Source organism: Streptomyces sp. NPDC043878 (assembly GCF_056435735.1).
On record NZ_JBWKDW010000009.1, the window covers coordinates 172,277 to 276,530 of the forward strand.

Here is a 104,254-nt window from a genome sequence, read left to right on the forward strand (position 1 = left end):
CTACTGTTGTTGATAGCCCCACCCACGCGTCTGGCAATCGCTTCTGCACTTGCACCGAAAAAAAAAAAAACAACACAAGCACAACCCACCCCCCCCCCCCCCCCCCCCCCCCCCCCCCCCCCCCCCGCTCCACGAGTGACCGCTAAGCCGGAGACGACCCGGACGCGCCCGACTCCCCCGACGCATCCGACATGCCCGACGCCTTGGCCTTCGCCGTGCCCGAGGCCGGCGCCACCGCCGTCAGCGGCTTGGCGATGTCCTCCAGCGAGCGGCGCTCGGCGTTGACCGCGAGGAACGCGGCGACGATGCCCGCCGCGCACATCAGGCCGGCGCCGATCTGGAAGGCGAGGACCGTGTCCCCGACCACGCCGGACTGGGTGAGGTCGGCGAAGACCAGCGGGCCGGTGATGCCACCGGCGGCGGTGCCGATGGCGTAGAAGAAGGCGATGGACATCGCCCGCGTCTCCATCGGGAAGATCTCGGAGACGGTCAGGTAGGCGCTGGAGGCGCCCGCCGAGGCGAAGAACAGCACCACGCACCAGCAGGCCGTGAGTGTGGTCGCGGTCAGCGAACCCCGGTCGAACAGCCAGGCCGTGCCGAAGAGCAGCACGCCCGACAGCAGGTACGTCGAGGAGATCATGACCCGGCGGCCGACCGTGTCGAACAGCTTGCCGAGCAGCAGCGGGCCGAAGAAGTTGCCGACCGCGATGACGGCGAAGTAGTAGCCGGTGTTGCCGGTCGGCACGTCGAAGAACGTGGTCAGGATCGCGCCGAAGCCGAAGGTGATCGCGTTGTAGAGGAACGCCTGCCCGATGAAGAGGGAGAAGCCGAGGACGCTGCGCTTGCGGTAGGTCGCGAAGACCGTGCGGGCGATCTCGCCGAAGCCGACGCTCTCGCGCTGCTGGATGCTGATCTCGCCCTCGGGCTCCGGCAGCGGCTCGCCCTTCTCGGCCTCGACCTTGCGCTCGATCGAGGCGACGATGTCCTCCGCCTCGCGTTCCCTGCCGTGGATCAGCAGCCAGCGTGGACTCTCCGGGACGTGCCGTCGTACGACGAGAATGACCGCGCCGAGCACCACGCCCAGCGCGAACGTCAGCCGCCAGCCGACGTTCTTCGCGAAGATGTCGGTGTTCAGCGCGACGATCGACAGCAGCGAGCCGCCGACGGCGCCGATCCAGAAGCTGCCGTTGATGATGAGGTCGACGCGGCCGCGGTAGAACGCGGGGATGAGCTCGTCGATCGCGGAGTTGATCGCCGCGTACTCACCGCCGATGCCGAAGCCGGTGAAGAAGCGGAACAGGAAGAACCACCAGGGCGAGAACGACACGGCGGTCAGGGCGGTGGCCGCCAGATACACCGCCAGGGTGATCATGAACAGCTTCTTGCGGCCGAAGCGGTCGGTCATGCGGCCCCAGAAGAGCGCGCCTACGCAGGCACCGGCCACGTACAGGGCGGCCGCGATACCGGTGATCTGCGCGGACGTGATCGACAGACCGCTGCCCGGCTCCGAGAGCCGGGAGGAGATGTTGCCGACGACCGTGACTTCCAGGCCGTCGAGAATCCACACGGTGCCCAGACCGATGACGATCGTCCAGTGCCAGCGCGACCACGGGAGGCGGTCGAGGCGGGCAGGTATGGCGGTGGTGATGGTGCGGCCTGGTCCGGCCGTGGCAGTGGCGCTGGACATGGGCTCCCTCCTCGTCGAGCGAACCACCTCCGCATGCCCGTCTCCTGCCGCTTTACGCCCGGGCCGGTGTAAGCCCCCGACCACGGGCCACGGACCACGGGCCACCGGCCACCCCACCTCACGCCACGGCCACCGCACCCCCCGGCCCGGGCCCCCGCCCCCGCGACCGCGCCTCACGCCCCCAGCGCCCGCGACAGCGCGTAGATCGCCAGGCCCGCGAGGGAACCCACCACCGTGCCGTTGATCCGGATGAACTGCAGGTCGCGGCCGATGTTCGCCTCGATCTTCTTCGTGGTGTGCTCGGCGTCCCAGCCGGCCACCGTGTCCGTGATCAGGGAGGTGATCTCCTTGCGGTAGGTGGTGACCACGTACACCGCGGCGCCCTCCACCCACCGGTCGACCTTGCCCTGCACCTTCGGGTCGGCAGCCATCCGGGCACCCAGCGACAGCAGCGAGGCCCGCACGCGCAGCCTGAGCTCGCTGCGCTCGTCCTCGGCCGCCGAGACGATCATGGATCGTACGGCCGTCCAGGCGGACGCGATGAGGTCCTGGACCTCGCCGCGCCCCAGCACCTCGCCCTTGAGCCGCTCGACGCGCGCGCGGGTGTCGGTGTCGGACTGGAGGTCGGAGGCGAAGTCGCCGAGGAAGCGGTCCAGGGCGCCGCGCGCCGGATGGGAGGGCATGTCGCGCATCTCGGTGACAAAGCGCAGCAGCTCCTTGTAGACCCGCTCGCCGACCCGCTTGTCGACGAACTTCGGGGTCCAGCCGGGCGCCCCGCCCTGCACGGCGTCCATCACGGAGTCGCTGTGCAGTACCAGCCAGTCGTGCGCGCGGGTGACGACCAGGTCGACGAACCGGTTGTGGCCGCCGTCGGCGACGATCTTCTCCAGCATCTTGCCCATGCCGGGCGCGATCTCCTGGGCGTCGGCGCGCCGGGTGATGGCCTCGCCGACCACCGCCTGCACGTCCGCGTCGCGGAGCACGGTCAGGGCGCCCCGCAGCGCCGCGGACAGCTCCGCCGTCACCCGGTCGGCGTGCTCCGGGTCGGCGAGCCAGGCGCCGAGCCGGCTGCCTATGCCGACGGCGCGCAGCCGCTGCCGTACGACGTCCTCGGAGAGGAAGTTCTCGCCGACGAACTCACCGAGCGAGACGCCCAGCTGGTCCTTCTTGGTGGGGATGATCGCGGTGTGCGGAATGGGCAGGCCGAGGGGGTGACGGAAGAGGGCGGTGACCGCGAACCAGTCGGCCAGCGCGCCGACCATGCCGGCCTCGGCGGCCGCGGCGACGTAGTCCGCCCAGGCGCCGGCGCCCGAGTCCGACGCCCACTTGGCGAGGACGTACACGACCGCCACGAACAGCAGCAGGCCGGTCGCGGTGAGTTTCATGCGGCGCACCCCGCGCTGCTTCTCCCGGTCGGCCGCGCTGAACGTCGTCATCGTGCGGGCGGCGGGCGCGGGGACGGCCGGTCCTTGCGGGGCGCCCGTCGGTTCAGATGTCGTACGGTCCATTCGCTCCACCCGTTCGTGATCTCCTGCACACATTGTCCCTTCCTGACCGACTGTCGGAACGGGTCGGGAGTTCCCGGCGTCTCTCCGGGCGGGGAGCTGCCTCGTTCACCTCCCGCCCGCCCCATGACGCATCATGGGGTGATCACATCGGAGCCCGCGGCTCCCCTTCGCCCGAGGAGACACGCACCCGCATGACCCGGCGTCACGGTTATGCCCTGCTTTCCGCGATCGTCGCCGCGATCGTGGCCCTGTCCGCCGCGATATACGTCTCGGTCGCCGCCGACGACGGCACCGGCGCCGGCACGCACACCCTCGCCGGGGTCAGGGCCCCGCACAACCCGGCCGCCCCCGCCTCCGCCGGGGCCTGGGTCGGCGCCTGGTCCGCCTCCCCGGCGGGCGGCGAACCCGGCACCGACACCGACGGGATGGCCGGCCGCTCGGTGCGCAACGTCGTGCACGCGGCCGTCGGTGGTACGAGTGCCCGCGTCACACTGTCCAATCTCTACGGCCGCTCACCGCTCACGATCAGCCACGCCTCGATCGCCGTGGCCGCCGGCACCGGCACCGCGGCCGCGACGACGGACAGCATGCGGCGCCTGACCTTCGGCGGCAGCCCCGCCGTCGTCGTCCCGGCGGGCCGGCAGGTCCTGAGCGACGCCGTCGCCCTGAGCGTCCCGGGCGGCGCCGACGTCCTGGTCACCACGTACTCGCCGGTCCCCTCCGGCCCGGTCACCTACCACCCGCACGCCCGCCAGATCTCCTACGTGGCCACCGGCGACCGCACCGAGGACCTCACCGCGACCGCGTACACCGGGCGGAGCGAGTACTGGCGCTACCTGACCGCGCTGGACGTGCTCAGCGACGCGTCGGACGGCACGGTCGTGGTCCTCGGCGACTCGCTCACCGACGGCATCACCTCCACCGAGAACGCCAACAGCCGCTGGACCGACGTCCTTTCGCAGCGGCTGCGCACAGCCGTGGCGGGCGGCGGGGACGTGCCGCGCTACAGCGTCGTCAACCAGGGCATCAGCGGCAACCAGGTCCTCGCGGACGGCACCGGCCTGGCCTACGCGGGGACTCGCGCGGGCGCCCCCGTCCCCGGCAACGAGAGCGGCCTCGGCCGTTTCTCCCGGGACGTGCTCGGCCGGACCAACGTCCGGGCCGTCGTCATCGACCTCGGCGTCAACGACATCCTGCGCAACCCGCGGCTCGCCGACCCCGACCGGGTCCTCACCGGCCTGCGCACCCTCGTCGGCCAGGCCCACGCCCGCGGGCTGCGGGTGGTCGGCGCCACCCTGATGCCGTTCTACGGCCACCACGGCTACACCCCGGCCCGCGACGCCGTACGGCAGCGGATCAACGCCGAGATCCGCGCGGGCCGGGTCTACGACGCCGTCGTCGACTTCGACCGGGCCCTGCGCGACCCCTACGACCCGCGCCGGCTCCGCTCCGACTACGACTCGGGCGACCACCTCCACCCCAGCGACGAGGGCTACCGGCGGATGGCCGAGGAGTTCGACCTCGCCGCCCTCAAGGGGACGGTCCCGGCGAAGCTGTAGAGGCGGGGCGGCGGTCTTCCGATCGGCCGGCCGGCCGACCGAAGGCGGCCCCGCGCAGGCAGGCCGGACGCACGGAGGCGGCCCCGCGCCAGGCAGGCAGGCAGACCGGCCGGCCGTGAGGTCAGTGCGGTTCGCCGCGGGAGTTCCGGTTCTCCAGGCGTTCGCGCCGCCGCTCCTCCTTGAGCCGCTGCCGCTCGGACCGCGGGACCTTGCGTTCGATCCCGACCCCGCCCCAGAAGGCGAACCCGGTCACGACCACCCGGGGCGCCCCCGGATCACCCGCCGTGCCCGCCTCGCGCTGGTCGAAGCCGCCCATGACGCCGACGCCGTGGACGACGACCTCGACGCCGGGCGGCACGGTGATCTGGACGCCGCCCATGATCGCGATGCAGTTGATCACGACCTCCCGGTCGGCGAAGTTCGCCTCCCGCAGGTCGATCTCACCGCCGCCCCAGAACGCGAACGACGTGAACCGCCTCGGCACGGTCCAGCGCCCCCGCCGCTGGAACCCCGACATCACCGCCACGGCCCAGGTCGAGGACCCCTCGCCGCCGACGATCCGCCGCGCCCAACTCCCCTGCCCCGCGACCTCCTTGGTCATCGACACCGGAGAGGCGTGGGCGGTCGGCAGGTCCCGGGTGATCGGCGTCAGCTCCCCGTAGGTGCGCGCCCGGTACGTCGCGTCGAGCCGTTCCTCGAACTCCGCCATGTCGAGCCGCCCCTCCGCGAGGGCGTCCCGCAGGACCTCGGTGACTCGTTCACGATCGGCGTCGGACGCGCGGAGCTCCGGAAGGTCGTCGGTCATGCACAGCAGCCTACGAGTTCACCCGGCCCGCGGCTACGACACGGATTCCTCCGAAGACGCCGGGGACGCCGAAGACGCCGAAGACGCCGGGGACGCAGGGGACGCCGACGGTTCGGGCGGCTCCGGCTTCGACTCCGCGTACATCCTGGCGATCACCGCCTCGATGTCCGGCTCCCGCACCGAGAGGTCCAGCAGCGGATACCCGGCGGCGACCCTCGCCACCAGCGCCGCCGCCGACTCCGCCGCCGGGAACGCCAGCCACTGCCGGGGCCCCTCCACCCGTACGACCCGCGCCGGCGGCACCTCGATCGGTGGCAACTCCCGCTCCAGGTCCACCACCAGGGTCCGCTCGCTCTCCCCCACCTCGTGCAGGCCGGTGAGCGGACCGTCGTACATGAGCCGCCCGTGGTCGATGACCATCACCCGCGAGCACAACTGCTCGATGTCCTGGAGGTCGTGCGTGGTCAGCAGCACCGTCGTGCCGCGCTCGGCGTTCAGCTCCCGCAGGAAGTCGCGCACCGCGGCCTTGGAGATCACGTCGAGCCCGATCGTCGGCTCGTCGAGGTACAGCACCTCCGGGTCGTGCAGCAGGGCCGCCGCGATGTCGCCGCGCATCCGCTGCCCCAGTGACAGCTGCCGCACCGGCACCTCCAACAGGTCCCCCAACTCCAGGAGTTCGACGCACCGGTCGAGGTTCTCCCGGTAACGGCCCTCGGGAATGCGGTACATGCGGTGCATCAGCCGGTACGAGTCGATCAGCGGCAGGTCCCACCACAGCGTCGTGCGCTGCCCGAACACCACCCCGATCCGGTGCGCGAGACGCAGGCGCTCCCGGGACGGGTCGATGCCCGCCACCCGCATGCGGCCGCCGCTCGGCGTCAGGATCCCGGTGAGCATCTTGATGGTGGTGGACTTGCCCGCGCCGTTCGGCCCGATGTAGCCGACCATCTCACCGCGCGCCACCGTGAAGGAGATCGAGTCGACCGCCCGCACCCGCCGCCGCTCGCTCCGCAGGAAGCCCGTCTTCCGGCGGACGTCGAAAACCTTCTCGACACCGTCCACTTCGATGAACGCACCGTCCACGACCTCGTCCACGAGTCCCCGTCCCCTCAGCTTCCCGTACTCCGGTAGGACCGCAGGCCGGCCCGCCAGGCCGCCCCGGCCAGCACACAGCACCCCACCGCCACCAGCGGCGGCGCGAACGCGACCCAGTCCGGCAGCCGGAGCGGATACGGCCGCCCCAACAGGTAGGACACCGGAAGCCATTTGACGAACGCCAGCGGCAGCACGAAGGTCACCGCCCGCACCAGGTCCTTCCCGAACACCGTCGGCGGGTACTGCAACAGCGTCGTACCGCCGTAGGTGAACGCCGCCTGCACCTCGGCGGCGTCCTGCGCCACGAACTGGAAGGCCGCGCCCACCACGAACAGCGCGGAGAAGATCGCCGCGCCGCTGACCAGCGTCACCGGCAGCAGCAGCGCCTTCGGCACGCTCCAGTGGACGTCGGCGGCGGCCAGCGCCCAGCCCAGGACCAGCGCCCCCTGCACCATGCGGGCGGCCCGGCGCAGCGCGAAACGGTCCGCCGCGACCTGCGCGAGCACCGGCGCGGGCCGCACCAGCAGCGTGTCGAGCGAGCCGTCCCGCACCCGCGTACCCAGCCGTCCCGCCGAGCCGACCACCAGGTCGGCGAACCCGAAGGACGTCACGGACAGGCCGTACAGCAGGGCCACCTCGGGCAGCGAGTAGCCGCCCAGCGAGCCGACCCGGGAGAACATCAGCAGGATCGCCACGAAGTCGAGCCCGGTCACCAGCAGGTTGCCGAGCACGGTCATCGCGAAGGAGGCACGGTAGGTCATCGTGGAGCGGATCCACATCCCCGCGATCAGCCGGTAGGCGCGTATCCCCTCGGCCACCGCGCCGGCCCGGGACACCCGTTCATCCCCGGCCCGCACCGGACCGTCCGCCCCGGCCACCGCCCCGGCCCGCACCACCTCGTCCGCCCCGGCCTCACCCACCCTGGACCACCACCCGCCGGGTCGCCGCCGCCTGCACCAGCCGCCCGGCCCCGAGCAGCGCCACCGCCCACCCCGCCTGGAAGGCGAAGGTCCGCAGCGGATCGGCCTCACCCATCAGGACGTCCGCGGGCAGCTGCAGCAGCGCCGACCACGGCAGCGCCCGCACGACCTCGCCGAGCCCCCCGGGAAACACGTTCAGCGGCAGCGTCATCCCCGAGCAGAACAGCCCCGTGACCATGAGCAGTTGCAGCATGCCCGTGCCGTCCAGCAGCCAGAACCCGCTCAGCGCCACCAGGTAGCGGATCGCGAAACTGACGACCGCCCCCAGAAGCACCGCGACCAGGAACGCCAGCCACACCAGCGGATCGCGCGGCAGCGCCACCGGGAAGAAGAACGCCCCGAAGACGAAGGGGATCACCCCCCGGCCCAGCAACTGGAACACCGAACGGCCCAGGTCGGCGGCGAGGAACCACAGCTGGAGATCGGCCGGCCGGTACAGGTCGATCGCGATCTCACCGGTGCGGACGCGTTCCATCAGCTCGTTCTCGATGCCGCCGCCCTGGATGGCCAGCGCCGCGAACAGCGCCTGCCCCAGCCACACGTAGGTGACCGCCTGCGCCTGGTCGTAGCCGCCCAGATGCGGCCGCTCGTCCCACAGCGCCAGATACGTGTACACCAGGATCAGACCGAAGACGGTGTTGGTGAACACCCCGGCCGCGGTGGCCACCCGATACGTCGCGTACCGTCGGAAACCCCCCGCCGCGACGGCCGCGTACAACCGGACCGAGCCCACACCCACAGCCCCCCTCACCCACGCACAGCCGTTCCGGCACCGAAGCGCAGGAGCCTAGCCCCCAGGTGGCGAGGCGTGCCACGGGTTTTCCGCCCGGATGCGTGCCGGAATCCGGGAACGGAACGCGTGGTGCGAGAGTCTTCAACAGAGGGCGCAGAACGCGAACGAGGTCGTACGGGAACGTACGACGCGAAACAGGAGTCCGTGCACGACATGAGTGACGAGCCGCAGCCGCAGCAGCCGAACCAGGGCTGGGCACCGAGAGAGCCGCAAGCGGCCGCAGAGCCCGCGGGCACACCGCCCGCCAAGCCGAAGCGGCCCAGGCGCACCGGCTGGCGCCGGCTCGTCCCGACCTGGCGCATGGTGCTCGGCACATTCGTCCTCGGCATCGCGGTGCTCGCCGGACTGTTCTTCCTCGGCTACTCCATGGTGCAGATCCCGTCCGCCAACGCCTTCGCCACCAAGCAGAGCAACGTCTACCTCTACGCGGACGGCAGCCAGCTCGCCCGCGACGGCGAGGTCAACCGGGAGAACGTCTCCCTCCCCCAGATCTCCAAGGACGCCCAGCACGCCGTACTGGCCGCCGAGGACCGCGACTTCTACACCGAGTCCGCGATCGACCCCAAGGCGATGCTGCGGGCCGGCTGGAACACCGCCACCGGCAAGGGCAGACAGTCCGGCTCCACGATCACCCAGCAGTACGTGAAGAACTACTACCTCGCGCAGGAACAGACCGTCACCCGCAAGGTGAAGGAGTTCTTCATCTCCATCAAGCTCGACCGCACCGAGAGCAAGGACCGCATCCTCGAGGGCTACCTCAACACCAGCTACTTCGGCCGCAGCGCCTACGGCATCCAGGCCGCCGCCCAGGCCTACTACGGCGTCGACGCCTCCGCGCTCGACCCGGCCCGCGCCGCCTACCTCGCCGCGCTGGTCAACGCGCCCAGCGAGTACGACGTCGTCGCCCACCCGGAGAACAAGCCGGCGGCCCTCGCCCGCTGGAACTACGTCCTGGACGGCATGGTCAAGAAGGGCTGGCTCAGCGCGTCGGCGCGCACCGGCCTGAAGTTCCCGATGCCGAGGGAACAGACCCTCTCCACCGGCAAGTCCGGGCAGCGCGGCTACGCCGTCGAGGCGGTCAACGAGTACCTCGTCAAGAACAAGATCGTCACCACGGACGAGCTGGAGGCGGGCGGCTACCGCATCACCACCACCCTGCAGAAGAGCAAGCAGAACGCCTTCGTCAAGGCCGTCGACGACCAGGTGATCTCCAAGCTCGACAAGAAGAACCGCAAGGTCGACACCTACGTCCGGGCCGGCGGCGCCTCCGTCGACCCCAGGACCGGCAAGGTCGTCGCCATGTACGGCGGCATCGACTTCGTCAAGCAGTTCACCAACGGCGCCACCCGCGGCGACTTCCAGGTCGGCTCCACCTTCAAGCCGTTCGTGTTCACCTCGGCCGTCGCGAACGACTCCGAGACGCAGGACGGCCGCCCCATCACACCCAACACGGTCTACGACGGCACCAACAAGCGCCCCGTCGAGGGCTGGGCCGGCGGCACCTACGCCCCCGAGAACGAGGACCAGGTCTCCTACGGCGACCTCACCGTGCGCGAGGCCACCGACAAGTCCGTCAACTCGGTGTACGCGCAGATGGCCGTCGACGTCGGCTCCGACAAGGTCAAGCAGACCGCCATCGACCTCGGCATCCCGGGCGACACCCCCGACCTGACCGCGTCCCCGTCCATCGCGCTCGGCCCCTCCACCGCCAGCGCCCTGGAGATGGCGGAGGCGTACGCGACCCTCGCCAACCACGGCCGGCGCGGCATGTACCGCATGGTCGACAAGATCACCAAGGAGGGCCGCAGCGCCGCCGTGCTGCCCGCCTACAAGACCGACCAGGCCGTCAGCCGCGAGGCCGCCGACACCACCACCTCGGTCCTGCAGAGCGTCGTCGAGAACGGCACCGCCACCGCCGCCCAGGCCGCGGGCCGTCCCGCCGCCGGCAAGACCGGCACCGCCGAGAAGGACACGGCCGCCTGGTTCGCCGGCTACACCCCCGAACTCGCCACCGTCGTCTCCGTCATGGGCCAGGACCCCGTCACCGCCGCCCACAAACCGCTGTACGGCGCGATGGGCCTGCAACGCGTCAACGGCGGCGGGGCGCCCGCCCAGATCTGGGCGCAGTTCACCAAGGACGCCCTGAAGGGCAAGCCCGTCGGCGAGTTCGACCTCCGGCTCCAGCCCGGCGCCGACGAGGTCCAGGAGGCCCCCAGCGACGAGGCGACCGCCCCCGGCACCGGCGACCAGGACGAGAACGGCACGACCGGCGCCACCACCGGCGGCCAGAACACCCGGGGCCAGACGCAGGGACAGACCGGCGGCACCACCACCGGCGGCACCACCGGCGCCACGCCCACCACGGGCGGCACGACCGGCACCCCCACCACCGGCGGGACGACGACCGGCGGCACCACGGGCGGCACCACGACCGACGGCGGCACCACCACCGGCACCACCGGCGGGACGACGACCGACGGCGGCACCACGAACGGCGGCACCACGAACGGCACCGGCGGCGGCGACACGGGCGGGACCACCGGCACCACGGCCGGCACCGTGGCGGGTCCGCTGAGCAGCGCGACGAGACGACGCTGACCGGCCCCGGCCGGGGCGTTCGCCGCCCCGGCCGGCCGGGTCAGTGACCCGAGGCCGCCCTCAGCCCCACCACGGCGACCAGCGGCAGCGACACGAAGAAGATCCGGGCGGCGGTCACCGGCTCACCCGGCACCACCATGCAAAACAACAGCGTGAGGGGCCGGTGACCATGGTCACCCGCCCCTCACGCCATCGATCCACAGGCACAGCCCGTGGCTACAGATACAGCCCCGTCGAGTCCTCGGACCCCTCGAACCGGTCCGCGGCCACGGCGTGCAGATCACGCTCACGCATGAGCACGTACGCGATGCCCCGCACCTCTACCTCGGCCCGGTCCTCCGGGTCGTACAGCACCCGGTCTCCCGGCTCCACGGTCCGCACGTTCTGACCCACGGCGACGACCACGGCCCAGGCCAGCCGGCGGCCGACCGCCGCCGTGGCCGGGATCAGGATGCCACCGCCCGAACGCCGCTCGCCCTCACCGGTCTCCTGCCGCACGAGCACACGGTCGTGCAACATCCGGATGGGCAGCTTGTCGTGCTGGGGGCTGGAATCGTTCCTGTTGACGCTCACGCGTCGAACTTACCCGCCCCGGCCCGACAAGGGCGCCGCCGGGTCATCGCCGACGGCGGCGGGTTCCCAGGGCAAGCAGGCCCACCACCCCGATCACCGCGAGCGCGGCGACCGGCACCACCCGCTCCAGCCGCGGCGCGCCCTGCTCGTCCACGAACTGGCCCTTGACGTCGCTCACGACGCGGTTCACGCCGACGTAGGCCCGCCCCAGCGTGTGGTCGATGTTGGCGACGACCCGGGCTCGGGCGTCCCCGACGATCGTCTTCGGGTGCACCCGCACCCCGATCTCGTCGAGCGTCTCAGCCAGCAGCTCGCGGCGGCGCCTGATGTCCGCCTCGATCTGCGCCGGGGTTCTCGTGTCCGACGTGTCCGCCACCGTACGGCCTCCGAAGTCTGCTGATGCTTGGTGCGGACAGTCTGTCAGCTCGCGGCCCGAGCGCACTGTCAGGACCCCCGGTTAGGCTCGGGGCGGCACCCGTTCTTTTGCCTTTGCACGCACAAGGAGACCAGGACCGATGACGGAGCGACTCCAGCCCGGGGACACGGCCCCCGCCTTCACCCTCCCCGACGCCGACGGCAACGAGGTCTCGCTGGCCGACCACAAGGGCCGCAAGGTCATCGTCTACTTCTACCCGGCGGCCCTGACCCCCGGCTGCACGAAGCAGGCGTGCGACTTCACGGACAACCTGGAACTGCTGGCCGGCGCGGGCTACGACGTCATCGGCATCTCCCCCGACAAGCCGGAGAAGCTCGCGAGGTTCCGCGACAAGGAGTCGCTGCGGATCACCCTCCTCGCGGACCCCGACAAGACGGCCACCGAGGCGTACGGCGCGTACGGCGAGAAGAAGAACTACGGCAAGACCTACATGGGCGTCATCCGCTCCACGGTCATCGTCGACGAGGACGGCAAGGTCGACCGGGCCCTGTACAACGTCCGCGCGACAGGCCACGTGGCGAAGATCATCAAGGACCTGGGCATCTGAGCCCGACCTCCACCAGACCGAGCGGCCCACGCCTGAACGACCTGGCGCGGGCCGCTTCCCGTTCCGGCCGTGACGGCCCGACGCCCCGTTCGTTACTCCGTACGAGCTGCGAACATGCGGCCGGAACGGAGAGGGTCCATGGGGGTCAGACTGAGCCGCGAGCTGCTGGAGGAAGCGGCACGCTCGACGGCGAACTGGGACGATGCCGTGCGGTGGTGCGGAGGCACGCCGACGGCGGGCAGCAGACAGTATCTGCGCCGGAGGATGTCCGAGGAAGGCGTGGACGTCGCTCACTTCCCCGCCCGCTGGGCACGACACAGCGAAGCGAAGCTGCGTGAGATCGTGGCGGTGTCGACCAGTGTCACGGACGTGGTCCGCGGCCTCGGTATCAACCCGGTGGGTGGCAACCAGGCGCACATCAGCCGCCGTATCACGGCGTTGGGTATCGACACGTCCCACTTCACGGTGCCACGAGGCGGGCCGAAGGGCTCGCGGGGCAATCCCCTGACTCTCGGATCGCCCGAGGACGGAAGAATCCCCGGGAGACGGCTCCTGCGACGCCTGCTCGACGGCGGAGTCCAGCAGGTCTGCGCGATGTGCGGCACGGGGCCCGAATGGAACAGCAGGCCCCTGCGGCTGGAGGTCGACCACGTCAACGGTGACTGGTGGGACAACCGTCCGGAGAACCTGCGGCTGCTCTGCCCCAACTGTCACGCGGTGACGGACACCTACCGGGGCCGCAGGAGGAGGAAGACCCCATGAGCGAACCGAAGTTCACGCGGGAGCTGCTGACACGGGCCGCCGCCGACGCCTCGAGCATGGTCGATCTCATGCGGGCCCTGGGTGTGTCGATGGGCACCGGCCCACGCGGGTACCTCGGCCGTCGACTTCGGCACTACGGCATCGACATCTCCCACTTCCGGGAGGAGCCGCTGCCGGAACGCGAGCGGCGCAGCTATCCGGAGGAACTCCTCAGGGAGGCCGCGGCCCGTTCCCACAGCGTCAGGGAAATGCTGGAGTACATGGGATTCCCCCCGCGCGACAGCCCGTACGGCTATATCAGAATGAAGTTGGACAGGTACGGGATCGACACTTCGCACTTCACCGCCGGACGACGATACGGCGCGGGCATTCTGCCCCGTGACGTGCTGGCGCCCGCCGTGGAGGCCGCAGAGAGCATGGCAGGAGCCCTCGCCGCCCTGGGCCGGCGGTGCAACGGCGCGGACCGGGCGCTCCTCAGACGCAGCATCGAGTACCACGGCCTGTCGACCGCCCACTTCACAGGACAGGGGCACGCTCGCGGCATCCCGTCCCCGAACCGCAGGCCGGCGGCCGAGATCCTGCAGAGGCGCGCTCCGGGACAGAACCGCACCCCGACACACCTTCTGAGGCGCGCCCTTGACGATGTCGGCGTGCCGCGCGTCTGCGACGAGTGCGGTATCCGCGACACCTGGCAGGGCAGACGGCTCGTTCTGGAGATCGATCACATCAACGGTGACCGCTTGGACAACCGCCGGTGCAATCTGAGGTATCTGTGCCCCTCCTGCCACAGCCAGACGGGCACCTTCGCCAACGCCCGTCCGGGAGGACGCCTCCGTACGGCTGCCGAGCCAGGCACAGTACAGTAAGCGCCCTGGGCCCGTACCCCAGCTGGCCAGAGGGCGCCGGTTTAGGTCCGGTGTGTCGTGGGTTCGAGTCCCACCGGGCCCACAGGGATATTAGACCCCGCACCTTGGATTCAAAGGTGCGGGGCCTTTCCGTTGTGTCAGCCCAACAGCTCCCGCACCACCGGTACCAGCCCCCGGAACGCCTTCGCCCGGTGGCTGATCGCGTTCTTCTCCGCTGCCGTCAGTTCGGCGCAGGTGCGGGACTCGCCGTCCGGCTGGAGGATCGGGTCGTAGCCGAAGCCGTTCGTGCCTGTCGGGGTGTGGCGCAGGACGCCGGGCAGGCGGCCCTCGACGACTCGTTCCGTGCCGTCCGGCAGGGCGAGGGCCGCCGCGCAGGCGAAGTGGGCCGCGCGGTGCTCGTCGGCGATGTCGGAGAGCTGGGCGAGGAGCAGGTCGAGGTTGGCCTTGTCGTCGCCGTGGCGGCCGGCCCAGCGGGCGGAGAAGATGCCGGGGGCGCCGTTGAGGACGTCGACGCAGAGGCCGGAGTCGTCGGCGACGGCGGGCAGGCCGGTCGCCTGCGCCAGGGCGTGGGCTTTGAGCAGGGCGTTCTCGGCGAAGGTGACGCCTGTTTCCCGGACGTCGGGGATCTCGGGGTAGGCGTCCGCGCCGACGAGGTCGTGGGGCAGTCCTGCGTCGGCGAGGATCGACCTGAGTTCGGTGATCTTTCCGGCGTTGCGGGTGGCGAGGATCAGGCGGGTCATGGGGTCCAGTATCGCCAGTCGCCGAGGCGGTGGGTTACGGGGTGCAGACCTTCGTCAGTTCGCCGGCCGCGTCGGTGACGGGGCTGAGGTCGGGGGTCTCGTCGCCGTTCCTGACGGCCGTACGGACGTTGTCGACCGCCTGGCCGAGGCCGTCGACGGCCTTGTTGACGTCGGCGTTGTCCGTCCTGTCGCCTATCTTGTCGAGGTTCTGCTCGATGGAGTTGAGGGACTGGTCGAGCTGGGTGGGGTCGTTGGAGGCGTTCTCCACGGCCTGCTGGAGGTCGGTGACGCTGTCGGCGATGACGTCGGCGGTCTGGACGCAGTCGAGGGCCTTGTTGACGGCGTCGCAGCCGGTGGTGAGACCGGTGGTGAGTGCGACGGCCGCGACGGCGGCGGCGATGGCGGTGCGGCGGCCTCGGCGGCGACTCGCGGACATGGCTCTGTTCCTCCTCTGGGCAGGCCCGAGGGCCCCCGTTTGCCGGCCGGGCGCACGGTGGTGGACCGTGCGCCCGTATGCGTAGGGACGCGGGGGCGGGCGGCCGGGTTGCCCGTACGGCGGCCCTGGTTGATGTGCCCTTTACTTCGAGGGGCGTATCGCGGGGGTGTGTCCCGGACCGCTACTGCTCGGTGACCGTGTCGAGGGCTGCGCGCTGGAGGGTGGCCAGGTCGGTGCAGCCGGCGACGGCCAGGTCGAGCAGGGCGTCGAGTTCCGCGCGGGCGAAGGGTTCGGCTTCGGCGGTGCCCTGGACCTCGACGAAGCGGCCGTCGCCGGTGCAGACGACGTTCATGTCGGTGTCGGCGCGTACGTCTTCCTCGTAGCAGAGGTCGAGGAGCGGGATGCCGCCGACGATGCCGACCGAGACGGCGCTGACGGTGCCGGTGAGGGGCTGGCGACCGGCCTTGATCAGCTTCTTGCCCTGGGCCCAGGCGACGGCGTCGGCGAGGGCGACGTAGGCGCCGGTGATGGCGGCGGTACGGGTGCCGCCGTCGGCCTGGAGGACGTCGCAGTCGAGGACGATGGTGTTCTCGCCGAGTGCCTTGTAGTCGATGACGGCGCGCAGCGAGCGGCCGATGAGGCGGCTGATCTCGTGGGTGCGGCCGCCGATCCTGCCGCGGACGGATTCGCGGTCGCCGCGGGTGTTGGTGGCGCGCGGGAGCATGGAGTACTCGGCGGTGACCCAGCCTTCGCCGCTGCCCTTGCGCCAGCGCGGGACGCCTTCGGTGACGGAGGCGGTGCAGAAGACCCTGGTGTCGCCGAAGGAGACGAGGACGGAGCCTTCGGCGTGCTTGCTCCAGCCGCGTTCGATGGTGATCGGGCGGAGTTGTTCGGGGGTGCGGCCGTCGATTCGAGACATGGCGACGAGCCTAGTGGTAGATGCGGAAGGGCCTCCTCCCGCGGTGGGAGGAGGCCCTGTCCGGTGAGCGGGCGGCCCCGGGGGGCGCGTGGCTCACATCATGTCTTCGATCTCCGCGGCGATCGGGTCGGCGTCGGTGCCGATGACGACCTGGATGGCGGTGCCCATCTTGACGACGCCGTGTGCGCCGGCGACCTTCAGGGCGGCGTCGTCGACCTTGCTCGCGTCCACGACCTCGGTCCGGAGGCGGGTGATGCAGCCCTCGACCTCTTCGATGTTGTCGATGCCGCCGAGCCCGGCAACGATCTTCTCAGCCTTGGTGGCCATGCTCTGTCTCCCTGATCCGAACCGCTTTTTCGCAGTAACCCACAGTTGGCCCATCTTCGCGAGCGGTCCTGCCGAGGGTGCCGAAGGATGGCGTGCACGACAGCGAGAACCGTCCGCCGACTGGTCTACACCACCGGGTGGACCGTCGCCAAACGCGGGTCAGGCCGGGAGGAGTTCCGATGAGTGCCGCCAGCGCCGCCACCGCCGACGGCGGCGTGAACCCCGCGCGGGTGCGGTGGAACAGGCTGTTCCAGGGACTGCAGAAGATGGGGCGCAGTCTCCAGCTGCCCATCGCCGTGCTGCCGGCCGCGGGCATCCTGACCCGCCTCGGTCAGCCGGACGTGTTCGGGGACGACGGGCTGGGGTGGACGGACGTCTCGAAGGTGATGGCGGGGGCGGGTGGCGCGCTGCTCGACGGCAGTCTCGGTCTGCCGCTGCTGTTCTGCGTCGGTGTCGCCATCGGCATGGCGAGGAAGTCCGACGGTTCGACGGCTCTCGCGGCGGTGGCCGGCTTCCTCGTCTACTTCAACGTGCTGCGCCAGTTCCCCGAGGACTGCGCGGAGGGGTCGAAGCCGGTGGCGACGGGTTGCCAGTTGACCGACGGGACGGTGACCGTCTTCAGCTACCAGAACCCGGGCGTCTTCGGCGGCATCGTCATGGGTCTGCTCGCCGCGTTCTTCTGGGCCCGTTTCCACCGTACGAAGCTGGTCGACTGGCTCGGGTTCTTCAACGGCCGCCGGCTGGTGCCGATCATCATGGCGTTCGTGGCGATCGCGTTCGCGACCGTGTGTCTGTGGATCTGGCCGCCGATCGGCGACGGGCTGGAGAGCTTCAGTAACTGGCTGAGCGACGCGGGCGCGTGGGGCGCCGGGGTGTTCGGTCTCGCGAACCGCGCGTTGCTGGTGATCGGGTTGCACCAGTTCCTCAACGTGCCCATCTGGTTCCAGTTCGGCTCGTACACGAAGCCGGACGGCACGGTGGTGCACGGTGACATCAACATGTTCCTGGCGGGTGATCCGAACGCGGGGCAGTTCACGTCGGGTTTCTTCCCGATCATGATGTTCGCGTTGCCGGCCGCGGCGCTGGCGATCACGCACTGTGCGAAGCCGCAGCGCCGCAAGGAGGTGGGCGGCCTGATGCTGTCGGTGGCGCTGACCTCGTTCGTCACGGGGATCACCGAGCCGATCGAGTACTCGTTCCTGTTCGTCGCGCCGCTGTTGTACGTGGTGCACGCGGTGTTGACGGGTGTGTCGATGGCGGTGACGTGGGGCTTGGGTGTGCATGACGGTTTCAGCTTCTCGGCGGGTCTGATCGACTACGTCATCAACTGGAACCTGGCGACGAAACCGTGGGCGATGATTCCGATCGGCCTGTGTTTCGCCGCCGTCTACTACGTGGTCTTCCGTTTCGCGATCACGAGGTTCGACCTGAAGACTCCGGGGCGGGAGCCGGAGGACGAGGTCGAGGACGTCACAAAGGTCTGACACCGCAGTCGAGTTGGGCCCCCGGACCGTCGGTCCGGGGGTCTTTCGTCGTGCTCGTGGCGTTCTGGCGGCCGCTTCCGCGGGGCGGAAGGGGGCACGGAGCGTAGCGCTCCGGTTGCAGAACTCGCGGGTTCCTTATACGGCCTTCACCGTGCTAAAACATGGTCTACACCACTGAGTGGTGTAGACCACCATCCGATGGAGGAAGTATGAGCTCCGCCACCGCGACACCGGCGGCCCCCGCGAAGAAGCGGGGATCCGGCCTGCTCCAGGGCCTGCAGAAGGTCGGCCGCAGCTTGCAGCTCCCGATCGCCGTGCTGCCGGCGGCGGGCCTTCTGCTTCGCTTCGGCCAGCAGGACATCCACGACAAGCTGAACCTGCCGGACAAGGTCACGGCCGTCTTCGCCACCGCCGGCGGCGCGATCTTCGACAACCTGCCGATGCTGTTCTGTATCGGTGTCGCGATCGGTTTCGCCAAGAAGTCCGACGGCTCGACCGCGCTGGCAGCCCTGGTCGGCTTCCTGGTGTACAGCAACGTCCTCAAGGCGTTCCCGGTCACCGAGGCCAAGGTCCAGTCGGGCGCGGACATAGCCGCGACCTACAACAACCCCGGTGTCCTCGGCGGCATCGTGATGGGTCTGCTGAGTGCCGTCATCTGGCAGCGCTTCCACAGGACGAAGCTGGTGGACTGGCTCGGCTTCTTCAACGGCCGCCGCCTGGTGCCGATCATCATGGCCTTCGTCGGCACCCTGACAGGTGTCTTCTTCGGCCTGGTGTGGGAGCCGATCGGTGAGGTCATCTCGAACTTCGGCGAGTGGATGACCGGCCTCGGCGCCTTCGGCGCGGCCCTGTTCGGCCTGATCAACCGTGCGCTGATCCCGGTCGGCATGCACCAGTTCGTGAACTCCGTCGCCTGGTTCCAGATCGGCGACTTCAAGGACTCCGCCGGTGCCGTCGTGCACGGCGACCTCACCCGCTTCTTCGCCGGTGACCCGACCGCCGGTCAGTTCATGTCGGGCTTCTTCCCGATCATGATGTTCGGCCTCCCGGCCGCCGCGATCGCCATCGCGCACAGCGCCCGCCCCGAGCGCCGCAAGGCCGTGATGGGCATGATGATCTCGCTCGCGCTGACCTCGTTCGTGACGGGTGTGACCGAGCCCATCGAGTTCTCGTTCATGTTCATCGCCCCGCTGCTGTACGTCATCCACGCGGCGCTGACCGCCCTGTCGATGGCGGTCACCTGGGCGCTCGGTGTGCACGCGGGCTTCACCTTCTCCGCCGGCTTCATCGACTACGCCCTCAACTGGAACCTGGCCACCAAGCCGTGGCTGATCATCCCGATCGGCCTGGTCTTCGGGGCGGTCTACTACGTCGTCTTCCGCTTCGCGATCGTCAGGTTCGACCTCCCCACCCCGGGCCGCGAGCCCGAGGAGGAGCTGGAGGACCTCACCAAGGCGTGAGCCCCGGCCGCAGGTATGACGAAGGCCCCGGAACCGACCAGGTTCCGGGGCCTTCGCGCGGGGTGCGTCAGATCTCGTACGACACCCTCGGCTTCGCCAGTTCCACCGGGCCGTCGAAGGCCGCGCGCGCGTCGGTGAGGTTGACCCGCGGGTCGGTCCACGGGGGGATGTGGGTGAGCACCAGGCGGCGGGCGCCCGCCCGTCTCGCCGTCTCGCCCGCCTCGCGGCCGTTGAGGTGCAGGTCGGGGATGTTCTCCTTGCCGTGCGTGAACGCCGCCTCGCACAGGAACAGGTCGCTGTCGCGGGCGAGGTCGTCCAGCGCGGGGCTCACGCCGGTGTCGCCGGAGTACGTCAGGGTCTTCCCGCCGTGCTCGACGCGGATGCCGTACGCCTCCACGGGGTGGGCCACCCGCTCGGTGTGCACCGTGAACGGGCCGATCTCGAAGGTGGACGGCTTGACCGTGTGGAAGTCGAAGACCTCGCTCATGGAGGAGGCGGTGGGGGTGTCCGCGTAGGCGGTGGTCAGCCGGTGTTCCGTGCCCTCGGGGCCGTAGACGGGGAGCGGTTCGCAGCGGCCGCCGTCGTGGCGGTAGTAGCGGGCGACGAAGTACGCGCACATGTCGATGCAGTGGTCGGCGTGCAGGTGGCTGAGGAAGATCGCGTCGAGGTCGTAGAGACCGCAGTGGCGCTGCAGCTCGCCCAGGGCGCCGTTGCCCATGTCGAGAAGCAGCCGGAAGCCGTCGGCCTCTAGGAGGTAGCTCGAGCAGGCCGATTCCACGGACGGGAACGACCCCGAGCAGCCGACGACGGTGAGCTTCATGAAGCAGAAACCTCCGCTGGCGGGGAACTTTTCTGGAAAGGAGACGGGGGTCGTGCGGTGCGTCGAGCGTAAGGCGCAAAACGTCGGGTCGCTCCTCCGCCAAGGGCCGTTGTGGGCGAACTCACCTGAGGTGTCACCGGTTCGGCTGGAAGAGGGGTGCATGAGGTGCGAGAGAGGGCGCGCGACGGGGATCGCGCGCCGGTAACGTCATCCGCATGGACACGTCCCTGTGGCTCGCGCTGGTGGCGGTGATGCTGCTCGCCCTGGTGGCCACGCTCGTCGACGGCTGGGGCCGCGGGCACCGGCCGGGCGGCCGCAGAAGCAGGCCCCCGGGGCACCCGTCGGGGCCGCGCGGGCGGGCGGCGGCGCCGCGGGCGGCGGAGATCTGGTGGGCGAACGTGCCCTTCGAGGACGGCCGGACGGGCGGGCCCCCGCGCGGGGCGGGTGGCGGGCGGACGAAGGACCGGCCGTGTCTGGTGCTCGCGGTGCGCGGGCGGCGGGCCACCGTCGTGAAGATCACCAGTAAGTACCACGGTGAGCGGCCCGGGGTGATCCCGCTGCCGCCGGGCGCCGTCGGGGACGCGCGGGGCCGCGCCAGTTTCCTGGAGACGGACGAGCTGCGGGAGGTGCCGGTGGGCGACTTCCGGCGCCGGGTGGGGGTGGTGGACCCGGTCCTGTGGGACCAGGTCCGTCACCTCGCGGGCTGAGCCGGCCGGCGGCTCACGCCCAGAGCTGGCCGTGCAGGGTCTCGATGGCCTCTTCCGTGGTGGCCGCCGTGTAGACGCCCGTGGAGAGGTACTTCCAGCCGCCGTCGGCGACGAGGAACACGATGTCCGCGCTCTCGCCCGCCTTCACGGCCTTGTTGCCGACGCCGATCGCCGCGTGCAGGGCGGCGCCGGTGGAGACACCGGCGAAGATGCCCTCCTGCTGGAGCAGTTCACGGGTGCGGGTGACGGCGTCCGCGGAGCCGACGGAGAAGCGGGTGGTCAGGACGGAGGCGTCGTAGAGCTCCGGTACGAAGCCCTCGTCGAGGTTGCGCAGGCCGTAGACCAGGTCGTCGTAGCGCGGCTCGGCGGCGACGATCTTGACGTCCGGCTTGTTCTCGCGCAGGAAGCGGCCGACGCCCATGAGGGTGCCGGTGGTGCCGAGGCCCGCGACGAAGTGGGTGATCGAGGGCAGGTCGGCGAGGATCTCCGGGCCGGTGCCGGTGTAGTGGGCGCCGGCGTTGTCGGGGTTGCCGTACTGGTAGAGCATCACCCAGTCGGGGTGCTCGGCGGACAGCTCCTTGGCGACGCGTACGGCGGTGTTGGAGCCGCCCGCGGCGGGGGACGGGATGATCTCAGCGCCCCACATGCCGAGCAGGTCACGGCGTTCCCGCGAGGTGTTCTCGGGCATCACGCAGACCATGCGGTAGCCCTTGAGCCTGGCCGCCATGGCCAGGGAGATGCCGGTGTTGCCCGAGGTCGGTTCCAGGATGGTGCAGCCGGGGGTGAGGCGGCCGTCCTTCTCCGCCTGTTCGATCATGTGCAGGGCCGGGCGGTCCTTGACCGAGCCGGTCGGGTTGCGGTCCTCCAGCTTGGCCCAGATGCGGACGTCGGCGGACGGCGAGAGCCGCGGCAGGCGCACCAGAGGGGTGTTGCCCACCGCGGCCAGCGGGGAGTCGTAACGCATGGGTGCGCTACGGCCGCTCAGGCCATGCCGCCGGCCACGGCCGGCAGGATCGTCACGTTGTCGCCGTCGGCGAGCTTGGTGCTGATGCCGTCGAGGAAGCGGACGTCCTCGTCGTTGAGGTAGACGTTGACGAAGCGGCGCAGTTCACCGCCGTCCACGATGCGGGCCTGGATGCCCGTGTGCCGGGTCTCGAGGTCGGCGAAGAGGTCGGCGAGGGTCTCTCCGCTGGCCTCCACCGCCTTCTGGCCGTCGGTGTACTGGCGGAGGATGGTCGGGATGCGGACCTCGATGGCCATGGCTCAGGGCTCCTGTCGGATGGTGTCTGGTCGGTGGGCGCGCGGCGGCGGCACGGGCGCGTGGTCGTGCGCGGAGTGGGGCGGTCGCCGCGGCTCACGGGCCGTACGGCGGCGGGGCCGGCGTCAACAGATGGCGCTGGCGAGCCTGCACAGGTCGACGTGCAGCCGCGCCACGAGCAGCGTGCCCGGCGTCTTCTCGCTCACGTCGTGGGAAACCATGGGCTCATCGTATCGATTCCCCATCCGGCCCCTGGAATGTGATCTCACGCTTCGGACACATTTCATCCGAGGTACGAGATCAGTACGTCTCCACCACCCTGACCTCCTCCTCCGTGACCTCTCCCTCCACGATCCGGAACGAGCGGAACTGGAACGGGCCGGCGTCGTCGGTGTCCGCGGTGGAGACGAGGACGTAGTGGGCGCCGGGTTCGTTGGCGTAGGAGATGTCGGTGCGGGAGGGGTGGGCCTCGGTGGCCGTGTGGGAGTGGTAGACGATCACCGGTTCCTCGTCGCGGTCGTCCATCTCGCGGTAGAGCCTGAGGAGGTCCTGCGAGTCGAACTCGTAGAACGTGGGTGAACGGGCGGCGTTGAGCATCGGGATGAAGCGCTCGGGGCGGTCGGTGCCCGCCGGGCCCGCGACGACCCCGCACGCCTCGTCGGGGTGGTCCGCGCGGGCGTGGGCGACGATCTGGTCGAACAGGGCCTGGGTCAGGGTCAGCATGCTGGTCAGGATAAACAGGGGTGCCGCCGGTGCCGGGGGGTGGTACGCGACCGCCCCGTACCGATGGGCGGTACGGGGCGGCTCGGATGCCGGACGGGTGGTCCGGCGGGTGTCAGCGGACGCTCTCCGGTTCCGGTTCGCGGCGCTCGGCGATCCGCGGGTCGCGGCTCTTGAGGACCGCCCAGCCGATGCCGAGGGCGACGGCCCAGCCGGCCATCACGTAGAGGCAGACGCGGGAGTCGGCGTCGTAGGCGATGAGGCCGGTGACGAAGAGGAGGAACGCGATCGCCACGTAGGAGCACACCGCGCCGCCCGGGGCGGGGAACGACGAGGCGGGCAGCCGGCCGGCCTCGACCGCGCGGCGGTAGAGGACGTGGCTGATCAGGATCATCAGCCAGGTCCAGATGCCCGCCGCGGTGGCCACCGAGGTGACGTAGCCGAACGCCTTCTCCGGGACGACGTAGTTGAGGAGCACGCCGATGCCCATGAAGGCGACGGAGACCGTGATGGCGAGTGCCGGGGTCTTGCTGGCCGACAGCCTGGTGAAGGCGCCCGGGGCCTCGCCGTTGTCCGCGAGGTTGCGCAGCATGCGGCCGGTTGAGTACATGCCCGAGTTGCAGGAGGACAGGGCGGCGGTGAGGACCACGAAGTTGACGATGCCGGCGCCGGCCGGGATGCCGATCCTCGCGAACGCCTCGACGAAGGGGCTGACGCCCGGGGCGAACTCCGTCCACTTCACGACGCACAGGATGACCGTGAGCGCGCCGACGTAGAACAGGGCGATGCGCCAGGGCAGGGTGTTGATCGCCTTCGGCAGCGTCTTCTCGGGGTTCTCGGACTCGCCGGCCGTGACGCCGACCAGTTCGACGGCGAGGTAGGCGAACATGACGCCCTGGAGGGTCATCAGGGACGAGCCGACGCCCTTGGGGAAGAAGCCGTCGAACTGCCAGAGGTTGGCGACGGCGGCCGTGTCACCGGCGGAGCTGAAGCCGAAGGTGAGGACGCCCAGGCCGATCACGATCATGCCGATGAGGGCGGTGACCTTGATCATCGAGGCCCAGAACTCGATCTCGCCGAACACCTTCACGGAGATCAGGTTGGCGACGAACAGGACGACCAGGAAGACCAGGGCCGACACCCACTGCGGGATCGACGGGAACCAGTAGTTGATGTAGATGGCGGCGGCGGTCAGTTCCGCCATGCCGGTGACCACCCACATCAGCCAGTACGTCCAGGCGGTGAAGTAGCCGAAGAACGGGCCGAGGAACTCGCGGGAGTACTCCGCGAAGGAGCCCGACACCGGGCGGTAGAGCAGCAGTTCGCCGAGCGCCCGCATGATGAAGAAGATGATGACGCCGGCGAGGGCGTACATCAGGATGAGGCTGGGGCCCGCCTTGGCGATGTTGGCCCCGGCGTTGAGGAACAGGCCGACGCCGATGGCGCCGCCGATCGCGATCATCTGGACCTGGCGGCTGCCGAGCCCGCGCTCGTACCCCTCTCCGGGGGCGTCGCCGTGCACGGCCTCACTGCCGTCGTGTGCCGTACCGACCTGCGACGAGGTCATGTGTGGTGCGCCTTTCTCCATGCCGGTCCGCGCCAGTCCCGTGGCGTCGGAGCGGATTCCGGTCCCCCCGGACAGGTGGAGCTTCGTGCCTGGCCGGCGGTGACCGGCTCGGTGGCGCACCCGGCCGGGCATGGGTGGTGCCGGCCGGGCGGTCGTGAAGATCTATCACGGCCGCCACGGAGATCACCCGGCGGACGTGTGGCGCGGGTCACGGAGAGAACCGGACAAACGGAGCCGGCGACCGCATAAGCGGCCGGACCGGTGATCTGATCGTTATCCGGATTTGAGCGTCCGCTGAGCGAACACCCGCCGGTGCGCACGCTTCGTCGACAGGGGGTGGAGTCAGGGCATGAGCGTCGAGACGAGCGACTCCTGGAGACCGCCCAGCCACAGGTACGCCATCACCATCGGCTTGCGCGGGTCCTCGTCCGGGAGCCGGTAGAGCAGGTCGGTGTCGTCCTCGTCGCTGATGTCCAGCCGCGAACCGATCGCCAGCCGCAGGTCGTTGAGGGCGCCGAGCCACTGCCTGGACTCCTCCGGCGCCAGCTTCAGCACCGCCCCGCCGCCACCGCCGGAGGTCAGCAGGTCGAGGGAGCGGATCACCGCCAGGGCGCTCTCGCGCTTGCCGGCCCGCAGGTCGTTCTCGGTGTAGCGGCGGAACTCGGAGGAGTGGGCCAGCTGCTCCTCCGCCTCGCGCGGCCCCGGGCTCGCTCCCGGGTCGCCGTAGGCGTCGGGGAACAGGCGGCGCAGCACCGGGTCGGCGGGTGGTTCGCTCGGGCCCTCGGCGAAGAGTTCGGCGAGCGGGTCGTCGCCGGAGTCCTCGGCGGGGCCGGGGCCGATGAGCTCCAGGAGCTGCACGGCCAGCGACCGGATGATGGAGATCTCGACGTCGTCGAGGGCGACGGCCGCGCCGCCGCCGGGGAGCGGTTCGAAGTGTCCTGGCATCAGGGGATATCGCTACTTCCGGTCCTGCTGGAGGGTGGCCCACAGACCGTAGCCGTGCATGGCCTGCACGTCGCGTTCCATCTCCTCGCGGCTGCCGCTGGAGACGACCGCGCGGCCCTTGTGGTGGACGTCGAGCATGAGCTTGGTGGCCTTGTCCTTGCTGTAGCCGAAGTACGTCTGGAAGACGTACGTCACATAGCTCATGAGGTTGACCGGGTCGTTGTGCACGATCGTGACCCACGGGACGTCGGGCTCGGGTACGGCGAAGACCTCCTCCGCCGACTCGGTGCGTTCGATCTCAAGGGGAGCGGGTGACGTCACAGTGCCCATGCTGCCACCGCAGGGGGGTGGTCGCACAAACGGGCTGCGTGCGCCGTCCCGCGAAGGGGCCCCCGAGACAAAATCGTCAGAGTGACGAAATGGGGGTAGGATCCATCGTCATGAACACAGCGGACCTTGGCCTGCCGGTGGACGTTCCCTCGACGGCACTCTTCACGGACCAGTACGAGCTCACCATGCTGCAGGCCGCTCTGAGGGCGGGCACCGCCGAGCGGCACAGCGTGTTCGAGACCTTCACCCGGCGGCTGCCGGACGGGCGCCGCTACGGCGTCGTCGCGGGCACCGGCCGGGTGCTGGACGCTGTGGAGAACTTCCGTTTCGACGCGAACGTCCTCGGCTTCCTGCGCGAGCGGCGGATCGTCGACGAGCAGACCCTCGAATGGCTCGCCTCCTACCGCTTCGGCGGGGACATCTGGGGCTACCCCGAGGGCGAGGTGTACTTCCCGGGCTCGCCGATCCTGCGGGTGGAGGGCACCTTCGCGGAGTGCGTGCTCCTGGAGACCGTGATCCTTTCCATCCTCAACCACGACTCGGCGATCGCCGCCGCCGCCTCCCGGATGTCCTCGGCCGCCGGCGGCCGGCCGCTGATCGAGATGGGCGCCCGGCGCACCCACGAGCTGGCCGCGGTCGCCGCCGCGCGGGCCGCCTACGTCGGCGGCTTCACCACCACCTCCGACCTGGCGGCCGGTTTCCGGTACGGCATCCCGACGGTCGGCACCAGCGCGCACGCCTTCACCCTGCTGCACGACCACGAGCGGGACGCCTTCCAGGCCCAGGTGAACTCGCTGGGCCGGGGCACCACCCTCCTCGTGGACACCTACGACGTCACCGAGGCCGTCCGCGCGGCCGTCGAGGTCGCCGGACCCGAGCTGGGCGCGGTCCGCATCGACTCCGGCGACCTGCTGCTGGTCGCGCACCGGGTACGGCAGCAGCTGGACGAGCTGGGCGCGACCGGTACGAAGATCATCGTGACCTCCGACCTCGACGAGTACGCCATCGCCTCGCTGGCGGCGGCGCCCGTGGACGCGTACGGCGTCGGCACCCAGCTGGTGACCGGCTCCGGCCACCCGACCGCGTCGATGGTCTACAAGCTGGTCGCCCGCGCGGAGACCTCCGACCCGAAGGCGCCGCTGGTGGCGGTGGCGAAGAAGTCCAGCGGCGGCAAGACGTCCGTCGGCGGCCGCAAGTGGGCCGCGCGCCGCCTGGACAGGTACGGGGTGGCGGAGGCGGAGGTCGTCGGCACCGGGCCGGTCCCCGCCGAACTCGCCGACCGGCAACTGCTCGTGGAACTCGTCAAGGGCGGCGAGGTCGTCGCCCGGGAGCCGCTCGACGTGACACGCGAACGGCACGCGGCCGCCCGCGCCAACCTGCCGCTGTCGGCGACCCAGCTCTCGCGCGGGGAACCGGTCCTCCCGACGGAGTACCTACAGGGGCGCTCGGGTAGCTAAGGGGTGTCCTCCCGAACCGGGGTGGCGCAGCCGGTCCCGCCCCCTCCCCTACCGCCCCCGAAGTCAATAGGCTCGGAAGCTCACCGGCCGGGCCCGCACCCCTTCCTCTCCCGACCTCATAGTCGAAGGACACCGACCATGCGCCGCGCCTTGATCGTCGTAGACGTGCAGAACGACTTCTGCGAGGGGGGCAGCCTCGCGGTGACCGGGGGCGCCGACGTGGCGGCCGCCATCACCGAGCTGATCGGGCAGGCGCCCGCCGGCTACCGGCACGTGGTGGCGACCCGCGACCACCACATCGCCCCCGGCGGCCACTTCGCCGACAACCCCGACTACGTCCATTCCTGGCCCGCGCACTGCGTGGCGGGCACCGAGGGTGTCGGCTTCCACCCGAACTTCGCCCCGGCCGTCGCCTCCGGCGCGGTCGACGCCGTCTTCGACAAGGGCGCGTACGCGGCCGCGTACAGCGGTTTCGAGGGGCAGGACGAGAACGGGGTCTCGCTGGGCGACTGGCTGCGGGCCCGGGAGGTCGACGAGGTCGACGTCGTGGGCATCGCGACCGACCACTGCGTGCGGGCCACCGCGCTGGACTCGGTGCGGGAGGGGTTCCGCACGCAGGTCCTCCTCGACCTCACCGCCGGAGTGGCCGAGGACACCACCGGACGCGCCCTGGAGGAACTGCGCGGGGCCGGGGTGGAGCTCTCCGGGAAGCCGGTCGTCTGACCCGTTCCGCGGCCCGAGCCGGGCCGACGGGTCCGACCGGTGCCCGCTGGGCCGACAGCTCCGGCCGGGTGCCCGCGTCACGGGCGTCGGCCGGGCGTCCGGGGTGCCCTGGACGTCAGTGGGTCGCCAGGCGGGCTCCCGACAGGGTGGTGAAGGCCCGCCAGGCGGTCGGTTCGCAGGCGCTGATCTCCCGCCACACCAGACCGTCCGGGTGGTACAGCACCGCGGATATCTCGTCCGGCGTCGGCGGTGCCGCGTTGCCCCGCAGGTAGATCGCGCGCAGCCCCAGATTGCGGAGCCTGGTCAGCGCGCGGGCCCGGTTGACCGCGTGCACCAGCACCCGCACCCCGCTCTCGCCGCCGGGTGCCGGAGTGGGCAGGTTCAGCGCCACCACGACGCTGCCGGTCGGCAGCTTGCAGAAACCTCCTGCGGCCATGCGGTCACACCCCCGTGCGATTCGGTGTCAATAAGAGAGCCACAGGACGCACCTAAACACGATCGGCGGCAACCCGCCAGGGGGTCACCGCCGATGCGCTTCTGACCTGCGAAAACAGGGGTTTACTTCGCGGAAGGTCCGACCTTGAGCGAGATCGTCGAGCCGCTCAGCGACTCCTTGACGACCGTGATCCGGGTGTTGGTGTCAGTGATCTTGACACCCGCGTACGGGTTCGACGCGTCGTAGTACGACGACCTGCCGTCGTCGAAGACCGGGACGCCCGCACGCGCCTTGATCTTCGTCGCGACGTCCGCCTTGTGCAGCGTGATCGCGTCCGTCGGGTACCAGCTGAAGGTGGAGTCGAAGGCCTGGACGCGGTTGCGCATCAGGGTCCCGTCGGCCCACTTCAGCGGGGTCGGGTGCGAGTCGACCGGGAGGATCAGACCCTCACCCGCGTGGGCGCTGGTGTTGTCGTCCGCCTGGGAGGTGTCCCACTTCCAGATGAGCAGACCGTTCTGGTAGGCGTAGTGCTCCACCCAGTCCGGACGGGTCGTGGAGAAGCCGTAGTTGTACGGGCCGACCTTCAGCACCTTGTCGTACGACACGTACTGGCGGTTCTCCGCGATGTAGTACTGGTCGTAGTCGTCCGTGATGGACGTGCCGATGCGGGAGAAGCCGCCGGTCGTCCAGGCCGCGTCCGCGGACTCGGCGTTGTCGGCGAAGACGGTGGCGCCGTCGGCGGTCACCGTGATCTCGTCGGCCGCGAAGCCCTTCTGTGCCACACCGCCGTCGGTCTGGTAGCGGAAGCGCAGGTCGATCTTCTTGCCCGCGTAGGCGTCGAGCGGGTACGTCAGCTTCTGGTAGGCGGCCACCGTGCCGGTGAGGGCGGGCTTGTCGCTGCCGTCACGCGTGATGGGGGTGCCGTCGGCAAGAGTGCCGTCGATCGGCGTCCAGTTGGCGCCGTCGGTGGAGACCTCGGTGTAGAGGTAGTCGTAGCCCTGCTCGATGTCCCACCAGCCGTCGAGCGTGAGGCTCGCGGAGGTCTTGCCGGTCAGGTCGACCGAACGGGACAGGGAGTTGCGCAGGTCGTTGCCGCTGCCGCTCCACCACTGCGTGCTGCCCTGGGCGGGGGCGACCACCTGGGTGGTGACCTCCTTCTTCGGCAACTGGACCACGAGCGCCTGGGCGTTCTTGGTGTTGTACTCCGCCACGCCCAGCGTGTGGTGGGAGCGGGTGCCCGCCTTGGCGGTGTCGTAGTCGAGCCAGCCCAGCTGGAGCTTGTCCCACGCGTTCATGTCGCCGGGCAGGTCGCCGATGGACTCCTTGCCGGTGCCGAGCCAGGAGCCGGACGACATCAGGGTCCAGAAACCGGTGGAGTTCTCGCCGCCCGCCGTGTCGTACTCGTCGGGCAGGCCGAGGTCGTGGCCGTACTCGTGGGCGAAGACGCCCAGGCCGCCGTTCTCCGGCTGGATGGTGTAGTCGCCGACCCAGACGCCCGTGTCACCGATCTGCGTGCCGCCGAGCTTGTTGGTGTCCGGGCCGGTGGCGCCGGCGTCGGTGCCGAAGGCGTACCAGCGGTGGGCCCAGATGGCGTCCTCGCCCTGCGCGCCGCCGCCCGCGGACTCGTCCTCACCGGCGTGCACGATCTGGAAGTGGTCGATGTAGCCGTCGGGCTCGTTGAAGTTGCCGTCGCCGTCGTAGTCGTAGCGGTCCCACTGGTCGAACTGGGCCAGCTCCGTCTTGATCTCTGCGGCGGTGTCACCGGCCGCCTCGCGCTCGGCGACCCAGGCGTTCACGCCGTCCTGGACCGCGTACCAGGCGCCGGTGGAGGCCTTGTTGGAGCCGTAGCGGGCCTCGTTGTAGGGGACCTTGACCCAGTCGGTGACCTCGCCCTCGACCGAGTAGCGGCCCGAGGACTGCTTCTCGTAGTACTTCTTCAGCGACTCGGTGTGCTTGCCGGTGCCGAAGTACAGGTCCTGGAAGTGCGCCTGGTTGTAGTCCGCCCGCCAGGCAGTGCTGTTGTCCTTGGCGCGGTCCGGCGCGGCGATCTGGTTGTGCGCCGGGCCCGCCGTGCCGCCGTAGCGGCTGTCGACCTTGTCGCCGAACTCGACCAGGATCGTGAAGATCTTGTCGGTCTTCTCCCGGCCCAGCTCGACGTACTTGTCCTTGCCCTTGAGCTTCACGACCTTCGAGCCGTTGTGGTCCTTGACGGACGCGGCGCCCGATATGACCTGGTCCAACGCCTCCTGGTGCTGGGCCTCCTGAGTCTTCGTCAGGGGTCCGTCGAGGTCGTGCTTCTTGCTCCTGACCGGCTGCGGATCATGCCGGTCCACCGCGGCGCCCGCCGCGGATCCGCCGTCCGCGGCCTGTGCCACGGCGAACGCAGAGAACGTCGCCGAGGCCGCCGCGAGGGCGACGACCGTCGCTGCCGTTCTGAACGTCCAGGTTCTACCCGTCACTTGATGCCTCCCCTAACGCGCCCGGCCACGCGGAAGGGGGGTCCTGACCAAGGGGGGTCCTGATCAACGAAGGTCCGCGGGCGGTATACGCGTGTAGTCAAGTGACGACATTTGACTACTGGTTTACGAGAAAAGACAGACCTTGACTTGGACAGAACAATTGCATTATTAGGAGGTGGCGTTCGCATTGCGGACACGAGACTGTAACGAACAGGCGCGCGAGAGGGTCCACTTGGTGGACGTCATGACTCCGTGCGCCCCCTGTGCACCGGCACTGTTGGTTAGGTCACGCTTACTGTTCGTTCCCCTCGGGCATGCAGCCGATTAGAGTCGTTTGGCGGAACGCCCCGCATCGGCGGAAAGCCAGGCCGACGACCCCCGTGGACCCCCACTTCCGAGGACACGATTGCCATGCCTCGTCCGACTGCCGCACAGCTCGCCTACGGTTCGTTCACCGTGATCTTCTCGACGCTCGCCATGCTGCTGCTGTCACAGACGAGTTCGGGCGTGGGGATCGCGGTCGTCGCCACCGCGGGGCTCGCCCTCGGGCTCCTGGTCGCCATGACGGTCCCGCTGCCGAAGCAGAGCGCCGCCCGGGCATCGCGGCCCGTCGCGGCCGTGCAGGAGGTCCCGGCACCCCGGCGGGCCCCGGTCGCCGCGGTGGCCTCCGAGCAGGTGCACGAACGCGCCGCGTCCTGAACCCGCCAGGCGCCGGCCTGGTGTCGGCCAACCCGCCCGGCGCTCCCGGTGCCGCCCGGACGGGGTGGTGTGTCAGCCGGTCCTGACGACCACCGTCTTGGCCGCCTTGTCGTGCAGGCCCTGCTTGTAGGGCTTGTCGAAGAAGCTCCAGCCGCCCGCGATCGCGGTCCAGATGCAGGCGCAGCAGAACGCGAACGGGATCCACAGCACCGCCGAGCGGACCAGCGTGGTCTGCACGGAGGGCGTGGCGCCGTCGTCCAGCCTGGCCACCCGCATGCCCAGCCATCTCTTGCCGAGCGTCTGCCCCGACCTGCTGATCATGACCGTGTCGTAGGCGATGTAGAGGACGGCCGCGATCAGGGACTGCGTGAAGGACCTGCCGGCCTCGAAGTCGTTGCTGTCCATCTGGTACGCGCGGACGTTGAACGCCCAGGTCAGCAGCCACACGACGATGCCCACGAGGATCATGTCGATGATCCGCGCGAGCGTGCGCTTGCCGCTGTCCGCGAGCGGCGGCATCCCGGCCAGCGGGTCGGAGGGGTACGGACCACCGCCGTAGGGACCTCCGCCGCCGTAGGGATCACCGCCGCCGGGGCCGCCACCGCCGTAAGGGCCGCCACCGCCGTAGGGACCACCGCCACCCTGACCGCCGCCGTACGGGTCGCCGCCGTGGGGGTCGCCCTGGTAGGGCGGGGGCGGGGCGTCGGACGGGGGGTGCGGGCCCGGTCCGGGAGGGCCGGACGGGGGCTGCTTCCGGAACGGGTCGTCTTGCGGTGGATGCTTCCGGAACGGGTCGTCTTCCGGTGGCTGCTGACCGGAGCCGGGAGGCGGTTCGCTGCTCATGGCCCGAGTCGACCGCGAACCCCCCGCCTCCGCATCCGGCGAGCGGCCGTACGGGGGACCTGCTCACCCGCCGGACCACCAGCCTCCCGCGCCGGGTACGAATCAGCCCGCCACGAACGTGTGCGCCGCCTTGTCGTGCCAGCACTGGTGCCAGGGCCGGTCGAACAGGCCCCACAGGACTCCCACCACCCCCACCAGGAGCAGGCCGGGCACGCTGTAGACCAGCCAGCGGCGCAGGGCCCCGCCGAAGCTCGGGGGCTCGTGGCCCTCGATGTCCCGCACCTCCAGGCCGAGCAGCTTCTTGCCGAGGGTGCGGCCCCATCTGGCCGTGGGCAGCGCCTCGTAGAGCACGCCGAAGACCAGCAGGACGGCGAGGACGGCACCGAGGTACACCGAGGTCGTCCCGTCGAGCAGCCAGACGGTGACGGTCTGGCCGGACAGCTTGGCCGCGTCGATCTTCTCGTTGACGTGGTCGAGGGCCCGGGTGCCGAGCGGTACGGCGGCCCCGGCGGTGACACCGGCCAGCACGACCGTGTCGATCAGCCGGGCCACCAGTCGCCTGCCGAGGCCGGCGGGCCTGGCCGACGCCTGACGCCGCGCGGCTGCCTGGAACACGTCCTCGACCGGCGGCTTCCAGGGCGCGACCGGCTGGTCCTCGCCGGGCGCCCCCGCCAGCCGGTGCACCTGCTGCGCCCAGGACGGCTGGCCGCCACCGGCACCCGCGGCCATCGGGGCGGAGGCGGCCGCCTGCTGAGAGCCGGCGGGCAGGGGGGAGCCGGCGGGCAGGGGGGACCCGGACGGCGGCTGGGACCCGGCGGGCTGCTGGGGTACCACCGGGGCGGCCGCCTGCCGACCCGGCGCGGCGGACGGGGTGGCTGCGGCCGCGGATGATGCGGCAGGGCCGGACGGGCTGACAGGCGCGGACTGGGGACCGGACGCCGGGGCCGTCTGCTGCGGGCCGGAGAGGGCCTGCGGGGCGGGGGGCGCCTGGGCCGCCGCGGCACGGTCGGCAGCGGCCTTCCCGGCGCCGAAGCCGGGCGCCGCTGGGACAGCGGGCGCCGCGGACGCTCCCGCTCCGCCGGCCGCCGCGTCCCCGGTGGCCGGGGCCGGTCCGCCGAAGCCGCCGCCCGGCCCGCCCGCCGGGGCCGAAGGGCCCGCCGTGTGCGTGCCGCCGGGCTGCGCCCCGGGCGCCGGGTGCTGCTGCCCCGCGCGCGGGGAGGGCGCACGGAAGGTGATGGTGCCCTCGTCGGTCAAGGGGCCACCGGGGCCCGGGAGATGAGCGGCCGCGCCGCCCGCCGGGCCGTCACCCTGGCCCGCCGTGGGCCGGCGGAACACGAACGTGCCGTCGGAGGTGCCCGGGGCGGGTGCCGGCGCCGTACCGTCGGCGCGGCCGTCCGGCTGCGCGGGTTCGCCTGCCGGCAGGCGCGGGTCGGGGCCCTGCGGGGAACCCCAGGAGACACGGCGGTCCTGCTCCCCGCCGAAGCCGGCCTGCCGGGACCGGTCGGCGCCCCAGACGGACGCGGGCTCGGGCCCACTGCCGTGCCGGGCGTCGGGGACGGAGGGAGTGACCGGGTCCTCGTCGAAGAAGAACGGGCCCGTCTCCTCGGCCGGCGCGGAAGCGGGCGCGTGCGCCGGTGGTGCGCCGGTCGGTGGCGCGAGCGACCCGCCGTCGGACGGCGCCGGACGGCTGGTGCCCGGCACCCAGGCGGCACCGTTCCAGTACCGGACGTATCCAGGAATGGACGGGTCCGGGTAATACCCTTCGCGGGGCCTGTCGTCGCCGGGTGCCGGGGTTGGGGCGCTCATGTCCGTCGTCCCGTATCTGCTCGGGGGTCGAATGGGGGTGTCCACATCTATCAGACGAGCGCAGGCCCCACCGCCAGTCCGGTAGGACCGGCCCCTTTCCGGGCAACCTCGTACACGTACTTCACACGATCAAGGCCCGCGCGGGACACGGTCGGAGAAAAAGTTCCGCGAACCCGCGTAATGCCCGGGGCCGCGCCCCCTCTCCACTCGTACGGGCCCGCCGCAGGGCCGCCGCCCCGGGTGAGAGGAACGAACGTCATGCACCACACAGTCGTAGAGCGGGAGCTGGAGCTCGGACTCGTCCTGTCGCCCGGGCGCAGCATCCCGGTCCCGGCCCGGCTGGGCTACCGCACCGACGACCCGTACGCCGTCCACGTCACCTTCCACATCGGCACCGACCACCCGGTGAGCTGGACCTTCGCCCGCGAGCTGCTCGTGGAGGGGGTGTTCCGGCCGTCCGGGCACGGGGACGTGCGGGTGTGGCCGACGAAGACGGAGGGGCGCGGGGTCGTCATGATGGCGCTCAGTTCACCCGACGGGGACGCCCTGCTGGAGGCTCCGAGCACCCAGGTGTCGGCCTGGCTGGAGCGCACGCTGCGGGCGGTCCCGCCGGGCTCGGAGGCGGAACGGCTCGGCCTCGACGAGGGCCTGGCCGAACTCCTCGCGCCCACGCCGGCCGACGAGTTGTGGCTGTGCGACCCGTGGCCCTCGGACGAGTCGAAGGACGCGGAGTGACCGGCGCGGAGAGCCGGCGGGGGCGGGGCGGGGGTCAGAACAGCTTGCCCGGGTTCAGGATGCCGAGCGGGTCGAACGCCGTCTTGACCGCCCGCTGCATCTCCAGCCCGACCGGGCCGATCTCGCGCGCCAGCCACTCCTTCTTCAGGACGCCCACGCCGTGTTCGCCGGTGATCGTGCCGCCGAGTTCCAGGCCGAGGGCCATGATCTCGTCGAAGGACTCGCGGGCGCGCCGGGACTCGTCGACGTCCTGGGCGTCGAAGCAGACGGTCGGATGGGTGTTGCCGTCGCCCGCGTGCGCGCACACCCCGATGGTGAGCCCGTACTTCCCGGCGATCCGCTCCACGCCTCGGAGCATGTCCCCGAGCTTCGAGCGGGGCACGCACACGTCGTCGATCATCGTGGTGCCCTTCACCGCCTCCAGCGCTGGCAGCGACAACCGGCGTGCCTGGAGCAGCAGTTCGGACTCCGCCGTGTCCTCGGCCGGTACGACCTGGGTGGCGCCGGCCGCCTCGCACAGCGCGCCGACGGCGGCGAGGTCGGCGGCCGGGTCCGCGGTGTCGAAGGCCGCGAGCAGGAGTGCCTCGGTGGTCTCCGGCAGGCCCATGTGCGCGAGGTCGTTGACCGCCTTGACGGTCGTACGGTCCATCAGTTCGAGGAGGGACGGCACGTGTCCGCCGGCCATGATCCGGCACACGGCGTCGCAGGCGGCGGCCGCGGACGCGAACTCCGCCGCCAGCACCAGCTGCGGGGCCGGCTTGGGCCGCAGCGCCAGGACCGCCCGTACGACGATGCCGAGCGAACCCTCCGAGCCCACGAACAGGCGGGTGAGGTCGTACCCGGCGACGCCCTTGGCGGTGCGGCGGCCGGTCGACATGAGGCGGCCGTCGGCCAGCACCACGTCCAGCCCGAGGACGTACTCCGCGGTGACGCCGTACTTGACGCAGCACAGGCCGCCGGAGGCCGTGCCGATGTTGCCGCCGATCGTGCAGGTCTCCCAGCTGGAGGGGTCCGGCGGGTAGCACAGGCCGTGTGCGTCGACCGCGCGGGAGAGCGCCGCGTTGACCACGCCGGGTTCCACCACGGCGACGCGGTCGACCGGGTTGATCTCCAGGATGCGGTCCATCCGCGTGAGGGACAGCACGACGCAGCCGTCGGAGGCGTTGGCGCCGCCCGACAGGCCGGTGCGGGCGCCCTGCGGGACGACCGGGACGCGCAGCTCGGTGGCGGTGCGCATGACGTGCTGGACCTGGGCGACCGTGCGGGGCAGGACCACCGCGGCCGGGGCGCCGGCCGGGCAGAAGCTCGCCATGTCGTGGGCGTAGGAGGCCGTGACGTCCGGGTCGGTCAGGACGGCCTCGGCGGGCAGGCCGCTCAGCAGCCGGTCGACGAGGGTGCCGGCCGCCTCCGTGTCTTCGTCGGGACGCGCTTGGATACGGCTCATGATCACAGCGTCGCACCCGGGGCCATCGGTGTGAACCCCGTCTGCGCCGACCGCCGTAAGCCGGGAGCGGCCGGCCCGGGGACGCACAGTGATCGCCATGGAGAGCCAACAGGACACCCCTGACCCGGCGGACAGGCCGCGCCCGCGCGTCGGCCGGCGGGTCCTGCTCACCTCCGTCGCCGCGGGCGCCCTGCTCGTCGGGGGCCTGCTGCTGCCCTGGGGAACGGCGCACCGGCCGGCTCCCGCACCGGCTCCGGGGGCGCAGGCGCTGACCGCGGTCGCCGGCGGGGTACCGGCCGCGCTGCCCGGCCTCGCGGAGCTGATCGGCGAACGCGAGGCGAGGGTGCGGGCCCGGCCGAAGGACGCCCGGTCGTGGGCGGTGCTCGGGGCGGCGTACGTGGAGCAGGGCCGGCGGACCGCCGACGCCGCCGCCTGCTACCCGCGGGCCGAGCGGGCGCTGCGCACCTCGCTGAAGGTGCGCGCCCGGGACAACGCGGAGGCGCTGGAGGGCATGGCGGCCCTGGCGAACGCGCGCCGGGACTTCCCCGCGGCGCTGGCCTGGGGCGAGGCCGCGCTGAAGCAGGACCGCACGCGGTGGACGACGTATCCGCAGCTGCTCGACGCGTACACCGGTCTCGGCGACTACAAGGCGGCCGGGCGGACCCTGGACAGGCTGCTGGAGCTGCGGTCCGGGCCGGCCGTGCTGGCGCGGGCCGCGGCCGTCTACGCCGACCGGGGCCGGCGGGAGGACGCGGCGGCCGCGCTGTCCGACGCGGCGGCCGCCGCGCACTCCCCCGCCGAGCAGGCGACGTGGCTGGAGCGTGCCGGGCAGCTCGCCTGGGAGCGCGGTGACCGGGAGGATGCGTTGCGGCACTTCCGGGCGGCGGTGCGGCTGGACCCCGACGAGCGGGCCGCGCAGGCCGGGGAGGCCCGGACGCTGGTGGCGCTGGGGCGGACGACGGAGGCGCTGAACGCCTACCGGGCGGCCCTGGCCAAGCAGCCGCTGCCGCAGTACGCGCTGGAGCTCGGCGAGTTGTACGAGTCGCTGGGGCTCGGGGAGGCGGCGCGGGTGCAGTACGACCTGCTGCGCGAACGGGTGCGGGACGCGGCCGCGGGCGGGGTGGACGACGCACTGGTGCTGGGCCGGTTCGAGGCGGACCACGGCGACCCGTGGGCCGCGGTGCGGCGGCTGCGCGCGGAGTGGCGGCGCCAGCCCGGGATCGCGGTGGCCGACGCGCTGGGCTGGGCCCTGCACCGGGCCGGTGAGGACCAGGAGTCGCTGAGGTTCGCCACCGCGGCGACGGACAAGGCGCACGGGGGCGCCGTGCGCAGCGCCCTGTACGCCTTCCACCGGGGCATGATCGAGCGGCAGTCGGGGCTGAGCTGGCCGGCGCGGCGGCATCTGGAGGAGGCGCTGCGGATCAACCCGTACTTCTCGCCCCTGGACGCCCCCCGGGCGCGGGAGGCGCTGCGGGCCCTGGGTGAACCCCCGGCGGTCCCCCCGCCCTCCGGGGAGGAGGACGAAGGGTCCGACGACACCGGGGAGCGGGGCGGTCCGCGGTCCTAGGCCGGGCGCGGTCGACGGTCCCAGGCCGGGCGGGCAGGCGGTCTGGCGGTCTGGCGGACGGCCTAGAGGTTGCCGCGGCGCTCCTGCTCCCGCTCGATCGCCTCGAACAGGGCCTTGAAGTTGCCCTTGCCGAAGCCCATCGAGCCGTGCCGCTCGATGATCTCGAAGAAGACGGTCGGCCGGTCCTGGACCGGCTTGGTGAAGATCTGCAGCAGGTAGCCGTCCTCGTCGCGGTCGGCCAGGATCTTCAGCTCGCGCAGCGTGTCCACGGGGACGCGGGTGTCGCCGACCCACTCGCCGAGGGTGTCGTAGTACGAGTCGGGGGTGTCGAGGAACTGGACGCCGGCCGCGCGCATCGTCCGTACCGTCTGCACGATGTCGTTGCTGTTCAGCGCGATGTGCTGGACGCCCGCGCCGCCGTAGAACTCCAGGTACTCGTCGATCTGGGACTTCTTCTTGGCGATGGCGGGCTCGTTGATCGGGAACTTGACCTTGAGCGTGCCGTCCGCGACGACCTTCGACATCAGGGCGCTGTACTCGGTCGCGATGTCGTCGCCCACGAACTCCTTCATGTTCGTGAAGCCCATGACCTTGTTGTAGAAGCCGACCCACTCGTTCATCCGGCCGAGTTCGACGTTGCCGACGCAGTGGTCGACGGCCTGGAAGGTGCGGTGGGCGGGCGGCTCCACGATCGGGGCGGCGGGGGTGTAGCCGGGGAGGTAGGGGCCGTCGTAGCCGGTCCGCTCCACCAGCGTGTGGCGGGTCTTGCCGTACGTCGCGATGGCGGCGAGGACGACCGTGCCGTGCTCGTCCTTCACCTCGTACGGCTCCGCGAGCGAGCGGGCGCCGTGCTCGACGGCGTAGGCGTGGGCGGCGCGCGCGTCCGGGACCTCGATGGCGAGGTCGACGACACCGTCGCCGTGCTCGGCCACGTGCTCGGTGAGGAAGGTGCCCCAGGGGGTGGCGGCCTTGATGACGGACGTGAACACGAAGCGGGCGGAGCCGTTCGTGAGGACGTACGAGGCGGTCTCGCGGTTGCCGTTCTCCGGTCCGGAGTAGGCGACCAGCCGCATGCCGAAGGCGGTGGAGTAGTAGTGCGCGGCCTGCTTGGCGTTGCCCACGGCGAAGACGACCGCGTCCATTCCCTTGACCGGGAAGGGGTCGGCCTGCCGGGCGGTGTCGGGAGTGTGGTGTGTGGTCTGCGTCATGTCCGCAGCCTCGCCCTCCCGCGCAAGGTGCGCAATAGTTCGCGTGAGCGCTGGGCAACATGACCAGCATCCTGCCCGGATCGCCGGGCGTTGTGTACAGGATGACCAGCTCCGGAGGCTGAGATGGCGATCGACCGTCTGGACGGCCGGATCATCGTGCTGCTGGCGCGGGAGCCGCGCATCGGGGTGCTGGAGATGTCCCGGCGGCTGGGGGTCGCGCGCGGGACGGTGCAGGCGCGTATGGACCGGCTTCAGTCGAATGGCGTCATCCGCGGCTTCGGGCCCCAGGTGGACCCGGCGGCGCTCGGCTACCCGGTGACCGCCTTCGCCACGCTCCAGATCCGGCAGGGCCAAGGAGCCGACGTACGGGCGCACTTGGCGGGTGTGCCGGAGGTGCTGGAGCTGCACACGACCACCGGCGGCGGGGACATGCTGTGCCGGCTCGTGGCGCGCTCGAACGCCGACCTCCAGCGGGTGATCGACCGGGTCGTCGGCTTTGACGGCATCGTCCGGGCCTCCACGGCGATCGTCATGGAGAACCCCGTTCCGCTGCGGGTCATCCCGCTGGTGGAGCAGGCCGCGCTGCACGAGTGAGGCGATGGCGCCCCGGGCCGGACCTGGCCGCCGGCCGACCGGGGTGGGAGGTGGCCGGGCTCGCCGCGAAGCACCCGGGCGGGGTGACGCTGTGCGGGGAGAGCGGGTTCGCCGACCGGGCGGACGGGCTGCCGGACAGGGAGAAGGAGTACGGGGTGAGCCTGCCGGCGCGGAACATCACCCGGATGGACAACCCGCGGCACTTAGCAGCTGGGGACCGAACCCTTGTCCTTCTCCAGCGCCACCAGGGAGTTCACCGCGCTCTTCAGAGTCGTCACGGGCACGAGCCGCAGCCCGTCGGGGAGTTCGGACTTCGCGTCGGAGCACTCCGCCCTCGGCACCAGGAACACCGTCGCCCCGTCCCGCCGCGCGGCCTGCGTCTTCAGGGCCACGCCCCCGACCGCGCCGACCGTCCCGTCCGGGTCGATCGTGCCCGTACCGGCGACGGTGCGGCCGCCGGTGAGGTCGCCGCCGCTGCCGTCGCCGTCGAGCTTGTCGATGATGCCGAGGGTGAACAGGAGTCCGGCGCTGGGACCGCCGACGTCGGCGAGCTTCAGGGTGACCTTGACGTTCTCGTCACCGAGGTGCAGGTAGGCGAGCGCGGCCTCGGTGGCCGCGTCCTGGGACTCCTTCATCTGCGCGGTGTTGTGCCGCTCGATCTCCTTGGCGCTCTGGCCGCTCGGATAGACCGCGTCGCGGGGCATGACCGCGCGGTCGGTGCGGAACCAGGAGTCGAGGATGTCGTTCAGGGCCACGTGCGTGTCCGGGTTGGTCGCCTCGATGGTCGTCATCCGCAGCTGCCCGCTCGTCGCCCGGGTCGGCGCGCCGGAGACGGTGATCACCTCGGTGCCCTGGTTCTTGCCGAGGACGTTCGCCGTCAGACCGGGCTGCGCCAGCGAGAACGGCAGCGGCGCGACGGCCGCCGTGGCGAGGAGGGCCACGACAGGCAGGGCGCAGACGGCGACGGCCTGGAGGCGTGTGAGGCGAGAGAGCACGGGATCAATCTAACGTGGCGACGACTTCCGGCCAGGGGCGGGCGGCGCCTGCGCCTGACGCCCGCCGGGGTCTCTTCGGGGCGTCAGGCCCCGGGCACGTCAGGGGACATCCGGCTCGTCGTCGCAGGCCGGTCCTCGCCCGCCGGTCGCCGACCGTACTCGCGGGCCGTACGTGCCGGTCGTACTCGCGGGCCGTACGTGCCGGTCGTACTCGCGGGCCGTACGTGCCGGTCGTACTCGCGGGCCGTACGTGCCGGACGTCAGCGCAACGCTTCCGCGACCTCGCGTGCCGCGTCGACGACCCGCGGGCCCACCCGCTCCGGTACGGCGTCCGCCAGCATGACGACTCCGACGCTTCCCTCCACGCCGGTGACCCCGAGCAGCGGTGCGGCGGCGCCGCTCGCGCCCGCCTCCAGCTCCCCGTGCGTCAGCGTGTACCCGGGCTCCTGTGCGGGCTTCTGCCGCGCGGAGAGGATCGCCCGGCCCGCCGCCCCGCGGTCCAGCGGGTGCCGGAACCCGGCGCGGTAGGCCACGTGGTAGTCCGTCCAGGTCGGCTCGACCACGGCCACCGCCAGCGCCTCCGCCCCGTCGACCAGGGTGAGATGGGCGGTCGCGCCGATGTCCTCGGCCAGCGACCTCAGCGCGGGCAGCGCCGCCTCCCGCACCAGCGGATGCACCTGGTGGCCCAGCCGCAGCACGCCGAGCCCGACCCGGGCACGACCGCCCAGGTCACGCCGTACGAGCGCGTGCTGTTCCAGGGTGGCGAGCAACCGGTAGACCACGGTCCGGTTGACGCCCAGCTTGTGGGAAAGCTCGGTGACGGTCAGCCCGTGGTCGGTGTCGGCGAGCAGCTTGAGGACACGCAGTCCCCGGTCGAGCGTCTGAGAGGTCTCCGCGGTCACGACGCCCACTCCTTAAGTGGTGAGGTCGGCGACCCCGTCACGGCGTGCGTCACGAAGTCCCGTCCGTGACGCGCGTCAGAGGCCGCCGATCGGCTGGCGATCCGGCCAGTCCGGACCGCGTCGCTTCACGGCTGCGCTCCGCGGCGGCGCTGCCACGGGGCGTGTGCGTAGCGGGACAGTAGCGAAGCAGGTTCGCTGAGCGGAAGTCTCCGTCCAGAATCCGGGCAGCGACCGGGACGGAGTACGTCCGTTTGTCCTCATACGTACGGCGCGCGACGGCGTCACGCGCCCCGGTGACGCACGTCACGGCTTCGCACGCCCCGGTGACGGAGGTCGGTGGAGGGCCGTACGGGAGGAGCTCACCGCATGCGGGTGGCCCACTCCTGCACCTTGGCGATCCGCTGCCGCAGCTGTCCGGCCGTGGCCTCGGCGCTCGGCGGGCCGCCGCACACGCGCCGCAGCTCGGTGTGGATGACCCCGTGCGGTTTGCCGCTCTGGTGGACGTATGCCCCGACCATCGTGTTGAGCTGCTTGCGCAGCTCCATCATCTCCTTGTGCGAGACGACCGGCCGCCGCTCGGCGGGCAGTTCCAGCAGGTCGGCCTCCTCGTCCGGCTTCTTGCGGCTGTGCGCGATCTGCCGGGCCTGCCGCTTCTGCAGCAGGAGCTGGACCTGGTCGGGTTCGAGGAGTCCCGGGATGCCGAGGTAGTCCTGTTCCTCCGCGCTCCCCGGGTGGGCCTGCATGCCGAACTCGGCGCCGTCGTAGAGGACCCGGTCGAAGACGGCCTCGGACTCCAGGGCCTCGAAGGCGAACTGCTCCTGCTCGCCGGTGTCCTCGTCCTGCTCCTGGTTCGCCTCGTCCATCTCCTTCTCGGACTCGGCGTAGGGGTCCTCCTCCCCCTCCTTCTTCGGCTTGTCGAGGGCGTGGTCGCGCTCGACCTCCATCTCGTTGGCGAAGGTGAGCAGGTCGGGGACGGTGGGGAGGAAGACCGAGGCGGTCTCGCCGCGCCGCCGGGACCGCACGAAACGCCCGACGGCCTGGGCGAAGAAGAGCGGGGTCGAGATGGTCGTGGCGTACACGCCGACCGCGAGCCGCGGCACGTCCACGCCCTCGGACACCATGCGGACGGCGACCATCCAGCGGTCGTCGCCGTGGCTGAACTCGTCGATCCGGTCGGAGGCCCCGGCGTCGTCGGACAGGACGAGGGTCGCCTTCGTCCCGGTGATCTCGCGGATCAGCTTGGCGTAGGCGCGGGCGGAGTCCTGGTCGCTGGCGATGACGAGGGCGCCGGCGTCCGGGATGCCCTTCCTGACCTCGGTGAGCCGGCGGTCGGCGGCGCGCAGCACGCTGGGCATCCACTCGCCGCGGGGGTCGAGCGCGGTGCGCCAGGCCTGGCTGATCGCGTCCTTGGTCATGGGTTCGCCGAGCCGGGCGGCGATCTCGTCGCCGGCCTTGGTGCGCCACCGCATGTTGCCGCTGTAGGAGAGGAAGATGACGGGCCGCACGACCCCGTCGGACAGCGCGCTGCCGTATCCGTACGTGTAGTCGGCGGCGGACCGCCGGATGCCGTCGTTCCCCTCCTCGTAGGCGACGAACGGAATCGGGTTGGTGTCCGACCGGAAGGGCGTACCGGTGAGCGCCAGCCGGCGGGTGGCCGGCTCGAACGCCTCCAGGCACGCCTCGCCCCAGGACTTCGAGTCACCGGCGTGGTGGATCTCGTCGAGGATCACCAGCGTCTTGCGCTGCTCGACGCGGTTGCGGTGCAGCATGGGCCGCACGCCGACACCCGCGTACGTGACGGCGATCCCCTGGTAGTCCCTGCCGAGCGGGCCCGCGCTGTACTCGGGGTCCAGCTTGATCCCTATCCGGGCGGCGGCCTCGGCCCACTGCTTCTTCAGGTGCTCGGTCGGCGCGACCACGGTCACCTGCTGCACGACGTGGTGGTGCAGCAGCCAGGACGCCAGCGTCAGAGCGAAGGTCGTCTTCCCGGCACCGGGAGTCGCGACCGCGAGGAAGTCACGCGGCTGCTCCTGGAGGTACCTCTCCATCGCCCCCTGCTGCCAGGCACGCAGCTTGCCCGCGGTCCCCCAGGGGGCGCGGCCGGGGAAGGCGGGAGAGAGGTGGTGGGACGTCGAGGAGGCGGCGGTGGTAGTCACGGTCTCCGTAGGGGGGTCGAATGGGGGGCCGCGCGCGGGGCGTCGGGTGGGGCGGGTGGTGCGTGACGGGCGGGCGGGCGGCTTGCTACGTACGACAACCGGGCCACCCTACCGGCGGCCCCCCGCCCCCCACGCGCGGACAAGCCCGCGCGACACCCGGGTGGGACTGACGTCACAGCCCTTGGCTCGCCGCTCCCCCTGCGGCTCGCCGCTGTGCCTCGCACCTCACCGTTCCCGCACCCGGGTCGTCACCCAGGCGCCCAGCAGGGCCACGGCCGCCATCGGCAGGAAGACCGCGGCGAAGGCCGCCGGGTGACCGCCGGACGCCTCGCTGGCCGCGTGGGTCACCGTGCCCCCGCCCAGGGCGGCGAACGCGGCGCCGCCGGCGGCCAGCAGGAGCACGTTGGAGAGGCCGTCGGAGATCTGCAGGGCGGCCGAGTTGGCGCCGGCCTCCGACGGGGCGGACAGGTGCAGCAGGAGCACGCTGGTGGAGGAGATCACCAGGCCCATCCCGAAGCAGCCGAAGCCCCAGGCGACCGCCACGGTCCAGGCGGGCACGGAGTCGATCAGGACGCTGGGGGCCGCGGCGATGGCGGCCGCCACCAGCACCATGCCGAACGTCATCAGCCGCTCCCGGTACGGCTCCACGCGCGGCCGGGACTGCACCCAGGAGCCCAGCGCCCAGGTCCCGCCGCCCGCGGCGAGGGAGAACCCGGCCAGGGTCGGGGAGAGTCCGCGCTGGGTGACCAGCATCAGCGGCACGAAGGACTCGGCCGCGATGAAGGAGCCCGCGGCGAGCCCGCGCAGCAGCACCACCGACGGCAGCCCGCGTGCCGCCCGCCAGGTGCCGTGCGGGAGCAGTCCGAGCACGGCAGGCGCGAGCAGGGCGACGCCCGCGGCGGCCGGGAGCAGCGACAGCCACCGCAGGTCCTGGGCGGCGTACTGGAGCAGCCCGGCGCCGAGGGAGATGCCGAGGGCGAGCCGGATACGGCGGCGGCCGGAGGGATCGCCGCTCTCGCGCTGCGGGGCGCCCTCGACCGGGCCGGACGACCGGTGCCGTATCTGTGGCAGCGCGAGGGCCAGCGGGAAGACCACGAGCACCGGGATGCCGAGGAACACCCAGCGCCAGCCGAGGTGTTCGGTGACCGCGCCGGAGGCGAGCGGGCCGACGACCGAGGGGACCACCCAGCTCGCGGCGAACGCCGCCATGATCGACGGCCGCAGCCGGGACGGGTAGGCGCGTCCGACGACGACGTACAGCGCGACGATCACCAGCCCGCCGCCGAGCCCCTGCACGGCCCGCCCGAGGATGAACAGCCACATCGCGGCGGCGGTGCCGGCGAGCACCAGTCCGGCGGCGAAGGCGGCGATGCCCGCGGTCAGCGCGCCCAGCGGGCCCCGCCGGTCCGACCACTGGCCGGCGAGCACCATCCCGAACAGGCTCGTCGTGAAGTATCCCGAGAACGCGAACGCGTACAGCGACACCCCGTCCAGCTCCCGCGCCGCGACCGGCATCGCCGTACCGACCGCCGTGGCCTCGAACGCGATCAGCAGGACGACGGAGACGATGCCGATGCTCAGCGCCCGGTAGGGCCGTCCGAGCACGGTCTCCTCGCCTGCGGGGACCGGGGAGGGGGTGAGGGCCTGTGCGACGCCGGTGTCGCGCGGTTCGGGCGTGGTCATGACGGCCAGGGTAAGGGTCACGGACCACTTTTACCCCTGTCTGTGGGTGGCCTCGCACCGGGACCTTGGTCCTACGACCACCGCTGATCACCCTGCCGTTCATGAACGGCACATGGCAGTCCCGTTGCGGCGCACCCCGATTCCTTGAACCCCTCCCCCACCCCGCCCTACGGTCGACCCACGAGCTCGGACGACCGGCGACCACCGGCCCCCGACCTCCCCAGTGACCGTGTGCCCGAGTGGTTCAGGGGCTCGCCTGCAAAGCGAGTTACGTGGGTTCGAATCCCGCCACGGTCTCCGTTCGCCCGAGCGGGCGGAGCGGAAGGGCGGCATCCCGGCGGGGTGCCGCCCTTCCGGCCGTCCGGACAGGCCGGGGCCCGTGGCTCACGTGTCCCACGTGTCCGGGCCGCCGTCGCGCCACTCGATCCGGTCGGACTGGCGGACCCAGTCGTCGTCGACGTTCTCCAGACCCGCGAGGCGCAGGAACTCGACGATGTCCAGGACGCCGTACGCCATCCCGAGGAACCGGTCCGCGGCCCGGACCCGGCGGCCGCCGTCGCCGCCTGGCGGGTAGATGACGATGGGCTGCACGATGGCCATGGCTACAGCCTGCGGGCGGGGCGGGAGGGGCGCACGGTGTGCTGCGCCGCCCGCGTGCCGCCCGGGCCGGCCGGGCAGTTCCGGGAGCCCGCGCGCCCGGGGCCGTCAGCGGAGGCCGCCCGTCTCCTCCTGGAAGACGTTCGTCCGGTCGGACCGGCCGGTGCGGTCGGTCGTGGACAGGACGTGGATCATCGTCGCGGCGAGCCGGTCGTAGGTGTCCGTCGTCAGCTCGGGAGCGGACGCCGCGTCGGTGTTCACGGCGTTCTCGGCGGTCAAATCGTTCCGGGCGGTCTCGTCGCGGTGCAGCAGCCAGAGCGTGCACGCGAACGTGGAGACGTCCGTGTTCAGCGGGTACAGGGTGGCCTCGGGCTCGCACCAGTTCAGGACCGCGCCCGTGGCGCCGTCGACCACCAGGCTGTTGCCGTCGACGAGGTGCCCGAGGCGTATCAAGTGGTCAGCTCGGGAGGGGAGTTCGACGGGACCCGACTCCGTGGGCCACTGGTCGGCGTAGTACTCCGCGAGGCTCGGCAGTGACACGTCGGTGTCCCGGTGGAAGAGGAAGGCGTCCTCCGGCAGACCGGTCTGGCGCAGGAAGCGGCGGGTCGGCTCGTGGGTGAGGGCCGCGGGGAAGTCGATGTCCTCGAAGCGGGCCACCCCGCCCCGCCCGAACTCCTGGTCCAGCAGCCGGGCCGGGAGGTCCAGGGCCAGTCCCGAGTCCGTACCCGTGTCCGGGCCGGCCGCCAGGGACAGCGGCCGGATCAGTGCCGCCAGTCTCCACAGCGGCGCGGGTTCACCGCCCGCGCCCCCCTCGAACTCCGCGAGCAGTCGCCGGGACGCCCGCGCCCCCGCCTCCGGCCCGAACCGCCCGGAGTGACAGGCGAACCGGCCTCGCAGGCGCGCCAGTTCGTCGGTCACGGCGGCGAACCGCACGAGGGTGCGCAGCGCGGGCGCGAGGCTGCGGCGGTCCCTCAGGTCGGGGCGGTCGTGGAAGAAGGACGCCGGGTCGACCGTGGAGTCCGCCATCGTCCCGAGGCCCTCCCGGCGCGGCTCGTCGAGGGTGGGCAGGTCGCCGGTGAACGGCAGCCGGGCGTCGGTCGGCCAGTGGCACACCGACGCGTACGTGAGGTACGGGTCGAGGTCGCGGCCGGTCGCGGTGATCACCGCGAGACCTGTGTCGATCGTGTTCATGGTTCCCCCGTGCACTGTGTCGCGCAGTCCCCCGGCAGGGCTCGCCCCGGCCGTCGGGTCCTGTCGAGGGGGCCGTACGCCACTGGTCGAAGCGGTCGTCCCCCACTGCTCGGAACACTACGCCGCGCCACTGACAACGCCACCGAATTCGCCCCGGACCAGGCACGCCACCGGCGCCGCCTCCGTATCGGTCCCGTCCGTATCGGTCCCGTCCGTACCGGTCGCGTCCGCGCCGGTCCGCCGTACGGCATCACCGGCAACTCGCCGCGCCCCGGCAACTCGCCGCGCCCCGGCAACTCGCGTCGCCCCTGCACTACAAGACGCTCGACCGGCCTCGCCCGTTCCCCCGGAACGCGTCCAGCCGCGGGAACACGTCCAGCCGCGGGAACACGTCCAGCCTCGGGAACACGTCCAGCCACGGGCACACCTCACCGCGGACCCGCGCGCGACGCGCCCCGCACGGGAACGCGCGGGAACGCACGGCGGACGGCGCCGTTCCTCAGGTGAAGTAGACGCCGCCCAGCACGACCACGATCGCCGCCAGGACGAACACCAGGACCCACACCAGCAGTTTCCCGACGCTGGGCGGGGGTTCGTAGCGCGGCGGCTCGGGCGCGGTCACTGGCCGGTCACCACCGCGGCCTGCGGCCTTATCGGCAGCCGGTTCACGGGGCGGCCGGTGGCGGCCCGTACCGCGGAGGCGATCGAGGCCGGGGAGGTCACCACCGGCACCGCGCTGGCCGCCTTGGCGCCGAAGGGCGCGACCACGTCCCGCTCCTCGACCAGCTTGACGATGTGGATGTCGGGAGCGTCCAGCGCGGTGGGCAGCGCGTACCCGGTGAGGTCGGGATGGCGGACCAGCCCGCGCGCGGTGCGCAGGTTCTCCGTCAGCGCGATGCCCACGCCCTGGGTGACGCCGGCCTCGATGCGTGCCGCGAGCTGCGCGGGGTTCAGCACCCGGCCCACGTCCTGGGCGAGCGCGAGCTCGACCACCCGTACCGAGCCGAGTTCGATGTCGACGTCCACCACCGCGCGGATCGCGCAGAAGGCGAGGCCCACGAAGGCGTCGCCCTGGCCGGCCGCGTCCAGCGGCTCCGTCGGATGGGGGCGGCACTGGGCCGTGGCCCACAGCTCCTTGCCCTCCATCGCCTCGGTGACGGTGGTCGACAGCACACCGTCGTAGGAGGTGATCTTGCCGTCGGTGATCTGGAGCAGTTCGGTGGACATGCCGAACTTGTGCGCCAGGGGCTGCAGCAGCTGCGTGCGGACCATCCTGGCGGCCCGCTCCACCGCGCCACCGGACACCCAGGTGTGGCGCCCGCGGGCGCCCGGGCCGGCCGGTGGCTGGTCGGTGTCGACGGGCGCCACGTGCACCTCGTCGATACCGAGCGTCTCCTGCACGATCTGTCTCGCGAGGGTCGTGAAGCCCTGGCCGGTCTCGACGGCCGCGCACAGCACCGTCGCCACGCCGTCCTGGACCCGCACGGTGGCCGTGGACACCTCGTCGGCGCCCTCCGCGCCCAGCATGTGCACCATGCCCAGCGCGTAGCCGACACCCCGGCGCACCGCGCCCGGTTCGCCGGCGCCCTCGGGGCCGCCGGGCAGCAGCCACTCGTCCTCGGGGGTGTCCTTGGGCAGCGGCGGCAGCGGGTGGTCGCGGACCGCCTGGAGGAGTTCGGCGACCGGCGCCGGGCAGGTGACGGTCTGGCCCGTGGGGAGGACGTCGCCGGTGGCCATCGCGTTGCGCAGGCGCAGTTCGGCCGGGTCGAGGCCGAGCTTCTTGGCGAGTTTGTCCATCTGCGCCTCGTAGGCGGCGCACACCTGCATGGCGCCCTCGCCGCGCACATGGCCGGAGGGCGGGTTGTTGGTGCGCACGGCCCAGCCCTCGATGAAGGCGTTCGGGACGACGTAGGGCCCGCAGGCGAAGCCCACGGCGGCGGCCAGCGTCTCGGCGGAGGTGTCGGCGTACGCGCCGGCGTCGAGCAGGATCTGCGCCTCGACCTTGACGAGCCTGCCCTCGGCGTCGGCGTGGTGGCGGTAGCGCAGCAGGGTGGGGTGGCGGTGGGCGTGCCCGAGGAAGGACTCCTCGCGTGTGGCGGTCAGTTTCACCGGGCAGCCGGTCTTCAGCGCGAGCAGGCCGAGCGGGAGCTGGAAGCCCTGGTCCTCGCGGTCGGCGGTGGCGCCGGGCACACCGGTGACGACGACCTTCACGCGCTCGGGCTCCAGGCCGTAGCAGGCGGCGGCCGCGTCGCGGTCGGTGTGCGGGTCGGTGGAGGCCAGGTACAGCTCGACGCCGCCGTCCGGGCGGGGCACGGCGAGGCCGGCCTCGGCACCGATCGGGGCGGGGTCCTGGCGGCCGATGCGGTACTGGCCCTCGACGACGACCTCACCGGTCGCGTCGGGGTCGCCGTGGTGCAGCGGGATGTGCCGGATCAGGTTGCCGTCGGGGTGCAGCGGCTCCGCCTCGAAGGCCAGTTCGGGGTCGGTGACCGGGTCGAGGACCTCGTACTCGACGATGACGGCGGCGGCGGCCATGCGCGCGGTGTCGGGGTGGTCGGCGGCGACCGCCGCGATCGGCTCACCGTGGTGGCGTACGACGTCCGAGGCGAACAGCGGTCGGTCGGCCCGGCCGCGGCCGTGCGGCGCGCTGCCGGGGACGTCCTCGTGGGTGACCACGGCCCGTACGCCGGGCATCTCGCGCGCGTGGGTGGTGTCGATGGACAGGATGCGCGCGTGCGCGTGCGGGGAGCGCAGTACGGCCGCCCACAGCAGGCCCTCGGCCCACAGGTCGGCCGCGTACGGGAAGGTGCCCTCGGTCTTGGCGCGGGTGTCGGCGGCGGGCAGGGAGGCGCCGATGCCGTGCGGGATGGCCTCGGGGGCGGGGGCTGCCTCCGCGGTGGTCGCGGTGGCGGCTTCGTTGCTCACTCCGGGCCTCCGTCCTGTCCGTACGCCTGGTCATGGGTTCTCGGCGACTCGAACGCCGACAGGTTGACCCCGCCGGCCCCCGGGCCCGCCTGGTGAGGGATACGTGCCTCGTCGCCGTCGTGTTCGACGTCACCGGCCTTGCCGTGCGCCTCGCGTTCGGCGGCGACCTCCTTGACGGCCTCGACGACACCCCGGTAGCCGGAGCACCGGCACAGGTTGCCGCACAGGGCCTGGCGGGTCTCCAGTTCGGTCGGCGCCGGGTTGCCCTCGAGGAGGTCGTGGACGGTCATCGCCATGCCCGGCACGCAGAAACCGCACTGCACGGCGCCGCACCGGGCGAGCGCCCGCTGCACGTCCGAGGGCTGTCCGTCGACGGCCAGGCCCTCGACGGTGCGGACCTCGCTGCCGGCCGCGGTCACCGCGGGCACCAGGCAGGACGCCACGAGCCGGCCGTCGACCTGGACGTTGCAGGCGCCGCACTCGCCCTGCGAGCAGCCGTCCTTGGCGCCCGCGAGGCCGAGCCGCTCGCGCAGCACGTAGAGCAGGGACTCGCCGATCCAGGCGTCGCTGACGGGCCGTTCGGTGCCGTTGACGCGCAGCACGTACGACGCGAGGGGGTGCTCCTCGCCGGAGGGCGCGGGGGCGTCGGGGGTGTCGGCGCCGGAGGTCCCGTCACCGGGGTCCGTGGCGGGCTCGCCCGCCGCCTCGGTGGCGGGCGGTGCGCCGGAGGTGTCGGTGTCGGGCTCCGCGAGGGCCGCGGCGGACCGCTGAGCGGCCTCTGCTGCCTCCGCGGCCGCGACGGAACGCTGAGCGGCCTCTGCGGCCTCTGCGGCCTCCTGGGCGGCCTCGGCGGCCTCCCGGGCCTCTCCGACTTCCACAGCGGCCTGTGAGGCGGCTACGGCGGCTTCCGCGGGCGTTTCTCCGTAGTGTCCGGCGGAGGGGTCGCGGTCGGCCGGCCCGGACCCGGCGTGTGCGGAGGGCGCCTCGCCGGAGCGGCCGAGGAGGTGGGCCGCGGACTCCGCGTGCCCGGCGGCGTCCGGCCGCTCGGCCACGGCGGGCTCCTGGGACTCCTGGGTCCAGGGCTGGGCCGGCTGGGTCGCCCAGGGCGCGGACGCGCCGCCGGGGAGCGTGGCTGGGGGTGTGCCGCCCCACTGCTCGACCAGGGCGGACGTGGTGAACTCGCCCGACTCGTCGGGGAGGTCGCCGCCGGCGACCGGGATCGACCACTGGCCGGTGACGTCGTGGCCCGGGGCCGTGGGGGCGTCCGCCGCCGTGACGTCACCGAACTCCCACTGTCCGGTGGCCCCGGGACGGTAGGTGAACCGGTCGTCGCCGACGCCGTGCGGGGCCGCGTTCGGGTCGGGCCACCGGGCGGTTTCGGCGGGCATCGCCCAGGTGCCGCCCGCCGGGTCGGCGCCCGGCTCCGTGCCGGGGGTGACCGTGATCTGCGGGGGCACGTATCCGTGCCCCGGCGCGGCGAGCGGGGTGTCGGCCGAGGCCAGGAGCGCGTCGATACCGCCCTCGGGCAGTTTCACGAACGCGGTGGCGCCGTCGTCGTAGTCGCCCTGGGGCAGCGGGTCCCAGCGGCCCCCGCTCCTGGGCGTGTCTTCCGCGTGCTGGTCGTCGGTCACGACAGCGCCCTCCCCAGTGCTCGTCGGGCCAGAGCGGCGACGGTGCGCCGCAGGTGCAGTACGGCCGGCGGATGCTGCGGTACGGAGCCGTCCTCGGCCGGGGCCGGGTCGGGGATGCAGGCCGCGGAGACGTACTCGCCGAAGGCGGTCAGCGCCTCGGGGACGATCGCGCGGCCGTTGTCCCAGTCGATGAGCCGGCCGACCCACTGCTCGGCGTCCAGGGGCCGGAGCGGCATCGGGGCTATGGCGCCGACGGCGCACCTGACTCCGCGCCGGGCGGGGTCGAGGACCAGCGCGACGGACGCCATCGCCCGCCCGGGTCCGGTGCGGCCCGTCGCCTTGAGGAAGACCTGCGGCGCGTGCAGCAGCGGCACGCGCACGTAGCCGATGAGTTCGCCGGCCCGCAGCATCTCCATGCCAGCCAACAGGTGCGAGACCGGCATCTCCCGGCGGGCTCCGCCCGGGCCCGCGATGATCAGCGTCGCCTCCAGGGCCGCCAGCACGGGCAGCGCGTCCCCGGTGGGGGCGGCGGAGGCGATGTTGCCGCCGAGGGTGCCCGCGTTGCGGATCTGCGGCGGACCCGCGGCGCGCGCGGCGGCGGCGAGCGCCGGGATGAGCGCGGCGAAGTCGGGGCGGCCCATGCGCGCGTGCGTGAGTCCGGCGCCGAGCAGCGCGTGCCCGTCCTGGTACTGCCAGCCGCGGATCTCGCTGATCCGGCCGAGGCCGACGAGCGCGGCGGGCCTGAGCTGCCCGGAGTTGACGGCGGCCATCAGGTCGGTGCCGCCCGCCACGGGTACGGCGGCGGGCATGGCTGTGAGTGCCGCCACCGCCTCGTCCAGCGTCGTGGGCAGCGTGACGGCCTGCCCCGCCTGCGGTGCGTGCGTGGTCAAACCGGCTGCCCCTTCCCGCTGCCCCACCTGGTCCCACGTGGTCCCACCTGTGCTGCCGTACGGTACGTGCTGACAGGGCGGACGTGGCAACTCTGGCACATCTTCGCAACACCCGAAGACGGGGGTCCGCTAGGGGCTGTTCGCCCGTTTCGACCGCGATATAAACCGTTTTCGTACGGCATCACCGGTGCGTGCGTTGTGCCGCTGTTCGTTGACCAGTGGGGCCTTTCCCCCTACCTGCTCGGCGGCTGACCGTCCTTCGGGCGGCCGGGCACGCCGGGCCGTCGCTGCCACGGCAGGGGCCCGGACGGCGGCCGGTAGGCGACGCCCAGGCCGTCGAGCCGCCGGTAGTGGGCGGCCATCCGCCGCTCGAAGCCGGCGAAGTCCCGTTCCGCCGGGGCGGGCAGGCAGCTCCAGGCCACCTCCGCGAACGCCGCGAGCCGGGGGAAGGTCTGGTAGTCGACGCGCCCGCGGTCCTCCATCACCTCGGTCCACACGTTGGCCTGGGTGCCGAGCACGTGCGCGGCCTCCTCGGGGGTCAACTCCGGTGGAACGGGCTCGAACCGGTAGACGTCCTCCAGGGTGCGCACGTACGCGATGGGCACCGGTTCGTCGGCTCCGCCGTCCTGCCGGTAGTCCAGGTAGACCTGCTGCTCGGGGCACATGACCACGTCGTGGCCGGCCCGCGCGGCGGCGATGCCGCCCCGGTACCCGCGCCAGGAGGAGACGGCCGCGCCGTCCGCGAGGCCGCCCTCCAGGATCTCGTCCCAGCCGATGAGCCTGCGCCCGCGCGCGGCCAGCCAGGTGTCGAAGTGTCCGATGAACCACGACTGCAGTTCGTCCTCGTCCGCGAGGCCGAGTTCAGCGACGCGCGCCTGCGCGGTGGGCGACCGCCGCCACTGGTCCTTGAGGCATTCGTCACCCCCGACGTGAACGAACCGCGAGGGGAACAGGTCGAGGATCTCCTCGAAGACCCCTTCGTAGAAGCGCAGGGTGGTCTCGGTGGGCGCGAGTACGTTGACGGAGATCCCCCAGTCGTCCCAGACGGAGAGGGCGGCGGTGTCGACGACGTCGGTGTTGCCGAGTTCCGGGTACGCGGAGATGGCGGCCTGTGAGTGTCCGGGCACGTCGATTTCCGGGACGACGGTGATATGCCGCTCGGCGGCATAGGCCACGATCTCCCGGATGTCGTCCTGGGTGTAGAAGCCACCGTGCGGCTTCTCCTCCCACACCCGCGAGGTGCCGTGGCCGGTTTTGGTGCGCGCCCGCCAGGAACCGATCTCGGTCAGTCGCGGATACCGCTCGATCTCGACGCGCCAGCCCTGGTCGTCCGTCAGATGGAAGTGGAAGACGTTGAGTTTGTGCGCGGCCATGAGATCCAGTTGCCGCAGCACGTCGTCCTTGGGCAGGAAGTGCCGGGCGACGTCGAGCATCAGGCCGCGCCAGCGGAACCGGGGGGCGTCCTGAACGCGCGTCAGCGGCAGCCGCGGGCGCCGGCCGGGGAGCGGGGCGCGCCGGAAGGCGTCCGGGCCGAGGAGCTGACGCAGTGTCTGGGCGCCCCAGAAGAGCCCGGCCGGGCCGCCGCCGGCCAGGTGCACCCCGCCGCGCAGCACGTCGAGGCGGTAGCCCTCCGCCCCGAGTTCCGCGGTGATCTCCGGGTCGAGGCAGAGGCGGATGACGTCGTCCTCGCCGCCTTCTCCCGGCGGCAGGGGCAGGCCGGTGGCCGCGCCCACGGTGGTGCGCAGCCAGCGTTCGGTGCCCTCGGTGCCGGCGCCCGCGACCAGCCGGGTGGCCGGGCCGGGTTCGAAGAAGCCAGCCTCGGCGAGGGTCACGTGCCGGGGCTCGGGAATCACATCGATCACGTCAGTCCTTGACCGCTCCGCCCGGCCCCAAGACCGGTCGTCGCTGTACGAGTACGGCAGGGATGAGGAGGAACTCACGCGTGTACGCCGGCCCGGGAAAGGCCGGCGGGAAAGGTCCGCCGGGGAAAGCGTGCCCGGGTCGCCGGGTGCGGCGGGATCGGCGCACCCGGGGTGTTCGGCCGGCCCGACTCCCGCGGGGGAAAAGGGGCGTCGGCAAAAGTCCCGCGGGCGGTGTCCGGACCACCGGAGACATGCTCGGCGAGGTGGCCGGCAAGCGGAAACGGAATCGCGTCTCGGCGCTCGCCGCCGGAAACACGATCGACGCCGGGACGGGCGCGGGGGTGTGGGCCGCGACAAGGCCGTGGGCGAAGTGGCGACCGAATTCCGGCCGCCCGGGGAATCACCGCGGGGAAACGCCGTGACTGCCCTACGCCGACGACCGGTCGGCGGTTCCGGGGACGAGGTGGGGCGGCCCGAAGTCCAGCCGGGCGGGCGGAGATTCCCATGAAGCAGCCCTCCGAGCGTTGCAGCATGCGCAATAGACGTTTCGCTCTGCACAACAACACCTGGAGGTTACGGACCGCACCGCCGCGCCGACAAGAGGTCTCGACCACTCCGTGGCCACCCGACGCGTCCCGTGCGCCGGAGGGACCGCGGCACCCGGGGTCGGGGCCGACATGATCGATCCCGCCGTGGCCACCTCCCTGGACGAGAACACCGGCGGCGACCGCGGCACGGACAGCGACAGCACCACCCGAAGGCAGAGGCCCCCGCGGCGCGTCGGAACGCGCCGCGGGGGCCTCGTCGGTCTCGGCCGAGCGGACAGGGCTACTTGCCGTCGCCGCCCTTGTCCTTGTCGCCACCGCCGGCGCCCATGGACTCGTAGATCTCCTTGCACATGGGACACACCGGGTACTTCTTCGGATCACGGCCCGGCACCCACACCTTGCCGCACAGCGCGACGACGGGCGTCCCGTCGAGGGCGCTCGCCATGATCTTGTCCTTCTGGACGTAGTGGGCGAAGCGCTCGTGGTCACCGTCGCCGTGGGACACCTGCGGCGCCGGCTCTACGAGGGTCCCCGTACCAGTACCTCGCTGCGGCTGGGGCTCGGGCTCAAGAGTGCTCATACCAGCCAGGGTACTGAAGCGCGCACCCGTCAGTTGAGCGAAGGGTCGTCGGGATAGGTTGCCACCATCGCCAGCTCGTTGCGCTGGCGGCGCAGGACCTCGCGCCAGAGTCTCTCCGGCGACGGGGAGGAGACGTCTCCGGGCTCCGACTCGACGACGTACCAGGCGCCCTCGACGAGTTCGTCCTCCAGCTGGCCCGGGCCCCAGCCGGCGTACCCGGCGAAGATGCGCAGGGAACCGAGTGCGGAGGCCAGCAGCTCAGGCGGGGCCTCCAGATCCACCAGGCCGATCGCGCCGTGCACCCGGCGCCAGCCGAGCGGGGTGCCGTTGAGCGCGGCGCCGCCGGGGATGACGGCGACGCCGAGGGCCGAGTCCAGGGAGACCGGGCCGCCCTGGAAGACGACACCGGGCTCCCCCGCCAGATCCGCCCAGCCCTCCAGGATGTCGCCGACGTCCACCGGGGTCGGCCGGTTGAGGACGACACCGAGGGAGCCCTCCTCGTCGTGGTCGAGAAGGAGCACCACCGCGCGGTCGAAGTTCGGGTCCGCCAGGGCGGGGGTCGCCACGAGCAACCGCCCTGTGAGCGAGGACACCTCGGTCATGCCAGACATGATCCCGCATCTTCCCAGTCCGTGGGGAGCCAACGGGGGTACGGGAGTGAATGCAGCTCAGGGCGGAATGGAGCGCCCCCGGCGCACGCGCGCCCCGGTGACCCCACGTGCCCGGAAGGGAACGGTTCGTGTTGTGACACAGCTATGACGTACCTGGGCCGTCCCTGGGCTTACAGAAGGGGGGTGGGCGGCGATTACCCTTTCCCTTCTGGCCCCTGCCCGACTCATCGGAACGCGAGATACATGACCGTCAACGGCTCTGACGACGTACTGCTTGTCCACGGCGGGACCCCGCTCGAGGGCGAGATCCGTGTTCGTGGTGCGAAGAACCTCGTACCGAAGGCCATGGTCGCCGCCCTGCTGGGCGGTGCGCCGAGCCGTCTGCGCAATGTTCCGGACATCCGGGACGTGCGCGTCGTACGCGGACTGCTGCAACTGCACGGTGTGACGGTCCGTCCGGGTGAGGAGCCGGGCGAGCTGGTGATGGACCCGTCCCACGTGGAGAGCGCGAACGTCGCCGACATCGACGCGCACGCGGGTTCGAGCCGTATCCCGATCCTGTTCTGCGGCCCGCTGCTGCACCGTCTGGGACACGCCTTCATCCCCGGCCTCGGCGGCTGCGACATCGGCGGCCGGCCCATCGACTTCCACTTCGAGGTGCTGCGGCAGTTCGGCGCGCGCATCGAGAAGCGGGCGGACGGCCAGTACCTGGAGGCACCGCAGCGGCTGCGCGGCACGAAGATCCGGCTGCCCTACCCGTCGGTGGGCGCGACCGAGCAGGTGCTGCTGACGGCCGTCCTCGCGGAGGGCGTCACGGAGCTCTCGAACGCGGCCGTGGAGCCGGAGATCGAGGACCTCATCTGCGTCCTGCAGAAGATGGGCGCCATCATCGCGATGGACACCGACCGCACCATCCGCGTCACCGGTGTGGACGAGCTCGGCGGCTACGACCACGGCGCCCTCCCGGACCGCCTGGAAGCCGCCTCCTGGGCGTCCGCGGCGCTGGCGACCGAGGGCGACATCTACGTCCGCGGCGCGCAGCAGCGCTCGATGATGACGTTCCTCAACACCTACCGGAAGGTCGGCGGCGCGTTCCGGATCGACGACGGTGGCATCCGCTTCTGGCACCCGGGCGGCCAGCTCAAGTCGATCGCGCTGGAGACGGACGTGCACCCCGGCTTCCAGACGGACTGGCAGCAGCCGCTGGTGGTGGCGCTGACACAGGCCACGGGCCTGTCCATCGTGCACGAGACGGTGTACGAGTCCCGGCTCGGTTTCACCTCCGCGCTCAACCAGATGGGCGCCCACATCCAGCTCTACCGCGAGTGCCTGGGCAGCTCCGCCTGCCGCTTCGGCCAGCGCAACTTCCTGCACTCGGCCGTCGTGTCGGGCCCCACGAAGCTCCAGGGCGCCGACCTGGTCATCCCCGACCTCCGCGGCGGCTTCTCCTACCTCATCGCCGCGCTCGCGGCCCAGGGCACCTCCCGGGTGCACGGCATCGAGCTCATCAACCGCGGCTACGAGAACTTCATGGAGAAGCTCGTGGAACTGGGCGCGAAGGTGGAGCTGCCGGGCAAGGCCCTCGGCTGACCGGCCGGGCCGGCCCCCGGGCCGGCCCCCGCACGCACCACGAAGGGGCGGCACCCGGTTCTCCGGGCGCCGCCCCTTCTGCGTCGCTTACGAGCCCTACGCCGTTCCGTGGCGTGAAGGCGGCAAGGTCACTTGCCCTTGGCGGCTTCCTTGAGCTTCGAGCCCGCGGAGACCTTCACGCTGTAGCCGGCCGGGATGTTGATCGGGTCGCCGGTCTGCGGGTTGCGCGCGGTCCGAGCGGCACGGTGGGTGCGCTCGAAGGTCAGGAAGCCGGGGATGGTCACCTTCTCGTCACCCTTGGCTACGATCTCACCGACGGTCTCGGCGAACGCGGCCAGAACGGCGTCGGCGTCCTTGCGGGTCACCTCGGCGCGGTCGGCCAGCGCGGCCACCAGCTCACTGCGGTTCATGTTGTTACTCCCGTGTTCTTCTTGCTGTTGAGGCGTGACACGCGGCGGAGCCGCATGTTGGGTACAGCGAAGCCGATGCTGCCAGGGTCTGCGGTGAGCCCCCGGACCCGGGTCCGTCGTCAGACCCTCGCGCCCAGAGACGCATCCTGCCCCTACCTGCGGCGGGAAAGCCAATCCGGTACCCCCAGGAGTCGTGAGAACACCCCTGGGAGTCACGCGGGAAGCGTCACGGCCTCAGCCTGGTGACACTCCGTGAAGGGCTTCAGCCTGGCCGACACCCTAAACGGCGTCCCGAGGGCCCGGGTTCCACGACGCGCCGATGTCAGACCTGTCGTGGCGATCCTCACAGCCGGCACGCACCGTCCACCGCACCGTCTTCCGCTCTCCACCGTACGGGCATCCGCCGCCTACGCGGTGGCTCCGGCGGCCTTCGCGGCCTCCCGCACGGCACCGGCGACGGCGCCCGCGACCTTGTCGTTGAAGACGCTGGGGATGATGTAGTTCGGGTTCAGCTCGTCCTCGGTCACCACGTCGGCGAGGGCGGTCGCGGCGGCGAGCATCATCTCGGTGTTGACGGTGCGGGACTGCGCGTCCAGCAGGCCGCGGAAGACACCCGGGAAGACCAGCACGTTGTTGATCTGGTTCGGGAAGTCGGAGCGGCCGGTGGCCACGACCGCGGCCGTCCGGCGGGCGACCGCCGGGTCGACCTCCGGGTCGGGGTTCGCGAGCGCGAACACGATGGCGCCGTCGGCCATGGCGGCCACGTCGTCGCCGTCGAGGACGTTCGGGGCGGAGACGCCGATGAAGACGTCCGCGCCGCGCACGGCCTCCTTGAGCGTGCCCGTCAGGCCCTCGGAGTTGGTGTTGTCGGCGATCCAGCGCAGCGGCGAGTCCGCGGCGGCCTCGACCAGGTCGGCGCGGCCGGCGTGCACGACGCCGTGGATGTCGGCGACGACGGCGTTCTTGACGCCCGCGGCGATCAGCAGCTTCAGGATGGCCGTACCGGCCGCGCCGGCGCCGGACATGACGACCCGGATGTTCTCGATCGCCCTGCCGGTGACGCGCAGGGCGTTGGTGAGGGCGGCGAGGACGACGATCGCCGTGCCGTGCTGGTCGTCGTGGAAGACGGGGATGTCGAGGGCCTCACGCAGCCGGGCCTCGATCTCGAAGCAGCGGGGCGCGGAGATGTCCTCCAGGTTGATGCCCGCGAAGCCGGGGGCGATCGCCTTGACGATCTCCACGATCGCGTCGGTGTCCTGGGTGTCCAGGCACAGCGGCCAGGCGTCGATGCCGGCGAACCGCTTGAACAGGGCCGCCTTGCCCTCCATGACCGGCAGCGCGGCCTTGGGGCCGATGTTGCCGAGGCCCAGCACGGCCGAGCCGTCCGTCACGACCGCAACGGAGTTGCGCTTGATGGTGAGACGGCGGGCGTCCTCGGGGTTCTCGGCGATGGCCATGCACACCCGGGCGACGCCCGGGGTGTAGATCATCGAGAGGTCGTCACGGTTGCGGATCGGGTGCTTGGACTGCATCTCGATCTTGCCGCCGAGGTGCATGAGGAACGTACGGTCCGAGACCTTGCCCAGGATGACGCCCTCGATGCCGCGGAGCTCCTCGACGATCTCGTCGGCGTGCGTGGTGGAGCTGGCCGCGATGGTGACGTCGATGCGGAGCTTCTCGTGTCCGGAGGCGGTGACGTCGAGGCCGGTGACCGAGCCTCCGGAGGACTCCACGGCGGTGGTGAGTTGCGAGACGGCGGTTCCGCTCGCGGGCACCTCCAGCCGGACCGTCATCGAGTAGGAGACGCTGGGCGCCGTTGCCATGCCGACTTCCTCTGCTTTCACCGTGTACTGCGCGTGCGGCACTTACTGTGCCGGGTCGCGGGTTCGCGGTCCGATCGTCGCACCTACCGCCGAGTACGCGGTAGCCGCCCCGGATTGCGATCGTTGTGTTCTCAGCAAAGGAGGCCCACGTCACATCGTGACGTGGGCCTCCTCCTGCTCAGTGACACCGACCCGCCATGCTCGCCTCGCGGCAAGTGGTCGCTCGTGGCGACGAAGGTTGGGCCCGGGGGCTTGGATCGGGCCGGTGTCACACCCAGGCTAACAAACAGATCCCGGAAGGCCATTCCCATCCCGAGAGTTCATCCGGAACAGCCCGTTCGGACGCCTGCGCTCAGTCCCGGAGAAGGTCCGGGACCCCGTCCGCGTCGGGCTGGTCCCGCTCGGCGGAGACCACCGTCAGCTGCTGGGTGGCCCGGGTGAGCGCCACGTAGAGCACGCGCAGCCCGGCCGGGGACTCGTCCGCGATCTCCGCCGGGGAGACGACGACCGTCGCGTCGTACTCCAGGCCCTTGGCCTCCAGGCTGCCCAGCGCCACCACGCGGTCGCCGAGCCCCGCCAGCCAGCCTCTGGCCTCCTCGCGGCGGTTCATGGCGACGACGACGCCGACGGTGCCGTCCACCAGGTCCAGCAGCCGGGCCGCCTCGGCCCGCACGGTCCGCGCCAGGGACTCCGGCGCGGCGGACTCCCGTACGGCGGGCACGGCCGATTCCCGTACGGCGGGCACGGCGGGTTCCCGCGCGGTCGTGCCCGGTCCTCGCGTGGTCGCGACGAAACGCGGCCGCACCCCGGTGGAGCGGACGGCCGACGGGGAGCGGGCGCCCGGCATGGCGAGCGCCAGGACCCTCGCCGCCAGCTCGGCGATCTCCGAGGGGTTGCGGTAGTTCACCGTCAGCTCGAAACGGCGGCGCGGGCGGCTGCCCAGGGCCTCGTCACGGGCCTGGGCCGCCTCCTCGGGGTCCGACCACGAGGACTGCGCCGGGTCGCCGACGATCGTCCAGGTGGCGTGCCTGCCCCGGCGGCCGACCATCCGCCACTGCATGGGCGTCAGGTCCTGCGCCTCGTCGACGATGACGTGGGCGTACTCGACGCGCTCCTGCGCCAGCCGCTCGGCCCGCTCGCGCTGGGTCTCCTCGCGCACCGGCATCAGTTCGTCCAGGCCGGTGAGGTGGTCGAGCGGGTCCAGCTCGCGCCGCTTGCGCGGGCGGGCGAGGACGCCGAGGATCGCCTGGAGCTCGTCGAGCATCGCGATGTCGTGCACGGAGTGTCCGTCGCGCCTGAGCGAGCGGGCCGTCCGGCGGATCTCGCCGGGGTTGAGGATGCGCCGGGCCCAGCGGCCCAGGCGCCGTTCGTCGGCCATCGCCGCGAGGACGGCCGCCGGGGTCAGCTCCGGCCACCAGGCGTCCAGGAACTCGATGAAACTGTCCTCGGAGCTGACGTCCTCGTCGAAGGAGGAGCGCAGTTCGGCCACCAGTTCGGGGTCCGTGTGCCGGCCGGCCGAGCCCGAGCGCGCCCACAGTGCGTCCAGGAGCAGCTTGCGGGCGCGGGGACGCAGCAGGTTGACGGGCGCGGTGCCGCTGAGGGCGTTCTCCCGGACCCGGCTCAGTTCCGCGGCCTCCAGTTCGAGGCGGCGGCCGTGGGCGACGACCCGCAGCAGGGTCGGTGAACCGCTGGGTTCGAGGGCTCCGCGCGCGGCCTTCCGCAACACCTTGAGCATGCGGTACGACCCCTTGGCGCGGGCCACCGGCGGGGCGTCGTGGAGGGTGGCCTCGGCGCCGTCGACGAGCGAGCCGATGGCACGGATGGCGACCTGGCCCTCCTCGCCGAGCGAGGGCAGCACGCCCTCGGTGTACGCCACGAGCAGCGGGGTCGGCGAGACGATCAGGATGCCGCCCGCGTACCGGCGCCGGTCCTGGTAGAGCAGGTAGGCCGCCCGGTGCAGGGCGACAGCCGTCTTGCCCGTGCCCGGGCCGCCCTCGACATACGTCACGGAGGCGGCGGGGGCGCGGATCACCAGGTCCTGCTCGGCCTGGATGGAGGCGACGATGTCCCGCATGGTGTGGCTGCGGGCCTGGCCGAGGGCGGCCATCAGGGCGCCGTCGCCGATGACGGCCAGCCGGTCGCCGTCGAGGAACGCGGTCAGCTCCGGGCGCATGAGGTCGTCCTCGACGCCGAGGACGCGCCGGCCCTTGGAGCGGATGACGCGGCGGCGCACGACCCGGCCCGGATCGACCGGGGTCGAGCGGTAGAACGGGGCCGCGGCCGGCGCCCGCCAGTCGATGACCAGCGGCGCGTAGTCGGAGTCCAGGACTCCGATACGGCCGATGTGCAGGGTCTCGGCGATGTCGGCGGTGTCGTCGTCCCGTACGGCACCCTCGGCGGGCTCCACGGCGGTGTAGGCGCCGTCGGGGCCCTTCTTGCCGTCCCTGCCGGGCAGCAGGTCGATACGGCCGAAGAGGAAGTCCTCGAACTCGTTGTTCAGGCGGTTGAGGTGAACCCCCGCCCTGAAGACCTGCGCGTCCCGCTCGGCCAGTGCGCCGGGCGTGCCGACCTGACCGCGCTGGGCGGCGTCGTTCATGAGGAACTCGGCCTCGTGGATCTTCTCCCCGAGCCGGCGGTACACCCGGTCCAGGTGTTCCTGTTCGACGCTGATCTCTCGGTCCCGCACCGAATCCAGTGCGGCCTTGTCCTGATCCGAGCCGACCGCGGTTTCCTGCTGAGCCTGAGCGGCCACCGGGCCCCCTTCTGACGTGCTGGGCAGCCGTCAACCGTACGCGAAGGGGGCCCCCGGAAGCTACGCGCGTGCCTACGCGTCGATTTCCACCAGCCGTTTGCCGGGGAAGGTCATGACCTCGAAGTGGTCGATCTCGTTGGGCTTGAAGGCCGCTCCGCCGCCGATGTACAGCGGGTTCTTGGCCTCCTCCTTCGTGGCGTCCGGCAGGCCGTAGCCCCACTTCGAGACGGACCAGGACGACACCGTCTCGCGCTCGCCGTTCTTGCCGACGGCGATCAGGGAGCACTTGAGCGGGCCCTTGACGTTCTTGAGCTGGAGGACCGCCTGCGTGCCCCAGTCCTTCTCCGCCATGGCGACCGTGCCGGTGACACCGGTCGACGAGTCCGTCGCCGTCACCTTGTCGCTCAGCGTGTTGAACAGCTGCTGCGCGGCGGGCGGGGCCGCCTCGTTGGTGCCGTTGTTCGAGTCGCCGCCGGTCGCCGCCATGACGGTCAGCGGACCGCCGATGATCAGCGCGGCCGCGGCGGCCACCAGGTAGAAGCCACGCCGGCGCTTGTGCGCACGCCGCTCGGAGACCTCGTCGACCAGCTTCTCGGCGAGCCGCGGGCTGGGCCGGGCGGACAGCGACTCCCCGATGGCGGGGGTGCCGGAGCCCGGCAGGTCGGCGAGCGCGGCCAGCATCGGTTCCATCCCGGCGAGCTCGTCGAGCTGCTGGGCGCACCACTCACAGGTGGCGAGATGGGCCTCGAAAGCGGTTGCTTCCCCGTCGTCGAGAATGCCGAGGGCGTAGGCGCCGACGGTTTCGTGCTCGTTAGGGCCCGGAGATCCCATCATGGGGCCAGACATACCCGAACCACCCGTTCCGAATCCCCCGTAAACACTCATCACGCCGTCACCCCCCGCTCCTCCAGTGCCAGCTTCATCGACCGAAGCGCGTAGAAAACCCTTGAGCGCACGGTGCCGCTGGGAATGCCAAGGGTCTCAGCCGCCTCGTTGACGGTACGCCCCTTGAAGTACGTCTCGACGAGCACCTCCCGGTGGGCCGGGGTCAGGTCGTCGAGCGCGTCGGACAACGTCATCAGCCACAGCGCCTTGTCGATCTCGTCCTCCGCGGGGATGACCTCCAGCGGCGACGGATCGACCTCCTGCGGCCGGGCCTGCCGGCTGCGGTGGCCGTCGATGACGATGCGCCGGGCGACCGTCACCAGCCAGGGGCGTACCGAACCGGTCGCTCGATTGAGCTGGCCGGCGTTCTTCCAGGCACGGATGAGCGTTTCCTGGACCACGTCCTCGGCCCGCTGCCGGTCTCCCGCGACCAGCCGGAGTACATACGCAAGGAGGGGTCCGGCGTGCTCCCGGTACAGGGCACGCATCAGCTCCTCATCAGGTTCCGAGGGCTGGGACATGCGATGTCGGGCCCTCGATCCACGTTCATTGGCCACGACAGAATCCTTGCGCACGCCCACCTCCGATGTCCGGGGGTTCCCCCAGTCGGTCGCTCATCCACGGGTACGGACGGGGGTGCGGGTGTGTTCAACGTGACGCGACAGTTTCCCACGGGGTGACGTGACGAGGTTGGACATGAGTGCACATTCCTACCGCGCGATCTTTACATTTCCACCACATCAGCAAGATCACGCGGACTGCCCGACTCGCCCGGGAGGTAAACGAGGTGTTATCGAAATCACTTCGACGATGATTTCACAGAAGCCGCATATCGGGCGGCTGGAGGGTCTGTTGATCACTCAGGCTCGCGCGACGGCCGCCCGCCGACGGTGCCGGGCCACTCTTTCGCGGTTCCCGCAGACCTCGCTGGAGCACCAGCGCCTCCTGTGTCCGCGTGACGTGTCCAGGTAGACGATCGGGCAGTTGTCCCCCTCGCACTGCCTCAGCCCCGCCCTGGCGACCGGGTCGGTGAGCAACTCGACGGCGTCCCGGGCGATCGCGCCGAGCAGCGCCCCGCAGCCGGGCGGCGCGGCCAACTCCCTGACGAGGGTGCCGTCCTCGCCGCGCACCGCGCACGGGGCGGGGGGCGCGGCCCCGGCGAGCTGGTTGACGCGGGCGAGCGCGAGGTCGTAGGGCCGGCTGTCGGGTGGCAGCCCACCGGGTACCAACTGGGCGATACGACAGCGCAGTTCCCGGAAGCCGACCAGCCAGGAGTCCTCCGTGTGCCCGAGCGCGGTGCCGGCCGGGACGAGCCCCGACGCGGCGATCCAGGCACGCAGGACCCCGACGGAGTCGAGCCGTTCCCCGGGATGGGTGGTCGCGAGAAGATCGAGACAGACCCGCCCGGCGCCGAACCGCAGTTCGCAGGAGACCGTGGCCGTACCCAGTGCCATGTGCCTGTCACCGCCTAGGGTGCCCCGCTCACGAGAGGCCGCCGCACTACCGGAAGGGACCGGGAAACCGCCCCACCCCACAGTGCACGCCCACCCGCGCCCCCGGAACCCCCCACACACGGGGGACCATCCCCAGCCGGCCCGGCGTTTGAGGACAAGCCCCGAGCCAGCGGTCACCCACACAACTTGCCCTGCCCATGAGGACAAGCCCCGAGCCAGCGGTCACCCACACAGCCCGTCCGGCGTTTGAGGACAAGGCCCCTTCAGGGCCGGAGCGGGGGCCCGGGGGGGGCAGCCCCCGCCACCCCCCGCACAAGCAGCGTGCCGACTACCCGTCGGCGTACTTCGCATCGGCAGCCGGATCCAACGCCAGCCGATACCCCCGCTTGACCACCGTCTGGATGAGCTTCGGCGCCCCCAGCGCCGTGCGCAGCCGGGCCATGGCCGTCTCGACGGCGTGTTCGTCGCGACCGGTGCCGGGCAGCGCCCGCAGGAGGTCGGCGCGGGCCACGACCCAGCCCGGCCGCCGCGACAGCGCCCGCAGCAGCGACATGCCGGCCGGCGGCACGGGCCGCAGCGACCCGTCCACCAGAACCGCGTGCCCGCGGATCTCCACCCGGTGCCCGGCGACCGGCAACGCCCGCGCCCGGCCGGGCAGTTCCTGGCACAGCAGTTGTACGAGGGGGCCGAGCCGGAACCGCTCGGGCGAGACCGTGTCGATACCGAGGGCCTGCAACGGCAGCGCGGTGACCGGGCCGACGCAGGCCGGCAGCACGTCGTGGTGGAGGGCGGCCAGCAACTCGGACCGCAGTCCGCGTACTTCGGCCCGTGACAGCAGGGACGCGGCCGCGGGGGCGCTGGTGAAGGTGAGCGCGTCGACGCCGCGGGAGACGGTGGCGTCCAGCAGCCGGTCCACGGGGCCGATGTCCTCCGGCGGCATCCACCGGTACACCGGTACCCCGAGCACCTCCGCTCCCCCGACCCGCAGCGCCTCCACGAACCCGGGCAGCGGCTCGCCGTGCAGCTGTACGGCGATACGGCGGCCCTCGACCCCCTCCTCAAGGAGCCGGTCGAGTACCTCCGCCATGGACTCGGAGCTGGGCGACCACTCCTCCGTGAGCCCGGCGGCCCGGATCGCCCCCTTGACCTTGGGTCCGCGGGCGAGCACCTCGACCCCACGCAGTCTGGCCAGCAGGTCCTCGCCGAGACCCCAGCCGTCGGCGGCCTCGATCCAGCCCCGGAAGCCGATGGCGGTGGTGGCGACGACGACGTCCGGCGCCTGGTCGATGACCTCCTTGGTGGCGGCGAGCAGCTCGCTGTCGTCGGCGACCGGCACGATGCGCAGGGCGGGGGCGTGCAGGACGGCGGCACCGCGGCGCTGGAGCAGCGCCCCGAGCTCGTCGGCCCGGCGCGCGGCGGTCACGCCCACGGTGAAGCCCGCGAGGGGGCCGTGGTCCGGTGGCTGCTGTTCGTCGTACATGGCTCTCGTCCCGCGCTCGGAGTCGTTGCGCCTTCAGGAGGTGTCTCTCACCTTCACGCCGATCGAGCCTGTCAACGATGCGTGACAGGCTCGGTTCGGCTTCGTGTCGCTGGTGTTACGTCACACCTCGACGTAGCTGAGCTGCGGCTTCGCCTCTGCGGCGGAGGTGCTGCGCGCCGAGGCGGCCGGACGTCGAAGGTATACGGCCCAGGTGACGACGAAGCAGGCGGCGTAGAAGGCGAGGAAGGCGACGAAGGCACCGGTGCCGGAACCGGAGGTGAGGAAGGACTGCCGGAAGGCGAGGTTGATGCCGACGCCGCCGAGCGCGCCCACCGCGCCGATCAGGCCCATGGAGGCACCGGAGAGCCGGCGCCCGTAGGCCGCGGCCTCCTCGCCGTTCAGCCCCTTGGCGAGGGCCTTGGTCTGGAAGATGCCGGGGATCATCTTGTACGTCGAGCCGTTGCCGAGGCCGGTGAGGACGAACAGCACCACGAACGCGCTGGTGAACAGGGCCAGCGACTTCTCCATGCTCGCGGCGATGAGGACGGCGGTCGCCGCGCCCATCCCGACGTAGTTGTACAGCGTGATCTTCGCGCCGCCGTACTTGTCGGCCAGCCAGCCGCCCACGGGACGGATCAGCGAGCCGAGCAGCGGGCCGATGAAGGTGACGTACGCCGCCTCCAGCGGGGTGCGGCCGAACTGGTTGGTCAGCACCTGCCCGAAGGCGAAGCTGTAGCCGATGAAGGACCCGAAGGTGCCGACGTAGAGGAAGGCCATGATCCAGGTGTGCCCGTCCTTCGCGGCGTCCCTGGCGGCGCCGGTGTCGTTCTTCACGGACGCGATGTTGTCCATGAAGAGCGCGGCGAGGACGGCGGCGACCACGATCAGCGGGATGTAGATCCCGAGCAGCACCCGGGGACCGCCGCCGGCGCCGATGATCGCGAGGGCGATCAGCTGGATGACGGGAACGCCGATGTTGCCGCCGCCGGCGTTCAGACCGAGCGCCCAGCCCTTCTTGCGAAGCGGGAAGAAGGCGTTGATGTTGGTCATGGAGGAGGCGAAGTTGCCGCCGCCGATGCCGGCCAGCAGGCCGACCAGCAGGAAGGTGTCGAAGGAGGTCCCGGGTTTCATCACGGTGAACGCGGCGATGGTCGGGACGAGCAGCAGGCCGGCGGAGATGATGGTCCAGTTCCGGCCGCCGAAGATCGCCACGGCGAAGGTGTACGGCACCCGCACGACCGCGCCGACCAGCGTCACCATCGACGTGAGCAGGAACTTGTCGGCGGGGGTGAGGCCGTACTCCGGGCCCATGAAGAGCACCAGCACGGACCACATGGTCCAGATCGAGAACCCGATGTGCTCGGACAGGACGGAGAAGGCGAGGTTGCGGCGGGCGACCTTCTCTCCGGTCTCGTTCCAGAAGGTCTCGTCCTCCGGATCCCACTGCTGGATCCAGCGGCCGCCCCTGCTCGGGGGTGCGGGGGCTGTGTTAGGGGCTGTCATGACGCCTCCACGGTGCTCCGGGGCTCGGTCGTTCAGGGCGATGAGCGGTGATGAGTCCCGAAGGTAGGGAGGGCGCGTTTCCGCGCTGTGGCTGTGAGTGACCGGAAAGGAACGTTGCTCTCACCCCGCGCGAAGGCGTGATGAGAGGTCGGGGCGGCCGGAGCCGGCGCCGACCGCCGGAGTGACGGAGCCGGCGCCGACCGCCGGAGTGACGGAGCCCGCCGTACAGCGCCGGCGGGCTCCGTCGTTCCGGTCAGGCGCGGTGCGCCCCGGCCCGGGCGCCGCGGCCGGCCGAGCCGGTCGGCCACAGGCGCGGCTTCCGTTTCGCCGCCACGTCCTCCATCCACCCGAAGCAGACGATGCATCCGGCGGTGAGGATCCAGGTCACGAGCAGGACCGGCCAGGAGCTCTCCAGGAGCCAGGGGGTGTGCACCTCGAGCACTTCGAAGCCCCACAGCTGGTCCCACATCGTGGCGGCGGCGACGATGCACACGTTGTGCCAGAGATAGACGGTCACGGCACGGGAGTTGAGGAGGGTGACCACTTTGTCGCAGCGGCGCAGCCGGCGGGGCCACTCGGACCACGAGGGGCTGAAGTGCAGCAGCAACAGCACGGTCGAGACGGACCACAGGGCCTGCCCGAAGGGGATGTCGTCGAGGTCGTGGCCCGCCTTGAAGCCGTGCGTGAGCGCGTACCAGAGGCCGAGCAGCGCGACGGCCGGCGCGAGGGAGGGCACCGCGTAGCGCGGGATGCGCTTGAGGATGCCCTCCTGGTGGGCCATGCCGAGGATCCAGCAGGATCCGAAGGTGGCGAAGTCGGACGCGGCCGAGTTGAGGCGGGTGCTGGGAATCGCGAGGTAGCCGAACTCGAGGGCCGCGCACAGGGCGACCGGCGAGAGGATCGTCGCCCACGGGAGCACACGCAGGGCCTTGAGGAGGGCCGGGGAGAGCAGGACGAACCAGAGATAGGCACGGATGTACCAGAGGGGTACGGCCAGTTCGTAGGCCCAGTCCCCGCCGACGAAGCCGTGGACGCCGGCGAGGCTGTCGGCGGCGGGCGGTTCGCTCAGCGGCAGGATCCAGAAGGTGAGGTGCAGCCACCACCAGCCGGGGTGGCCCTCGGAGTTCGGTCCCCAGCCCTGGAGCAGCATGCCGGTGACGCCGATCGCGCCCAGCAGCCACAGCGGGGGCAGCAGCCGGCGCATGCGCCCGCGGATCACCTCGATCGGCGGGCGGCGCCTGAGCGAGCGGGCCATGAGGTTGCCGGCCAGCGCGAACATGACGCCCATGGACGGGAACAGCACGGGCAGCCAGGCCCAGCCCATCAGGTGGTAGAAGACCACCCGGAACAGGGCGATGGCGCGCAGCAGGTCGAAGTAGCGGTCGCGGGCCGGTGCCCGTCGGGTCTGCTCGGCGGCCTGGGCGGTCTGCCCCGGCGCCACGGTCGCGTCCGTGCCATCCGTGCCGTCCGTGCCGTCCGTGCCGTCCGTGCCGGGCGGTCCGGTGGGTACGGCCGTCTCGGCGCCGGACGGCCCGGTGGCCGCGGGCGCCTGGACGCCGGGGGGTCCGGGTGCGGGCGCCTGGGCGCCGGGCGGTCCGGTGGGCGTGGTGGGTGCCGTCATGTCGAAGGCTTTCCGGGTGGGGATACGGGCCGTCGGGGACGGCCCGGTGGGCGGGACGGTGCTCATCGGACCGGCCTCCCGTCCAGGACCTCGCCGCGCGGGGCGGGTGCGGTGGCCGGCGGGGCGGAGACCCCGCCCTTGCGCCGTAGTTTCTGCCAGCGCAGGCGGCCGCCGGTGAGGGCCGTGATCCAGGACTGGAGCAGGACGACGTACATGAGCTGCCGGTAGAGGATCTGTTGCAGGGGCAGCGAGATGAGCGGGGCGGGTGACTCGCGGTCGAGGGCGAAGGAGTAGCCCGCGCAGACCGCCTGGACCGCGAGGACGCCGAACCAGGCGGCGACCGTCCTGCCGGTCGGGCCGAAGACCAGACCGTAGAGCAGGAAGATGTCGATCAGCGGGGCCAGGAGCGGGGCGACCACCATGAACAGGGAGACCAGGGGCAGGCCGACGCGGCCGAAGCGGCCGGAGGGTCCCCGTTCGACGAGGGCGCGGCGGTGCTTCCAGATCGCCTGCATGGTGCCGTACGACCAGCGGTAGCGCTGGGACCACAGCTGCTGGACCGACTCCGGGGCCTCGGTCCAGGCGCGGGCGTTCTCGGCGTAGACCACGCGCCAGCCGTCGCGGTGCATCGCCATGGTGATGTCGGTGTCCTCGGCGAGGGTGTCGTCGCTCATGCCGCCGACCCGTTCGAGGGCCGTGCGCCGGAACGCGCCGACCGCGCCGGGGATGGTGGGCATGCAGCGCAGGACGTCGTACATGCGGCGGTCGAGGTTGAAGCCCATCACGTACTCGATGTGCTGCCAGGCGCCGATGAGGGTGTCCCGGTTGCCGACCTTGGCGTTGCCGGCGACGGCGCCCACGCGCGGGTCGCCGAAGGGCTGCACCAGTTCACGGACGGTGGACGGTTCGAAGACCGTGTCGCCGTCCATCATCACGACGATGTCGTGCCGGGCGTTCGCCAGACCGCGGTTGAGCGCGGCCGGCTTGCCCGCGTTGAGCTGCCGGATCACCCGCACGTCGGGCAGGTCCAGTCCCTCCACGATCCGTGCGGTGCCGTCGGCGGAACCGTCGTCGATGACGAGGATCTCGATCGGGTGCTCGCTCGCCATGAGGGAACGGACCGTGTTCTCGATGCACTTGGCCTCGTTGTACGCCGGTACCAGCACCGACACCGGTTCGGTGACCGCCGGTCCCCAGCGGAAGCCGCGGCGCCGGACCCGGCGGGCGTGCACGCCGGACAGTACGAACATCAGGCCGAAGCGGGCGATGACCAGGGAGCCGATGACGGCGAGGCACACCACCAGTACACCGGTGATCTCGTCGGAGGCCTCGACCAGGAAGATCCACGCCTTGCCCTTCCACAGGCCGACCCCGGTGACCGGGGTGTGCGCGCTGGGCGCGTCGAGGGCCTCGGTGAGGTTGTCGAAGGCGTAGCCGTCGGCCTTGAGCCGGGGCAGGAGCCTGTCCAGTGCCTGCACGGTCTGGTGGCGGTCGCCGCCGGAGTCGTGCATCAGGACGATCGCGCCCTTGCCGCCCTTGGGGGTGGCGCCGCGGATGATCTGCGCGACGCCCGGCTTGCGCCAGTCCTCACTGTCGACGCTGGTGACGACGGTGATGTAGCCGCGGGAGCCGATGTACCGGGTGACCGGCCAGGACCTGTTGTCCATCGCGTCGGCGAAGGAGGAGTACGGCGGCCGGAAGAGCGAGGTGCGGATGCCGGCCGCGCCGGTGATGGCGAGCTGGTTCTGCGACAGCTCCCAGTCGATGCGCTTGCGGGACTGGAAGGAGAGGTCGGGGTGGTTGAAGGTGTGCAGGCCGACCTCGTGGCCCTCGGCGACCATGCGCCGGACCAGTTCGGGATAGCGCGAGGTCATGGTGCCGGTGACGAAGAAGACCGCGTGCGCGTGGTGTTTCTTCAGTACGTCCAGGACTCTCGGGGTCCAGACCGGGTCCGGACCGTCGTCGAAGGTCAGGACGAGGCGGTGGTCGCGCACCTTCAGGGAGGTGGTGCGGCCGCCGCGGGTGTCGATGACCGGGCCGCCGTCGAGGATCTTCTGCGGCACCCTGTCGGAGGGTGCCTCGGAGCGGACGCGGTGGTCGGCGAGGATCTCGCTGTGTACGTAGCCGCGCAGCATGAGCATGGCCATCAGCGCGGCGAGGACGAGCACGGGCAACAGCAGGCGCATGGACAGACGGCGACGCCGGGAACCCTCGCGGGTCCGGGTCGCGCGCCCGCCACGGCGGGAGCGGGATGCCATCAGGGAGCCGGCTCCTGGTTCGCGGAGGACGTCGCGGACGGCGCGGCGGTCGGGCCGGACGCCGGGGCGGTCCCCTCGGCCACGGGCGACGGATCGCTCGGGCCGTTGGGCACCGGGCCGTTGCCGGGGTCGGGGCTGCCGCCGACGGACGGCGTCGGGTCGGGTGAGGTGCTGACTCCGCCGGTCGGTGCCGTCGGTTCGGGCGACGCGGAGCCCTGCGTCGGGACCGGGGACGAGCTCGGGACGATCCCGCCGGTGCCCGGCGCCGGGGTGCTCCGGCTGGCCGCGGGCGAGGGTGCCGCCGACGCTGCGGGCCGGGCGGGGCTGCCGGAGGCACGGGGCGCGCCGGGTGCGGCGCTCGGTGGGCTGCCCGGCTTGAGGACCGTGCCGTTCGTGGCCGTCGGGAGCATTCCGGGCAGGGCCGGGCTGCCGCCGGTCGAACTCTTCGACTCCTCGGGTTTGTGCGGGGTCTCGACCTTGTCGGCCGGCTGTTCGTCCTGCTGGCCCGGCACCGGCAGCCAGGGCGCGCTGGAGTTGCCGGACAGCAGGGTGACGACGATGACGACGGCGTAGACCGCGCAGGACAGACCGACGGCCATGCCGATACGGCGGTACCTGCGGCTACGGCGGCCCGACTCGTCGACGAAGACCGGTACGTCGGAGCTCTCGGCCCCGCCCTTGCCCGGCCCGACCAGGAGATCGTCCAGCTCGCCGCCGATGTCGTCGAGTTGGACCGTTACCTCGTCCGGGTCGTGGTCGTTGATCTCGCCGGGCGCTTCCCACGGGTCGCGCGGGGCACCGCCGTCACCGGCCTGTCCCTTCGCGGAGAAGCCCTTGGCGTCGCCGCCCGGGAGGAGGCCCCCGGCGGCACTGCCGGAGGACACGATTTCGGCCGTGCCCGACGAGGCGAACACCCCGGTTCCGTTACTGTCCGGAAATGACTGGGTGGCGCCACTATTTGCAACGCGGCCACTGATCGCGGTTGCGACTTCGAGCCACTCGGGACGGGCGCCTTCCCGTCCATTGCTCGCATTCTTCACATGCACGCACATCCCCCCACGGAATGTTCCTGGGGCGCGAGTACGAGACTGAGCATTCGTAGTCGAACCGGGCCCCCACCCGGCTCGAGCGCCCCCTTTGTCGCAAGTGTGCTCAGGGCCCCGAATCTAGCGCACCGGGAGGTTGCTTGTTTGCCTTGTGTCAATTGTGCCCATGGATGAGGGAGCTGTCGATGGCTGGAATCCATCCATCTGTGGGCTTCCGCAACCACCCTTCGTCGGCCGAGAGTTGGGCCGCCGCACGTCGAAGAACGTCGAATCCGCGATGCACCAGCCCCTTTCGCCACACCAGTGACACGGGGGACAACGGGACGGGTTCGATCAAGGGGCGGAGCACCGTCCCCGGCATGGCCGGAAAGTCCACCACTGCGAGGATCGGGTTCCGGGCCTTTCCCATGATCCGGCGGAACTCCTCGTCCCCGACGGCCAGCGGGACGGGCGGCGCGATCTCGATACCGCGCCCCTCGAACAACTGCCGGGCCAGGTCGGTCCACTCCGGGGTCCGGGGGTTCCCGGCGCCCGCGTAGACCCGCTCGCCGGCCAGCGCGGCCAGCGGGATCCCGGGCAGCGCGGCGAGCCGGTGGTCGGCGGGCAGCACAAGGGCCATGGGCTCGTAGCGGACGAGCTGGTGGTCGAGCCCGGCCCGCAGCGCGGGGTCCAGCCCGGCGAACCGCCCGAAGGACGCGTCGAGCCGGCCCGCGAGCAACTCGCCCGCCGCGCCGGTCAGCCCGCTCTCGTAGCGGGCCATCAGCTCGTACTGGGGGGCGAGTTCGCGGGCCAGGTACAGCACCCGGCGCGCGGTGACCTGGTCCGGGAAGTTCAGGTCCACGAGCAGCGGTCTGACCTGCCCGAAGACGGCGAGCAAGTCGTCCTGGGCCTGCAGCACCCGGCGCGCGTACGGCACCAGCCGCAAGCCGTCGGCCGTGAGGGTGACCTGCCGGGTGGTCCGTACGAAGAGATCGGTACCGAGCTCGCGTTCCAGACGCCGGACGTCCCGGCTGAGCACCTGCTGGGCGACGTGGAGGCGGGCCGCCGCGCGGGTGAAGTGCAGCTCCTCGGCGACGGCGAGGAAGGCGCGCAGGAGACGGGGTTCGAGGTCGGCGGGCATCCGGCGAAGTTACAACGGGAGTGCGAGCCCGGGCCGGGGTGCCCGGCCGGGGCCGGGGGTGCGAGCCCCGGGGCCGGGGGTGCGAGCCCGGGGTGCGGTACCGGCCCGGGGGCGGGTGCGCACCTGGGGCCGGGGGTGCGAACCCGGGGTGCGGTACCGGCCCGGGGGCGGGTGCGCGCCAGGGCGGTGCCGGTACGGGGGCGCACCGGGACCCGGGGTGCGGTACCGGCCCGGGGTGGGGTGCGAGCCCGACGTGCGGTGCCGGCCCAGGGGCGGGTGAGCACCGGGACCCGGGGGTTACCCGCCGCTGCGCGGTACCGGTCCGGCGCTCCTCGCCCCCCGCATTCACAACCACGGTGCGTGAATGGGTACGCAGAAGGTGTTGGACCCCGCGGCCGCTCCCGGGTGACGGTTCATCCATGCCGTCCCGACCGTCTTCGCGGACCACTCCCCTGTTCACCGTCACCAACGACACGCTCGTGGCCGTCGACTTCGGTCCCCGTTTCGGAAGCCGGCCGCCCGGCCCGTACCGCCGTCTCTTCCAGGTGCCCGGCGCCCGCGCCTTCACCCTGGGGAACCTGGTGGCCCGGCTGCCGATGGGCATGTTCAGCGTGAGCGCGGTGCTGATGATCGCCGGTGCGCGGGGCTCGTACGCGCTGGCCGGCGCCGTCACCGCGACCGGGCTGGCGGCGACCGCGCTGGTCGCGCCGTGGACCGCGCGGCTGGTCGACCGGCACGGCCAGGCGCGGATCGCCGTGCCCGCCACGCTGCTCGCGGCGACCGGCTCGCTGGCCCTGCTGCTGTGCGTGCGCCACGGCGCCCCCGACTGGACCCTCTTCGCCGCCTACGCCGCCACCGCGACCACCCCGAACACCGGTGGCATGTCCCGGGCCCGCTGGACGTACCTGCTGCGGGATGACGCCGCGGCCCTGCACACCGCGAACTCCTTCGAACAGGCCGCGGACGAGCTGTGTTTCATGATCGGGCCGGTGCTCGCGGTCTTCCTGTGCGGCACGTTCTTCCCGGAGGCCGGCACGCTGGCCGGCGTCGTCCTGCTGGTGTCGGGCGTGCTGTTCTTCACCGCCCAGCGATCGACGGAACCCCCGCTCACCCCCTCGCCCACGGCCACCCCCGCCGCCGAAGGCCCGAGCCCGACCGCACCCCGGTCCCGGAAGCCCACTCCGCGACCGGACAGCCGCCGCGCCCCGGAGGGTGACCCGCGGGTCCCGGCGCCCACCCGCCCCCGGACCGACACCGCACCGCGGTCCCGGAAGCCCACTCCCCGCCCAGCCCCGCCCGCACCCCGGTCCCGGTGGCGCGCCCCGAGGCGCCCCTCCGCGCCCGGTCTGCTGCGTGCGCCGGGGATGCCCCCGCTGCTCGCCGTGTGTCTCGTCATGGGTGTGGTGTTCGGGGCCATGGAGGTCGTGACGATCGCCTTCGCCGACGCGCACGGCCACCGTTCGGCGGCGGGCCCGGTGCTCGGTCTCCAGGCGGCCGGCTCCTGCGCGGCGGGACTGCTGTACGGGAGGGTGCGGCCGGCCGGTTCCGCGGCCCGCCGGTACGTGTGGTGCATCGCCGCCATGACGACGCTGCTGACGCTGCCGCTGCTCGCCGCCGCCCTGACCGGCTCGCTTCCGCTGCTGGCCGCCGCGCTGCTGGTGGCCGGGATGGCGACGGCGCCGACCATGGTCACCGGCATGACCCTGGTGCAGCGCCGCACGCCCCCCGGCCGGCTGAACGAGGGCATGACCCTGGCCGTGACCGGACTGCTCGGGGGCATCGCCGCGGGCAGCGCGGCCGGCGGCTGGGTGGTGGAGCACCGGTCGCCCGCGGCGGGCTACGCGGTGCCGGTGACGGCGGCCGCGGTGGCGCTGCTGATCGCGCTCGCGCACCGCGGCTCCGCGCGGGAGGCCGGTGGAGATTCACGCATGCCCCATTGACGTGCTCACGACTCCGGCATACCTTCCCCCGTCGAAGCGCTTCGACGTCACGCATCGAACCGATTCGACGACCGCTGCGTGACGCCCCGAGACCCATCCGACTGCGACTCCTCCGGAGGCACAGGATGTTGACGGCACGAAGGCGTGTGACGAGGGCGGTGGCGGCGGTCCTCGGCGGATCCCTGCTCCTGGCCTCCTGCGGCGGCTCGGACAGCGGCTCCGCCGACGGCAGGACGCTCAGGCTGTGGCACTACGAGGGCCCCGACAGCGCGATGGGCGCGGCCTGGAACGAGGCGATCAAGGAGTTCGAGGCGACCCACCCGGGCGTCAGGGTGAAGTTCGAGGAGAAGGGCTTCGAGCAGATCCAGAAGACGGCGCCCATGGTCCTCAACTCCTCCGACGCGCCCGACCTGCTGGAGTACAACAAGGGCAACGCGACGGCCGGCCAGCTCTCCAGACAGGGCCTGCTCACCGATCTCACCGCCGAGGTGGCGAAGCGCGGCTGGGACAGGAAGCTCAGCGCGGGCGTACGGACCACCAGCCGGTACGACGCCGACGGCGTGATGGGCTCCGGCAAGTGGTACGGCGTGCCGAACTACGCCGAGTACACGATGGTCTACTACAACAAGGACCTGTTCGAGCGGTACGGGATCGCGCGGCCGAAGACCCTCGGTGAACTCTCCGCCGCCATGGACACGTTCGTCGCCAAGGGCGTCACCCCGCTCGCCGACGCCGGCGCGGAGTACATCGCCCAGCAGTACCTCTACCAGCTCGCCCTCACCAGGGCCGACCGCTCCTGGGTCGACCGGTACGAGCTGTACAAGGGCAGCACGGACTTCCACGACGACGCCTGGACGTACGCCGCGAACACCTTCGCCGACTGGGTGCGGAAGGGCTACATCAGCGAGAAGTCCACCGGTGCGAAGGCCGAGGACGCGGGTGTCTCCTTCATCCGGGGCAAGGCGCCGATCCTGTTCTCCGGCAGCTGGTGGTTCGGCCGCTTCCGCACGGAGGCGAAGTTCGACTGGGGCACCTTCCCGTGGCCTGACACGCACCTCACCCTCGGCTCCGGCGGCAACCTGTGGGTGGTCCCCAAGGGCTCCGGGAACAAGGACCTCGCCTACGACTTCATCGACATCACCCTGTCGAAGAAGATCCAGAACCTGCTGGGCGACAAGGGCGGTGTCCCGGTCGCGGCCGACGCGGACGCGATCACCGACCCGAAGTCGAAATCCCTCATCGCCGACTTCAACTCCCTGTCGGCCGAGGACGGCCTGGCCTTCTACCCCGACTGGCCGGTCACCGGCTTCTACGACGTCCTCGTCTCCGAGACCCAGAAACTGATCACCGGCAGCGAGAAACCCGACGACTACCTCACCGCCCTGCAGAAGGCGTACGACAAGGGCGTACCGCGACGATGACGGTCACCGTCGAACGGGGCGCGGGGGTGGCCGGCGAGCACCGCCGCCCGGGTCACCCGCGTCGCCCCCGCGACTCCTACGCGCTCTTCCTGCTGCCCGGCGTCCTGGGCTTCCTCACGGTCGTGGTCGTGCCGTTCCTGATGAACACGGGCGTGAGCTTCACCGACTGGCAGGGCGTCGGCAGCCCGGAGTGGTCGGGGCTCGCCAACTACCGCGAGCTGCTGGACGACAGCGAGTTCTGGGCGTCCTTCCGGCACAGCCTGTTCATGGTCGTCGCGATGGCGGTGCTGCCGACGGTGATCGGGCTCGTCCTCGCGGCGGCCCTGTTCGACTACGTCGGCAAGCACTTCGGCAGCCGGGTCGCGGCGGTGCTGCGCGCCTGCTTCTACCTTCCGCAGGTCCTGCCGATCGCGGTCGCGGGCATCGTGTGGAGCTGGATCCTCGCGCCCGACGACGGCTCGCTCAACGCCCTGCTGAAGGCGGTGGGCCTCGGCTCCTGGCGGCAGGACTGGCTGGGCGACCCGGACATCGCGCTGTACAGCGTGATGGGCGTGATGGTGTGGGTGCAGATCGGCTTCCCCCTGGTGGTGTTCATGGCGGGCCTGGAGCGTGTGGACCCGCAGCTGTACGAGGCGGCCGAGCTGGACGGGGCGGGCTGGTGGCGGCGCTTCGGGCACGTCACGCTGCCGCAGATCCGGCCCGAGGTCTTCGTCGTGCTGACCTGGTGCACGATCGCCGCCCTCAAGGTGTTCGGCGCGGTGTACGTGCTCACCAAGGGTGGTCCCGGCGGCGCCACCGACGTGCCGTCGTACTTCTCGTTCACGACGTTCTTCGAGAAGACGCAGGTCGGCTACGGCGCGGCGATCTCCACCGTGCTGACCGTGATCATCCTGGCGGTCTCCGTGATCGGCCTGGGACTCCAGACCCGCGCCGAGGACGCCGAGGAAGGGGCCCGCGCGTGACCGCCCTGCGCCGCTACCCCGTGCTGACCGCCCTGTGCCTGGCCGCCCTGTTCATGGTGGTGCCGTTCGCGATCGTCGCCGTCAACGCGGTCAAGTCGCCCGCCGAGTACTCCGCGCACGGCCCGCTCAGCCTGCCCGACGGCCTGTACCTCGACGGACTGAAGGACTTCTGGCAGCGCGTGGACTACGGGCGGAAGCTGGCCAACTCGGTACTGATCAGCGGCTGCGTGGCCGTCGGCGCGGCCGCCCTGTCCGTCCTCAACGCCTACGCGATCGGCATCGGCCGGATCAGGGGCCGTACCTGGGTGCTCGCCTTCTTCGTGCTGGCGAACATGCTGCCGCAGGAGGCGCTGGTCTACCCCGTCTACTACCTGTGCAAGCGGGCGGGGCTGTACGACACCCGGCTCAGCGTGATCATCGTGTTCACGGTGATCCAGGCGGCGTTCGGCACGTATCTGCTGTCCTCGGTCCTCAGCCGGTTCCCCCGCGAGATCGTCGAGGCCGCCCGGATCGACGGCGCGAACAAGTGGCAGGTCCTGTGGCGGATCGTGGTCCCCGTCAGCCGGCCGACCCTCGGCGTGCTCCTGGTCTTCTTCTTCGTCTGGACCTGGAACGAGTTCCTGCTGCCCCTGGTCATGCTGATCTCCAACGACAACCAGACCGTGTCGGTGGCCCTCGGCGTCCTCCAGGGCCAGCGCCTGATGGACGCCACGATGACCAACGCGGCCGCCCTCCTCGGCGTCCTGCCCGCCGTCGTCTTCTTCCTCGTCTTCCAGCGCACCCTCACCCGCGGCATCGCCGTGGGAGCGGTGAAGTAAGGACCGCCCACATGAAGTTCACCGACGGCTACTGGCTGCTGCGCGAGGGTGTCACCGCCGATCACCCGGCCCAGGTCCTCGACGTCCGCGCCCACGACGGCGTGCTGGAGATCCACGCCCCGACCCGGCCCGTCCGCCACCGCGGCGACCTGCTGACCGGACCGGTCATGACGATCAGCGCGCACGCGCCGATGCCCGGCGTCATCGGCATCACCGTCACCCACTGGGAGGGCGAGCGCCCCCGCGGACCCGAATTCGACCTGACCCGAACCGAGTTCACGCCCACCCTCTCCTACGACGACGAGCACGCGACACTGACCTCCGGCGCGCTGTCGGTCCGCTTCGCTCGCGGCGGCCCCTGGCGGGTCGACTTCCTGGCCGCGGGCCGCACCCTCACCGGCAGCGGCGCCAAGGGCATGGGCATCCTGCGGAACGCGGACGGCGCCCACCATCTCCGCGAGCAGCTCGAACTCGGCGTCGGCACCAGCGTGTACGGCCTCGGCGAACGCTTCGGGCCGCTGGTGAAGAACGGCCAGGTGGTCGACATCTGGAACGCCGACGGCGGCACCGCCACCGAACAGGCCTACAAGAACGTGCCCTTCTGCCTCACGGACGCCGGTTACGGCGTCTTCGTCGACCACCCGGGCAAGGTCTCCTTCGAGGTCGCCTCGGAAGCGGTCTCGCGGCTCCAGTTCAGCGCCGAGACACAGCAGTTGACGTACTACGTCATCCACGGCCCCACCCCCAGGGACGTCCTGCGCAGGTACACCGCCCTCACCGGCCGCCCGGCGCTGCCGCCCGCCTGGTCGTTCGGCCTGTGGCTGTCCACCTCGTTCACCACCTCCTACGACGAGGAGACGGTCACCTCCTTCATCGAGGGCATGCGCGCACGTGATCTCCCGCTGTCCGTCTTCCACTTCGACTGCTTCTGGATGCGGGAGCACCACTGGTGCGACTTCCGGTGGGACCCCCGGGTGTTCCCCGACCCGGAGGGCATGCTGGCGCGGCTGAAGGAGCGTGGGCTGCGCGTGTGCGTGTGGATCAACCCGTACATCGCCCAGCGCTCCCCGCTGTTCGCGGAGGGCAGGGAACTCGGGCACCTGCTGAGACGGGCGGACGGCGGCGTCTGGCAGGGCGACCAGTGGCAACCCGGCATGGCCTTCGTCGACTTCACCCGCCCCGAGGCCCGCGACTGGTACGCGGCCAAGCTGGCGGGACTGCTCGCGCAGGGCGTCGACTGCTTCAAGACCGACTTCGGCGAGCGGGTCCCCCTCGACGTGGCCTGGTCCGACGGCTCCGACCCCGAGGGCATGCACAACCACTACACGTACCTCTACAACCGCACCGTCTTCGACGTGCTGCGCAAGCACCGCGGCGAGCAGGAGGCGGTGGTCTTCGCCCGCTCGGCGACGGCGGGCAGCCAGCAGTTCCCGGTGCACTGGGGCGGCGACTGCGAGGCGACGTACGAGTCGATGGCCGAGTCCCTGCGCGGCGGGCTGTCCCTCGGCCTGTCCGGCTTCGGCTTCTGGAGCCACGACATCGGCGGCTTCGAGGGCACACCGACGCCCGCCCTGTTCAAGCGCTGGGTGGCGTTCGGACTGCTCTCCTCCCACAGCCGCCTGCACGGCAGCTCCTCCTACCGCGTGCCGTGGCACTTCGACGACGAGTCCGTTGAAGTGCTGCGGCACTTCACCCGGCTGAAGCTGCGGCTCATGCCCTACCTGTACGGGGCCGCGCGCACCGCCCACACCGAGGGCGTGCCGGTGATGCGGGCGATGGTCCTGGAGTTCCCGGACGATCCCGGGTGCGCGCACCTGGAGCGGCAGTACATGCTCGGCCCCGACCTGCTGGTGGCACCGGTGTTCAACGACGAGGGCGAGGTCTCCTACTACGTCCCCGAGGGCACGTGGACCCACTTCGTGACCGGGCGGACGGTCACCGGACCGCGCTGGGTGCGCGAGAAGCACGACTTCTTGAGCGTGCCGCTGCTGGTCCGGCCGGGCGCGGTGCTCCCGGTGGGGGCGGTGGACGACCGACCCGACTACGACCACGCCGACGGGGTCACCTTGCGGGCCTACGGGCTGCGGCGCGGCGCCCGCGTGACGGTGCCCGTCGGCGGCGCGACCTTCACCGTCGTCCGCGAAGGGGACACCCTGCGGGCCTCCTGCGACGCCCCCACCGCGCCCTGGGCCCTGGCGGCCGGGGAGCGCGTGGAGCGGGTGCCCGCCGGGACCGGGTTCCTCACCCTGGAGCTGGGCTGATGGTCAAGATCACCGATGTGGCGCGGCGCGCCGGGGTCTCCCCCAGCACCGTGTCGTACGCGCTCAGCGGCAAGCGGCCGATCTCCGCGGAGACCCGGCAGCGCGTCCGGGCGGCCATCCACGAGCTGGGCTACCGCCCGCACGCGGGCGCCCGGGCGCTGGCCAGCAGCCGATCGAACGTCATCGCCCTCGTGGTGCCGCTGCGGACCGGCGTCCACGTGCCGGTCGTGATGCGGTTCGCGGTGTCGGTGGTGACCACGGCCCGGCTGCACGACCACGACGTCCTGCTGCTCACCCAGGAGGAGGGCGAGGAGGGACTGCGCAGAGTCGCCGACACGGCCCTCGTCGACGCCCTGGTCGTCATGGACGTACAACTGGACGACCGGCGCCTGCCGTTGCTGCGCTCACTGGGCCTTCCCTCCGTACTGATCGGCTTCCCCGCCGAACCGGCCGGACTGACCTGCATCGACCTCGACTTCAGGGCGGCCGGCGAGGCGTGCGTCGACCATCTCGCGGCCCTCGGCCACCGGGTCGTGGCCCTGGTCGGCTCACCACCGGAGGTGTACGTGCGCGGGACGGCGTTCGCCCAGCGCGTGGTCCAGGGCTTCACGGCGGCTGCCGACCGGGCCGGGCTCACCTCCTCGCTGCACCCGTGCGAGGCAGCCCCGGCGGCGGCCCGGACGGTGGCGGAACGCCTGCTGCGCGAACAGCCCGCCCTGACCGGCGTGGTCGTCCACAACGAAGCGGCCCTGGAACCCCTGATCGACGCCTTCGAACACCTCGGCCTACGCGTCCCGACCGACCTGTCGGTGACGGCGATCTGCCCGGAGGAACTGGCCGAGTCCACCCGCGTCCCGCTCACCTCGGTCGCCCTGCCGTCGGCGGAGGTGGGCACGCGAGCGGTGGAGCTGCTGATGAAGAAACTGGACGGAGAGGCCGTACCGGAGGCGACCCTGATCGAGCCGAGACTGACCCGGCGGGCTAGTACGGCGCCGCGGAGCATCGTGTGAACCCGGTCAGGCTCAGGCCAGGCGCCGGTCAGTCGTCGCGAAGAAAGTCGGTCAGGTCGGCGATGTGGCGCCGGCCGTAGCCGAAATCCTCGCCGAGTGCCGTGTAGCGCGTGAGGCGCTCGTCGGTGATCGGCACCGAGTAGGCGCGTACGGTCCTCAGCAGCAGGCGGAAGCCGAGATCGGGATCGACACGGGTGACGACCTGCTCCAACACGGGGGCCACCGCGCGCGACAGGGCGAACCACGGGCTGGCGTCGGCGCCGAACCAGGGACTGTCGTGCACCGCTCGGGTCAGCGCCGGCGTGATGTCCCGCAGTTCCCGAAGGACCGTGTCCCGCAGGTCAGTACCGGCCGGTGCGGGCGGACCCGGTGTGAAGCCGGGATCGATCTCCCGGAGGTGCCGCTCGCAGACGTCTGTGATCCGGTGCAGCCATTGGCGCGCGCTCTGCCCCTCGAGGTCATAACCCTGCCCCGTCACCACCTGCCAGAGCGTGGTCAGGGTGGCGTCGGACAGCGGTGACGTCGACAGCCGCAGGGTGTCCTGGAGCAGCGCGAACGCGGCGGCGCCCGGCACGAGGCCCGCATGGTCGCCGGCGACACCAGCGATTCCCTCCTCGACCGGGTACGCGTGCTGCCACAGATCTCCGTAGAACCGACCAGTGAGGAAGGAGAACCCGAAGTCGTGCACGAACCGCCGTCGTAGGGACCCGTCGTCGAAGCGAGGCCAGCGTACGGCGAGTTCGTCGTGGACCAGCGGCGCCGGGTAACCGAATCCTTTCCCGATCTCTTGATACCGGTCGTAGCGCTCCAGGGCGACCGGGAGCGAGTACGCCTTCTGCACGCGCAGGAACAGCCGAAACCCGAGATCGGCGTCCACCTCGGCGACGACCCGTTCCAGCGCGGGCGCGACCTGCGGCCCGGCCGGCTCGACCGAGACGGCCCGTACTTCAGCGAGCACCGCTGCCCTCATCACCTTCTCGTCCACCAGGACCACGGGTGCGGCTCCGGGAGCGAAGTCCGGGGCGGCGCGGGAGATCTCCTGCTCGCACCGCCCGATGATCCGGCGCAGCCCGGCGCGTGGATTCGCGCCGGGATCCTGTTGGCCGCCCGAGGCGGCGAGCAACACGGTGCGCACCACCTCGTCCGGTAGGGGGGAGTCCAGCAGCAGCCGGGCATCGTCCCGGAGGGCACGGATCTCGTCGGCGTCGCCCGCCGGTACGACCGCGGGGTCGGTAACCGCGGCACGGCTGATCCCGAAGTCCCCGTCGAAGTTCCACCAGCGGGCTTCTCGCTGTTCTGACATGGCTTTCCTCGTGAAGCGCCGAGGGCGACACACGGTCGCCCTCGGCGGTCGGACATGTGAGGGCGGTGGTCAGCCGGCCAAGTACGCCGTGTACACGACGTAACCCGACGGGTGCTGACGCCCCACGTACCTCAGTTGGACGATCACCTTATTTCCGGCGTCGACCCCCTGCGGGCCGCCCCGCACCCACTTCAAACCGAGATTCTGGGCGTCCTTGAGGGTCCAGGTGATCTCCTTGAGATCCGTCCGGGGATCGAAGTATCCCCGGTCGTTGTTCTTGCCGAACTTGTCCCGCATCTTCTTCAGCCAGTTGTCCAGACCCTTGGGATTGCGCGCGAACCACTGCTGGAACGCCGCGTTGACCGAGTCCTCAGCGATCTGTTCACTCGCCCACTTCGTGGCGATGCCGGACGTGTTGCGCGGATCCAGAGCCTTGGCGGCCATATCCGCGGCGGTGGGCCGCACATGGTCCTTCAGCGTGTGAGCTCCGCCGATGCTCGCGTTCTCGTCATCGATGATCCTCAGGCAGTTGTGGACGAGGATGTCCTCGGTGGCCACACCTCGGCTGCGCACGAAGAAGGTGTGCAGGTCGTCCACCGTCAGGTCGAAGACCTCTTCCTCGCCCGGTCGGTCCGTGAGAGCCGTCACAGCCCGCCATGTGCCGTCCGGAGTGCGCAGCCGGTCGCCCACCGCGAGGTCTGCGACCGTCGTCCAACCACGCCCATCGACATAGAACCGGTGGCCACGGGTGCTGGTGAGCAGACCGCCGGCCACGGCGATCTCCGTCATCCGGTCCGTGTCGTGGCGGAACGTGTCCGTCACCGGCTCCGGACGCAGCCCGCCGGTGCCAGGGTCGGCGGCCAGGACCAGGTCGCCCTCCCGGACGTCCTGGATCGCCCTGCGGGTGCCGTCGGCCATCAGGACTTCGGTGCCGCCGGGGAAGCTGTTCCTCGTGCAGACCGCCACCGCGTCCTCGTAGACGCGGACGGAGTCCTCAAGTTTGGCCAGAGTCGCCGGGTCCACGTCCAGTGCCTTCAGGGCCTTGAACGCGTCGGCGACCCCGACCCCGGTCTTCATCGCGGCGTCGAGGGCGCGGAGCGCCTCGGCGGCCTTCTCGAAGACCTTGCCCGGGATGAAGTTGGACGCGAACCAGGCGCAGCCGGCCTTGTCGCCGTGGTAGCAGCGGACGGCGTCGCCCAGCACGACCTCGTAGAGGACCGCGCCGAGTGTGTCCCCGAAGAGGGCCTGCCAGCCGAGCCGGGTGATGTCACCGGCGCTGAAGTGGTGGGTCCACTTCTGCACCTGGTTCTTGAGGACCTCCGTCTTGAGGAAGACGGTGTCCTCCTGCGGGCAGCCCGACTCGGTGGCCGGGACGTCCGGGTTCTGGCAGAAGTAGTAGCTGACCGTGACGTCGACGTGGAGTTCGTACGTCACCGTGCAGCCCTGCAGCGTGTAGTCGCACGGGTTGAGCTGCTTGCCCGGTGCCGCCTCGGTCATCTTGTCGATGATGTAGAAGACACCGCCGATGCCGGTTCCCGCGCCCGCCTGCACCTGCTTGTTCGCGTCGTTGCGCGCCGCCTCCTCCGCCGCCTGTTGCGCCGAGTCGGCGTATTTCTGCGCGTCCTTCGCCGCCTCCTCGGCCGCGGTGGCCTCGGCGTCGGCGCGGTCGGCCGCCGCGCGGGCGTCCTTCGCGGCCTGTTCGGCCTCCGCCGCCGCCGTGCGGGCGGCCTCCGCGTCCAGGGCCGCCTGGTCGGCGGAGGAGCGGGCGTCCACCGCGTAGGTCTCGGCGTTGTCGGCTGCCTGGTCGGCGGCGGCCGCGTCCTCGGTGGCCTGGCGGTCGTACTCCTTCGCGCGGGCGAGGGATGCCTGCGCGTCCGCCGCGTACTGGGCCGCCTCGGCGGCGTAACCCAGCGCCTCCTTCGCCGACTTGCGGGCGTCGGCCGCGAACCCTGCGGCCTCCGCGGCCAGCGTGTACGCCGCCTTCGCGTCACCGGTGGCCGCCGCCGCGAGGCTCGCAGCCTGAGCCGCGTTCTTCTGCGCGTTGGCCGCGTGCGCCTCGGCGACCGCCTGCTGCTGCTCGGCGATCGTCTTGGACGACTGGCCCGACAGGACGGCGAGGCCCGCCGCCGAGTCGGTGGTGACGTACGGCGCGCCCAGCTGAATCGCGTCGTTCGCCGGGGCCGCCACCTGCTGGGCCGCGTTGCCGGCGTCCTCCGCCGCCTGCGCGGTGGTGTAGGCGTGCCCGGCCGCGTCCGCCGCGCCCGCGACCGCCTTGGCGGCCTCGGCCTTCGCCGCGTCGGCCTGCTTCATGGCGTCGGCGGCGTGCTTCTCGGCCTCGTCGGCCAGCTTGACCGCGGTACGCGCGGCGGAGGCGGAGGCCTCGGACGCCTTGATGGCGTCGGCGGCGGCGCTGGTCGCCGTACGGACGGCCGCGTCCGCCCTCAGCTTGGCGGCCTGGGCCGCGTCCGCGTCGGACCGGGCCCGCTTGGCGGCGGCCTCCGCGCGTGTGGCGGCGGCGTCCGCGTCGGCGGCGGCCTGCGTGGCCGCGTCGGCCTCGGAACGGGCCGAACTCGCGGCCGACTCGGCGTCGTCGGCGGCCTTGTCCGCCTCGTCGGCGGCGGCCCGGGAGTCCTTGGCGTCGGCGTCCGACTCGTGGGCCTCGGCGTAGGCGTCCTTGGCGTCGGCCTTGGCACGGGCCGCGTTGGCCCGGCTCTCGGCGTCCCACGCGTCGTCCCGCTTGCCCTTGGCCCGGTCCCGGGCGCCCTCGGCGTCCTGCCGCTTGGCGCGGGCCGTGGACTCGGCGCTCTCCGCCCGGCCCTTGGCCTCCTCAGCGGTCTTCGCGTAACCCTGTGCGTTCTGCTTGTGCTGCGCGGCCTCGGCCTGCTTGGCGGCGGCGGTCTCCTTCTCCGCCTTCGCCGTCGCCGCCTCGGCCTCCGCCGCGAGCCGCTTGGCGTGCGCGTCGGCCGCGGCCGCCTTCGCGTCGGCCTCGGCCTTCTGCGTCTCGGCGAGCTTCGTCTTGGCGAGGTCGCGGGCGGCCTTCGCGGTCTGCGCCTGTACGGCGGCCGCGTCGGCGGCGGCCTTCGCCTGGGCCCGGGCCTCGCTCGCGGCCGCGGTACGGAAGGCGGCCTTCGACTGCGCGGCCTGCGTCAGGGCGCGGGCGGCGATGGTCTCGCTGTCCCCGGCAGCCGCCTTCGTCGCGGCGTAGGCGGTGTCACCGGCCTTCGCGAGGGCGTCCAGCGCGGCCGACGACGCCTTGGTGACCTGCGCCTTCTGCTGCCCGACGAGCAGACCCCGGCCCCGCGGCGCACCCGCCTTGTCGGCGATGTCGTACGCCGCCGTCAGTGCGGTGTCCGACGTGGTGGCGGCCGTCTTCGCCGCCGTGGCCTGGGCCTTGAGCAGGTCGGCCTGCTTCTTCGCCTCGGTCTGGGCGTCCGTAATGCCCTTCTTCGCCTTGTCGAACTGGGCCTTGGTCGGGTAGTCGAAGCCGTCGTCGGCGCCCTGGTGCCCGGACGGGACGACGTCGAACTGCTGCGGCGCCTTGCCGGTGCAGTCCCACATCCGGCCGTCACGGCTGTTGGTGTAGTCCGCGAGGTCGAGGCAGTTGCCGGTGCCGGGGTTGTACAGCCGCGAGGTGCCGTGGGTGCCGTACTGCCACTTCTGCGAGGCCCCGGTGCCGCAGGTGGAGATCTGCACCGGCGTGCCGTTGGCGCTCGCGCCGCCCTTGACGGTCAGGCACTTGCCCGAGTTGGGGTTGACCAGTTGATCGCCGTCGATCTGCCACTTCTGCCCGGCGCTGGCGTTGCAGGTGTAGATCTGCACGGGCGTGCCGTTGTCCTTCTTGCCGCCCGCCACGTCCAGGCACTTGTCGGTGGCCCCGTGGGCGTGCACGACGAAGGGACTGGTGCCGATCCAGCCGGGCCCGCCGGCCGACCAGTAGTCCTGCCAGCGGACCAGGTGGTCGGCGCGCCAGGACAGCCCGAGCAGCTCACCGAGCGCCTTGGAACCGGCGGCGAGCGCCTTGGTGGCGGTCTTGTTGGCGGTCAGGAGCTGGTTGCGCGGGGTGGCCTGCGCGGCGATCTCCTGCTGCCACTCGGCGGAGGCCGCGGCGACCTCCTTGCCGAGCACCTTGTTCGGGTCGACCGGGGAGCTCCAGGCGCAGGAGGCGAACCGGCTCTTCAGGTCCTCCACGGCGATGCGGTACTCGACGCTGCCCGGCTCGGGCGCCGAGCGCGGGAAACCGCCGTACGACAGGAAGAGCCGGGCGTTGTCGGCGGGCATCGGCTCCGTGGACCAGTTCAGCAGGCGGTCGTAGGCGCGGTGCTCCTCGTACTCCTGATCCCAGTCGGGCGCGTTCGGGTCGGGGTCGCCGCCGTACAGCGGGTCGCCCAGGTCCTTGACCGCCTTGATGGCGGCGTCGTCGGCATCAGGGGTCAAGTCACGGTAGAAGTCGTCCTCGGACTTCCAGAACTGTTCCCAGATCCACTTGGAGATGCCGGTCTGCTGGAAGAAGTTGGGGCGGTCGTCACCGCTCGTCCCGGGCGGCCATTCGAAGTCGGCGACCGACTTGAAGCCGCCGGGTGTGGGCAGCCCTGAGATCTCGAAGTCACCAATGTGGTCGTGGAGTGCCGAGCCCTCCTTGTCGGCGGCGTCCCTGTCCTGCTCGAACGCCGTCGACAGCGGAGTGGTGGTCCAGTACTCCCGGTTCGCCGCGGTGTGCAGCTTGTCCGGCGCCTGGTTCAGTCCGTCCTGCGCGACGCCGAACATGGCCGGGCCGCCCATCCGCAGCACCTCGCCCAGTCGGCACTGGTCCTCCCGGAGCTGTTCGGCGGCCTTGGCGTCGAAGCCGTCGTAGCTGTCGCCGGCGTCGGCCACGGAAGCCATGTCGTCGGCCGCGTACCGGCTGATCAGGTCGGGCTGTACGGCCGCCGAGCCGATCAGGGCGACGGCGACGGCGGATGTGAGCAGCGGCGTCAGCAGCCCGGAACGCGTGCGGGCACGCGTGAAGAGCCGATATCTCGGCATGGTGGTCTGTCCTCCCCGTGGCGACGGTGTTCCCCCGGTCGCCGTTCGACGCGCCCTGTGGCGGAGTGGTCGGCTCCGTCCGGCGCGGCGTTTACCTTAGACATACATGTCGGGTGCAGGACAAGAGTGTTCCGGGTTGCATGTGGGCAACATGTGAAGCCGGGGGCGGGTGGGGACAGCGCTGGACAGTCCGGGACAGACATGACGAAGGCCCCGCTGCCGTGAAGCAGCGGGGCCTTCGCCCACATGGGGTTGCCTCCCGGAAGAGGCGAGTGGAGATGGCGGGAATCGAACCCGCGTCCAACGGTGCAGAATCAGGGCTTCTCCGAGCGCAGTTCGCTGAGATTTTCTCAGCCCCGGAGATCACGCGAACAAGTCTCCGACGGGCTCAGTCACTGTTTGGTTTCCCGCCGAACCCCGTGACCGGGCTCGACGGTTTAGTTCCCTAGATTATGCCAGGGTCCGGGTCGGGAACACCCCCGGGCTGACACCCATTAAGGGTCCTTCACTCACTGCTTATTAGGCAGCGAGGGCGAAGGACTGGGAATCGCTCTTGGAATTGGCGATTATTGGTTGCGACATATGGTTTACGAGATCATTGCCGCTTCCTCGGCTCGCTTCCCCTGCTTCGACAGCCGCTGTCGAAACCGATCATCCCCATGTTGATTTTTCAAAACCGGATCTCGCGACCCGGGTCCCGCTGACGCACCCGCTGTGAGGTGCGGATGCCATCGTACGTGACCAACGCGCGCACATGCCACCGTATTCCCGGCAGCCGCGCCCCCGCGGCCGGCCCCGGCGCCCCGGCGCCCGCCCCGACGGCGCCGCGGCGCTACTCGCCCCGCTGCTTGCGCTTGGCCGCGGCGATGGCGCGGTCCGACTCGCGCCGGTCCTGCTTCTCCCGCAGGGTCTGCCGCTTGTCGTACTCCTTCTTGCCTCGCGCCAGCGCGATCTCGGCCTTCGCCCGGCCGTCCTTGAAGTACAGGGCGAGGGGCACGATCGTGTGACCCGTCTCCTCGGACTTCGCCGCCAGCTTGTCGATCTCCTCGCGGTGCAGGAGCAGCTTGCGCTTGCGGCGCACGGTGTGGTTGGTCCACGTGCCCTGGCTGTACTCGGGGATGTGGGCGTTGTGCAGCCACGCCTCGTTCTGGTCGATCTGCACGAAGCCGTCGGTCAGCGAGGCGCGTCCCTGGCGCAGCGACTTGACCTCGGTGCCGGTGAGCACGAGCCCGGCCTCGTAGGTGTCGATGATCGCGTAGTCGTGGCGGGCCTTCTTGTTCTGCGCGACGATCTTGCGCTTGCCGTCCTTGACCTTGCCGGTGGCCGCCGCCCCCTGCTTCGGCTGGGACTCTTTCGGTACGTACATTCCCTTGCTCATAGTGCGGCCATTTTCGCACCTCGAGGGGGTCGGAGGGAAAGCCGATTACGAGGAGGCGGTCCGGCCGGTCACGGCGTGTCCCCGAGCCCGCCCAGAACGGTCTCGGCGCGTTGCAGCGCCCCGGTGCCGGCGTCGAGGTCGGGCGTGATCCCGGTGCCGTCGACACCGCGGCCCAGGGGGGTGCGGTAGTGGCCGACGGTCAGCTCGGCGACGGAGCCGCCGGGCAGCCGGCTCGGCATCTGCACCGAGCCCTTGCCGAAGGTCCTGGAGCCCACCACGACGGCGCGGCCGCGGTCCTGGAGGGCGCCGGTGAGGAGCTCGGCCGCGCTCATCGTGCCGCCGTCGACGAGCGTCACCAGGGGCCTGCTGGTGTCGCCGCCCGGCCCGGCGTGCAGGGCGCGCTGTCGGCCGTCGACGTCGTAGGTGGCGACGAGACCGCCGTCGAGGAACGCGGAGGCGGCGGTGACGGCCTCGGTGACCAGGCCGCCGGAGTTGCCGCGCAGGTCGAGGATGACCCCGGAGGAGGCCGGCGCCCGCCGTACGGCGGTGCGGACGACGTCGCCCGAGCCCCGGGTGAACGAGCCGATCCTGATGACGGTGACGCCGTCGGCGAGCCGGCGCACGGTGACCGAGTCGGTGGACAGCCGGGCCCGGCGGACGGTGAGGGTCCACGCGCGCGTGCCGCGCTCCAGACCGAGGCGTACGCGCGTACCGGCGGGGGCGTCCGTGGTGTCACCGCGCAGTAAGGAGACGACCTCGGTGACAGGATGCCCGTCCACCCGCTCCCCGTCGACGCTGCGCAGCCGGTCGCCCCGGTGGATACCGGCGATCGCCGCGGGCGAGCCCGCGGCGACCTTCGTCACCTCGATACGGCCGTCACGCTGTCGTCGCGCCCACAGGCCGACGCCGGTGTACTCGCCGTCGAGGGCCTGCTCGAACTCCTGGTAGTCGCCCGGGGAGTAGACGGCGGCCCAGCGGTCCCCGCTGCGGCTGACCGCGCGCTGCGCGGCCTCCATGGGGGACGCGCCGTCGGCCGCGGCCGCGGCGGCCGCCTCGGTGACGTCCTCGTGCCGGGCGGCGGGGGCGGCCGAACGCGGGGCGCCGGACGGGGGTTTGCCGCCGGAGTCGGGGAGCGAGCCGGTGGCGGCACCGGCCACGAGCACGCTCGCGAAGACCAATGTCAGGGCCGCCCCGCGGCCGATGCGGCGGGGCTGGGAGAACAGGTCGGGGCCTGACATGCCGGTGAGTCTAGGACAAGGCAGAGGGCCGCACGGGCGGTTGCCCGTACGGCCCTCTTGGCATGCGTCACACCTTCAGGTACTTGCGCAACGCGAAGAACGCGGCAAGCGCGGGCATCAGCAGACTCGTCGCGAGGATGAGCGGCAGCTTCGTCAGGACGGCGTCCCAGCCGATGAAGTTGATCAGGTTCAGCTTCTCGGACAGGGCCAGCCCGTGGTCGATCAGGAAGTAGCGGGCGATCACCAGGAATCCGCAGGCGACCGTGCCGCCGATGAGACCGGCGACCGCGGCCTCCGCGATGAACGGCGCCTGGATGTAGAAGCCCGAGGCGCCCACCAGGCGCATGATGCCGGTCTCACGCCGTCGGCTGAACGCGGAGACGCGCACGGTGTTGACGATCAGCATCAGGGCGACCACCAGCATCAGCGCCATCACCGCGCGGGCGGCCCAGTTCATGCCGTTGAGCAGCCCGAAGAGGTTGTCCAGGATGCCCTTCTGGTCCTGCACCGACTGCACGCCGTCCCGCCCGTCGAAGGCGGTCGCGATGACCTGGTACTTCTCCGGGTCCTTCAGCTTGATGCGGTACGACTCCTGCATCTGGTCCGGCGTCAGGGAGCTGGCCAGCGGCGAGTCGCCGAACTGCTCCTTGTAGTGCTTGTAGGCCTGGTCCTGCGACTCGTAGGTCACCTCCTGGACGACCGACGTCATCTTGTCCAGGTCGGCCCGGATCGCCTTCTTCTGGTCCTCGGTCACCGCGCCCTTGGCACAGTTGGGGTCGGACTCGGCGTCACTCTTGTTGCAGAGGAACACCGAGACGTTGACCTTGTCGTACCAGTAGCCCTTCATGGTGGTGACCTGGTCGCTCATCAGCAGCGACCCGCCGAACAGGGCCAGGGACAGGGCGACGGAGACGATGACCGCGAAGGTCATCGTCAGGTTGCGGCGGAGACCGACGCCGATCTCCGACAGTACGAACTGGGCGCGCATGGCGTCTGGTTAAGCCTTTCCGTGGAGCGTCAGTGCTGGTAGCCGTAGACGCCGCGCGCCTGGTCGCGGACGAGGCGGCCCTGCTCCAGCTCGATGACCCGCTTGCGCATCTGGTCCACGATGTTCTGGTCGTGCGTCGCCATCACCACGGTGGTGCCCGTCCGGTTGATGCGGTCGAGCAGCTTCATGATGCCGACGGAGGTCTGCGGGTCCAGGTTGCCGGTGGGTTCGTCGGCGATGAGCAGCTTGGGGCGGTTGACGAAGGCCCGCGCGATGGCGACGCGCTGCTGCTCACCGCCGGACAGTTCGCCGGGCCTGCGCTCCTCCTTGCCGCCGAGACCGACGAGGTCGAGCACCTGCGGCACGGACTTGCGGATCTCGCCGCGCGACTTGCCGATGACCTCCTGCGCGAAGGCGACGTTCTCCGCGACCGTCTTGTTCGGCAGCAGCCGGAAGTCCTGGAACACGGTTCCCAGCTGGCGGCGCATCTGTGGCACCTTCCAGTTGGACAGGCGCGCGAGGTCCTTGCCCAGGACGTGCACCTGACCGTGGCTGCAGCGCTCCTCGCGGAGGATCAGCCGCAGGAAGGTGGACTTGCCGGAGCCGGAGGAACCCACGAGGAACACGAACTCGCCCTTCTCCACTTCGAGGGAGACATCCCTGAGTGCGGGGCGGGTCTGCTTGGGGTAGACCTTGGATACGTTGTCGAATCGGATCACGGATGCACCACGGGTCGCCGGGGGTAGATGAGCGTGACCATACGCGAACCGGGTGCGCGAGCGCAGGCGGCGGTCGGGGTTGCGTGGGGGTTGTGACGTTTTGTGTGGCGCGTTGTCGCTGCGCCGGGAGCGGTACGGCCAAAAAGGGCGCGCGGAACCGCCCGCCGGGCCGGGGGGACGGGCGGGCGCGGGGCGATGCCCGTCACCCTTTTCGGAGCGCCCGGGCGGCGCGGCGGGGAACCTGGCACAGTGGAGGGGGAACGTTCGCGTTCCCGACGGCGTTGTGTACATGGAACCGGTGCAAGGAGGGCGAGCGCATGACGTACGACCGGCTGGTGTGCGCGAACTGCGCGGCGCCCGTGAGCGAAGGCCGGTGCCCCGTGTGCCGTGCGAACCGCGCACGGCTGCAGCAGGAGAACAATCCCTTCGCGGGACTGAACCCGATGACACTGATCGCCCTGCTGGCGGTGCTGGTGGCGGCCGTGGCCCTGCTGGCCCACCAGACCGCGTAGGACACCTCCGAGCGCGCCCGACCAGGGGTCACGCCCGGGGGTCACGGAGCGGCGGGGCGGGGCTGTCGGCGAGACGCACGTGCGAGCCCGCACGTACGGGACGCGTGTACGGGACACACGAAGGGCCCGGAGCGGTGCACGCTCCGGGCCCTTCGCCGTACGGCCGTACACACCGTGCACGGGCGCGGCCACCGTCAGGCGGTGGCGCCACCGCGGCCGCTGACCAGGCGCGGCAGGATGCGGAAGCCGAAGCCGCCCGCGATCATCGTGGCGGCGCCGATCACCAGGAAGGTGGTCTGCCCGGCGCCGGTCTCGGCCAGCTGCTTGCCGCTGCCCTGGGCGGAGGTTTCCGAACCGGTGTCGGTGAGGGACGAGGTGCCCGCCTCCTGCGCGGAGGTGCCGCCGTCGGGGTCGGCGTTGTTGCCGCCGCCCGTGTTGCTGCCGCCGCCGGTGTTGCCGCCGCCGCCGGTGTTGCTGGTGCTGCCGTCCGTCGGGTCCTGGGTCGGCGCCGTGGTCGGGTCGTCCGTCGGGTCCTCGGTGGGCTCGGTCGGCTCCTCGGTGGGCTCGGTGGGGTCCTCCGTGGGGACGACGGTGGGCGTCGTCGTGGTGGGAGTTCCCGTGGGGAGTTCGGTCGAGGTCGGGGTCGGCGTCCCGGTGTCGTCCACCGTCACGGCGACACCGGTGTCGTCCGCGGTCACGCCGATCTCCAGGGCGGAGGCTGCGCCTGCCACGGTCAGCGAGGCGCCGGCCGCGATCACGGCGGCGGCGGCTATCCGCGCGACACGGATCCGCGTCTTCTTGGTCATAAGGTTGCTACCCCCAGTAGCTGCTCGTCAGTGAGGCGGCGCCCGGGGCCGTGATCGACGGGGGTGGCTGCGTTGAGAGTCCCCCGGTTCACATGCGCCCCAGAGATACGCATGCCGAGCCTCACCCTCGCGAGTTTTCGACGCATCGTCAAGGCCGTTGCGTACGCGATGTCCGACTACGCGCTCTTTGCCGGTGGTTGGAGTGTGTGAGTGTGATGTAAAACCCAGACATCCGGCCTGGAGGCGGGCGCAGAAAAGGCAACTGCCGCCCCGCGGGCGACAGTTGCCGAGTCGACAAAGTTACTTCTCCTGCTGCTTGCGCCAGCGAATTCCGGCCTCCAGGAAACCGTCGATCTCACCGTTGAACACGGCCTCGGGGTTGCCGACCTCGAACTCCGTGCGCAGGTCCTTGACCATCTGGTACGGATGCAGGACGTACGAACGCATCTGGTTTCCCCAGGAGTTGCCGCCGTCGCCCTTGAGGGCGTCCATCTTGGCCTGTTCCTCCTGCCGGCGCCGGTCGAGGAGCTTCGCCTGGAGGACGTTCATCGCGGACGCCTTGTTCTGGATCTGCGACCGCTCGTTCTGGCAGGAGACGACGATGCCGGTGGGGAGGTGGGTGAGCCGCACCGCGGAGTCGGTGGTGTTCACGCCCTGGCCGCCGGGGCCGGACGAGCGGTACACGTCGACCCTCAGCTCGGACTCGTCGATCTCGATGTGGTCGGTCTTCTCGACCACGGGGAGGATCTCGACGCCCGCGAAGGAGGTCTGCCGGCGCCCCTGGTTGTCGAACGGCGAGATCCGCACGAGCCGGTGCGTGCCCTGTTCCACGGAGAGCGTGCCGTAGGCGTACGGGATCTGGACGGCGAAGGTGGTGGACTTGATGCCCGCCTCCTCCGCGTACGAGGTCTCGTAGATCTCCGTCTTGTAGCCGTGCTGCTCGGCCCAGCGCAGGTACATGCGCTGGAGCTTCTCCGCGAAGTCGGCGGCGTCGACGCCACCGGCCTCGGCGCGGATGTTGACCAGCGCCTCGCGGGAGTCGTACTCGCCGGACAGGAGGGTGCGGACCTCCAGCTCGTCCAGCGCCTTCTTCACCGAGGTGAGCTCCGTCTCCGCCTCCGCGCGGGCGTCGGGGTCGTCCTCCTCCTCGGCCATGTCGAAGAGCACGGAGAGATCGTCGATCCGCCCGCGCAGCACATCCGCCTTCCTGACCTCGGCCTGGAGGTGGGAGAGCTTGCTGGTGATCTTCTGCGCCTCGTCCGGGTTGTCCCACAGGGACGGCGCGGCCGCCTGCTCCTCGAGCACGGCGATGTCTGCCCTCAGCTTGTCGAGGTCCAGAACGGCCTCGATCGACTCCATGGTCGAGGAGAGGGACTTGAGCTCTTCGGATACATCGACGACTGCCACGCCTCCAGCCTAACGGCTCCGCCAAGCGGGCAGCGCCGGGTGCGCGACAGGCGAGGTGAGGGAGCCCGGAGCCACCCGGCCACGGGCACGGGGGTACGCCCCACGAGCCGCGGGTACGGAAGGGCCGGTCCGGGCCGGAGGCGAGGGAGAGGGGCCCGAGCCGCCCGGCCGCGGGCACGGGGGTACGCCCCACGAGCCGCGGGCACGGAAGGGCCTCGCTTCCGGTCCGGGCCGGAGGCGAGCAAGAGGGGCCCGAGCCGCCCGGCCGCGGGCACGGGGGTGCGCCCCACGAGCCGCGGGTACCAAGAGGGCGGGCGGAAGGGCTGCGGGCCCGAGGAGAGAGAGGCGGGCAAAGGGGGCCCGGCCCAGGGAGAGGCGGTCGAACGGGCCGGGGGCCCAGGGAGCGCGGGGGCCCCGGGAGAGGCGGATTGCGGGGGCGCCGGGCCCGGGGGCCGGGAAGAAGCGGGTTGAGGGAGCGGCGCGGGCTCAGGGTGAAGCGGGTGCCGAGTTCTTCGTGTCCTGCGGGTCCGCCCCGGTGCCGTCCCCGGACGTGGCCGCCCAGGTGCCGACCCCGACGGCCGCCACCAGCACCACCGCGGCCGTTCCCAGCACCACGCGCCGGCGCCGGGTCGTGGCCCGGTGCCGGGCCGAGCCGGGCCGGGGTGCCCCCGCCGGCCGTGGCACGCGGGCGGTGCCGAGGGCCCCGCCGGCCAGTTCGTCGGGCCCCGGCACCCGCATCGAGGTGTGGGTGTCCCGGTTGGAGTCGGCCGGCTTGGCGCCCGGGACCAGCGGTACCGCTCCGCGCCGCCGCACCTGCTCCCCGGTGGGCGCCGCCGAGCCGGCGGACACCTCCTCCGGCGTCTCCTGCTCGGACTCCGCGTCCGGCTCGTCCACGTCCAGCGGCGGTATCCCGGCCAGCAGCGGCTGGAGCTCCCGCAGCCGGGCGCCCAGCTCCGAGGCGCGCAGCCGGGAGGCCGGCGCCTTGGCCAGGCACTGCACGATCAGCTGCCACAGCTCGTCCGGGATGCCGGGCAGCGGCACCACCGTCTCGGTGACGTGGCGGCGCAGCACCGCCCCGGGGTGGCCGCCGCCGAACGGGGTGAAGCCCGCCAGCAGCTCGTACAGCACGGTCGCGAGGGCGTAGATGTCGACCGAGGCCCTCGGCGGCAGGCCCTCCACGATCTCCGGGGCCAGGTAGTCCGGCGTGCCGATGATCTTCGTGGCGCGGGTCCGGCGGGGCGAGTCGATGAGCTTGGCGACGCCGAAGTCCGTCAGCAGTGCCGGGTGCGCGCCGCCGGGGCCGAGCGGCCCCTGCATGTCGAGCAGGATGTTCTCGGGCTTCACGTCGCGGTGCACGACGCCGGCCGCGTGGGCCGCCGCCAGCCCGTCGGCCACGTCCGCGACGATCGCGACCGCCGCCTCGGGCGCGAGCCGCTTCTCCCGGTCGAGCCGGGTGCGCAGGTCGGTGCCCCGGACCAGGTCCATGACCAGGGCCAGATCGGTGCCGTCGACGACCAGGTCGCGGACGGACACGATGTGCGGATGCTCCAGCCCGAGCAGGGCGGTGCGCTCCTGGACGAAGCGTCCGACGAGCTCCTGGTCGGACGCGAGGTCCTCGCGCAGCAGCTTGACGGCGACGGGCCCCTCGGGCCCCTCACCCAGCCACACCGTGCCGGCGCTGCCCCGTCCCAGGATCTGGTGGGCGGTGTACCGGCTGCCGATCTTCCGTGCCAAGGCTGCTCCTACGGACGCGTGTTGTCGCTAAAACTACGCGTCCGAGGAGCCAACCTTCACCGCGGAGACGGAAATCACCCGCCGGGTGTCGACAAATCACCAGAGTCGGGGTCCCGAGGCGGCCCCTACGGCCGGATCAGCCGGCGTTCAGCTTCCCGACCCACTTGCTCACCTTGTGGGACAGGTCCCCTAGCTGGTCCCAGAAGCCCTTGCCGGTGCCGATCCAGTCCTGCAGCGGGCTGAGATCCCAGACGAGCCAGGCCGCCACGAACAGGATGACGATCGTGAACAGGCACCCCTTCAGACAGCCGAGACCCGGGATCTTCATCGGGTTGGCGCTGCGCTGCCGCGGTTCGCGTGGCTCACGCGCGGGCCGCTGCGGCTGCTGGGGCCGCTGTGGCTGCTGCGGGGCGGGCGGCGCGTACCGCTGCCGGGGCTGCTGGTGCTGGGGGGCGTACTGCTGCGGCTGTTGCTGCTGCGGATAGCCGTACCCGGGCCCGCCGCCCTGCGGGGGATGCTGCTGCCGGTTCCGTTGCGGCTGCTGCTGGGGGCGCGGCTGCTGCTGCGGCCGGGAGACCTGCCGCTGGGGGCGCCGGCGCAGCGGGTCCTCGTTCGGGTCGAGGTACTGGACCTGGGTCTGCTCGTTGCGGTCGCGGGCGGCGCGCAGCTGGTTCTGCCAGGGGTGCGGTTCCTCGGGCTGCCCGGGACGACCGGACTGGCCGGGCTGCCCCGGGGGCACCGGCGGCAGGACGGCCGTCGGGTCGGCGGCCCCCGTGTTCGGCAGTACGGCGGTGGGGTCGGCGGCGCCCGCCGCGCCGCCGGTGTGCGGCAGGTAGCTGGTCGCGGCGTTCGGGTCGTAGGCGCCCGCGCCGTGCTGCAGCACCTGCGTGGGGTCCGCGGAACCGGCCGCGCCGGGCACGGCGGCGGGCGTCGGGTCCGGCGCGAGCAGGACGGCGACGTTGTCCGCGGCGCCGATCTGCGCGGGGCTCGCGTGAACGCCGATGCCCTCGGCGACGACCCGCAGGCCGCGCGCGAGGTTCTCGGCGCTGGGCCGGTGGTCGGGGTTCTTGCTCAGGCAGCGCTCTATGACCGTCCAGAGCGGGTCGGGGACCGTGGAGGGGCGGCGCGGCTCGGCGCTCAGGTGCTGGTGGAGCACTTCGAGGGCCGACCCGCCGCCGAACGGGGGACGGCCGGTGACCAGCTCGTACAGCAGGATGCCGGCGCCGTAGACGTCGACGGCGGAGGTCTGCGGGCGGCCCTCGGCGGACTCCGGTGCCACATAGGCGGGAGTGCCCACGAACTCGTGGGTGCGGGTGAGGCCCGGCGAGTCGGCCAGGCGCGCGATGCCGAAGTCGGTCAGCATCGGGTGCATCTGGCCCCCGTCCTGCCGGAGCAGGACGTTCGCGGGCTTCAGGTCGCGGTGCACGACGCCGTCGGCGTGGCTCGCGGCGAGCGCGTCGGCGATCTGCGCGGTCAGCAGGGCGGCGGCGACCGGCGAGAAGGGGCCGTTCTCGCGCAGGTAGCGGTGCAGGTCGGGGCCCTCGACGAGGTCCATGACCAGGGCCAGCAGATCGCCCTCGACCACCAGGTCACGCACCCGCACGATGTTCGGGTGGGTCAGGCGGAGCAGGACGGAGCGCTCCCGGAGGAACCGCATCACGATGTCGGCGTCGCTCGCGAGCTCTTCCTTCAGGACCTTGATCGCGACGGTCTCGCCGGGCTGGCCGGGGACGGCCGCCTCCGCGCCCGCGGTCTCCCGCTGGCGGGCTCGCCAGACGGTGCCCGTGGCGCCGCGTCCGAGCGGCTCCTCGAGCAGGTACTTGCTGCCTACCGGCCGCACGTCATGCGCTCCCTGCTGCTTGCTTGCCTGGCCCCCGCCGCGGACCGGCCTGCCGGTCCGCTGTACCACGAGGTGTTCCGACCCACTGTAGTGCCGCCGTGCGGAGCACCGTCTGTCGTCTTTCTGTGCGTCTTACGTACCGCCTCCCGGCCATGTTCGAAGGAAAGACGCTCGACTTGGTCCCCCGGTTGCCGCAGGCCGGACGTGACCGATCTCAAGTCGCCGGCGAACGATCACTCGCACGACACTGGTCAGGCACTTTTGCGGGCAGAGCCGACCAATCAAGATCATTTGATGCTGGGCGGCGGGCGTGCTGTCAGTGACAGGTGCGAGGATGCCTGCAGTACTGGCCGACGTGCTCGCGCGGCGGTGGGGGAAGTCCGCGGTGGGGGACCGCGGGGCCGCTTCGTCCCCGCTCGCGAGCGCCCGCGCAGAAGGGACCGCTGACGGCGATGCAGATCCGGCTGACCGTCGTAGACCCGCAGGGCCCGACCTCCCCCACGCCCGGTTCCTCGCGCGCGGAGGGGCTCTCACCGGCGCGGGGCCGCGCCGCGAGCTGCGACGTGCTGGTGACGGCGCCCGCCGGCACCGCCCTGGCAGCCGTGGCCTCGGCGCTGGCCTCGGCGGTCTCCGGCGACCCGGGGGCCGCCCAGCCCGAGCGGGGCCGCGAGCCGGGCGGCCAGGTCGTGCTGTACGCGGGCGCGGAGCGCCTCGACGGCGGCCGCTGCACCCTCGGTGAACCCCCGCTGATCGACGGCGCGTTGCTGTCCCTCGGCGCCCCGGCCGAACCCGAGCCGCACCCGGAGGTCGACGACGCCCCCACCCAGCTGCACGTGGTCGCCGGCCCCGACGCGGGCGGCGTCCACCTGCTGCACGGCGGTCAGATCCACCTCGGCCGTTCCGCCGACGCCGACGTCCCGCTCGACGACCCGGACGTCTCCCGCCTGCACTGCGCGGTCACCGTCGCCGCCGACGGCCACGTCTCGGTCGCCGACCTCGGCTCCACCAACGGCACCACCCTGGACGGCAGCCGCGTGGGCACCCGCCCGGTCCGGTTCGCCCCGGGCGCGCTGCTGCGCATCGGTGAATCGGCCCTGCGGCTGACTCCCGCCGGAGGCCCGGGCGCGCGCATCCCCACGACCCCGGACGGCGAGGGACAGGTGCGGGTCCCCGCCGGGAGCGGTACGGCGGACGGCGACCACCCGGGCGCCCCCGGGAACGCGGGGAGCCCCGGCGACACCGGAGAAGCGGCGGCACGCGCGCGGGACACCGTCGGCGCCGGAGGCGGCACCGCGGGCCCCGCCGGGCCGACCCGGCACACGTACGGATCGGCCGGATGGGGCGCCCCCCACGGGGAACAGGGCGCCCGCGGACCGGGCCGCGCCGAATCGCCCGGGGTCCCGGAGCAGGGCGGCGCGCCGCGCGTCGAGAGCGCCGGCCCGCCCCACGACGACGTCCGGGAGCAGCGGCCGTACGGCGGGCGCGCCGTCCTTCCGCGCCAGAGCTCCGGCGGGGACACCCATGCCGGCGCCTCGGGCGCGCTCGGGGACGCCACCGGGCACACCCGTCCGGGCCACCCCGGCACCCGTCCGCGCGGCGGCCCCGCCACGGAGGCCACGGCCGACGAGCACGCCTTCACCGGAGAAGCCGCTGGCGAGCGCGACGGAGGACACGGCGGCGAGCGCGGTGAACAGCGCGGCAGCCGGGAGTTCGAGACCGGTGACCAGGAGGCCGCCGAGAACGGCCGCCGCAAGGGCACTCCGCTGCGCGGCACCGAGGTCCCCCAGGGTCTGCGCAGGCGTGGCGGGCTCGGCGCGTGGGCACGGCGGCTCACCGGCGGGCGCGGAGAGCCGGAACCGCCCCGGCCGCAGCCCTACGACGAGGAGCCCGCCCCGGTCGCCGTCGAACCGCCGGACCCGGCACCGCAGGCGCCGGAGACCTGGCCGGACCCGGCGGCCCTGCTGCTGACGGCGCTGGGCCCCGGGCCCCGCCTGTGGGAGCGCGGGCCGGGACACCCCGAGGCGCTCACCGTGCGGCTCGGCACCGCCGACCGGGCCGCGCCCGACGGCTCGGGACTGCTGCCTGTCGTGCCGGTGACCGCCGACCTGCGCGAAGCCGGGGCGCTGGGGCTGGCCGGGCCGCGGACGCGGCTCACCGGGCTGGCCCGCGCGGTGGTGGCCCAGCTGGCCGCGCTGCACTCGCCCGACGCCCTGGAAGTCGTCCTGATCAGCGCGGACCGTGCCCGTCCCGTGGCCGAGCGGACCGCCGACTGGGCGTGGCTCGGCTGGCTCCCCCATGTGCGTCCGGGCCACGGCCAGGACTGCCGCCTCCTGCTCGCCTACGACCGTGAGCAGGCCACGGCCCGCACCGACGAACTGCTGCGCCGACTGGAGGACCACCTCACGGAGACCGGCGGTGGGCCGCGTCCCGCCGCGGCGGGCGGCGGCCGGGAGAGCGCGGCGGAGGCCGGCGACCCGACCCCGGCCGGCCCCCCGCGCGCCCACTCCATCGCTTCGGGCCACCGCCCCACCTGGGCCCGGGACGAGGACACACCCGCCGGGACCGGCGCGTCGTTCCCGGGGCCGTACACCGTGGTCGTCGTGGACGGCGATCCCGGGGGCGCCGCCGTGCGCGAGGCGGTGGCGCGGCTGGCCCTGGAGGGCCCGCGCGCCGGGATACACGTGGTGTGTCTCGCCGAGACGGCGCCCGCCTCGCCGGCCTCGCCGGTGACGGACACCTACGAGGCGGCCTGCGCGGCCTCGCCCACCTTCCGTGAGTGCGGTGCCGTCGCGCTGCTCAGCGGCGACGTGGCGACGGCGCTGCGGCTGCTGCGGGTCGCGCGGGCCGGGCCGGGCACCGCCGAACCCGGCCCCGTCGGGCACGGCACGGTGGCCGCCGTGGACGCCGTCTCACCGGCCTGGGCGGAGCGCTTCGCGCGGGCGCTGGCGCCGCTGCGGACGGAGAGCGCCGCCGGGGAGCGGCTCACGCGGGTGTCCGCGCCGCTGCCCCAGGCGGCCCGGCTGCTCGACGAGTTGGGGCTGGCGCGGGCCACCCCGGCGTCCCTGATGGCGCGTTGGGCGGACGCCGCCGACGACGCGGAGTCGCTGGGCGGGCGGGCCTGGGCCGTGCTCGGCGCCGGTCCGCGCGGCCCGGTCTGCGCGGACCTCGCGGCCGAGGGCCCGCACCTGCTGGTCGAGGGACCGCCGGGCAGCGGGCGGACGGAGCTGCTGCGTGCCGTCGTCGCCTCCCTCGCCGCCGCCGAACGCCCGGACCGCCTGAGCGTGGTCCTGATGGACGGCCGGGACAGTGTGGGCGCGGGCGGCGGACACGGCGAGGGCCTGCGCGTCTGTACGGACGTGCCGCACGTCACCACCCACCTGACCGCCAACGACCCGGTCCGGATGCGGGAGTTCGCTCAGTCCCTGAGCGCCGAGCTGAAGCGGCGGGCCGAGCTGCTGGGCCGCAGCGACTTCACCGAGTGGCACACCGGCCGTGAGCTGTCGGGCCGTATGGTCGCCCAGCGCTCGGCTGCGGCGCGCGCCGCGTCCGCGGGCGGCGACCAGGGTGGGGATCTCGACGTCCCGTCGAGCTCGACGCTGCGGCTGCGGCCCGCGGCGGCCCGCCGGCAGGCGGAGACCGCGCCGCCGCTGCCCCGTCTCGTCGTCGTCGTGGACGACCTGGACGCCCTGGTCTCCCCCGCCCTCGGCTCGCCGGGGCGGCCCGCGGCCGGGTCGGTGATCCGCGCGCTGGAGGCCGTGGCCCGCGAGGGCGAGCGGCTCGGGGTGCACCTGGTGGCCGCCACCGGCCCCGGCGGCCGTACGGCGGGGACGGAGCCGGCGCGCCGCGCCACCCTGCGGGTGGTCCTCGACGCCCCGGCCGCGGGGCCGGACGAGCCGGCGCCCGGGCGGGGCCGGCTGACCTGGTCCGACGGGCGGCTGACGGTGTTTCAGGGGGGCCGGGTCACCGGCCGTATCCCCCGCACGGCGACGCTGCGGCCGACGGTCGTCCCGCTGGAGTGGGCGCACATGGGCGACCCGCCGGCCCGTCGGCCCGTCCGGGAGCTGGGCAACGGACCGACCGATCTGGCCCTGCTCGCCAGCGCGTTGGAGCGGGCGGCCCGGGAGGTGTCGGCACCGGAGGTCCCCTCCCTGCTGTGACCACCGCCGCATCGCAACCCGCCGACAGCGCCCCGCCCTCCGGGGAGACGGGCGGCCCGCCGGCCCGTCCGGGAGCTGGGCAACGGACCGACCGATCTGGCCCTGCTCGCCAGCGCGTTGGAGCGGGCGGCCCGGGAGGTGTCGGCACCGGAGGTCCCCTCCCTGCTGTGACCACCGCCGCGCATCGCAACCCGCCGACAGCGCCCCGCCCTTCGGGGAGACGGGCGGCCCGCCGCCCCGTCCGGGAGCTGGGCAACGGACCGACCGATCTGGCCCTGCTCGCCAGCGCGTTGGAGCGGGCGGCCCGGGAGGTGTCGGCACCGGAGGTCCCC

At 71.9% G+C, this 104,254-nt stretch carries 84 protein-coding genes, 2 tRNA genes, 1 other RNA gene and 1 pseudogene; 26 read left to right on the forward strand and 62 right to left on the reverse strand.

Translation table 11 applies throughout. The features are described from left to right. Positions 1-142: 142 nt before the first annotated feature. Together AC07AZ_RS15185 and AC07AZ_RS15190 are read right to left on the reverse strand one after the other, a co-directional pair. The gene (locus AC07AZ_RS15185; protein WP_478847658.1) at positions 143-1,687 is read right to left on the reverse strand and encodes an MFS transporter; all 1,545 of its coding nucleotides are present in this window, start codon (positions 1,685-1,687) and stop codon (positions 143-145) included. Positions 1,688-1,860: 173 nt separating this feature from the next. Then, entirely contained in the window at positions 1,861-3,228 is a 1,368-nt protein-coding gene (locus tag AC07AZ_RS15190) for a DUF445 domain-containing protein (RefSeq protein WP_478847660.1), read from the reverse strand. 158 nt (positions 3,229-3,386) lie between these two features. On the opposite strand from AC07AZ_RS15190, the gene AC07AZ_RS15195 reads away from it, so the two are divergent. Then, complete coding sequence (locus tag AC07AZ_RS15195) at positions 3,387-4,754, forward strand: SGNH/GDSL hydrolase family protein (RefSeq protein ID WP_478847662.1); 1,368 nt, start codon at positions 3,387-3,389, stop codon at positions 4,752-4,754. 121 nt (positions 4,755-4,875) lie between these two features. On the opposite strand, the gene AC07AZ_RS15200 is transcribed toward AC07AZ_RS15195, so the two are convergent. The 4 genes from AC07AZ_RS15200 to AC07AZ_RS15215 all read right to left on the reverse strand — a co-directional run bounded on the left by AC07AZ_RS15200 (position 4,876) and on the right by AC07AZ_RS15215 (position 8,373). Then, positions 4,876-5,559: a DUF1707 SHOCT-like domain-containing protein gene (locus AC07AZ_RS15200; protein WP_478847663.1), complete on the reverse strand. Its 684-nt coding sequence runs from the start codon at positions 5,557-5,559 to the stop codon at positions 4,876-4,878. A 33-nt stretch (positions 5,560-5,592) separates the two neighbouring features. Continuing rightward, positions 5,593-6,654, reverse strand: coding sequence for an ABC transporter ATP-binding protein (locus tag AC07AZ_RS15205; RefSeq protein WP_478847665.1), 1,062 nt, complete (start codon positions 6,652-6,654; stop codon positions 5,593-5,595). A gap of 14 nt (positions 6,655-6,668) precedes the next feature. Next, complete coding sequence (locus tag AC07AZ_RS15210) at positions 6,669-7,433, reverse strand: ABC transporter permease (RefSeq protein WP_478847832.1); 765 nt, start codon at positions 7,431-7,433, stop codon at positions 6,669-6,671. A gap of 133 nt (positions 7,434-7,566) precedes the next feature. Further along, entirely contained in the window at positions 7,567-8,373 is an 807-nt protein-coding gene (locus tag AC07AZ_RS15215; protein ID WP_478847667.1) for an ABC transporter permease, read from the reverse strand. A gap of 207 nt (positions 8,374-8,580) precedes the next feature. On the opposite strand from AC07AZ_RS15215, the gene AC07AZ_RS15220 reads away from it, so the two are divergent. Next, entirely contained in the window at positions 8,581-11,025 is a 2,445-nt protein-coding gene (locus AC07AZ_RS15220; protein ID WP_478847670.1) for a transglycosylase domain-containing protein, read from the forward strand. 216 nt (positions 11,026-11,241) lie between these two features. Here the strand turns inward: AC07AZ_RS15220 and AC07AZ_RS15225 are convergent, their stop codons facing one another. Continuing rightward, complete coding sequence (locus AC07AZ_RS15225) at positions 11,242-11,544, reverse strand: GroES family chaperonin (protein ID WP_478847834.1); 303 nt, start codon at positions 11,542-11,544, stop codon at positions 11,242-11,244. A 97-nt stretch (positions 11,545-11,641) separates the two neighbouring features. Continuing rightward, positions 11,642-11,974: a DUF3618 domain-containing protein gene (locus AC07AZ_RS15230; RefSeq protein WP_478847672.1), complete on the reverse strand. Its 333-nt coding sequence runs from the start codon at positions 11,972-11,974 to the stop codon at positions 11,642-11,644. 139 nt (positions 11,975-12,113) lie between these two features. Here AC07AZ_RS15230 and bcp point away from each other — a divergent pair, with 139 nt between their 5' ends. The 4 genes from bcp to AC07AZ_RS15250 all read left to right on the forward strand — a co-directional run bounded on the left by bcp (position 12,114) and on the right by AC07AZ_RS15250 (position 14,291). Beyond that, positions 12,114-12,581, forward strand: coding sequence for a thioredoxin-dependent thiol peroxidase (gene bcp, locus AC07AZ_RS15235; protein ID WP_478847674.1), 468 nt, complete (start codon positions 12,114-12,116; stop codon positions 12,579-12,581). Positions 12,582-12,719: 138 nt separating this feature from the next. Continuing rightward, on the forward strand, positions 12,720-13,343 hold the full coding sequence (locus AC07AZ_RS15240; protein ID WP_478847676.1) for an HNH endonuclease signature motif containing protein: 624 nt from the start codon (positions 12,720-12,722) through the stop codon (positions 13,341-13,343). After that, complete coding sequence (locus AC07AZ_RS15245; RefSeq protein ID WP_478847678.1) at positions 13,340-14,209, forward strand: HNH endonuclease family protein; 870 nt, start codon at positions 13,340-13,342, stop codon at positions 14,207-14,209. Before AC07AZ_RS15240 ends, AC07AZ_RS15245 begins: the two co-directional genes overlap by 4 nt. A 7-nt stretch (positions 14,210-14,216) precedes the next feature. After that, a tRNA-Leu gene (locus AC07AZ_RS15250) sits at positions 14,217-14,291 on the forward strand. Between the two features lie 55 nt (positions 14,292-14,346). On the opposite strand, the gene rdgB is transcribed toward AC07AZ_RS15250, so the two are convergent. The 4 genes from rdgB to AC07AZ_RS15270 all read right to left on the reverse strand — a co-directional run bounded on the left by rdgB (position 14,347) and on the right by AC07AZ_RS15270 (position 16,631). Continuing rightward, positions 14,347-14,949: an RdgB/HAM1 family non-canonical purine NTP pyrophosphatase gene (gene rdgB, locus AC07AZ_RS15255; protein ID WP_478847680.1), complete on the reverse strand. Its 603-nt coding sequence runs from the start codon at positions 14,947-14,949 to the stop codon at positions 14,347-14,349. A gap of 34 nt (positions 14,950-14,983) precedes the next feature. Next, positions 14,984-15,385, reverse strand: a complete 402-nt coding sequence (locus AC07AZ_RS15260; RefSeq protein ID WP_478847682.1) for a hypothetical protein — start codon at positions 15,383-15,385, stop codon at positions 14,984-14,986. Between the two features lie 181 nt (positions 15,386-15,566). Further along, positions 15,567-16,304, reverse strand: coding sequence for a ribonuclease PH (gene rph / locus AC07AZ_RS15265; RefSeq protein WP_478847684.1), 738 nt, complete (start codon positions 16,302-16,304; stop codon positions 15,567-15,569). A gap of 93 nt (positions 16,305-16,397) precedes the next feature. Further along, on the reverse strand, positions 16,398-16,631 hold the full coding sequence (locus AC07AZ_RS15270; protein ID WP_478847686.1) for a PTS sugar transporter subunit IIB: 234 nt from the start codon (positions 16,629-16,631) through the stop codon (positions 16,398-16,400). A 179-nt stretch (positions 16,632-16,810) separates the two neighbouring features. Here AC07AZ_RS15270 and AC07AZ_RS15275 point away from each other — a divergent pair, with 179 nt between their 5' ends. Then, positions 16,811-18,115: a PTS transporter subunit EIIC gene (locus AC07AZ_RS15275; protein WP_478847688.1), complete on the forward strand. Its 1,305-nt coding sequence runs from the start codon at positions 16,811-16,813 to the stop codon at positions 18,113-18,115. Between the two features lie 209 nt (positions 18,116-18,324). After that, positions 18,325-19,575 carry a PTS transporter subunit EIIC gene (locus tag AC07AZ_RS15280; protein WP_478847690.1) on the forward strand — a complete coding sequence of 417 codons (1,251 nt, stop codon included), beginning with the start codon at positions 18,325-18,327 and terminating at the stop codon, positions 19,573-19,575. A 67-nt stretch (positions 19,576-19,642) separates the two neighbouring features. Here AC07AZ_RS15280 and AC07AZ_RS15285 read toward each other — a convergent pair whose 3' ends face one another. Beyond that, complete coding sequence (locus AC07AZ_RS15285; RefSeq protein ID WP_478847692.1) at positions 19,643-20,395, reverse strand: MBL fold metallo-hydrolase; 753 nt, start codon at positions 20,393-20,395, stop codon at positions 19,643-19,645. 215 nt (positions 20,396-20,610) lie between these two features. Here AC07AZ_RS15285 and AC07AZ_RS15290 point away from each other — a divergent pair, with 215 nt between their 5' ends. Further along, positions 20,611-21,102, forward strand: a complete 492-nt coding sequence (locus AC07AZ_RS15290) for a type II toxin-antitoxin system PemK/MazF family toxin (protein ID WP_478847694.1) — start codon at positions 20,611-20,613, stop codon at positions 21,100-21,102. A 13-nt stretch (positions 21,103-21,115) separates the two neighbouring features. Here AC07AZ_RS15290 and AC07AZ_RS15295 read toward each other — a convergent pair whose 3' ends face one another. From AC07AZ_RS15295 to clpS, 7 genes are all read right to left on the reverse strand, one after another. Continuing rightward, positions 21,116-22,066 carry a PLP-dependent cysteine synthase family protein gene (locus AC07AZ_RS15295; RefSeq protein ID WP_478847698.1) on the reverse strand — a complete coding sequence of 317 codons (951 nt, stop codon included), beginning with the start codon at positions 22,064-22,066 and terminating at the stop codon, positions 21,116-21,118. A 17-nt stretch (positions 22,067-22,083) separates the two neighbouring features. Next, positions 22,084-22,362, reverse strand: coding sequence for a MoaD/ThiS family protein (locus AC07AZ_RS15300; RefSeq protein WP_356041201.1), 279 nt, complete (start codon positions 22,360-22,362; stop codon positions 22,084-22,086). Positions 22,363-22,485: 123 nt separating this feature from the next. Next, a complete protein-coding gene (locus tag AC07AZ_RS15305; protein ID WP_324612360.1) occupies positions 22,486-22,581 on the reverse strand; it encodes a putative leader peptide in 96 nt (31 codons plus the stop codon). A 79-nt stretch (positions 22,582-22,660) separates the two neighbouring features. Continuing rightward, positions 22,661-23,083, reverse strand: a complete 423-nt coding sequence (locus AC07AZ_RS15310) for a M67 family metallopeptidase (RefSeq protein ID WP_478847701.1) — start codon at positions 23,081-23,083, stop codon at positions 22,661-22,663. Between the two features lie 112 nt (positions 23,084-23,195). Then, the gene (locus AC07AZ_RS15315; protein ID WP_478847703.1) at positions 23,196-24,647 is read right to left on the reverse strand and encodes an amino acid permease; all 1,452 of its coding nucleotides are present in this window, start codon (positions 24,645-24,647) and stop codon (positions 23,196-23,198) included. Positions 24,648-24,989: 342 nt separating this feature from the next. After that, positions 24,990-25,592 (reverse strand): DUF2017 domain-containing protein, encoded by a 603-nt coding sequence (locus AC07AZ_RS15320; RefSeq protein WP_478847705.1) that lies wholly within the window; start codon positions 25,590-25,592, stop codon positions 24,990-24,992. A 12-nt stretch (positions 25,593-25,604) separates the two neighbouring features. Then, entirely contained in the window at positions 25,605-25,922 is a 318-nt protein-coding gene (gene clpS / locus AC07AZ_RS15325; RefSeq protein ID WP_055623360.1) for an ATP-dependent Clp protease adapter ClpS, read from the reverse strand. Between the two features lie 110 nt (positions 25,923-26,032). On the opposite strand from clpS, the gene AC07AZ_RS15330 reads away from it, so the two are divergent. Continuing rightward, complete coding sequence (locus AC07AZ_RS15330; RefSeq protein ID WP_478847708.1) at positions 26,033-27,379, forward strand: nicotinate phosphoribosyltransferase; 1,347 nt, start codon at positions 26,033-26,035, stop codon at positions 27,377-27,379. 138 nt (positions 27,380-27,517) lie between these two features. Continuing rightward, the gene (locus tag AC07AZ_RS15335) at positions 27,518-28,102 is read left to right on the forward strand and encodes a nicotinamidase (RefSeq protein ID WP_356041190.1); all 585 of its coding nucleotides are present in this window, start codon (positions 27,518-27,520) and stop codon (positions 28,100-28,102) included. Between the two features lie 115 nt (positions 28,103-28,217). On the opposite strand, the gene AC07AZ_RS15340 is transcribed toward AC07AZ_RS15335, so the two are convergent. Both AC07AZ_RS15340 and AC07AZ_RS15345 read right to left on the reverse strand, forming a co-directional pair. Next, entirely contained in the window at positions 28,218-28,538 is a 321-nt protein-coding gene (locus AC07AZ_RS15340; protein WP_478847710.1) for a hypothetical protein, read from the reverse strand. Positions 28,539-28,660: 122 nt separating this feature from the next. After that, positions 28,661-30,997 (reverse strand): immune inhibitor A domain-containing protein, encoded by a 2,337-nt coding sequence (locus AC07AZ_RS15345; RefSeq protein ID WP_478847712.1) that lies wholly within the window; start codon positions 30,995-30,997, stop codon positions 28,661-28,663. Between the two features lie 411 nt (positions 30,998-31,408). On the opposite strand from AC07AZ_RS15345, the gene AC07AZ_RS15350 reads away from it, so the two are divergent. After that, a complete protein-coding gene (locus tag AC07AZ_RS15350) occupies positions 31,409-31,696 on the forward strand; it encodes a hypothetical protein (protein WP_478847715.1) in 288 nt (95 codons plus the stop codon). 72 nt (positions 31,697-31,768) lie between these two features. Here the strand turns inward: AC07AZ_RS15350 and AC07AZ_RS15355 are convergent, their stop codons facing one another. Beyond that, a complete protein-coding gene (locus tag AC07AZ_RS15355) occupies positions 31,769-32,539 on the reverse strand; it encodes an RDD family protein (protein ID WP_478847717.1) in 771 nt (256 codons plus the stop codon). Between the two features lie 102 nt (positions 32,540-32,641). Continuing rightward, positions 32,642-34,345, reverse strand: coding sequence for an RDD family protein (locus AC07AZ_RS15360; protein ID WP_478847719.1), 1,704 nt, complete (start codon positions 34,343-34,345; stop codon positions 32,642-32,644). A 258-nt stretch (positions 34,346-34,603) separates the two neighbouring features. On the opposite strand from AC07AZ_RS15360, the gene AC07AZ_RS15365 reads away from it, so the two are divergent. Further along, positions 34,604-35,080, forward strand: coding sequence for an SsgA family sporulation/cell division regulator (locus AC07AZ_RS15365; protein WP_478847721.1), 477 nt, complete (start codon positions 34,604-34,606; stop codon positions 35,078-35,080). Positions 35,081-35,114: 34 nt separating this feature from the next. Here the strand turns inward: AC07AZ_RS15365 and AC07AZ_RS15370 are convergent, their stop codons facing one another. Next, entirely contained in the window at positions 35,115-36,530 is a 1,416-nt protein-coding gene (locus tag AC07AZ_RS15370) for an FAD-binding oxidoreductase (RefSeq protein WP_478847723.1), read from the reverse strand. 91 nt (positions 36,531-36,621) lie between these two features. Between AC07AZ_RS15370 and AC07AZ_RS15375 the strand changes: the two genes are divergently transcribed. After that, positions 36,622-38,091 carry a tetratricopeptide repeat protein gene (locus tag AC07AZ_RS15375; RefSeq protein WP_478847725.1) on the forward strand — a complete coding sequence of 490 codons (1,470 nt, stop codon included), beginning with the start codon at positions 36,622-36,624 and terminating at the stop codon, positions 38,089-38,091. Positions 38,092-38,153: 62 nt separating this feature from the next. Here AC07AZ_RS15375 and hppD read toward each other — a convergent pair whose 3' ends face one another. Then, entirely contained in the window at positions 38,154-39,299 is a 1,146-nt protein-coding gene (gene hppD, locus AC07AZ_RS15380) for a 4-hydroxyphenylpyruvate dioxygenase (RefSeq protein WP_478847727.1), read from the reverse strand. Between the two features lie 123 nt (positions 39,300-39,422). Here hppD and AC07AZ_RS15385 point away from each other — a divergent pair, with 123 nt between their 5' ends. Beyond that, the gene (locus AC07AZ_RS15385; protein ID WP_356042913.1) at positions 39,423-39,893 is read left to right on the forward strand and encodes an Lrp/AsnC family transcriptional regulator; all 471 of its coding nucleotides are present in this window, start codon (positions 39,423-39,425) and stop codon (positions 39,891-39,893) included. 203 nt (positions 39,894-40,096) lie between these two features. Here AC07AZ_RS15385 and AC07AZ_RS15390 read toward each other — a convergent pair whose 3' ends face one another. The 4 genes from AC07AZ_RS15390 to AC07AZ_RS15405 form a co-directional block, all read right to left on the reverse strand. Then, complete coding sequence (locus AC07AZ_RS15390; protein WP_478847730.1) at positions 40,097-40,888, reverse strand: S16 family serine protease; 792 nt, start codon at positions 40,886-40,888, stop codon at positions 40,097-40,099. Between the two features lie 260 nt (positions 40,889-41,148). Continuing rightward, entirely contained in the window at positions 41,149-41,790 is a 642-nt protein-coding gene (locus tag AC07AZ_RS15395) for an IclR family transcriptional regulator (RefSeq protein ID WP_478847732.1), read from the reverse strand. Positions 41,791-42,149: 359 nt separating this feature from the next. Next, positions 42,150-43,946: a DEAD/DEAH box helicase gene (locus AC07AZ_RS15400; RefSeq protein WP_478847734.1), complete on the reverse strand. Its 1,797-nt coding sequence runs from the start codon at positions 43,944-43,946 to the stop codon at positions 42,150-42,152. Positions 43,947-44,171: 225 nt separating this feature from the next. Then, entirely contained in the window at positions 44,172-45,629 is a 1,458-nt protein-coding gene (locus AC07AZ_RS15405) for an MFS transporter (RefSeq protein WP_478847736.1), read from the reverse strand. A 225-nt stretch (positions 45,630-45,854) separates the two neighbouring features. On the opposite strand from AC07AZ_RS15405, the gene AC07AZ_RS15410 reads away from it, so the two are divergent. Continuing rightward, positions 45,855-45,926 (forward strand) — tRNA-Cys (locus AC07AZ_RS15410). 87 nt (positions 45,927-46,013) lie between these two features. On the opposite strand, the gene AC07AZ_RS15415 is transcribed toward AC07AZ_RS15410, so the two are convergent. The 9 genes from AC07AZ_RS15415 to AC07AZ_RS15455 all read right to left on the reverse strand — a co-directional run bounded on the left by AC07AZ_RS15415 (position 46,014) and on the right by AC07AZ_RS15455 (position 56,455). After that, on the reverse strand, positions 46,014-46,229 hold the full coding sequence (locus AC07AZ_RS15415) for a hypothetical protein (RefSeq protein ID WP_478847738.1): 216 nt from the start codon (positions 46,227-46,229) through the stop codon (positions 46,014-46,016). Positions 46,230-46,334: 105 nt separating this feature from the next. Then, on the reverse strand, positions 46,335-47,417 hold the full coding sequence (locus AC07AZ_RS15420; RefSeq protein WP_478847740.1) for an SUKH-4 family immunity protein: 1,083 nt from the start codon (positions 47,415-47,417) through the stop codon (positions 46,335-46,337). 499 nt (positions 47,418-47,916) lie between these two features. Beyond that, entirely contained in the window at positions 47,917-48,039 is a 123-nt protein-coding gene (locus tag AC07AZ_RS15425; protein ID WP_478847742.1) for a hypothetical protein, read from the reverse strand. Next, positions 48,036-50,342: a xanthine dehydrogenase family protein molybdopterin-binding subunit gene (locus AC07AZ_RS15430; RefSeq protein ID WP_478847744.1), complete on the reverse strand. Its 2,307-nt coding sequence runs from the start codon at positions 50,340-50,342 to the stop codon at positions 48,036-48,038. The genes AC07AZ_RS15425 and AC07AZ_RS15430 overlap by 4 nt, the downstream gene beginning before the upstream one ends. Continuing rightward, positions 50,339-51,973, reverse strand: a complete 1,635-nt coding sequence (locus tag AC07AZ_RS15435) for a (2Fe-2S)-binding protein (protein ID WP_478847746.1) — start codon at positions 51,971-51,973, stop codon at positions 50,339-50,341. Before AC07AZ_RS15435 ends, AC07AZ_RS15430 begins: the two co-directional genes overlap by 4 nt. After that, positions 51,970-52,863 (reverse strand): FAD binding domain-containing protein, encoded by an 894-nt coding sequence (locus AC07AZ_RS15440; RefSeq protein ID WP_478847748.1) that lies wholly within the window; start codon positions 52,861-52,863, stop codon positions 51,970-51,972. Before AC07AZ_RS15440 ends, AC07AZ_RS15435 begins: the two co-directional genes overlap by 4 nt. A 233-nt stretch (positions 52,864-53,096) precedes the next feature. Continuing rightward, the gene (locus AC07AZ_RS15445; RefSeq protein ID WP_478847836.1) at positions 53,097-54,722 is read right to left on the reverse strand and encodes a beta-N-acetylhexosaminidase; all 1,626 of its coding nucleotides are present in this window, start codon (positions 54,720-54,722) and stop codon (positions 53,097-53,099) included. 831 nt (positions 54,723-55,553) lie between these two features. Next, positions 55,554-55,853, reverse strand: a complete 300-nt coding sequence (locus AC07AZ_RS15450; protein WP_478847750.1) for a DUF3039 domain-containing protein — start codon at positions 55,851-55,853, stop codon at positions 55,554-55,556. Between the two features lie 29 nt (positions 55,854-55,882). Beyond that, complete coding sequence (locus AC07AZ_RS15455; RefSeq protein WP_478847752.1) at positions 55,883-56,455, reverse strand: YqgE/AlgH family protein; 573 nt, start codon at positions 56,453-56,455, stop codon at positions 55,883-55,885. Positions 56,456-56,707: 252 nt separating this feature from the next. On the opposite strand from AC07AZ_RS15455, the gene murA reads away from it, so the two are divergent. Beyond that, the gene (gene murA, locus AC07AZ_RS15460; protein WP_478847754.1) at positions 56,708-58,054 is read left to right on the forward strand and encodes a UDP-N-acetylglucosamine 1-carboxyvinyltransferase; all 1,347 of its coding nucleotides are present in this window, start codon (positions 56,708-56,710) and stop codon (positions 58,052-58,054) included. Between the two features lie 128 nt (positions 58,055-58,182). Here the strand turns inward: murA and AC07AZ_RS15465 are convergent, their stop codons facing one another. From AC07AZ_RS15465 to AC07AZ_RS15520, 12 genes are all read right to left on the reverse strand, one after another. Further along, positions 58,183-58,464 carry an HU family DNA-binding protein gene (locus AC07AZ_RS15465; RefSeq protein WP_105974351.1) on the reverse strand — a complete coding sequence of 94 codons (282 nt, stop codon included), beginning with the start codon at positions 58,462-58,464 and terminating at the stop codon, positions 58,183-58,185. Between the two features lie 407 nt (positions 58,465-58,871). Further along, on the reverse strand, positions 58,872-60,287 hold the full coding sequence (locus AC07AZ_RS15470; protein WP_478847757.1) for an NAD-dependent malic enzyme: 1,416 nt from the start codon (positions 60,285-60,287) through the stop codon (positions 58,872-58,874). 352 nt (positions 60,288-60,639) lie between these two features. Next, positions 60,640-63,039, reverse strand: coding sequence for a HelD family protein (locus AC07AZ_RS15475; RefSeq protein WP_478847759.1), 2,400 nt, complete (start codon positions 63,037-63,039; stop codon positions 60,640-60,642). Positions 63,040-63,111: 72 nt separating this feature from the next. Next, positions 63,112-63,924: a zf-HC2 domain-containing protein gene (locus tag AC07AZ_RS15480; RefSeq protein ID WP_478847761.1), complete on the reverse strand. Its 813-nt coding sequence runs from the start codon at positions 63,922-63,924 to the stop codon at positions 63,112-63,114. After that, complete coding sequence (locus tag AC07AZ_RS15485) at positions 63,924-64,445, reverse strand: sigma-70 family RNA polymerase sigma factor (RefSeq protein ID WP_010039908.1); 522 nt, start codon at positions 64,443-64,445, stop codon at positions 63,924-63,926. Before AC07AZ_RS15485 ends, AC07AZ_RS15480 begins: the two co-directional genes overlap by 1 nt. A 339-nt stretch (positions 64,446-64,784) precedes the next feature. Then, a complete protein-coding gene (locus tag AC07AZ_RS15490; RefSeq protein WP_478847763.1) occupies positions 64,785-65,378 on the reverse strand; it encodes a CGNR zinc finger domain-containing protein in 594 nt (197 codons plus the stop codon). Between the two features lie 328 nt (positions 65,379-65,706). After that, a complete protein-coding gene (locus AC07AZ_RS15495) occupies positions 65,707-66,858 on the reverse strand; it encodes a uroporphyrinogen-III synthase (RefSeq protein WP_478847765.1) in 1,152 nt (383 codons plus the stop codon). Positions 66,859-66,978: 120 nt separating this feature from the next. Then, on the reverse strand, positions 66,979-68,361 hold the full coding sequence (locus AC07AZ_RS15500; RefSeq protein ID WP_478847767.1) for a nitrate/nitrite transporter: 1,383 nt from the start codon (positions 68,359-68,361) through the stop codon (positions 66,979-66,981). 253 nt (positions 68,362-68,614) lie between these two features. Then, a complete protein-coding gene (locus AC07AZ_RS15505; RefSeq protein WP_478847769.1) occupies positions 68,615-70,048 on the reverse strand; it encodes an acyltransferase family protein in 1,434 nt (477 codons plus the stop codon). After that, positions 70,045-72,240: a bifunctional polysaccharide deacetylase/glycosyltransferase family 2 protein gene (locus AC07AZ_RS15510; protein ID WP_478847771.1), complete on the reverse strand. Its 2,196-nt coding sequence runs from the start codon at positions 72,238-72,240 to the stop codon at positions 70,045-70,047. The genes AC07AZ_RS15505 and AC07AZ_RS15510 overlap by 4 nt, the downstream gene beginning before the upstream one ends. After that, positions 72,240-73,154, reverse strand: a complete 915-nt coding sequence (locus tag AC07AZ_RS15515; RefSeq protein WP_478847773.1) for a hypothetical protein — start codon at positions 73,152-73,154, stop codon at positions 72,240-72,242. The genes AC07AZ_RS15510 and AC07AZ_RS15515 overlap by 1 nt, the downstream gene beginning before the upstream one ends. Positions 73,155-73,440: 286 nt before the next feature. Next, the gene (locus AC07AZ_RS15520) at positions 73,441-74,406 is read right to left on the reverse strand and encodes a LysR family transcriptional regulator (protein WP_478847775.1); all 966 of its coding nucleotides are present in this window, start codon (positions 74,404-74,406) and stop codon (positions 73,441-73,443) included. A 419-nt stretch (positions 74,407-74,825) separates the two neighbouring features. On the opposite strand from AC07AZ_RS15520, the gene AC07AZ_RS15525 reads away from it, so the two are divergent. From AC07AZ_RS15525 to AC07AZ_RS15550, 6 genes are all read left to right on the forward strand, one after another. Next, positions 74,826-76,346: an MFS transporter gene (locus tag AC07AZ_RS15525; protein WP_478847777.1), complete on the forward strand. Its 1,521-nt coding sequence runs from the start codon at positions 74,826-74,828 to the stop codon at positions 76,344-76,346. Positions 76,347-76,471: 125 nt separating this feature from the next. Next, on the forward strand, positions 76,472-77,767 hold the full coding sequence (locus AC07AZ_RS15530) for an ABC transporter substrate-binding protein (protein WP_478847779.1): 1,296 nt from the start codon (positions 76,472-76,474) through the stop codon (positions 77,765-77,767). Then, entirely contained in the window at positions 77,764-78,729 is a 966-nt protein-coding gene (locus AC07AZ_RS15535; RefSeq protein WP_478847781.1) for a carbohydrate ABC transporter permease, read from the forward strand. Before AC07AZ_RS15530 ends, AC07AZ_RS15535 begins: the two co-directional genes overlap by 4 nt. 53 nt (positions 78,730-78,782) lie before the next feature. Further along, positions 78,783-79,547 (forward strand): carbohydrate ABC transporter permease, encoded by a 765-nt coding sequence (locus AC07AZ_RS15540; RefSeq protein WP_478847838.1) that lies wholly within the window; start codon positions 78,783-78,785, stop codon positions 79,545-79,547. 11 nt (positions 79,548-79,558) lie between these two features. Beyond that, a complete protein-coding gene (gene yicI, locus AC07AZ_RS15545; protein WP_478847783.1) occupies positions 79,559-81,808 on the forward strand; it encodes an alpha-xylosidase in 2,250 nt (749 codons plus the stop codon). After that, positions 81,808-82,818: a LacI family DNA-binding transcriptional regulator gene (locus AC07AZ_RS15550; protein ID WP_478847785.1), complete on the forward strand. Its 1,011-nt coding sequence runs from the start codon at positions 81,808-81,810 to the stop codon at positions 82,816-82,818. The genes yicI and AC07AZ_RS15550 overlap by 1 nt, the downstream gene beginning before the upstream one ends. Positions 82,819-82,846: 28 nt before the next feature. On the opposite strand, the gene AC07AZ_RS15555 is transcribed toward AC07AZ_RS15550, so the two are convergent. From AC07AZ_RS15555 to ftsE, 7 genes are all read right to left on the reverse strand, one after another. Continuing rightward, on the reverse strand, positions 82,847-84,121 hold the full coding sequence (locus AC07AZ_RS15555) for a hypothetical protein (RefSeq protein WP_478847787.1): 1,275 nt from the start codon (positions 84,119-84,121) through the stop codon (positions 82,847-82,849). A 69-nt stretch (positions 84,122-84,190) separates the two neighbouring features. Beyond that, positions 84,191-89,143, reverse strand: coding sequence for a ricin-type beta-trefoil lectin domain protein (locus AC07AZ_RS15560; protein ID WP_478847789.1), 4,953 nt, complete (start codon positions 89,141-89,143; stop codon positions 84,191-84,193). Between the two features lie 270 nt (positions 89,144-89,413). Continuing rightward, positions 89,414-89,802, reverse strand: a transfer-messenger RNA (tmRNA) gene (gene ssrA, locus AC07AZ_RS15565). A 173-nt stretch (positions 89,803-89,975) separates the two neighbouring features. Next, positions 89,976-90,509: an SsrA-binding protein SmpB gene (smpB, locus tag AC07AZ_RS15570; RefSeq protein ID WP_371671091.1), complete on the reverse strand. Its 534-nt coding sequence runs from the start codon at positions 90,507-90,509 to the stop codon at positions 89,976-89,978. Positions 90,510-90,589: 80 nt separating this feature from the next. Then, complete coding sequence (locus AC07AZ_RS15575; RefSeq protein WP_478847792.1) at positions 90,590-91,759, reverse strand: S41 family peptidase; 1,170 nt, start codon at positions 91,757-91,759, stop codon at positions 90,590-90,592. Between the two features lie 67 nt (positions 91,760-91,826). Beyond that, a complete protein-coding gene (gene ftsX / locus AC07AZ_RS15580; RefSeq protein WP_478847794.1) occupies positions 91,827-92,747 on the reverse strand; it encodes a permease-like cell division protein FtsX in 921 nt (306 codons plus the stop codon). Positions 92,748-92,776: 29 nt separating this feature from the next. Continuing rightward, on the reverse strand, positions 92,777-93,466 hold the full coding sequence (gene ftsE / locus AC07AZ_RS15585; RefSeq protein ID WP_356042850.1) for a cell division ATP-binding protein FtsE: 690 nt from the start codon (positions 93,464-93,466) through the stop codon (positions 92,777-92,779). Positions 93,467-93,783: 317 nt separating this feature from the next. Here ftsE and AC07AZ_RS15590 point away from each other — a divergent pair, with 317 nt between their 5' ends. Next, positions 93,784-93,978, forward strand: a complete 195-nt coding sequence (locus AC07AZ_RS15590) for a hypothetical protein (RefSeq protein WP_356042849.1) — start codon at positions 93,784-93,786, stop codon at positions 93,976-93,978. A 194-nt stretch (positions 93,979-94,172) separates the two neighbouring features. Here the strand turns inward: AC07AZ_RS15590 and AC07AZ_RS15595 are convergent, their stop codons facing one another. From AC07AZ_RS15595 to AC07AZ_RS15610, 4 genes are all read right to left on the reverse strand, one after another. Further along, positions 94,173-94,784, reverse strand: coding sequence for a hypothetical protein (locus tag AC07AZ_RS15595; RefSeq protein ID WP_478847797.1), 612 nt, complete (start codon positions 94,782-94,784; stop codon positions 94,173-94,175). Positions 94,785-95,084: 300 nt separating this feature from the next. Then, positions 95,085-96,191, reverse strand: coding sequence for a peptide chain release factor 2 (gene prfB, locus AC07AZ_RS15600; RefSeq protein WP_478847799.1), 1,107 nt, complete (start codon positions 96,189-96,191; stop codon positions 95,085-95,087). 486 nt (positions 96,192-96,677) lie between these two features. Then, positions 96,678-97,925: a serine/threonine-protein kinase gene (locus tag AC07AZ_RS15605; protein WP_478847801.1), complete on the reverse strand. Its 1,248-nt coding sequence runs from the start codon at positions 97,923-97,925 to the stop codon at positions 96,678-96,680. 136 nt (positions 97,926-98,061) lie between these two features. Next, a complete protein-coding gene (locus tag AC07AZ_RS15610; RefSeq protein WP_478847803.1) occupies positions 98,062-99,765 on the reverse strand; it encodes a serine/threonine-protein kinase in 1,704 nt (567 codons plus the stop codon). A gap of 452 nt (positions 99,766-100,217) precedes the next feature. Here AC07AZ_RS15610 and AC07AZ_RS15615 point away from each other — a divergent pair, with 452 nt between their 5' ends. Then, positions 100,218-103,922 carry an FtsK/SpoIIIE domain-containing protein gene (locus AC07AZ_RS15615; RefSeq protein ID WP_478847805.1) on the forward strand — a complete coding sequence of 1,235 codons (3,705 nt, stop codon included), beginning with the start codon at positions 100,218-100,220 and terminating at the stop codon, positions 103,920-103,922. 42 nt (positions 103,923-103,964) lie between these two features. Next, a pseudogene (locus AC07AZ_RS15620) lies at positions 103,965-104,093 on the forward strand (FtsK/SpoIIIE domain-containing protein); the annotation flags it as partial. Positions 104,094-104,254 lie beyond the last annotated feature (161 nt).

Excerpts from the sequence above, each read along its gene's own strand:
- AC07AZ_RS15525 (WP_478847777.1), top strand. The coding sequence starts at position 74,826 with ATGCCGTCCCGACCGTCTTCGCGGACCACTCCCCTGTTCACCGTCACC.
- AC07AZ_RS15355 (WP_478847717.1), bottom strand. The coding sequence starts at position 32,539 with ATGAGCAGCGAACCGCCTCCCGGCTCCGGTCAGCAGCCACCGGAAGAC.
- AC07AZ_RS15490 (WP_478847763.1), bottom strand. The coding sequence starts at position 65,378 with ATGGCACTGGGTACGGCCACGGTCTCCTGCGAACTGCGGTTCGGCGCC.
- AC07AZ_RS15285 (WP_478847692.1), bottom strand. The coding sequence starts at position 20,395 with ATGAAGCTCACCGTCGTCGGCTGCTCGGGGTCGTTCCCGTCCGTGGAA.
- AC07AZ_RS15185 (WP_478847658.1), bottom strand. The coding sequence starts at position 1,687 with ATGTCCAGCGCCACTGCCACGGCCGGACCAGGCCGCACCATCACCACC.
- AC07AZ_RS15615 (WP_478847805.1), top strand. The coding sequence starts at position 100,218 with ATGCAGATCCGGCTGACCGTCGTAGACCCGCAGGGCCCGACCTCCCCC.
- AC07AZ_RS15290 (WP_478847694.1), top strand. The coding sequence starts at position 20,611 with ATGGACACGTCCCTGTGGCTCGCGCTGGTGGCGGTGATGCTGCTCGCC.
- AC07AZ_RS15590 (WP_356042849.1), top strand. The coding sequence starts at position 93,784 with ATGACGTACGACCGGCTGGTGTGCGCGAACTGCGCGGCGCCCGTGAGC.
- AC07AZ_RS15495 (WP_478847765.1), bottom strand. The coding sequence starts at position 66,858 with ATGTACGACGAACAGCAGCCACCGGACCACGGCCCCCTCGCGGGCTTC.
- AC07AZ_RS15220 (WP_478847670.1), top strand. The coding sequence starts at position 8,581 with ATGAGTGACGAGCCGCAGCCGCAGCAGCCGAACCAGGGCTGGGCACCG.
- murA (WP_478847754.1), top strand. The coding sequence starts at position 56,708 with ATGACCGTCAACGGCTCTGACGACGTACTGCTTGTCCACGGCGGGACC.
- AC07AZ_RS15385 (WP_356042913.1), top strand. The coding sequence starts at position 39,423 with ATGGCGATCGACCGTCTGGACGGCCGGATCATCGTGCTGCTGGCGCGG.
- rph (WP_478847684.1), bottom strand. The coding sequence starts at position 16,304 with ATGTCTCGAATCGACGGCCGCACCCCCGAACAACTCCGCCCGATCACC.
- AC07AZ_RS15210 (WP_478847832.1), bottom strand. The coding sequence starts at position 7,433 with ATGTGGATCCGCTCCACGATGACCTACCGTGCCTCCTTCGCGATGACC.
- AC07AZ_RS15330 (WP_478847708.1), top strand. The coding sequence starts at position 26,033 with ATGAACACAGCGGACCTTGGCCTGCCGGTGGACGTTCCCTCGACGGCA.
- AC07AZ_RS15195 (WP_478847662.1), top strand. The coding sequence starts at position 3,387 with ATGACCCGGCGTCACGGTTATGCCCTGCTTTCCGCGATCGTCGCCGCG.
- AC07AZ_RS15470 (WP_478847757.1), bottom strand. The coding sequence starts at position 60,287 with ATGGCAACGGCGCCCAGCGTCTCCTACTCGATGACGGTCCGGCTGGAG.
- AC07AZ_RS15575 (WP_478847792.1), bottom strand. The coding sequence starts at position 91,759 with ATGTCAGGCCCCGACCTGTTCTCCCAGCCCCGCCGCATCGGCCGCGGG.
- AC07AZ_RS15520 (WP_478847775.1), bottom strand. The coding sequence starts at position 74,406 with ATGCCCGCCGACCTCGAACCCCGTCTCCTGCGCGCCTTCCTCGCCGTC.
- AC07AZ_RS15535 (WP_478847781.1), top strand. The coding sequence starts at position 77,764 with ATGACGGTCACCGTCGAACGGGGCGCGGGGGTGGCCGGCGAGCACCGC.
- AC07AZ_RS15270 (WP_478847686.1), bottom strand. The coding sequence starts at position 16,631 with ATGGCCACCAAGGCTGAGAAGATCGTTGCCGGGCTCGGCGGCATCGAC.
- AC07AZ_RS15340 (WP_478847710.1), bottom strand. The coding sequence starts at position 28,538 with ATGGCCGCAGGAGGTTTCTGCAAGCTGCCGACCGGCAGCGTCGTGGTG.
- hppD (WP_478847727.1), bottom strand. The coding sequence starts at position 39,299 with ATGACGCAGACCACACACCACACTCCCGACACCGCCCGGCAGGCCGAC.
- AC07AZ_RS15275 (WP_478847688.1), top strand. The coding sequence starts at position 16,811 with ATGAGTGCCGCCAGCGCCGCCACCGCCGACGGCGGCGTGAACCCCGCG.
- AC07AZ_RS15500 (WP_478847767.1), bottom strand. The coding sequence starts at position 68,361 with ATGACAGCCCCTAACACAGCCCCCGCACCCCCGAGCAGGGGCGGCCGC.
- AC07AZ_RS15305 (WP_324612360.1), bottom strand. The coding sequence starts at position 22,581 with ATGGTTTCCCACGACGTGAGCGAGAAGACGCCGGGCACGCTGCTCGTG.
- AC07AZ_RS15560 (WP_478847789.1), bottom strand. The coding sequence starts at position 89,143 with ATGCCGAGATATCGGCTCTTCACGCGTGCCCGCACGCGTTCCGGGCTG.
- AC07AZ_RS15200 (WP_478847663.1), bottom strand. The coding sequence starts at position 5,559 with ATGACCGACGACCTTCCGGAGCTCCGCGCGTCCGACGCCGATCGTGAA.
- AC07AZ_RS15320 (WP_478847705.1), bottom strand. The coding sequence starts at position 25,592 with ATGCCAGGACACTTCGAACCGCTCCCCGGCGGCGGCGCGGCCGTCGCC.
- AC07AZ_RS15420 (WP_478847740.1), bottom strand. The coding sequence starts at position 47,417 with ATGAACACGATCGACACAGGTCTCGCGGTGATCACCGCGACCGGCCGC.
- AC07AZ_RS15280 (WP_478847690.1), top strand. The coding sequence starts at position 18,325 with ATGAGCTCCGCCACCGCGACACCGGCGGCCCCCGCGAAGAAGCGGGGA.
- AC07AZ_RS15300 (WP_356041201.1), bottom strand. The coding sequence starts at position 22,362 with ATGGCCATCGAGGTCCGCATCCCGACCATCCTCCGCCAGTACACCGAC.
- AC07AZ_RS15505 (WP_478847769.1), bottom strand. The coding sequence starts at position 70,048 with ATGAGCACCGTCCCGCCCACCGGGCCGTCCCCGACGGCCCGTATCCCC.
- AC07AZ_RS15260 (WP_478847682.1), bottom strand. The coding sequence starts at position 15,385 with ATGTCCGCGAGTCGCCGCCGAGGCCGCCGCACCGCCATCGCCGCCGCC.
- AC07AZ_RS15480 (WP_478847761.1), bottom strand. The coding sequence starts at position 63,924 with ATGAGTGTTTACGGGGGATTCGGAACGGGTGGTTCGGGTATGTCTGGC.
- AC07AZ_RS15555 (WP_478847787.1), bottom strand. The coding sequence starts at position 84,121 with ATGTCAGAACAGCGAGAAGCCCGCTGGTGGAACTTCGACGGGGACTTC.
- AC07AZ_RS15405 (WP_478847736.1), bottom strand. The coding sequence starts at position 45,629 with ATGACCACGCCCGAACCGCGCGACACCGGCGTCGCACAGGCCCTCACC.
- AC07AZ_RS15360 (WP_478847719.1), bottom strand. The coding sequence starts at position 34,345 with ATGAGCGCCCCAACCCCGGCACCCGGCGACGACAGGCCCCGCGAAGGG.
- AC07AZ_RS15335 (WP_356041190.1), top strand. The coding sequence starts at position 27,518 with ATGCGCCGCGCCTTGATCGTCGTAGACGTGCAGAACGACTTCTGCGAG.
- AC07AZ_RS15465 (WP_105974351.1), bottom strand. The coding sequence starts at position 58,464 with ATGAACCGCAGTGAGCTGGTGGCCGCGCTGGCCGACCGCGCCGAGGTG.
- AC07AZ_RS15225 (WP_478847834.1), bottom strand. The coding sequence starts at position 11,544 with ATGTTGCACGACCGTGTGCTCGTGCGGCAGGAGACCGGTGAGGGCGAG.
- AC07AZ_RS15190 (WP_478847660.1), bottom strand. The coding sequence starts at position 3,228 with ATGTGTGCAGGAGATCACGAACGGGTGGAGCGAATGGACCGTACGACA.
- smpB (WP_371671091.1), bottom strand. The coding sequence starts at position 90,509 with ATGTACGTACCGAAAGAGTCCCAGCCGAAGCAGGGGGCGGCGGCCACC.
- AC07AZ_RS15350 (WP_478847715.1), top strand. The coding sequence starts at position 31,409 with ATGCCTCGTCCGACTGCCGCACAGCTCGCCTACGGTTCGTTCACCGTG.
- AC07AZ_RS15595 (WP_478847797.1), bottom strand. The coding sequence starts at position 94,784 with ATGACCAAGAAGACGCGGATCCGTGTCGCGCGGATAGCCGCCGCCGCC.
- AC07AZ_RS15365 (WP_478847721.1), top strand. The coding sequence starts at position 34,604 with ATGCACCACACAGTCGTAGAGCGGGAGCTGGAGCTCGGACTCGTCCTG.
- AC07AZ_RS15455 (WP_478847752.1), bottom strand. The coding sequence starts at position 56,455 with ATGACCGAGGTGTCCTCGCTCACAGGGCGGTTGCTCGTGGCGACCCCC.
- rdgB (WP_478847680.1), bottom strand. The coding sequence starts at position 14,949 with ATGACCCGCCTGATCCTCGCCACCCGCAACGCCGGAAAGATCACCGAA.
- AC07AZ_RS15310 (WP_478847701.1), bottom strand. The coding sequence starts at position 23,083 with ATGCTGACCCTGACCCAGGCCCTGTTCGACCAGATCGTCGCCCACGCC.
- AC07AZ_RS15485 (WP_010039908.1), bottom strand. The coding sequence starts at position 64,445 with ATGTCCCAGCCCTCGGAACCTGATGAGGAGCTGATGCGTGCCCTGTAC.
- yicI (WP_478847783.1), top strand. The coding sequence starts at position 79,559 with ATGAAGTTCACCGACGGCTACTGGCTGCTGCGCGAGGGTGTCACCGCC.
- AC07AZ_RS15550 (WP_478847785.1), top strand. The coding sequence starts at position 81,808 with ATGGTCAAGATCACCGATGTGGCGCGGCGCGCCGGGGTCTCCCCCAGC.
- AC07AZ_RS15540 (WP_478847838.1), top strand. The coding sequence starts at position 78,783 with ATGGTGGTGCCGTTCGCGATCGTCGCCGTCAACGCGGTCAAGTCGCCC.
- AC07AZ_RS15295 (WP_478847698.1), bottom strand. The coding sequence starts at position 22,066 with ATGCGTTACGACTCCCCGCTGGCCGCGGTGGGCAACACCCCTCTGGTG.
- AC07AZ_RS15450 (WP_478847750.1), bottom strand. The coding sequence starts at position 55,853 with ATGAGCACTCTTGAGCCCGAGCCCCAGCCGCAGCGAGGTACTGGTACG.
- AC07AZ_RS15315 (WP_478847703.1), bottom strand. The coding sequence starts at position 24,647 with ATGACCTCGTCGCAGGTCGGTACGGCACACGACGGCAGTGAGGCCGTG.
- bcp (WP_478847674.1), top strand. The coding sequence starts at position 12,114 with ATGACGGAGCGACTCCAGCCCGGGGACACGGCCCCCGCCTTCACCCTC.
- AC07AZ_RS15245 (WP_478847678.1), top strand. The coding sequence starts at position 13,340 with ATGAGCGAACCGAAGTTCACGCGGGAGCTGCTGACACGGGCCGCCGCC.
- AC07AZ_RS15530 (WP_478847779.1), top strand. The coding sequence starts at position 76,472 with ATGTTGACGGCACGAAGGCGTGTGACGAGGGCGGTGGCGGCGGTCCTC.
- AC07AZ_RS15415 (WP_478847738.1), bottom strand. The coding sequence starts at position 46,229 with ATGGCCATCGTGCAGCCCATCGTCATCTACCCGCCAGGCGGCGACGGC.
- ftsX (WP_478847794.1), bottom strand. The coding sequence starts at position 92,747 with ATGCGCGCCCAGTTCGTACTGTCGGAGATCGGCGTCGGTCTCCGCCGC.
- AC07AZ_RS15510 (WP_478847771.1), bottom strand. The coding sequence starts at position 72,240 with ATGGCATCCCGCTCCCGCCGTGGCGGGCGCGCGACCCGGACCCGCGAG.
- clpS (WP_055623360.1), bottom strand. The coding sequence starts at position 25,922 with ATGGGCACTGTGACGTCACCCGCTCCCCTTGAGATCGAACGCACCGAG.
- AC07AZ_RS15375 (WP_478847725.1), top strand. The coding sequence starts at position 36,622 with ATGGAGAGCCAACAGGACACCCCTGACCCGGCGGACAGGCCGCGCCCG.
- AC07AZ_RS15240 (WP_478847676.1), top strand. The coding sequence starts at position 12,720 with ATGGGGGTCAGACTGAGCCGCGAGCTGCTGGAGGAAGCGGCACGCTCG.